Genomic DNA, 114,484 nt, shown 5'->3' with positions numbered 1-114,484 from the left:
TGCTTCGAGTTACCGCCCTTGCTGCCACCGCCGGCCTCGCGCTCACGGCGATCGCCACGACCAGCCCCGCCGAAGCCGCCTTTCACCTGATCCGTTGGGAAGGCACCGGCGTCTGCCAGGTCTGGGATCAGAGCATCCCGACCAAGCCGATCCCCTCGAATTACAAGACGGTCAGCAAGCCGGTCCCGACATTTGCCGCCGCGCTTGCGGTAAAGGACGGCATGCTCAAGAACGGCACCTGCAAGCTGTAAGTGCAATAGCAGTTCCGTAGGATGGGTATCGCTGCGCGATACCCATCATTTCGCTCACCGGCACCATTGATGGGTTTCGCGCAGCGATACCCATCCTACGGACTGCAACAACCGCTCCCACTTGTACAAGCGGGCACGCTTGCTATCCTCTGGCAAAACCAAGCAAGAGGAAACGCCCCCATGCCCCTTCTCCAAAATCACATCGCCGTCGTCACCGGTGCAGGCTCCGGCATCGGACGCGCCATCGCACTCGGCTACGCCCGCGAGGGCGCGCGCGTCGTGCTGCTCGACAGGGACGAGAAGGCGGCAGCCGAAGCAGCAAGGGAAATCGGCGACAAGGCCGTCAGCTTTGCGCTCGACGTCAGCAAACGCGAGGATTGCGTCGCAATGGCGAAGCAGATCGCCGACAAGGTCGGCCAGGTCTCGATCCTCGTCAACAATGCCGGCATTGTCCGACGCAACGGCATGCTGGGCGCGGCGGAGGCCGTGATCAGCGACTGGGAGGACATCATCGCGATCAACCTCACCGGCGTCTTCAACGTGACGCATGCTTTTCTCGAACCCTTGCGCGCGAGCAAGGGGCGCATCGTCAACATCGGCTCGATCCAGTCCTTCGTGCATGTGCGCACGCCGAGCTCGCCGGCCTACACCGCCTCCAAGCACGGCGTGCTCGGCTTCACCAAGGCGCTCGCCGCCGAACTCGGCAAGGAAGGCGTCCGCGTCAATGCAATCGGCCCCGGCTTCATCGCAACGCCACTGAACGCCAATGCCCGCGCCAGCAATCCGGAACTGGTGAAGACCTTCATGGATCACACGCCGCTCGGTCGGCCCGGTACCGCGGAGGACATCGTCGGCCCGGCGATCTTCCTGGCGTCCGACCTGTCGGCCTATGTCTCCGGATCGATCGTGATGGTCGACGGCGGATATCGAGCGGTGTGAGGTCATCATGTCCAACGCCCCGCACTTCAACATCGACGTCCCCGCCTTCTGGGCCGATCCCTATCCTGCGCTGGCGAAGATGCGGAAGGAGGCGCCGATCGCGTTCGTGCCGCAGCTCGGCTCGACCGTGTTCACCCGGCGCGACGACATCTTCACCCAGGAGAAGCGCATTGACGTGTTCTCCTCGCATCAGCCGAACGGGCTGATGAATGTGTTGATGGGCCACAACATGATGCGCAAGGACGGCGAAGCGCACATGACGGAGCGGCAGGCGATGTTTCCCGCCGTGTCGCCGCGCACGGTGCGCGATACCTGGATCCGGCAGTTTCAGGCCCATGCCGACCGCATCCTCGATGAACTGGCGCCGCAAGGCAGCGCCGATCTCTGCAAGGCGTTCGCACTGCCGCTATCGGCCGAATGCCTGAAGGACGTCACCGGGCTGACCAACATGCGCTACCAGGACATGGACGCGTGGTCGCAGGCGATGATCGATGGCATCGCCAATTACACCGGCAACAAAGAGGTCGAGGCGCGCTGCCATGCCGCAACCGCCGGCATCGACGCCGCGATCGACGACATGATTCCGGTGGTGAAGAAACACCCCAACACCTCGATCCTGAGCGTGCTGCTGGCTTCAGGCCAGAACATGGAAAGCATCCGCGCCAACGTCAAGCTCGCGATCTCCGGCGGACAGAACGAGCCGCGCGATGCGATATCAGGCGCGACCTGGGCCTTGCTGACGCATCCCGATCAGCTCGCGCTGGTGCGCGAGGGAAAAGCGAAATGGATCGACGTGTTCGAGGAATATGCGCGCTGGATCGCGCCGATCCAGATGTCGCCGCGCCGCGTCGCAAAACCGTGGACGTATCACGGCGTCGACTTCGAACTGGAGGACCGCGTGTTCTTCATGTTCGGCTCGGCCAACCGCGACGAGGCCTGCTTCAGCGATCCCGATCGTTTCGACATCACCCGCGATACGCAAAAAAGCATCGCCTTCGGCGCCGGCCCGCATTATTGCGCCGGCGCGTTCGCCTCCCGCGCCATGGTGGCCGACGTCGCGTTGCCGAGCCTGTTCGCGCGGCTGAAAGGCCTGCGGCTGGACGAGCGCGAGCCGGTGCGGATCGGCGGCTGGGCGTTTCGGGGGTTGCTCAATCTTCCGGTGAAGTGGGATGCGGCGTGATCTCGCCGTGACGGCCTACTGGCGCGGGCATTCCTGATAAGACAACGTGTCGATGATCGCGCTACCCGGAATGGTGCATATGCTGAAACACCCAGCGCATCGCGAGGTACCAGAGATAACCTCCGATGGTCCCGCAAACGGCAAGAAGGATGATGTAGGCGGGATGATACTCGCCGCTCCACCACAGCATTCCGCCGGTCCAGAAGACGGCGAAGAAGATAGCGCCAAGCTTCAACCGTGTTGCCTGATCCATGATACCCCCCCCCCGATGGCTTGCGATGGATGGCATCATGAGCGCTACGACCTCGCGGCACCGTGAGCAGCGTCACGGTGCGCCGAGGCTATGAACGCATAAATCCAGAGTGGTTGGCGGACTTCCGCTTTGATGCGCGTTCCGGACTCACGTCAGACATCGCGTGAGGTCCGAAAAGTGCCATCTCCGGACTTATGCACCGCAGCAAATAGATTATTTGATCACCTCGTCCGCCCGGCCGAGCAGCGTCGCCGGTTTCGCGTGCCTTGGCGGTGCAGCGACCGACGTCGGTCCCCGCGCCAACAAAATGTTCTGCGGGACCACACGATCCTGCCTAATAAGGTCCCACTGCTCGCTATTTCGCGACCCGCTCTTCACCCTTCTTGCTCACGTGCCAAATGTGGATGTGATAATGGGGCTTATCGAGTCCAGGGTGACCGGAATTGAAGTAGAATGTTACGTGGTCGCCCTTTCCGGCGAGGCCTTCAAGATCGAAGTGTTTCCGATTCTCAAGGTCCTCGATGGGGAGCATGTAGATCGTGCTGCTCAGTCTGCCCCGGCGGTCGAAAGCACGGTACGGTCCGTTCGGGAGTTTTTCGGGCTGAACGTAAAGCGCACCGATTCCGGGAAAGAAGGGCGGAAAATTCACGAGCGAGCTCACCTTCTTATATCCTATGCGCTCGCTCTTCCTTCTGTCGCTTATGTGCACCGCCACTCGTTTCGGCCTGCGCGTGCGCATGTAGCGCGCGCGCATGTAGATCGTCCTGCTCAGTCCGTCCCCAAGGTCGAAAGCACGGCACGGTCCGCCCGGGAGCGCCTTGGGCTGGCCGTTAAGCGTGCCGATGTTGGGGACGAAGGGCGGAAAATTCACGAGCGAGCCCAGCTTCTTATATCCCAGGCGATCGCTCTTCTTGTCGCTGATGTCCAGCGCCACTCGTGCAGGTGGACTGCGCGTGAGGGTTTCCGTTTTGCCTGCTGTCTGCGCGTTCGCCGCAAGAGGCATAGCGAGGATGGCCAGAAATCCGATGGCAGATGCATGCGTCATCATTGTCATGACCCCTTTCCATTGCTGCTCGTAGGCCGCCCTGTAACGGATGTGAGATCGATCAACGGCCTCTCCCCTCCCGCCACCAACGTAGGAAATCCTTAAACAAGCGTTCGCGCTCGGTGGCGGAAGGAACGATGCCCGACTGATCCAAGTACCGCTCAAACTCCGCGCGCGACTCGGCATCGGGTGCCGCTAATCGGCGCTGCTTCAGCCAGCGTTCCGCGGGAGCGAAGCGGGTCCACCCGGGTAACACCGCGGCAAGATTGATCTCTTTCCATTTGGGGTGCCGCGCTGGATTCTCAAACTCCGAAATACGCGAAAAGAACGCGTTGACGAACGTCTCCAAGCGTTGGTAGCGCTCGCTTGTCCGAGGCGCGTTGTAAGCAATGAGGACCGAACCAACCGCAAGCGTGGCGATGCGCTCGTCAGTAGCGATCAGGTTCGGGTAATCCTGGTGGGTGAAAGTCGCCGGCAGATAGTCCTCTTCCAAGGATGATGTGTATGGCACCGGAACGAGATGGAAGCCGTCCTCGCGCGCGTATCGTTCAAGCCAACGAGCGGGCTTGCCTGTGATGAACACCGTGGCCGCGATGTCGCCGCTCCGCATGCCTTCAACAGCTGCATTCTGATCAATATTGATTTCTGTCGCTTTCAGGCCCAGTCGACTGAGGATGTCCCGCGCCAGGATGTCCGTACCGCTATTCTCCTCACCAACGTTGACGCGTCTTCCTGCGAGGTCGGCAAAGGTGCGGATCTCTCGGCGAGCAAGGACGTGGAGTTCTTCTTGGAAGAGCGGGGCGATGTAGACCAGGCTCTTGGAAATATCACCCAACTCTTTGCTGGCGCGCAGGCGGTCGAGCAAAATTTTGGGCGCAATGCCCATGTCGGCGCCAGCTAGGGTTAGCACGTCACGAACGTTCTGAATGCCGCCCTTTCCGACCATCGGCAGAATCCGCAATGCCACCTCACCTCTCGGACCAGTCTCCTGTCCGGTCGCGAGGACCATCGAGATCTCTTGCGCGATTGCAAAATCAGTTCCGTTTGGGCGGCCCGTCACGATCCCAACAGTATTTGGGTTAGGGGAGCGCTTGGCCTGTGCCAGTCGAGGCATGGTCTGCATTGGATAGGGCTGTGTCTGTGGTGCAGCTTCAGGCGCATTCGTTAGCGCGATCGACGGCACAGCCTGATGAAACATGCAGGCCAATAGCAAGAAAACAACTGTCGCCAGTCGCACTGGCACAAGCTTGCCATGCGGTCTAAAAGCTATCTTCCGATCCTCGACGATGGCAATGAAGATGCCTCTCAATCCTATGTTCATGGTAGGCTCCGTCTCGTCCGGCCGCGCCGCATGTGGTACTTTAGGCTGGCCAAGCTACTGCCTTCGATCAATCCGGCCCGCAAGGCGCGCCTCGCCGATGTTCGTGGCGCCTATTCCGTTGCCTCGATCCGCGTCCGCGAAAACTGGACGCTGATACCGGGTCATGTTGAACGCTGATTTGCACTCTAACGGTCGGCTCAGCCCACCGATACTACCTCTTTCGAGGTATTTGGTGAGGCCAGTGAACGGACCTTGTGTGATGCGCCTCGTTGCCCACGCTGAAGCTCTCTTAGAGGCCGCCGCCGTCATATTGGCGTGAAAGCGACGATGTGGGGTATGGGAGGAGAGCGGACTCGCTCATCCCCGCCATTCTGAGAATGTCGCAGTTGGGTCAAATTCGGAAGTCCGAGCGTGCAACTCGGCAGTCCGCTTTACCCTCAAGAACATACATCATCAGCCGGGCCTGTCAGGTTTCCGAAAAGTGCCGATACTGTTGCAAAAGTCGAAAGTTGCATCAGTCCAATTTTTGGTGAAACCTTAAAACGCGAGGCGATCGACGATTCGGATAACCTCAATCGCGTTACCGAAGTCGCCTATGAGTTTAGCATGAGGCGATGAGGTCCCTCAGATCTCTACACGAAAATCGCGCCTGCGGCCCTCAGAATTTTTGACACCTTCGGCAAAACGACTTTTGCAACACAATCCCCTCGACAGCAGACATCGGAGGAATGATGCCGCATGTCCGCTTGGGAGCCCTCAAGCCTGAGCACCATTGCCATCACTGCGGGCGCAAATGCCCCACCTTCACCATGATTTGTGCGTACATCCAACCGCGCCTACTGGGCAGGGCCACGCCAATGACAGCTCAGTTCCATGAGACAACAGAAGCGGAATTCGAGGTGCAGGTTCGTAACCTCGTGCGCCTCGTGTCAGCTTGCACCTTGGGGCTTTGGTCCTTTTCTGCGGGCCTGCTGATCGGGAGCTTTGTTCTGTTTTGAACAGTGTTGCAGGGGCCGTCAGCACAACAATTTCGCTGGCGCATTGATGAGTGACAATCCGAACCAGCTTCTCTGGCGCGAGCGCACTGTGAGATGCGAATGGCCGGGGTGCCGGAGGGGTAATGCTCGCTTTGGCGTCGGTTTGGCCGGACCACGGTGACTTCCGGTCTACCCCGGTGAACGGACATTCTCAGGATAGGTGGGCATGTCTCAAGGGTGCCAGGAGCGGGCATTCAGTTCGCTCTCGCGGATGGGCTAGCTCCGCTCGCGGGGGCCCTGCGGCGGCTGAGGATTGTTGGCGGGATTGGTATCGTACTTGGATATTCGCGTGATGAGCCCGCTAGTGGCGAGCGGCTGCAAGTCCACCTCCAGCGCGTCAGCAATCTCCTTGGCATAGACCTCCCGGTCGTCCACGTAGACTGTAAAGGATCTCAAATACTTTTCCTTCTTCGCCGGATTTTCGATCGTCGCCTTCGTCCACTGGTAGAGCGGATAGTTTTCGACGCCGTGCTCTTCTGCTGCGGCGACATACTCCGCAAAGGCGTCGAACTGGCATTTCAGCGCAGCGCGATGCTCGGCGAGGATATCGAACAGCGGCGCCAGTGCCGGAACACGGTGTTTTCGGCGTACCGATTCCGCCGTGGCAGAATCGTTCAGATCGAACCTAACCTGGTACTGCCACTGAGAAGTCACGCTAGTCTCGCATTCTGTGGCACCCGATTTGTCCCTTTCCGATCGCAAGGCGCTACCAGCAGTCGTTTCAGCAAACGACTCGCTGCCTGCGAACCCGAAAAGTGAGCCGGCGGCTTGACCCTGCCGTCAGTTATTGAGAGCGGCCCACTGTTCCTTTCGGGCATGCGGTCTGACTCACTGGGGTGACACCCTGGTATTTTTTCTCGACGATGATGTATTGAATCGTGGTGTCTCCTAGGTTTGCAAACTCATGCCATGGGGTTGGAGGCGCATCGAACAATGCGCCGGCGGGTATATTAATCTTACGTATTCCTTTCTCGTCCTCGATCTGTCCTTGGCCTCCGCTCACCACATAGGTAAGGTAACCCGGGTGTGAGTGGCAGACGTGCATAGCCCCCGGTGGGAACGTGCACCGGGCCACGCGGACATGCGCGTCGTCAAAAAGCTTCTCGCAAGGTTTCTTGCCTTGCCACTCAACAGATAGTGCGTCGGGCACGTCGTCGGCCCTTGCCTCATCGACTCCGCCGAAGATACCGGACGGCCCAAGCGCAGCGACAGATAAAACGATCAGGGCGCGGGTGAATGAAAAGATCATGAATCCCTCCCTTGTTATCCGACGTTCCAGATGACCAAGGATCGGCGTGAACGATAGCGGTCGCTCCCAAGAAGAAAGCGCCTTCTATCGATTGTCCGAATGCTTGGCTGCCTATGTGCGCAGCCGAAAAAGCAAGGGGCAATTTCGCCACCTTGGAGCTTTAGGTTACGTCGTGGCAGCCGCCTCTTCAAGAGATTGTGGGCGCGCTCGGCTACCGGAATTCGGATGCGTTTTCCGTTTAGGGTCATTCGCGTCGATTTGGCATGTCCCTGTCATGTCCGCTTAGGGGGTCAATCCCGGAAGTGCCGGTTGTCCGGTTTCGATCGATCCAGCTGTCATTCAAGCGCTCGAACTGAAGCCTCGAGTCATGCGGTATGAACTCACAGACTCTGGATGCGCTGTGATCAGGTCGTTCCTTCCAAACAACGGCGTGGCATTCCCCGTGTTGACGACCGACGCGTCCTGAAAGGTATCTTTGGGTCTTGCGTTCGATGCTCCCTAGCGCGATCCGGGAATCGATGCCCGCCGCATTTAGTTGCGCGCTTGTGAGTCCACGCCCCTACCCAAACCGCGCCCGCGAACGCTCCCTCGCCTTCTCTGCCTCGACCTCGCGGTCGCGCGGCGGCGCGTTGGTCTGCAGCGAGGCGAGCAGACGCCGCGCACTGTCGGAGACTTCGGAAACCGCGCGGTTGAACGCCTCGGCATTGGCCTGCGACGGCGAATTGAATCCGGAAAGCTTGCGCACGAATTGCAGCGCGGAGGCATGGATCTCCGCGTGCGTGGCCGGGGGATCGAAATTGAACAGGGTCTTGATGTTACGGCACATGGTTCTCTCTTCTGCAGAGGTCTTCGATCAAGGACGAACGGCCGGTGCAAAATCCGACAGCCTGGCTTATTCTGTCATGAATCCAGCGGCGCGTTTACCCCCTGTCGGCACCTGCAAGCAGCGAGTTCCCGATGCCCCATCTGACCTACAAGATCGTCGAACATGACGGCGGCTGGGCCTACACCGTCAACGGCGTGTTTTCCGAGCCGTTTCCGAACCGCGCCGCGGCACTGGCAGCCGCCCGCCGCGCGGCCGCCGAGCAGCGGGTGCCCGGCCGCACCGAGGTCATCGAATACGAAACTGCTGACGGACGATGGCAATCGGAAACTGCCGCCGGCAACGACCGGCCGGAAACCGAGGTGGAGGGTTAGTGCATCGTTCGGCGATTTGGTGACGGGGGAACAGCCGGTGTGCTAGGTTCCCTGCCAAGCGGCTCGCAAAAGATAGCCGCAGGTTCTGGAAAACTGTAAGTCTTGGGGAGACCATGATGAATTTTTTGCACGCGGCCTTTGCGGCCGCCGCACTGGCGCTCACCTCCTTCACTGCCTTCGCCGCAGATTACCCCGCACCGAAACAGGGCAACTGGATCGCCAAGAATTTCAAATTCCACACCGGCGAGACGATGCCGGAGCTGCGGCTGCACTACACCACGATCGGCGAGCCGACCGGTCAGCCGGTGCTGGTGCTGCATGGCTCGGGCGGCTCGGCCGCCAGCATGCTGACGGCGGGCTTCGGCGGCGAGTTGTTCGGTCCCGGCCAGCCGCTGGATGCCGCGAAATACTACATCATCATTCCCGATAGTCTCGGCCACGGCAAATCGTCAAAGCCCTCCGACGGCATGAAGGCCATTTTTCCGAAGTACAATTACGAGGACATGGTCGATGCGCAGTATCGCCTGGTCACGGAAGGTCTCGGCGTAAAGCACCTGCGGCTCGTCATCGGCAATTCGATGGGCGGCATGCACACCTGGATCTGGGGCGGCAAATATCCTGACTTCATGGACGCGCTGGTGCCGATGGCCTCGCAGCCGACCGAGATGGCGGCGCGCAACTGGATGCTGCGGCGGATGATGCTGGAGACCATCAGGAACGATCCCGAGTACAATGGCGGCAACTACACAGCCCAGCCGCGCATGATGAAATACGCCATCAATGCCTATGGCATTGCGACCGCCGGCGGCACATTGGCATATCAGGCGCTGGCGCCGACGGCGGCGAAAGCTGACAAGATGGTCGACGACCGGCTGGCTACCGCAATCACCGCCGACGCCAACGACTTCATCTACCAGTGGGAGGCCTCGCACGATTACAATCCCGCACCCGCGCTGGAGAAGATCGAAGCCACGCTGCTCTTGATCAATGCGGCCGACGACGAGCGCAATCCGCCGGAAACCGGCGTCACCGAGGCGGCGATGAAGCGCGTCAGGAACGGACGCCTGTTCCTGATCCCGGCCTCCAGCGAGACGCGCGGCCATCTCACGACGGGAAATGCGAAGTTCTACAAGAAGGAGCTGCAGGAGTTGCTGCAAACCGCGCCGCAGCGGGCGATGTAAACTCGATATCCGTGAAAGCAGAGGCACGATTATCTTCGAAACTCGGGGCAACTACCCCATGGAACGTTGCGCGCGAGATTTTTGTCGGGACTACCTTTCAGCCCGGCGAACAGAACGTTCACTTCCTGCAAATCGTATCGATCGGTGGCAAGGTCATGAGAAAAGATCACGTCAATGGTCGTGTACCACCATATCAGGCAAAGAACACACACAGGCGCGAAACGCACTTGCGGCAGGTAGTATGTGAAACGGACGCGCGAACCGGCGCGTTCTTGAGTTTGGACGTATTCTGCGCCCATGCTGCGCATGACGGCATGGCCCGAAGCAAGTTGGCGGTTCATGGACGCGTCGGGTCCAGCAAGCTCTCTGATATGCGAGAGAAGCTGATCATTGAGATTGCTGTTGAAAGATGCTGTCGGGCCTCGAAAGTCCCTGTCTGACGGCCAAAACACCCCATTCGACAAACCGGGCCATACTGTCCAGCGCTGCTCGCCGGCTCGCGACAATATGTTCTGGTATTCAGCACCGCTGATCGAACCGATGCTGCATTTCTCCAGTCCGAAACGTTCGGTGAAGCTGAAAGCCCAAAGCAATATTGGGAGCGCAAACAGCAATCCCACGGGTGAAAGCAGGCCTATCGCAATCTTCGGGTTCGTGCCCAACGCGTTTCCAATCGTGAAGATGACCGTTGACTGGCTCCTTCCACCAAGCACGGGCGGTTAGACCGCATGTCAGGCAGCTTGCTGCGCCCGGCAGCTCACCACGAATCCATACGCAAGATCGATAGCACGTTCGTACTTTTCCTACTTCAGGGCAGCAACCAGTTCAGTGCGATCGTTGAGCCGGCCGTGGCTCGCATCAAACTGTGTACAGGACGGGACCAGCCGGAAAGTCCCGATTTCGCAATGCATCAAATCTGCTTCGCTCACATCGCTCATTATTTGAGCGTGCATCCGCAACCGGGCTCCGCTTGAATTGTCTTCGGATTACGAATCGTGGGCGGCATGCGCCGCCGCGAGGACGAGACAAACGCAGCGGAGGATCGGATGCGAAGGCTTGCGCCATTCGGCTTGCTCGTCTGCCTTTCGGTGCTGGCCGACGCAGCGCTTGCCGTCGACAGGGGCCAGTACGACCACGTGCCGCCTGATATTCGCGCCTGGTTCAAGAGCGTAATCGCGCCGAACGGCGTGCCCTGTTGCGATATTTCCGACGGGCATCGCACGAGCTACGACGTCCGCGGCGGGGCCTATTGGGTTCCGATCGAGGGCCAATGGATGCAGGTGCCCGAGCGCGCGATCATTCGCGACCAGGGCAACCCGATCGGCGAAGCCGTGGTGTGGTACGTGCATCACCGCGGCAGCATCATCATCAGCTGCTTCGTGCCGGCGGACGCGGTTTAGATTCTTCAAGATGACGGTGGCACCGGCGGATGATAATCTGACGGAAAATTGCAAAGGAGCCGCCCTTGTCCGATCTTGCCGCTTCCGACCTCGCCTCGATCTATCCCGCTCCCACACCCCGCGTGATCGCGAAGGCGCGGCCGGAGATCGATGTCCATGCGAAAAAATTCATCGGCATGTCGCCGTTCTGCGTGCTCGCCACCTCGGGCTCGGACGGCAGCGTCGATGCGTCGCCGCGCGGCGGCAATCCCGGTTTCGTCCATGTCGCGGGACCGAACCTGCTGTTGATGCCGGATCGCTCGGGCAACAACCGCATCGACAGCTTTCGCAATATCGTCGAGGGATCGGGCTTCCTGCAGTTGATCTTCTTCGTGCCCGGAATCGACGAGACGCTGCGCGTTGGCGGCAAGGGCAGTGTCTCGGTGGATCCAGAGCTGATGGCGTCGATGGTCGAGTTCGGCAAGCCGCCGCGCGCGGTGCTGCGCATCGACGTCAGGGAAGCCTATTTCCACTGCGGCAAGGCGCTGATGCGCTCCAAACTGTGGGCGGCCACGCAGGTCGAGCGTTCCGTGATGCCGAGCATCGGCGAAGTGATCCACGACCAGACCGGGCTCGGCGAGCGTGAAAGCCAGGCGGAGATTTACGAGCGATATAAGACGCAGTTGTAGGGACGATATCTGACCGAAATCCGGTCGTCATACCCCGCGAAGGCGGGGTATCCAGTACGCCGCGGCCTTTGTGGTCAATCACTGACGTCTCTGAATACTGGATCACCCGCCTTCGCGGGTGATGACAGTTGTGAGCGTTCAGCGAACGTAGCTCAGTCCCCGTTCTCCAGCCCGCCGACGTGCTTCTGGGTGTAGAGCTCGAGGCCGATGCGCTGGATAAGGTCAAGCTGGGTTTCGAGGAAATCGATGTGATGTTCCTCATCCTTCATGACGCTCTCGAACAGGTCGCGTGAGACGTAATCCTTGACGCCATGGCAATAGGTCGCGGCTTCCTGATAGAGCGCGCGCGCGGTCATCTCGGTTGCAAGGTCGCATTCGATGATTTCCCTGACGTTCTGCCCGATGCGCAGGGGATCGAGCACCTGCATGTTGGGAAAACCGTCGAGGAACAGGATCCGGTCGGTGAACTTGTCGGCGTGCTCCATCTCCTCGATGGATTCCTTGCGCCAGACCTTGGCAAATTCCAACAGGCCCCAATTGTTCAGCAGCCGGTAGTGCAGCCAATACTGGTTGATCGCGGTAAGCTCGCTACGCAGGCCCTTGTTGAGATAGTCGATGACCTTGGGATCACCCTGCATGGTCCACTCCAATTTCCTCAGGCCGACGCGGCCTGATACTACATTTAGAACGCTTCTAAATCAGTTTAGTGCCAAGGGCAACCGTTCCACGAAAAAACCCGTGGGGAACGGTGGAAATCGGTGGATTTTAAGGGTTTTTCAGCAGGCCGCGAGGGCGAAGGCCGGGGCAGCCGGGGCGGCTTCCTGCGCCGGCTCGTCATTGGCGGCGTGACGCGTGTGCGGGCAACCGGAGCAGCACTCCTTGGCGCAGGCGCCGAGCGCTTCATCGATGATGGTCTTGATGGTGCGCGCGCAGCGGCCGCATTCGGCGCTGCAGCCGAGGCAACCGTAAATCTGTTTGGGATTCCGCGGCAGGTCCGAAGCCGCACTTACGGCATTACGGACATCGTGGTCGCTCAAAACGTTGCAGGAACAGACGATCATGAAACCAGTAGACCTTCGTGTGATGCGGCTTCATCGATATTTAAGGGCGCGCCGAGATGCAAAAGGAAAAGCCGCATTTTCAAGCAATTCCAAACTGATGCCGGGGGAATACTGGAATGAATCTAAAAGGCTGGAATTGCGATAGATCACGCTGCCGCTGACTTGCCCGTTGGGTTTTCGGGATCAATCGCTGCCACCTCCTCTCACCGGAACTGTCGCTGGAAGCCATGCCGCCGGTGTCGCCGCCGCTGCGCTCGCGCCGGGCCTCGGGCATTCGGTATTGTTGCACCGCAAATCCGCCGCGCGTTCACCATTTCGTTGCCCGCGGAGGCGCCGCCGTTCATTGATCATTCAAGCGAAATGTGGAACTTTTGCCGGGACAGATCCTGATGCGTTTGCTCCACGAGAAAGGTGAGGCCATGAAGAAGACATTGATGGCGCTCGGTGCCGCCGCTGCGTTGACCGTTTCGGCCGTGGCGGTTCCCGCTCCCGCCCAGGCGCAGCGCGGCGTTGCCGCGGGCGTCGCAGCCGGATTGATCGGCGGCGCCATTGTCGGCGGCGCGATTGCTTCGCAGAACGGCTACTATTACGGCCCGGGCTATTACGGGCCCGGCTATGGCGGCCCGGCCTATGTGGTCGATCCTGGCTACGGTGAATCCTGCTTCTGGCAGCGGCAGCGGTTCTGGGATGGCTATGGCTGGCGGGTCCGCAACGTCAGGGTCTGCGACTAGCACCCGTTCATCTTCATTAAATTGCGTCCAACATCCCGGAAAGGCGCTGCTGTTCCGGGATGCATGTCATTTCCGGCCCGAAAAAGACCGCTTTTTTCGTCGACCGTTTGAGACGTTTACCTTCGATTGACCGATGTGCGCTTTTTTAGCGAACAGCGTGTGAGTCATCCCCTAAACCCGGCGCCCGAAGGCGTCACTCCAGGAGAGCCCAGGACATGAAGAAGACATTTGCTGCCTTCGTCGCGGTCGCAACGATTGCCGGTTCGCTTGCCTCGACGCCCGCGAGCGCACAGCGTGGCGTTGCCGCAGGCGTAGCGGCCGGCTTGCTCGGCGGCGCGATCATCGGCGGTGCGATCGCCTCCAGCCGCCCGGCTTACGGCGGACCGGTGTATGTGGAAGAAGCGCCCTATCCGGCGTGCCGCATGGTGCGCGAGCGCTTCTGGGATGGCTACGACTGGCGCTATCGCCGCGTCGAGGTCTGCCACTGATCTGATCTAGCGCGTTTGATCAAGGCCCGGCCGTATCCTCGGCCGGGCTTTTTGTTTGTATGTTCCTCATCCTGAGGAGCGGCCGTCAGGCCGCGTCTCGAAGGATGCAGGCCCGTCTGTGGCCTCATGGTTCGAGACGGCGCTTGCGCGCCTCCTCACCATGAGGGGAAGCAATTCTCAGCGCCCCCCGCCCATCGAGCGCAGCACCGCCTCGCTCGGCCAGCAATCCACCTTCAGGCCCGCCGACTTCTGATACGCGCCCAATGCCGCACGGGTCTGCATGCCGGCCTTGCCGTCGAGCTTGTCCTTGTAGAGGCCGATGCGCGTCAAATGACGCTGCATGGCCTCGACATCGGCGGAGCGCAACTGTGTCGAGGCCGACCACGGCGTTGCGAACGGCAGCGGGCTCGTCATGCGGTCGGCAAGATGGCCGACGAACAGCACATACAGGTCGGAGAAATTGTATTCCTTGATGACGAAATAGTTCTTCGTCGTCAGGAACGACGGGCCGTAGATACCCTCCACCTGCAATAGCGAGGCCGGCTGCGCCTGCTCGGCCGCGCTCAATCTTTGCCCGCGCACCGGCACAAAGCCGGCGCGCAGCCACTCGGCGATCGGCTTCGTCACCTCGGGCACGCCCATCGTGCAATCGACATTGGCGGGCGCCTTGACCTCATAGGCCCAGCGCACGCCCGCCTGCCAGCCCTTGTTGACGAGCTGCCGCGCGGCCGAGGCCAGCGCGTCCGGCACCGAGTGCCAGATGTCGATCCGGCCGTCGCCGTCGAGATCGACACCGTGCTTGTAATATTCGGAGGGCAGAAATTGCGTGTAGCCGGTGGCGCCGGCCCAGGATGAACGAAAATCCTTGCGCGCCACGGCGCCCTCGCCGAGAAGTTTGAGCGCCTGAATGAACTCGGCGCGATACTGATCCTTGCGCCGACCGACATAGGCCTGCGTCGCGACCACGCGGAGCGTATCGTAAGGCAACCGGTAGCGGCCGAAATCGGTCTCGCGACCCCAGATCGCGAGCACGATGCTAGCCGGTACACCGAAGCGCTTTTCGATTTCGGTCAGCGCGGCGCGATGCTTCTGCATCAGCTTTTGCCCTTCGGCCGCCAGCCGCGCGATGGAAGCTTCCTTCAGATAATCCGCCGGCACCTGCACGAACTCGGCCTGCGCCGGCGCGCCGGTGGGGGGCCGCCCGGGCAGCAGCAGGTCGGGCAATTTGTAGTCAGGCTCCAGTCCTTGCGTTTCAGCGTCGAACGTCGCGCGCGATACGCCGGCTGCCTGCGCCTCCGGCCACAGCGAGGCGATGAACTGGGTGAAGGCGGCGGCGGCGGCGAACGCTGGTTGCGACGCGCCGAGCGTCACCGCAGTCACTATCAGAACTGCGGCAGCCGCCCTCGTTCGCAAAGCTGAAAATCCGATGATCGACAAACCGCCCATCAATGCGAAGTGGCGCGCTTTGCTTCGTCGATAGCCATGTTCGACACCCGGTCGACATAGGCAATGCCGATGGCCGACAGAATGAACACCGTATGAATGATGGTCTGCCACATGACGCCGGTTTCCGTGTAGACGCTTTTTCCCGACGCTAGTGCACCGGCCTCGATGAACGTGCGCAGCAGATGGATCGAGGAGATGCCGATGATCGCCATCGCCAGCTTGATCTTCAGCACGCTGGCGTTGACGTGGCTGAGCCATTCCGGCTCGTCGGGATGGCCCTGCAGGTTGAGACGGGAGACGAAGGTCTCGTAACCGCCGACGATCACCATCACCAGCAGGTTCGAGATCATGACGACATCGATGAGGCCCAACACCGCCAGCATGATCTGCTGCTCGCTGAAATCGAAGGCGTGGGCGAACAGATGCCACAGTTCCTTCAGAAACAGCACGACATAGACGCCTTGCGCGACAATCAGCCCAACGTAAAGCGGCAATTGCAGCCAGCGGGAGCCGAAGATCAGCATCGGAACGGGGCGCAATGCCTTCCCCTTACCTTTAGGCGGCAACGGTGTTTCGGGGGTAAGGGACATCAGGGATGGCTCGCTCAGGATTGGAATTGCGGAACAACGCCTATATCTACGCACTGTCACCGTCGTGTGAAGCGACAACTGGCCGCAGCACAAGCAGGACACTAATCACGCAAATGCCCGATTGGCTCACCGCGTCAGCTTCTTGTACTTCACACGATGCGGAATGATGCTGTCCTGGCCGAGCCGGCGCATCTTGTCCTTTTCATAATCCTGGAAGTTGCCTTCGAACCATTCGACGTGGCTATCGCCTTCGAACGACAGGATATGGGTCGCAATGCGGTCGAGGAACCAGCGATCGTGGCTGATGATGACGGCGCAGCCGGCGAAATCCTCCAGCGCCTCTTCCAGCGCACGCAGCGTATCGACGTCGAGGTCGTTGGTCGGTTCGTCGAGCAGCAGCACGTTGGCGCCGGATTTGAGCATCTTGGCCAGATGCACGCGGTTGCGCTCGCCGCCTGATAGCGCACCGACCTTCTTCTGCTGGTCGGCGCCCTTGAAATTGAACGACGAGCAATAGCCGCGCGAATTGACCTCGCGCTTGCCGAGCAGGATCAGTTCGTTGCCGCCGGAAATCTCTTCCCAAACCGTCTTCTTGCCGTCGAGATCGTCGCGCGACTGGTCGACATAGCCGAGGTGCACGCTTTCGCCGACGGTGATGGTGCCCTTGTCCGGCTTCTCCTGCCCGGTGATCATGCGGAACAGCGTGGTCTTGCCGGCGCCGTTGGGGCCGATCACGCCGACGATGCCGCCCGGCGGCAGCTTGAAGGTGAGATCGTCGATCAGCACGCGGTCGCCGAATGCCTTGGTGAGGCCTTCGAAATCGACGACGTTCTGGCCGAGGCGCTCGGCCACGGGAATGGTGATCTGCGCGGTCTGCGTCTGCTTCTCGCTCGCCTGCTTGAGCAATTCCTCATAGCGCTGATAGCGCGCCTTCGACTTGGCCTGGCGCGCCTTCGGCGAGGACGCGATCCATTCCTGCTCGCGGGCCAGCGTCTTCTGGTGTGCGGCCTCCTCGCGGCCCTCCTGCTCGAGGCGCTTCTGCTTCTGCACCAGCCAGGACGAATAATTGCCCTCGTAGGGAATGCCGCGGCCGCGGTCGAGCTCGAGGATCCAGCCCGTGACGTTGTCGAGGAAGTAGCGGTCGTGGGTCACGATGAGGATCGCGCCGGGATAATTGCGCAGGTGGCCTTCCAGCCACGACACCGACTCGGCGTCGAGGTGGTTGGTCGGTTCGTCCAGCAGCAGCAGGTCCGGCTGGTCCAGCAGCAATTTGCACAGCGCGACGCGGCGGCGCTCGCCGCCGGAGAGTGTTGTCACGTCCGAATCGTCGGGCGGGCAGCGCAGCGCGTCCATCGCCTGGTCGACCTTGCTGTCGAGATCCCAGAGGCCGGCGGCCTCGATCTGGTCCTGCAATTTGGTCATCTCATCGGCGGTCTCGTCCGAATAGTTCATCGCCAGCTCGTTGTAGCGATCGAGGATCGCCTTCTGCTTGGCGACGCCCTGCATGACGTTTTCGCGGACGGTAAGCGCAGGGTCCAGGTGCGGCTCCTGCTCGAGGTAGCCGACACGGGCGCCCTCGGCGACCCAGGCCTCGCCGGTGTATTCCTTGTCGAGACCGGCCATAATCTTGAGCAGGGTCGACTTACCGGAACCGTTGACGCCGAGCACGCCGATCTTGGCGTCCGGGTAGAAGCTCAGATGGATGTTATCGAGCACCTTTCGGGTCGGGTAGCTCTTGGTCAGACCCTGCATGAAATAGATGAATTGGCGAGCCATCGCGATCCTTGGAATCGTTGGATTTTACGGAAATTTGCTGCCGCTGATGTAGCGGCGCGGCCCCCAAAGGGCAACCGCGGCAAAGCGTTTTCCATCCGTTCACCACGGATGAATACGGGATGGTCACCATGTCCGCCGAGATCCCGACAATTGAAACTATCTTTTAATAAATCAGGCGAAAACTCCTTTTCAGACGAAAAAGGCGTCTTGAAAACAAGGGCCCGCGTCATGGCTACGATCGGTTCGGCATCCCTTTCCGCCTCGGCTCATGCACACGCCGGATTGGCAAAACCGTTGGCAGAACTCCGCGCCTTCTGGCGCCAGTTCGTGGCCAAGGCGTTCAACCCCTACCGCCCGGAACTGCACTATATGCGTGGCCCGGGACCGGCCTGGCGCGCCAAGCATCTTGGCCGTCAGAACCGAGCTCTTCCGGTTATTTGAGGCAGCCCCGCTTTTAAGTCCGCTTGCGCGCTTTCCGTTTGCGCGCAACCATGGCGACCTCCCCGACGGCTATCTTAGCCGTCATCCTCGCCATCAACGGACTTCCTCATGACGCGGCTGCGCTGTGCAATCCTCGACGATTACCTCAATGTGGCGCTTAAGGTCGCCGACTGGTCCAAAGTCACTGACCGCGTCGACATCACGGTGTTCAACCAGCCGTTTGCAAACGCGGAAGCCGCGGCCGCCGCGCTTAGGGATTTCGAGATCATCTGTGCGATGCGCGAGCGCACCCCGTTCCCGCGCACCATGTTTGCAGGCCTGCCCAACCTAAAACTCCTGATCACCTCGGGCCTGCGCAATGCCGCCATCGATATGGAGGCCGCCAAGAACCACAAGGTGGTGCTGTGCGGCACGCAATGGGGCCGCGACCCGACAGCGCCGCTGACCATGGGCCTGATCCTGGAGCTGACCCGCAATATCGGCCGCGAAAACGCCCGCATGCATGCCGGCGAGCCGTTGCAGGCACATGTCGGCATGGAGATCGAGGGCCGCACGCTCGGGGTGATCGGCCTCGGCAAGCTCGGCACGAAAGTATCGAAACTGGCGCAGGCCTTCGGCATGGACGTGATCGCCTGGAGCCAGAACCTGACGCCGGAAAGGTGCAACGAGGTCGGCGTCACCTATGTCAGCAAGGAAGAGCTGTTCTCGACCGCCGACATCGTCACCATCCATGTGGTGCTGAGCCAGCGCACGCGCGGGCTGGTCGGGCGTGATGATCTCGCGCGGATGAAACCAACCGCCTACCTCGTCAACACCGCGCGCGGGCCGATCGTCGACGAAGGCGCGCTCCTGGAAGCGCTGACGCAAAGGAAGATCGCCGGTGCCGGCGTCGACGTGTTCTCGGTCGAGCCGTTGCCGGTCGACCATCCCTTCCGCAAGCTCGACAACATCGTGCTGACGCCGCATCTCGGCTACGTCACCGAGGACAGTTTTCGAAACCACTATCAACAGATGGTCGAGGGCATCGACGCCTGGTTCAAGGGCGAGCCAAAGCAGCGGCTGGCGTAGCCAAGCTCAGGCAGCATATTGCGTGGTGGTGCGGCTTGCGACCTCGGCAAATCCCTGACGCCACGACGGATGCGCCGGCTGCCAGCCTAGCTCCCGCTTAGCCTTGGCGTTGGAGCTTGCCTGCACCTCGGTCATCATGGAAACCAGGTGCTCGCCGGCGAACAGCCGGCCAAGCCAGGCCGGCACGCGAATTGGCGGCCTGGCACCGAGCAACGCGGCAAGAGCAGGCAGCCATTCGCTGACCGGCGCCGGTTCGTCGTCAACGATGTTGTAGATGTTGCCGGGCTTGCCGCGTTCGACGGCAGCAACGGTCGCGGCAGCCGCATCCTCGACGTGGATGAACGACCACTGTCCGCCACCGCCGCCGATCAGCGGCACGCGGCGGCGACGCAACTGATCAATCATCGCGCGCGACAGCAGCCCGGTATCCGGGCCGTAGAATGATCCATAGCGCAGGACAATCCCTTCAGGGTTTGCCGAGCCGATGACGGCGCTCTCCAGATGCTGGATCGCTTGCAGCGTGCGGCGCAGCTCCTCCGGCGGATCGGAATCGAGCGGATCGGCCTCCGTCTTGATCGCTTCGCCGCGGCCGTAGGTCCAGCCGCAGAAGCTCTGTGCGATGAAGCGCTTCACGCCGGCCTCGCGTGCGGCCGCCAACAAGAAATCGGTGCCCTGCGTGCGCAACTTGTTGGTGTTGGCAAACGCGCGATCGAAATGCCTGAGATCCGTGACATCAGCCAGATCGGTCATCTGGTCGATGATGACATCGGGCTTCGCCGCGATCACGGCGGCGCGAATGACCTGCGCGTCGAGCCCATCGGCGATCGCAGGTTCCGCGCCCATCCGCTTGATGACCTCGGCCTTCGCCGCCGTTCGCGTCGTACCAACAACGGAATGACTGGCCTCAACGAGCTGCGGAACGAGCTTAAGGCCGATGGCGCCAGTGGCACCCGCAACAAGAATTCGCATGGCGTGATCCTCGCATTCGTTGCGACCGCCCGGCAGGTAGTCGGCGCGAATGTGAAATCAAGCGTGCGAATGGGGCAGCGGCGGAAATCCGCGAACCGGTATCCGCCCACGGATCAAGTCCGAGGGCATGCTTCGCTGGAAACGCTCTAACGCAACAAAAAGGCGCGCTTTCGGCGCGCCTTAGATGCTTGTTCGAAAACGGGCGGTTCAGCGAATCGTGACCGGCGCGGGCAGCGGCGGCACCACCGTCGGCTGTGCACCGGAAACAGGCGCCAGTTGGGCCTGTGCCGGTCCGGAGGCTGCGGCGGCGGCCGGGCGAGCGGACGGCGGCGGGGCGGCCGAAGCGCTTGCGGTGTTGGCCGGCGGCGGGCCGCCGGGCATCACCACCACGCGGGTGCCGACCTTGGCGCGCTCGAACAGGTCCGAGACGTCCTCGTTCAGCATGCCGATGCAGCCTGACGAAACGAATTTGCCGATCGTAGAGGGCTGGTTGGTGCCGTGAATGCGATAGATAGTCGAGCCGAGGTACATGGCACGCGCGCCGAGCGGATTGCCGGGGCCGCCGGCCATGAAGCGCGGCAGATAGGGCTGGCGCTCGATCATCTCGGTCGGCGGATGCCAGTCCGGCCACTCGGCCTTGCGGCTGATCTTCTGCACGCCGTTCCAGGTGAAGCCGTCGCGGCCGACGCGGACGCCATAGCGGATCGCGCGACCGCCACCGAGGACGTAATAGAGGTGGGTGTTAGCCGTATCGACGACGATGGTGCCCGCGGGCTCCTTGGTCGCAAAGGCCACTTCCTGGCGGCGCAGGTGCGGCGGAAGCTGCGCAGGGCCCACTTCCGGCTGCTCTTCCGGCGGCAGCGCAGCGAGCTGCACTGGCCTGCCGTCGGCGCCGACGGCAGGTTGCTGCGGCTGCGGCAGCGCGCCGGTAGCACCGGGCGCGGGCGCCGGTGCAGCACCGATCGCTCCCGGCGGGCGCAGGCCAGAACGGTCGTCGTTCGGATAGACGATCCCGGCGCCGGGAATGCGACTATCGCCGCGATCTGAATAGACCTGTTGCTGCGATGCGGGCGGACGGTCCGCATAGATCACCGGCGGCGGACCGGCCGGGCGGCCGTAACGCGGATCATCGGGAGAAAGGATCGGGCCGGTGGGTGTCGCGGCGGTGGCCGGGCGGCCATAGCGCGGGTCGTCGGGAGAAAGGACCGGGCCCGTCGGCATCGGGGCGCCGCGGTCCGAATAGACCGGGGCAGCGGCCGGGCGGCCATAGCGGGGATCAGAGGGCGACAGCACCGGGCCGGGCGGCGGCAACGCAGCCGAATTCGGCGCGTTCGGCGCCTCGTCGTCGTCTTCCAGTGCGTCGAAATCAGGTTCGCCGGGGCGGCGTTCGTCAACCGCATAGCCGCCGGGCACGTACGGTCCCGGAGCTGTCGAATAGACTTGGCCGGGGGCGTGCGGATAGCTCTGCGCATGGGCGAGCGAGGTTCCCGCCATGCCAGCGGCAATGGCGGCACAAATCGTCAAAATGCGGTTGTTCATCATCGCCTTTGTATAGACCCCAAGCCCCACCGGACGGTTAACGGCAGATGACGGAAGATCGCGGCGCATTCAAGACAAATCCGCGAAATTCGGCCCAAACCAGTCATTTGTGATCGCAGCCAAGCTGCGGCAAAGATGCCTCAGGACGGCGCAAATCGCCGCCGGCGGGTGGTGCGCGACGTCGAACCGCAGATTTTGTAACAAAAAGCCGCCAGGCATTGAGATACTCTCAAATCGGCCTGATTCGCGCGCGCCCCCACCGCCGCATCCGGCCGCACAGTGGTCACCGCGTTCCCTTCGCAAGCAATAACCCTTCAGAGATCAAGGAGGGTGGAACCCGAGTCCATGCTTCCCGGCTTTCGTTTCTTGTTCACCGCGATCGTGCTGTCGACGTCGATCCTGGTTTTTGGCCTTGGCGCTGCCGCCCTGTTGCGGGCAGCGCATGAGGAATTTGCCAATCTTCCCTTGCGACGGGCGGCGCCCGAGCCGATGTTCGCCCGCCGGACGGACGAGACGCCGCCAACGCTAGCGCTGCTGCGCGTCGATCCGCCGGTCGAGGAGAAGCCGGCGGAGAATGTCGCGACAGCCGCCGCTCCGGAAGCGGCCCCGGATATCCCGGCACCGGTCGGACAGGCTCCGGACGCCAGTCCGGCAGAGGCCGAGCTGGCAGCCGTGAGGCCGGCCGAGCCGGTACAGGTCGAAGCGGCAAGGCCGGAAGCCCCCGCGCAGGACGCCATTCCGGAGACGCCGGTCGCTCGGGCCGCGGCCAAAACCGAAATGCCGCCCGCTACCAATACCGAGGTGAAGCTCGCCGCCATCCCGGAAACGGCGGAGCCTGCAGCTGCCATCCCGCCTCCACCGGAGCCGGCGACGGATGTCCCATTATTCGAAGGCAATGCCGCGGCGACCCGGATCGCAACGCTCGGCAGTCCCGCCGTCATCGTCGACGGACAGACATCGGCGAAGGCGACGGAAGCGAAGCCGGACCGCAGCGCCGTCAAGAAGCGGGCCGCAGAGCGGGCCCGGGAACGGCAGCGGATTGCTGCAGCACGGCGGGCGCGCCTCGCGCGAGAGGCGACGCTGACCCTGCAGCAGCAACAACCCAATCCGTTCTTACCGTTCCCGATGACGCGCGCGACGAGGTAGCCCCTAGCCTTGAGATCAGGCCGGGCCGGTTGCGACCGGCGGGCCGTCGGCGGCGCCCCACTCCGTCCACGAGCCGTCATAGAGCGCCGGGTTCTCGACGCCGAGACGATAAAGCGCCAGCGTCAGCACGGCGGCGCTGACGCCGGATCCGCAGCTCGTGACGATCGGTGCGTCAAGCTTCACGCCGGCGCCGGTGAACGCTGCCCGCAATTCATCCAGCGGCTTCATCGTGCCGGTCGCGGGGTCGAAGAGATTGTTGTAGGGCAGGCTGAGGCTACCCGGGATGTGCCCGGAGCGAAGGCCCGGCCGCGGCTCGGCGACCTTGCCCTGATAGCGTTCATTGGCCCGCGCATCGATCACCTGCTCGGCGCGGGTCGCGAGGTTGCCGATCAATTGCTGCATGCTGCGCGTGCGCCGCGCATCGAACGTCGCCTTGAACGTCGAAGGCTTCGGCGTCACCTGCCCGCTCTCGACCTTGCGGCCTTCCGCGACCCACTTCTTGAGGCCGCCATCGAGGACGCGCACGTCTTTGCCGAACGACAGAAACATCCACCACACCCGCGGTGCGGCGACCCAGCCGCCGGAATCATAGACCACGACCGTGTCGTCATTGCCGATCCCGAGCGCGCCGACGTCGCAGCCGAATTGCTCGGCCGAGGGAAACATGTGCGGCAGCGGATTGGAATGGTCGGACACCGCGTCGACATCGAAGAACACCGCGCCCGGAATATGCGCGGCGAGATAGTCGTCCTTCGGCAACGGCATCACGCCCGGCATCTTGAACGAGGCGTCGACGATTTTGACGTCGGGATCGTTCAGGTGTGCGGCGAGCCAGTCGGTGGAGACGAGCGGGTCAGTGGTGGTCATGGATTCTTCTCTCGCAGGTTCTCTCGATCGTCATGGCCGGGCTTGTCCCGGCCATCCACGTCTTCCTTCGCGGTTGGCAAAGACGTGGATGCCCGGCACAAGCCGGGCATGACGAGGGGCTAAAGCTCGCGCCCATTACTTCTTCTTCGGCTCCCATTTCTCGACCGGACCGCCGGCGTCGCGCCAGGCGGCGAAGCCGCCGCCCATATGCGCGACCGGCTTCAGGCCCATGTCCTGCGCAGTCTTGGCCGCGAGCGCCGAGCGCATGCCGCCGGCGCAATGGAAGATGAACTTCTTGTCTTCCTGGAAGATCGGCTTGGCATAGGGGCTTTGCGGATCGATCCAGAACTCCAGCATGCCGCGGGTGCAGGAGAACGCGCCGGGGATCTTGCCCTCGCGTTCGATCTCGCGGGGGTCGCGGATATCGACGATCACGACGTTCGGATCCTTCGCGGCCTTGATGGCGTCAGCGGCGCTGACAGTCTCGATCTCGGCATTGGCTTCGTCGATCAGGGATTTGATGCCGCGGTGAATGGTCTGGGGCATTTTGTTACCTCTTTGTTTGAGCCGCCTCCCCTCGTGTGTCCCGGACGCGGTGCAGCGTTCTTCACGATGCACCGCAGAGCCGGGACCCACATCGCGGCCCAATCGATAGGCCCCGGCTCAGCAGCGCATCACCATAGCGCGTCGAAGACGCGCGTAAACGCGCTTCAGGTGCCGCGCTGCGTCCGGGGCACGCAAATCTCGTTACCGCACCAATTCCTTCATCGCGCTTTCGAGACCTTCGATCGTGATCGGGTACATGCGATCAGACAACAGCCGGCGGATAATGGTGGTGGATTCCGAATAGTCCCAGTGTTTCTGCGCCACCGGATTGAGCCACACCGTGTGCGGGTAGGTGCGCGTGATGCGCTCCAGCCAGACCGCACCGGCCTCCTCGTTGACGTGCTCGACCGAGCCGCCCGGCACCATAATCTCGTAAGGCGACATCGAGGCATCGCCGACGAACACCACCTTGTAGTCGTGCGGATATTTATGCAGCACGTCCCAGGTCGGCGTGCGGTCGGTGAAGCGACGCTTGTTCTGCTTCCAGACGCCTTCATAGAGGCAGTTGTGGAAATAGAAATATTCCATGTGCTTGAACTCGGACTTCGCCGCCGAGAACAGCTCCTCGACCTGCTCGATGTGCGAATCCATCGAGCCACCGATGTCGAAGAACACTAAAACTTTCACCGCGTTGCGCCGCTCGGGCCGCATGTGAACGTCGAGATAGCCGTGGTTGGCGGTCTCCCGGATCGTGGTGTCGAGATCGAGTTCATCGGGCGCGCCGGTGCGGGCGAATTTGCGCAGCCGCCTGAGCGCGATCTTGATGTTGCGGATGCCGAGTTCGACATTGCCGTCGAGGTCTTTGAACTCGCGCTTATCCCACACCTTCACGGCGCGGTTGTTGCGGTTCTTCTCCTGGCCGATTCTGACGCCCTCGGGATTGTAGCCGTGGGCGCCGAACGGCGAGGTGCCGGCGGTGCCGATCCATTTGTTGCCGCCCTGATGGCGACCCTGCTGTTCCTTCAGGCGCTGGCGAAGCGTCTCCATGAGCTTGTCCCAGCCCATCGCCTCGATCTGCTTCTTCTCTTCCTCGGTGAGGTATTTCTCCGCGAGCTTCTTCAGCCATTCGGCGGGAATGTCCGCCTTCTCCATGGCGTCCAAAAGGCTTTCCAGCCCCTTGAACACCGTGCCGAAGACGCGGTCGAACTTGTCGAGATTGCGCTCGTCCTTCACCAAAGCGGCGCGGGAGAGATAGTAGAAATTCTCCACCGTCTGATCGGCGAGGTCGGCGTCGAGCGCCTCCATCAGCGTCAGGTATTCGCGCAGCGTCACCGGGACCTGCGCGTCGCGCAACGATGTGAAGAATTGCAGGAACATGGGATACAGATTGCCCGCCGGGCGGCACACGTCAAGGCCCAGAGCATGTCAAAGGTCGGCGCATAGCTGTCAGGCCTAGACCGGGAGGCTTTTTCAATTACAATTGAACCATAAAAGGCTTATTCCGGCAGGGGAAATTCAATGGGAATCGTAGCGGCGCTGGTCATTGGCGGTATCGCGGGCTGGCTTGCCGGGCTGATCGTGCGCGGCGCAGGCTTCGGACTGATCGGCAATATCGTGATCGGCATCATCGGCGCGCTGCTCGCGAGCTGGCTGCTGCCGCAACTTGGTGTCAGCCTCGGCGCGGGCTGGGTCCGCGATATCATCAACGCCACCATCGGCGCGGTGATCATCCTGGTGATCCTGTCGCTGATCAGACGCTGAGGACAAGCACATCGCTTGCAATCGCGACCGCCGGACCGGCGGTCGTTTACTGTTCACGCCGCGAGCGGCTGACGAACAAAAAAATAAGGCAAACGGATAGATGAAATTTACCGGCACCAAGGACTATGTCGCCACCGACGACCTGAAAGTCGCCGTCAACGCCTCGATCGTGCTCGAGCGCCCGCTGCTGATCAAGGGCGAGCCCGGCACCGGCAAGACCGTACTGGCGGAAGAAGTCGCCAAGGCGCTCGGCGCGCCGCTTCTGACCTGGCACATCAAGTCGACCACCAAGGCGCAGCAGGGTCTTTACGAATACGACGCGGTGTCGCGGCTGCGCGACAGCCAACTCGGCGACAGCAGAGTTTCCGACATCTCCAACTACATCAAGCGCGGCAAATTGTGGGAAGCTTTTACCCACGAAAAGCGCCCGGTGCTGTTGATCGACGAGATCGATAAGGCCGACATCGAATTTCCGAACGACCTCCTGCTCGAACTCGATCGCATGGAGTTCTTCGTCTACGAGACCGGCGAGAACATCAAGGCGAGCCTGCGCCCGATCGTGATGATCACCTCGAATAACGAGAAGGAGCTGCCGGACGCGTTCCTGCGCCGCTGCTTCTTCCACTACATCAAGTTTCCCGACGCCGACACCATGGCCCGGATCGTTGACGTGCATTTCCCCGGCATCAAGAAGCGCCTGGTGGAGGAAGCGTTGCGCATCTTCTTCGAGGTGCGCGAGGTGCCGGGCCTGAAAAAGAAGCCCTCGACCTCGGAGTTGCTCGACTGGCTCAAGCTTCTCTTGAACGAGGACATCACCCCGGAAATGCTCAGGGAGCGCGACCCGCGCAAGCTGATCCCGCCGCTGCACGGCGCGCTGCTCAAGAACGAGCAGGACGTGCACCTGTTCGAGCGGCTGGCGTTCCTCAGCCGACGCGAAGTGTAATTTGCTGACGACTACCGCGCCAGAACCCAAGGTTCTGGCGTTTTGCTTTGCAATAAACACAACAAACGAAAAAGACAGGGAAGATGAACGTTCAAACCCAGATCGACGCAATGTCGCCCCGCACCACCGAGCATTTCGACGTTCTGATTGCCGGCGCCGGCATTTCCGGCGTCGGCGCCGCCTATCACCTCACCACGCAATGCCCGGGCACGACATTCGTGGCGCTCGAAGCGCAGAAGACATTCGGAGGCACCTGGACCACCCACCGCTATCCCGGCATCCGCTCCGACAGCGACCTGCATACCTTCGGCTACCGCTTCAAGCCGTGGACGTCAGCGCCGATCGCGAGCGCCAAGGAAATCCTGAAATACATGGGCGAAGTGATCGAGGAGAATGATCTCGCCCGGCACATTCGCTACCGGCACACCATCACCTCGGCCACATGGTCGAGCGAGGAAAACCTCTGGACCATCGAGGCCACGCGCACCGACACTGGCGAGAGGCTGCGTTTCACCGCCAATTTCTTCTGGATGTGTCAGGGCTATTACCGCCACACCGAGGGCTACACGCCGGAGTGGAAGGACATGGCCAAATTCAAGGGCCCGATCGTCCATCCGCAGAAATGGCCCGAGGATCTCGACTACAAGAACAAGCGCATCGTCGTGATCGGCTCGGGTGCTACCGCAGCGACGCTGATACCGGCGCTGGCTCCCGATTGCGCGCATGTCACCATGCTGCAGCGCTCGCCGACGTATTTCCGCACCGGGCGCAACGCGATCGAGATCGCCGAGGAGCTGCGGAAACTGCAGGTCGATGAAAAGTGGATCCACGAAATCACCCGGCGCAAAATCCTGTTCGACCAGGACGCCTTCACCCGCAAGACCTTCAATGAGCCGGAAGCGGCCAAGAGGGATTTGTTGTCGGCGGTCGAAGCCTATCTCGGCAAGGATAACGACATCGCAACCCACTTCACGCCAAAATACCGGCCGTGGCGGCAGCGCATCGCCTTCATTCCCGACGGCGACCTGTTCAAGGGCATCAAGTCGGGCAAAGCTTCCGTCGTTACCGACGAGATCGACCGCTTCACAGAGAAGGGAATCCTGCTGAAATCCGGCAAGGAGCTCGAAGCCGACATCATCGTGACCGCGACGGGCTTCAATCTCTGCGCCACCGGCGATATCGAGTTTGCCATCGACGGCAAGCCGCTCGACTTCGCCGATACTGTGACCTATCGCGGCATGATGTTCACCGGCGTACCGAACCTGGTCTGGGTATTCGGCTATTTCCGCGCGAGCTGGACTCTGCGCGTCGATCTCGTTGCCGATTTCGTCTGCCGGCTGCTCACGCACATGAAGGAGACCGGTGCGAAAAAGGTAACGCCGCAGCTTCGTCCCGAAGACCACAATATGCCGCTGTTGCCGTGGATCGATCCGGAAAATTTCAACCCCGGCTACATGATGCGCGGCATGCACCTGCTGCCCAAGCGCGGCGACAAGCCGGAATGGCAGCACAACCAGGACTACTGGGCGGAAAAGGACGAATTTCCGGCGATCGACCTGAAGGACAAGGCATTCGTTTACGGCTGAGACCGCAGCCTGATCCCAGGTGACGGCGACGTCCCGTCACCCGGCATTCATAAAGCGGGACGCGCCTCGATCACGTTGAAGCGGCCGGCAGGATAAACCCCAGCCAGAGCGAAGCCGCTTTGCTCGAGCAATTCGCGATATTGCCTCTTGGTACGCTCGAGCCCTCCGGGCCCGCGAAGCATGTTCAGATCGCTCATCGCGTGCGCCTTATCTTCATCGGCCATGCCGGGCTTTTCAGGCATCAGCCGCTCGACCAACAGCAACTTGCCGCTACTCGGGAGCGCCCGATGACAGTTGCGCAGTATCGAGATGCTGCGCGCATCATTCCAGTCATGGATCACGCTCTTGAGGATGATCGTATCAGCGATCGCCGGAACCGATTTGAAGAAATCACCCGCGACAAATTCGACACGGTCGCTGACGCCGATCTGCCGAAGATGTCTGCTTGCGGCATCAGCGCACCTCGGAAGATCGAAAACGATTCCTCGCAGTTCCCGGTTTCGCTGCGCGATCGCGCCGATCAATTCGCCGGAACCGCCGCCGACGTCCATCAGGTAGGATATCCCGCTGAAATCGTAGGAGCGAAGGATATCCGGCGTTACCAGCCGCGTGAGCTCGGTCATCGCGGTATTGAACTTGTCGACGTTTTCAGGCGTTCGACCCATCAGTTCGAAACTGTCGGCGACACCCTGCAATTCCGCCGCGGTCTTGCCGGTCATCACGGACTCAAGCATCCCGCTCCAGGACTTTGAAAGCATTTCAGCTTCGAGGATTGCCCAGCCCTTGAACGAATGCTCCGCAGCGCTGTCGAGGCAGGCGCCCACTTCCGTCAAGGCGTAGCTACCTTCGCCGGTTCGCGAACATATGCCGATGGTGGAGAGCGCGGTGAGCAGACGCGCAAGCGCCCGTTCATCCGCGCTTGTTGCCTTTGCGAGGTCGCCAAGCGTCAGCGGTCCATTCCGCAATAGCTCGGCGAGTCCAAGTCTGGCCGCCACGTAGATCACAGCCGTTACACGGTGCGACTGAATCAGATCGAAAAGTCTGAGGGCCGATAGTTGAGATGTCATCGCGCCTCCTTTTGCCGTGACTGTTACGAACTCCTGACGTGATCTCCCCGCGGGCTTGCCGAGTGCTACTCGGAACAGAATTGGCGCTGCGGCTCCCGCCGGCCATTACCAGTGCGAGGCGGGAGTTATTCGATCCAACCACACCTGCAAGCAGGTCCCTGGGCCTCGCGAGCTTGACCCGCAATCAAGGGTGACGCTTAACCGGGATGGGCGAAATGATACAGTTCACAAAGCGCATGTATACGCTAATGGTATTATACTACGCAAATCACGGCCTCTTTGCCAGAGCCTCGCGATTTTTGTATACAGACTGCACCCAACGAAGGAGTGCAGCCATGCCGTCCTCATTCCCGCTCAATGCCTGGTACGCCGCCGCCTGGGACGTCGATATCAAGCACGCGCTGTTTCCGCGCACGATCTGCGGCAAGCATGTCGTGATGTACCGCCAGTCCAACGGGCGGGTTTGCGCGCTGGAGGACGCCTGCTGGCATCGTCTCGTGCCGCTCTCGAAAGGACGGCTCGACGGTGACACCGTCGTCTGCGGGTATCACGGCCTGAAATTCAATGCGCAGGGCCGCTGCACCTACATGCCCTCGCAGGACACCATCAACCCGTCGGCCTGCGTGCGCTCTTATCCGGTGGTCGAGCGCCATCGCTTCATCTGGCTGTGGATGGGCGACCCGGCGCTGGCTGACCCTGCGCTGGTGCCCGACATGCACTGGAACGACGATCCCGCCTGGGCGGGCGACGGCAAGACCATTCACGTCAAATGCGACTACCGCCTCGTGGTCGATAATCTGATGGACCTGACTCATGAAACCTTCGTGCACGGCTCCAGCATCGGCAATGATCACGTCGCCGAAGCTCCGTTCGACGTCACCCACGGCGACAAGACGGTCACCGTGACGCGCTGGATGAAGGGCATCGACGCACCGCCGTTCTGGGCCGCGCAACTGCAGAAGCCGGGCCCGGTCGACCGCTGGCAGATCATCCATTTCCAGGCGCCCGGCACCGTCAACATCGACGTTGGCGTGGCGCCCGCCGGCACCGGCGCGCCGGAAGGCGACCGCTCGCAGGGCGTCAACGGCTTTGTGCTCAACACCATGACGCCGGAGACCGAGACCACCTGTCACTATTTCTGGGCCTTCGTCCGCAATTACCGGAACACTGAGCAGAAACTGACCACCGAAATCCGCGAAGGCGTCTCCAACATTTTCCGCGAAGACGAACTCATCCTCGAAGCGCAGCAGCGCGCGATGGACGAGAATCCGGACCGCACCTTCTACAACCTCAACATCGATGCCGGCGCGATGTGGGCGCGGCGCGTGATCGACCGGATGGTGGCGCGCGAGAGCGCACCGCAGACCATGCAAGCTGCGGAGTGAGAGCATGAGCGAACGCGACGCCGAACGCTCCGTGTCGCAGACCGTGCGGGCGCAGCTTGCGCTGCGCGACATGATTCTGTCCGGGCGGCTGCGCCCCGGCGAGCGCATCTCCGAGCTACAGGCGGTCGACGTCACAGGCGTGTCGCGTACGCCGGTGCGGCTGGCGCTGGTGCGGCTGGAGGATGAAGGCCTGCTGCAAGCGATCCCTTCCGGGGGCTTCATGGTGAAAGCGTTCACCGAACGCGACATCCTCGATTCGATCGAACTGCGCGGTACGCTGGAAGGCCTTGCCGCCCGCTTTGCCGCCGAGCGCGGCGTCAGCGCGCGCAGCCTCGAGCCGCTCAAGGAGTGCCTTGCCGATCTCGACCAATTGGTTCGGCAGGACCCGATTTCGGTCGAAGCCTTTTCCGCCTATGTGACCATGAACGCGCGGTTTCACGCGCTGCTCAACGAACTATCCGCCAGCGCCCCATTGATCCGGGAGATCGACCGCGTCTCGGCGCTACCCTTTGCTTCGCCCAGCGCGTTCGTGATGGCGCAATCGGCGCTGCCGGAAGCGCACCAGATCCTGCTGATCGGGCAGGATCATCACCGCGTCGTGGTCGATGCGATCGAGAACCGCGAGGGCGCTCGGGCCGAAGCCGTGATGCGCGAGCATTCGCGTCTCGCCGCGCGCAATTTGCGGCTCGCGATCCGAAATCGGACGCATCTCGATTTGCTGCCCGCGCTCGCCCTTTTGAAATCGCCAGTCGAATAGAGATAGCGCATGCGTTTTGCCGAGCAATGGAGCTGGTGCACCGTCGAATCTATCCGCGACGTGACACCGACGATCCGCGAATTCCGCCTGCGTCCTGAAAGCGGTCATATCGCGCCCTACCCGCCCGGCAGCCATATCGGTGTCACCATGTTGATCGACGGACAGCCCGCGCGGCGCTCCTATTCGCTGGTGGAGAACAGTGATCCCTACACCTATCGCATCGCGGTGCGGCTGGCACCCGACAGCCGCGGCGGCTCGCACGGTATGTGGAATTTGCGAGCGGGCGCAGGGATCGAGACTTCAAGTCCGACCTCGCTGCTGGAGATCGATTGGACCAGGAAGAATTATTGCCTGATCGCCGGCGGCATCGGCGTCACGCCGATCACAGGTATCGCGGCCGCCCTGCGCCGCAGGAACATCGACGCTCCCCTGCACTACGCCGTCAAGTCATGCGGCGATGCCGCCTTCCTCGACGAGCTCTCGGCGTTGCTCGGCGATCGGCTGATCGTGCACGCCTCCGACCAGGGCGACCGGCTCGATCTCGAAGCTACCTTCCGCGCACTGCCGGATGACGCCATCGCTGTTATCTGCGGGCCGATGCGGATGCTGGAGGCGGCGCGGCGCGCCTGGAATGATGCCAGACGAGCGCCCGCCGATTTGCGCTACGAGACCTTCGGCTCCAGCGGGCTGAAGCCGACAGCGGAATTCCGCGTGCGGCTGAAAGATACCGACGCCGAGCTGGTCGTGCCGCAGAACAGCTCGATGCTCGACGCGCTGAACGGTGCCGGTTTCGAGGTGATATCAGATTGCCAGCGCGGCGAATGCGGCGTCTGCGCCGTCGATGTCGTCGCCGTCGAGGGCGAAATCGATCATCGCGATGTGTTCTTCAGCGACCAGCAGAAGCAGGACAACCGCAAGATCTGCCCGTGCGTGTCGCGCGCGATCGGCGTGGTGACCATCGACACGCTGTACCGGGCTGAACCTGTCTAGCGCCTGGATCGGGCGCCAGATCGCCACGGCGGCCAAGGACGAACGCGAGCTATTGTTCTGACGACAGGCGGACCATCTGGCGCCCGCTATTCATCGCCTTGAGACTGTTGACGTAGTCCTCAGGGCGCTTCCAGCGGTGAGGAACTTCTAATCCCATGAACTCCGCGATGCTACCGATAAACGCCGTGCAATTGGTTGTTTCGGCGTTCCAGACCGGTGAACTCGCCTGCAATTTCTTGATGTATGCGAAAACCCGTTTTGCATCCGGCTCATTCAGGTAAACTCGGTAACTGGCGGTCAAGTACTGCGGATCAAGATCCCCATAGCTTGCCGCGGTCTCGGACGGCACCCACATCAAATGACCAAGTACATAAGCTGCGGTGTCTCCCGCAGGGGTAAGGCCCGCGACTTCAACTGCTCGCTCGCTTGTCTTCCCGAACCAGACGAAAGCGTGTCCCCAACTCGCCGCCGTCCTGGCTCTGAAATCAACGTAGTACGGGCCCTTTGCTGCTCCCGATCCCGGCTTTCGAGTCGACTGTGGCGCCGGTTTGGATTCAATGGGCGCCTCACTGGAAACAAGCGCGTTCGCGGCGGCGGTGCGCTTGTGGACCTCCCGTTTCTGGGAAATGAAACGTTCCGAGCGGGCGCGAGTGTCAATCTCGTGTGCAGAAGCTGATTGAATTTTGCACTGGAGCAAGACAGCGAGTGTGAATCCCGCAAGCAAGCATACTGCTAACCTCTTCGGCCTATTTGCCACGCTTCGCCCTTCAACTGTCGACGATAAAGGTCAGATTCAGCGAGACCTTAAGTCAATACCGCGTATAGGGCCGCGTCGCGACAGGCGTCTTGCCGATTGGGGTCTTCCCGATTGGGGTCTTGCCAATCGGCATCTTGCCGATTTGGGCCTGCTGATAAACGGGCTGTCGGCGCGGAATGTCGGCAGCGCCAGCGGCAGTCACCACGGCAAGCGTTGCACCCGCAACAATCACAATTTTCATCACGGTACTTTTCCTCTAGGTTAGAAGGAACAAGGCAGCAAACTGCTGCGCGTTCCCCTCAGATACGCCGTGAGCATGCGTGTCGGAATACGTCCACAGTGCGGCAGATCAGACACGTTCGAGGGATAGGTCTACAGTGCGGCAGATATGAGACATGCCGGAACCTCGACCCCTATTGGGTCGATGGTGCGATAGCCGAACGCCATTGTCGCGCCAATCCATCCGATGGCGACGACGGGCCTACGTTGTTCGGCTTTGGGCAAACTCGGAAGCCCGGAGGTGATCGGCAATAGAGTAACGGAGGCTGCCATGCGGGCAGCCTCTCTCCATGCCTTGAAGCTATCCCCACCCCGCCGCCTGCCCCGTCATGGGGACTCATCCCAACGTGGAGATGAAACGACAAGACTCACGCCCATCCCGAACTCACGTGTGGGCTTCCGATCGGTCCTCAACAACCGTTGTGCGGCCTCGGCGTTTGTGGCGCAGCGCTCGAGCCAGCGAGCCACGAGAAAATCAACCCGCGCGGCAAATCGCCGTTGAGCCGGACGCGGGCGGCAGTCTCTGCAATGTGTGTGCGTGCGTTGCGCATCACGGTCCTCAAGAGTGCGGGCAATTTCACCCGCGACGAATGTCATGATCTAAGCGCAGAGAAAATTCAGCGCGTCAAATGTTTAGTTCACGAGGTGCGGAATTTGTTGCGGGCTAGCAATTTTCGAACGCCAGCGGAGCCGGCTGGGTTCGAAAATTTCAGGCTATTGTCAGTTGAGCGGAATTGGCGGTTTACTTCGCCATGTCCGGTCTACCCCGGGAAGCACACACCAATCGGACGGATCGGCATGTCCACTGGGGGTCGATTCCGTTGAAGAAGTCGGCCCGCGAGCGAGGCGAGCCGCAAATGCGGCACAGCCGACCGCTTCTCAGGCCGGATTTGGCTGCGGCATTGGGACCAGCTTGGCTAGTTTCCGGAGGTTCTGGGCGGTTGCTGCAAGGAGGAACTCGTCGCGAGCCCCGTTTGGTCCACGTAATCGCAGTCGGTCGAGCTTGAGAATGCGCTTGAGGTGAGCGAACAACATTTCGACCTTCTTACGTAGCCGTCGCGATGCTCGACCTTCCCAGGATTTAGCAATCGCCCGCGCCATGTCGCGGGCTCTCTCATGGATCGAGCGAGGCACCTTTCGAGCAGGCGTGTTCGGGCAGCAGTGTGGCCTCAAGGCGCAGGCGTCACAGTCAGCCTTGCTCGCTCGATAAAGCAACGTCTCGCCATCATTCACACGTGTCCCTGTTGTGGTCAGCGTCTTGCCGCCAGGACAGATATAGACGTCGCTGACTGGATCGTAGTTGAAGTCCTCCCGTGTGAAGGTCCCATCCTTGCGCGCTGATTTGTCGAACACGGTCACATGCGGCTCGATGCCGTGCTCATCGACCAGCCAGCCCAGCATGTCGGCTGAACCATAGGCGCTGTCACCGAGAAGCCTGGACGGGTGAAGACCGAAGTTCTTTGCGGTCCGCTCGATCATGCGCTTGGCAGCGAGAACTTCTGCCTGCCGGATCGCTGTGGTCGGCTCAACGTCGACAATGATCGCATTTTCCACATCGATCAGATAGTTCGTGGAGTAGGCAAAGAAAGCCTGTCCGCCATGGGCACCGGTCCAGCGCGCGGCAGGATCAGCCGGTGAGATGAACTTGGGGACGATCTCGGTCGCGGCCCCAAACGCCGCATCGTCCAGGACAGCTAGATACTCGTCGACGGCACGGCTTGCGGCTTTTGGCGGCAACCCCTTTTCGCCCTCGACGCCGTTCTGCCGGTTAGCATCGGCCTTGATCAGGCTAGCATCGACCGCAAAGCCTTCTCCGCCAACCAGACCCTCGTCGATGCAGCGGCGCAAGACGTCTTCGAACAGCCGTCGCAGCAGATCACTATCGCGGAAGCGGCCATGTCGGTTCTTTGAGAAGGTCGAATGATCGGGCACGTCACCATCGAGCCCAAGGCGGCAGAACCAGCGGTATGCCAGGTTGAGGTGAACCTCTTCGCACAGGCGCCGCTCCGAGCGGATGCCGAAGCAGTAACCGACCAACAGCATCCGGATCATCAGCTCGGGCGCGATCGAGGGCCGCCCGATCGTGCTGTAGAAGGGGGATAGCTCTCGCCTTAACCCATCGAGGTCCACGAACCTGTCGATCGATCGCAACAAATGATCGGCCGGAACGTGCCGCTCGAGCGAAAACTCATAGAACAACGCGACCTGCTCAACTCGCTGATGTCCCATCATGATTCAGTCCTCTCGCAACGACTGAATCAGCGAACATCAACCAGCGCAACCGAAGACTTTTTCAACACAATCGGCCAAGAGCCGACATAAGTCTCGGTGGCGAGTGGGCATCGATCTGGTCTATTTTAGGAACCATGAAGTTCCAGAAGGTTCACACGATCCGTGACATCTATGATGGGATCCGAACCGGCACCGCCGATCTGAGCGGTGCTCCACACTACTTCGCGTCCGTGTTTGACGATAACATAGGCGACTATACGCAGCACTTTCGGCTCTATGCAGTGACTGCTCAGTTCATGGAACGAGAGCTTCGGGTCTGGGCGATTTACCGGTTCTGGGAGGCTAGATTTCATCGAGGCATAGAACCTCTCGAAACGCATCCGGGTCACGGCGGCATTGTCCCAGAGTACGATGAACTGAGCGGATGGCTGAACGAGCAAATCAAGGTGCTCACACCTCGCCCTTCGTTCTACGCCGCAACGTTCAGAGAGCTTCCCGGACAAGACGAGTTGCCCGGTGGAATTCTGCGCGCGCTTGAAGTCGCGTGGGAGCCCACGTCCGCTTAGGGTCGATTGTGTTGCAAAAGTCGATTTTCGCCGATGACCAAAATTCTGCGGGCCGTGGGCGCGACTTTCGTGTACAAGATGTGAGGGAACCTCACGGCCTCGCGCAAAATTCACAGGCGACTTTCGTAGCGCGATTGAGGTCATACGAATCAACGCTCGCTCGCTGCTTAGTGTTTTTGCGAAAAATCTTGAGCCCTGCAACTTTCGACTTTTGCAACACAATCGGTCAAAAGCGGCGTTGGAGGCGAGCGCAGAGCGACGTCCGGTTTACCGCTGACAGGCGACGTGACAATGGCTTAAGAGCTGTTCGTCTAAGGGCCATAAGCGGAATACGCCAAACACCAATGATCTGGGGTAGTATGTTCTCCTTGGCCGCAGATAATAGGAAGGTCACATGACCCACTACATTATCTACTTCAACCAGCAATGGGTCGGTGATCACTCCGAAGAGTGGTTTCAGTCTCGCGGACCGTTGGCTAGGGCAGTCGTGGCCGAGATGAAGGAAGCGGGCGTGCTCATCTTCGCCGCGGGAGTAGATGAAGATCTGAGCAAGGCTTTTAGTGCTAATAACATCAGCGGCGAACTGCAGTTTAGCGAAGGTCGGTATTCCAACGCCCCGGAGTATCTCGGTGGCTTCACGGTCGTTGATGTCTCCGAGCAAGAGTCGGCGAAGTTTTGGGCCGGCAAGCTCGCAATCGCTTGTGGCTGGCCGCAAGAGGTCCGGCCACTCCATGTGTGACGGCGCAGGATGTGAGTCCGAACCTACGCTGAGGTCGATGGCTGAACGTCTCGCGTCGTTCATGATGACTGGCTTGGATCACAAGCGACGGTAGAGGCGAGCATGGACCTGCGTCCGGTCTGCCCCTGCCAGCCGACATGACAAAGGCTTGTGCGGTGTTCGGCTTAGGGCCAACAGGTGACATTCGAAATGAAAGAGGCCGCCAACTGAGGCGGGCCTCTTTCGACTAGCAAATCGTACCCTTCGCTCTTTGATTCGTCGCTTCGACGGCTACTTTTGTGTTGGCGCGGGCGGCGTTGCAGGCGGCGAGGGCGTTGTCGTAGTCGTATCGAATCCGCCGTAAATATAAATGAGCACTCCAGCAAGAATAACCACCACGGCAGCGATCAGTATGTTTCTATTGAGAGGCGTCATGACAAGTGGCTCCGCCGTAAGTTAACCGTCGCCCCCAAGCTTAGGTTACTCCATTCTGGCAATCACCCATACTAGGCCACCCGAAATTTCAAACTAGGCCAATAGGGATCAAATCAAGCCAGCACCCGGCCGCGCATGGGAGAGATTGGCAACTCCAGAACCTTTTCTGAACTCAGCAGATGCGAGCGAAAGTCCGTTGAGGGTCATTAGCGACATTCGAATCGATTTCCGCTCTTCCCCGACTAGTAGATGTTTTCGGGGCCGGTCGGCATGTCTCGAAGGGGCGAAAAGGCGACATCACCGAAACAGCCGGTCCCCCACGCCAGACTAGGCCGATCTGTCATACTTCACGGGCCACGAACGGGTTTGCGTGGCCTAATCAGGCCTGGCGCTGCGGCCGATAGTACGGTCGACGTCGGCAACCGCCCCGTAGAGGCGCTGCCGTGAGAGCCAATGAAGGTCGTCCATGCGTTGCACGATTCCCACCACAACCGGCACGTGGTGGCGTCGCGCAAGCTGCTCAAGGGAGAAAACGGACCACCAGGCGCGAAAAGCGACTCGTGTCCAAGTGCGCGCGTCCCAGCCGAGCAGGAGGACATCCGGCGCATACCTGCGCACCGCACGATTCAGGTTCCACGGGTAAATGACGATGATGCCCAGGCGCACCGGTCGCGCACCCTCCCACGGAAAGGATCTTGCGACGGCGGCAAAGGCAAATACGACCGAGCGACGGGCCACGTCGCTAGCAACCAGCCTCTCGATGACTTCAGAGACAAGTCCCGTCTCCTTCACCTCCACGAACAGTTCAAGGTCAGTCGGCGAAAGAAGCGAAAGTGCCGCATCGAGGGTAAGCGCATTCTCGACATGACGCGGCGGGTCGTGTGACACCACCAATGTGTCGGAATCCGCTGCACGGCAGACGTCGAATTCGACACCGGATATTCTGCCGTCACGGGCGGCACGTACGAACGCGGCGAGCGAGTTTTCGCCCCGACCCGCGGACCATCCACGATGCGCAATAAGTTTCATGACGAGGTCCGTAAAGCCAAGCTGTGCGCGCCGCGCAATCTCCCGTAGAGAGAAATGTCAATCCGCGGCCACGACGTTGACCCCTGATCAGCGCGGCGGCGCGGGCTTTTTTAGATAGCGGGCGTGCCGACTGGCGCTGGGACCGGCGGCTATTTCGCCGCGATGGTTGTGGGTTTACCCTCCTCGCCGACGAAGACCACCAGGACCTTGGCCGGAACATTGCCCTTATTGAAAAGCTGGTGTTGGTGATTGAGAGCCTCGATGTAGGCTTCGCCGGTTTTATATTGATACGGTTGTCCGCCGTGACTCTGCAACTCCACCTCGCCCTCGAGGACATAGACGTAGGTCGGTACCGGGTGCTCATGTAGTGGCGTGCGGCCACCGGGCTCGATGGTCCCAATAACGGAGATCATTTCTGGCTTGTCCGTCTTCGGATAAACAATCGGCTGCTTGTCTCGGGTTTGACCGGTCTTCAGCAGCGGCTGGGTCTTGAAGCCGGCCGGCAGCGCACTGTCCTGGGCGCGCACTGTCGCGGCTCCGGTCACGAGCCAGATTGCCGCCAGCACGCTGGCAGTTGAAACGAAACGCGTGGGCGTCATGGCGATGTCCTCCTTGTTGCGAATGCGCCCCATGAGAGCGGACAGGATCATGCGCCAGGCTTCCAAGCCCGAAGTGGGTAGCTGCGGTCGTCTTCTCGGAACGGCTGCGTCAGCATCTGGTCGAGCCGCTGCTCGCGCGTCGCGGAACGGCTCATGCCAATCGTCATGTCCTTGTGACCCGCCCTGGGTCACATTCAATGATTCACTGTATCCTCCCCAAGCGCGCGTTCTACGCGCAATTTGCCGCGGCGAAAGCGATGGCCCATGAGCATCGCTTGGAGCCGCCGGAACTTATTGCGAAGGGCGATCGCGGCGTTGAAACTTTGGTCTGGCGCTAGTCCTAAACGCCTTGGCGCGAGCGTCGGCTCGTCACCAATCTCGTCTTGTCTCCCGGGTCCATCCCTCCCCGATTAGCCGCTCGTTTGAACCTCAAGCCATCGCTGGTTAGAAAAAGCCGAAACGCATCCGTGCGCCTTCCAACTCTTACTTTTTACTGGACGTAGCGCGAACGAACTATGGCAGTCCGGCAGGTTGCGCCCAGGAGGGCGACAAGCCAGCCGAGCCTCTGTGTCGCCATCCCTGACATTTGCTGCCCTCGATGACCGAGTTGGGCCACGACCGGTAATACTCTAACTGATCGTAAGATTTCCGCTTCTCCGTCAGAAGCGGACATCTACGCTTTTATGAGTACACGCCCCTAGAAGAATTCGCCGAGGAACGCCGCCGCTTCGTCCGAGATGCCGGCGATCTTGTTCGTTGCCTGACGATAGAACTTGAAATTGAGCTCGGTCCCGGGCTGGCCGTCTTTCCAGTCGGTGAAGTGCTTGAGTTCGCTCCGCCCCAGCGACCACTTCGCGAGCGCGGTGCGTCTGATGGTGACGCTCACACGTGGTGTTTGCCTGGTGATGCCGCGCTTCCTGGCGATCGCTTCGGCTGAAATAACAACGCCGCGCGCGATAAGGCCCTGCCCGCCCTCGTTCTCGCTCGCGAACACGAAAACCGTGTCGCCTTCGGCGATATGCTTGCCGCCATACATGGTCTTTTGCGCGGTGAACACAAACGTCTTCGGCCGCGGGTCGGAAACCTCGGCTTTGATCGCGAACGCCATGCTCCTCGTGCCAATGCTAGGCCGACACCGGGAATCTCACCGCTTCCAGCGCGGTCTTGCCGCGGATCTTGTCGGAGGCCTTGTCGGCAATCATCAGCGTCGAGGCGTTGAGATTGGCCGAAATCATCCGCGGCATGATCGAGGCATCGACCACGCGCAGGCCCTGCAGGCCGTGCAAGCGCAACTGGTCGTCGACCACGGCCCATTTGGCATCCGCCGGTCCCATCCGGCAGGTGCAGCCGGGATGGAACGTGGTGGTGCCGCGCTCGGTGGCGGCCGCCAAGAATTCGTCGTCGCTCTGCACCTTCGGCCCCGGGAAATCTTCATAGGCGTAATAGGGCGCGAGCGGCTTGGACGCGAGCAGCCGGCGCGCCAGCTTCATGCCAGCGACGACGACGCGGCGGTCGATCTCTTCCACCAGATAATTGGTCTGAATGATTGGCGGCGCGAACGGATCGGCGGAGCGGATGCGGACATAGCCGCGGCTCTCCGGGCGCTGCTGCCATGAGGCAACGGTCATGCCGGGCTCGTCCTCGAGCTGGCCCTGCACGCCTTCCTTGTAGCTCGCCGGCGTAAAGGTGAGCTGCAGGTCCGAGCTTTCGGTGGTCTCGCCGGAATGCCAGAAGCAATAAACCATGGTCGGCGACAGCGAGAGCAGCCCGCGCCGGGTCGTCGCCCATTTCAGCGCCTCGACCCAGAGACTAAGGCCGCGCCTGAGTTCATTGATGGTCCTGATGTTCTTGACGCGTGCGACTGAGCGCGGCGCGTAATGGTCCTGCAGGCCCTCGCCGACGCCAGGCAGCGCGTGACGGACCTCGATGCCGTGCGATTGCAGCAATTCGGGCGAGCCGACGCCGGACAGTTGCAGCACCTGCGGCGAGTTATAGGCGCCACCGGACAGAATGACTTCCTTGTTGGCCCGCACTTCGACCGGCACGCCGCCCTTACCGCCCCGGAGATAGCGCACGCCGACGGCGCGCTTGCCCTCGAAGATGATGTTAGTGACATGCGCATGGGTGCGCACATCGACGTTGCCCCGCTTCCGTGCCGGATGCAGAAACGCCTTCGCCGCGCTCATGCGCAGGCCGTTCTGGATGGTGCGCTGGCAGTAGGACACGCCCTCCTGAATCTCCGCGTTATAATCGGGATTACGCGGGATCCCGAGGCTGACGGCGCCCTCCATAAAGGCCTCGCAGAGCGGGTCCTTCCAGTCCATGGTCGTGACGATCAGGCTGCCTTCGCGGCCGCGATAGGTCTCGTCACAGTCGCCGACGCGGCACTCCAGCCGCTTGAAATAGGGCAGCACGTCCGGATAGCCCCAGCCGCGATTGCCAAGCTGCGCCCAGGTGTCGAAATCCTGGCGCTGGCCACGGTTGTAGATATGGCCGTTGATGGACGAAGAACCGCCCAGCGTCTTGCCGCGCGGCGCGTAGATGCTGCGCCCGCCGGTCCACGGCCCCGGCTCCTGCTGGTAGGCCCAGTTGACGCTCTTCATGTGGAACGTCTTGATGAAGCCGGCCGGCAGATGGATGTAGGGATGCCAGTCCTTGCCACCCGCTTCGAGCACGCAGACGCGGCTGGAAGAATCTTCGCTGAGCCGGTTGGCGAGCACGCTTCCCGCGGAGCCCGCGCCGATAATCACATAATCGAACGTTTCCATCGTCTCGTTTCTGGCGCGGCTTTACTTACCGCGGCTTGTCGTTGAGTTGATAGGTGAGATGCGCCTTCACCGTCGGCCATTCGCTGGCAATGATGCTGTAAACGACGGTGTCGCGCAACGTCCCGTTTGGCGCGATCTGGTGGCTCCTCAGGATGCCGTCCTGCTTGGCGCCGAGGCGCTCGATGCCGCGCCGGCTCTGGTGATTGAAGAAATGGGTGCGGAACTCCACCGCAATGCAATTCAACTTCTCGAATGCGTGCGTCAACAGCAGCAATTTGCACTGCGTATTGAGCGCGCTGCGCTGCACGCGCTTGGCGTACCAGGTCGAGCCGATCTCGACGCGCCGGTTGGCGGCATCGACGTTCATGTAGGTCGTCATGCCCGCGACCTTGCCCTCGGCATCGAACACCGTGAACGGCAGCATCGTGCCGGCCGCGAACAGGCCGAGCCGGCGGTCGATTTCCTTTTTCATGTTTTCGGCTGTCGGAATGAAGGTGTACCAGAGCTTCCAGAGCTCGCCGTCGCTTACGGCTTCCGTGAGCCCGTTGATGTGATCGTGCGAGAGCGGCTCCAGCCGCGCGTACTCGCCGCGAAGGGTGACCGGTTCAAGAAAGGCCATCGGTAAACTCCGCTCTCTCCACCGTCATTGCGAGGAGCAAAGCGACGAAGCAATCCATCTATCCCCGTGTGGTCGCATGGATTGCTTCGCTTCGCTCGCAATGACGTGGATGGTTCACTTGTTCAAAAAATTCAGCGCCAGCCCTGGCCGCGCCCAGTCCATCGCGATCAACTCGCCCTTGCCCGAGAGCGTGATGTACGCCGTCTTCAGCTCCGGCCCACCGAATGCGATATTGGTGGTGACGCGATCGCCGGTCGGCACCTGCTCAACGAGGGTGCCGTCGGGTGCGATCACCGAGATGCAGCCCGAGACCAGCGTTGCCACGCAGACATTGCCGTTGGCCTCCACCGCCATCGAGTCGAACATCTGGTAACCGCCCAGTCCCGCGATCGGCTTGCCGCGCTCGCCGCGGTAGATCACGTCACGCGGCTTGATGGTGCCGGGCTCGGAGATCTCATAGGCCCACAACCGCGCGGTCGGCGTCTCCGCGATGTACACGGTCTTCTCGTCCGGCGACAGGCCGATGCCGTTGGCGGGCAGCACGCCGTGCACGGCCTCGACGATCTCCGTCATGCCCGGCTTGACGTAATAGAACGCCCCGACATCCATCTCGCGGGCGCGGCGTTTGCCCAAATCGGAGAACCAGAGGCCGCCGTGCTTGTCGAACACCAGGTCGTTGGGGCCCCGCAAGGCGTGCTCGCCGCATTTGGTGACGACGGTCTCGACCTTGCCGCTCTGCAGATCCACGCGCTGGATCGAGCCGCCCTGATAATCATCCGGCTGTGGCCCCGGCATGATCATCTTGCCGGTCGGAATCCAGCTAAAGCCGCCATTGTTGCAGATGTACATCTTGCCGTCAGGGCCGAGCGCAGCGCCATTGGGGCCACCCGGAATTTGCGCGACGACCTCCTTGCGCCCGTCAGGATAAACCCGCGTCAGCCGCTTGCCCCGGATCTCGACCAGCACCACCGATCCGTCCGGCATGACGACCGGGCCTTCCGGAAACTCCAGATCGGTGGCGAGAACGCGGATATCGGCCATGAATCCTCCCGGCTTGCTTTTGGCTGCAGGCGGATTTTGGCTCGGCCCCGCACGCGCAACAATTCGTTGCGGCTGTTATGGCAAAGTCGGTTTGGCTTGCCAAGCAATCACGGGCAATGAAGCGGCGCAGGGCAGCATTGCGGCGGCGTTACTCCTTCACCGGTATCCATATCTCCAGCCCGCCATTGCCGGTGGCGGGATCGAAATTCTCGTCGTAGCGCTCGAAGCTCGGCGCATCTGCCGCCTTCATGCCGGATACCGGCAGCCAGTGATTCCAGATCGTGTTGACGGTGCGACGGATAGTCGAGATGTGCTCCGTGTGGGTGAACACCGCATATTTCTGCTCCGGAATCCGCACGCGGGCGAATTCGCGCGGCAGGTCGGAGAAGTCTGCCACCTCGACGCCGGCGATGTAGTCGAAGCCGGAATCGTCGCCATTACAGCAGACGCCGTAGGCTACTTTTCCGACCCGGTCCGGGATGTCGTCGACGGTCTGGTGAAACTTCTGCCACTGGTTCGGAATGCCAGCGCCGCCGTTCTCATGCGTGCAGCGCTCGCTGATGCCAGCGATCAGCAACGGCTTGCTGGTCTCAAAACGCGGAGGCTTGAGATGATCGAGTGCGGTTGAATCCATGACGATTGGCTCCTGAAGCTTGAGATGGTCGAGCGACGTTGCGGCGCGGACCGCTTCGGGCGTTGTGCCGAAATGGTCGCGGAACGCGCGGGTGAAAGCTTCGTGAGAGCTGTAGTCCGCATCCAATGCGAGGCTGAGGATATCGGGCGCCCCGGCAGCCAGCGCACGCGCCGCCTTGCTGAGCCTGCGAGCGCGCACATAGCGCATGACCGAAACGCCGGTCGCGGCGGCAAACGCACGCACCAGATGGAAGCGCGAGACGCCGGCAATATTAGCAATCTCATCGAGCGTAAGCGGGTCGGCGAGATGGCTTTCGATGTACCAGAGCGCTTTCTGGGCCGGATTCATGACTGACAGCTCTCATGCGAAGCATTGGTATTATCGGTGGTTGCGCCGCGCTTCGTTTGACAGTCCTTGCTCTTCGATCATGCCACTGACAAGGTAGGGAACGCTTTGGGAGGGTGCCATGCTCATCACGAAAGTTCGGGCCCACCACATCCGGATTCCCTATGACGCCGGGGTGGCTAGTTTCAAGCAGGGCGCGTCCGCCATCTCGGCCCTGGAAATCGTCATGATCGAGGTTTCGACCGACGCCGGCCTCACCGGCTGGGGCGATGCCTTCGCCTATGTTTGTCCGCGAACCAGCTACGCCGCCATAGAAGAAATGATCGCGCCGCAAGCGCAGGGACAGGAAGTTCCAGAAGCGGCCGGAATTCCCGCCTTCATGGAACAGATCCAGCGCAACCTGCATCTGTTCGGCCGCTATGGCATCACCATGTTCGCGATATCGGCGCTCGATATCGCTATGTGGGATCTTGCCGCCAAAGCGAAGGGCGTGCCGTTGCACCGGCTGATCGGCGAGGCCAGGCGCACTCGGATTCCCGCCTATGCGAGCCTGCTGCGGATCGGAAAGCCCGAGCTGATCGCAAGCGGATGCGAGACCGCGCTGCAGCAGGGCTACAAGGCGATCAAATTGCATGAGACCACGACATCAGCAGTATTCGCCGCGCGGCAGGCGATCGGTCCGGGCATTCCACTGATGGTCGACTTGAACTGTCCGCTGAATGGCGAGGATGCAATTGCCTTCGCGCATTCCTGCCGCGACGCCGCGCCGATGTTCCTGGAGGAGCCGGTCTGGCCACCGGAAGATTTTGCAACGCTGGCCGAAGTGCGCACCAAAGGCGGGCTCAACGTTGCGGCCGGCGAGAATGCCTGCACGGTTCATCAGTTCAGGCAGATGATGAACGCGGGCGCGGTGAGCCATGCGCAACCCTCCGTCATCAAGGTCGGGGGCATCACGGAGTATCTGAAGGTCGTCGACCTCGCCGACGAACTCGGCGTCAGGCTTGCGCCGCATTCGCCGTATTTCGGGCCGGGCTTCCTGGCGACGCTGCAATTGATGTCGCTGCGCGACGACGCAACCTTCGTCGAGGTGTTCTCCATGAAACGCGCCGCCTGCTTGTGGCGCGGTCGCATCGACGTCGATGCCAATGGCGATGTGGAGGTGCCGCAGGGGGCGGGACTCGGTTACGAACCGGATAAGGCCGTTATGGAGCAATACCGCGTGTCATAACCGCCGGCGATAGATTCTGGCGCAAGACAATGTATCTCCGTTACAACATAGCACGAGTTCCGCAATCGTTGTGTTCGCTTCGTTACAGACTCTGTTGCCGGGATTCGTAAGGGTCTTCTGCGCGGTATCAAGGCAGCGGCGGCGGTTGCGGACTCGTTGAGGAAACCTCCAGGCCTCCAACGAGTCCGCTCGCGCGCATGTTCCTCTTCTGCCATCAACACAAGGACGCGGAAGCGCGGGGCAGCTTGTTGCGCCGCATACGAAGCGAACGGCCAAGCTTCATTGATCAAGGTCGATCCTACATCCACGCCATTGATTCTAAAGTGTGCCGCAGCGGCGGCTGAAGTTGCAGGCCTCCGTGCCTTACCCGGCACGCACGAACAGGCAACTTGCTCAAAGCCGGATCACTTCGTGCCGTCCTTCGGGGCGGCATCCTTTGCAGCAGGTGGGGCATCCTTCGTGGCAGGCGCAGCGGTCTTCTTCGCATCCTCCGCCGCCTTGCTCTGTGCCGCCTGCAGCTCGACGACGAGCTTCTGCAAGCCGATCACCGCGTTCTTCAGCGCCTCGATCTGCCGGTTGGCGGCATCAATCTTCTGCTGATGATCTGTGGTGAGTTTTGTGATCGTCTTCTGCAGGAAGTCGACATTGCTCTGCAGGCAAGAGGTGCGCCGCTCCATGGTTTTTTCGACGGTGCAGATCTCAATGCCGGGAACGTCCTGCGCGTGGACCGTCTCCGACAACAAAACCATCAGCAGTGCGATGGCGACGATAGTGGTCCTGGGCGTCGGAGCAATCATCAAAATCCTCGTTCCAAAAGCATCTCACGCAGGGGAACGTCTATCACGGCAATTTGCGCAAAGCAGGGCCCCGTTCGCAGAGATACCATACTGATACCTCATTCAGGCGTTGTGCTTCATTCCGTTAACGGTGGATGGATTTCGCCGCACGTCGGTGTGTTTGCCGGCTGCGGCAGTGGAGATTGATTGTATGGCAACGCGTGAAAAACGACTGGCGCAGTTCGACGGCAACGGGGACCCGCCGGCGAACCTGCCGGTGGAAGTTCTTTGCGAGGATCACAGCGGAACCTATCAACTGCCCTTCGCCTGCCGCTGGATCGACGGTCAATGGCGTAATGACAGGACTGGCGGCATGGTCGAGGCCACGGTGGTCGGTTGGCGACTGCCGCGGCCGAGATCTGAAAACGCCGCGGACAGGCCTTGACCTGTCGCAGATTGTGTCAAAATCCGATGGCCGCGCGCGGAACTTTAAGGTTCGGAACAGCGATGGAACGAACCGCGCCCGAATCAGTGATTTGGCGCCGTACTCCTCTGTTCACGGCTAGATGTCGGGCGCCATCCCACCAGGCGCACCACATCAAGCACCACAACAATCGGCCGCGGCCAGCGGCCTACGACAAGGTTAATTTCTCGGGGGATGACATGGCGGTCACCTCCAGGCCGTGGGCGGCGGCACCTTGTCGACGGCAGGCGGCACATCGACGGTCTTGAAGTCGGCGGGGCTGACGATCTCGAGGTACTCCATGTCCTCCGAGTAATCGTACAGGTAATGCGTGATGCCGGGCCGTTGGTGCACGACATCGCCGGCCTGCACCAGGGTCGACTTGTCCTCATACATGAAGCGCGCCCAGCCCTTGGTCATGATGACGATCTGGAATTCGCATTCGTGCTTGTGCCAGCCGGTGCCCTCTTCAGGCGGCAAGTCGGGGTTGGCCTTGACCAGATGGCATATCACCTGCCCGCCGGTGGCGTCGGCAATGCCGAGGTCGCGATACAGGAAGAAGTCGCGCAGACCTCCGCCCTTGAATTCGGTATCGCCGGGTTTGACGTGAGAGAATTTGCTGACGATAGCCTGCTTGTTCATTGAAGCCTCCACGGTTCCTGTTCGCGAGAACGCGACCACGCGGAGAGCGTCCAAATTTTCGGCAGCCTCGCATCGTCGCGTTCACGGCTGCATGTTGCTATGCGAAATCCGCGCCAGTCGCGTTGCGATGCAGCGATCAGGCCGGCATCGGCGCGCTGAACCGCTTGGCCCAAGGCAGGAATCCGGTTTCAGCGACTCGCGGAAAGTGGCGAACGGGCCAGCCGCACACAGGTCGCGACCGACACCGGCTTGAGCAAGCCTGCCCGCTCCCTGAGCCCTTGAGGCGGGCAAGGCCGCGCCGCGCCTGCCTAATATTCGACCTCGAGTTCTTCGATATCGGCGGGCTCGCCCTTGGCAGCCTCGATCCATTGCTGCATCTCGGGCATCGCCATGACGGTACTGGCGTAGGCCGCAAGGGCGGGTTCGAGCTTGACGTCATAGGTGATGAAACGGGTGACGACGGGCGCGTACATCGCATCCGCCATGGTGCGTTCACCGAACAGGAACGGTCCGCCTGACTCCGCGAGGCATTCGCGCCAGATGGTGCAGACCCGGTCGATGTCGGCTTGCGCGCGCGACCAGATCTTGAAGCCCGGGAAATGGCCCTTCAGGTTAACCGGCAGCGAGGCGCGCAGCGTGGTGAAGCCGGAATGGATTTCGCCGCAAATCGAGCGGCAATGCGCGCGCCGGATGCGGTCGGCCGGCAACAGGCCGGCGTCCGGCATAACCTCGTTGAGATACTCCGCGATCGCCAGCGTATCCCAGACGGTGGCCCCCTCATGGCGCAGGCACGGCACCAGGATCGATGACGACAGCAGCAGGATTTCCGCCCGCGCCGAGGCATCGTCGGGAGCGGTGATGACCTCCTCGAACTCGAGGCCGGAGAATTTCGCCAGCAGCCAGCCGCGCAGCGACCAGGACGAGTAGTTCTTGCTGGAGATGGTCAGTGTGGTCTTTGCCATATGGCCCCTTCCCTCGAACCCCAAAACGCCTTTGCCCAGGCAAGGACGACCTACGGCGCCGCCGCCCAATGCCTGTGCGTCGGTCATTTGTACAGCAAGCCACGTGCCAGTTTTAGAGGCGGCCGGCCCGGCTCTGGCGTCGATATTGCATGGCGTCGCCGGACAGGGGCTGATGTGAATGATGTCAATGATGTACCAAGCCTATCAGAACCACATGGATCTGACGTCGCCATGGCGGACCGGGGCGGCGGCGGCGCTCAAATATCTCAATCTGGTGCCGCAGGGTGTCTCGGATAGATTGTACGGACGGCTGGCCGCCTCGCTCGAATTGATCTCGCGCTCTTCCCTCACCTATCACCGGCCGGCCTATGGCATCGACCGGGTGCTGGTCGGCAACCAGGAGCTGGAGGTAATCGAGGAAGTCACCTTCGCCACCCCGTTCGGCTCGCTGCTGCATTTCAAGAAGGAGAACGCGCCGGAGCAGCCGCGGCTATTACTGGTGGCGCCGATGTCCGGTCATTTCGCAACATTGCTCCGCGGCACCGTGAAGACGCTGCTGCAGGACCACGACGTCTACATCACCGACTGGCACAACCCGCGCGACATTCCGCTCGGCCATGGGCGCTTCGGCCTTGAGGACTACACCGATCACCTGATCACCTTCCTCGACAAGATCGGCCCTCGCGCGCACATGGTGGCGATCTGCCAACCATCGGTATCGGCACTGGCCGCGGCCGCCGTGATGTCGGAAGACAATCACCCCGCCCGTCCGGCCACGCTGACCCTGATGGCCGGCCCGATCGACACCCGGATCCAGCCGACCAAAGTCAACGAATTCGCCAAGAGCAAGCCAATCAACTGGTTCGAGAAAAACCTGATCAATTACGTGCCGGTGCAGTGCAAGGGCGCGTTCCGAAAAGTCTATCCCGGCTTCGTGCAGCTTACCGCTTTCGTGTCAATGAATCTGGAGCGTCACATCAAGCAGCACATCGACCTCGCCAATCATCTGGCCAAGGGCGAGAAGGAAAAGGCCGCGATGATCAAGACCTTCTATGACGAATATTTTGCCGTGATGGACCTGCCAGCGGAATTCTACATCGAAACCGTGCGCGACGTGTTTCAGGAGCATCTCTTGCCGCAAGGCAAACTGATGCATCGCGGCCGGCCGGTGAGCCCGGCCGCGATCCGGCGCATGGGGTTGATGACGGTCGAAGGCGAGAAGGACGACATCTGTTCGATCGGCCAGACGCTGGCCGCGCAGGACCTCTGCACCGGCGTGCGCGCCTATCGCAAGGTCCACCACATGCAGGCCGGCGTCGGCCATTACGGCGTGTTCTCCGGCAAGCGCTGGAACAACGATATCTATCCGCTGCTGCGGGATTTCGTGCATGTGAATTCGTGAGGTGGCTCGCGCCACTCTCCCCCCGTCATTGCGAGCCAACGGGTCGCGCGAATGCGCGCCCGATGACAGGCTCCGCGAAGCAATCCATCGCGCCGCATTCGCTGATGCATGGATTGCTTCGTCGCTGCGCTCCTCGCAATGACGGCTGGTGGCTCTAGCCGCCTCGCCCTTCGCACCCTAACATTCTTCCAAGGCCGGCCGGTCAAGAGTCGCCTTGGGAGAAACCATCATGCGTCTTTCAAACAATCTTCGCGCGTTCACGCTCGCCACTCTCGGCGTATTCCTGCTGACTGTCACGGCCTCTGCCGCCGAGGTGCGGGTGATGATCTCGGGCGGACTCTCGGCCGCCTACAAGGCGCTGGTTCCGGAATTCGAGCGTAGCACGGGCCACAAGGTGCTGACCGCCTACGGGCCATCGATGGGCACGACGACCAATGCTATTCCGGTGCGGCTGGAGCGAGGCGAGCCGGCGGATGTTCTCATCATGGTCGGCTACGCGCTCGAAGATCTCGCCAAGAAAGGCAAAGTAACCGCCGGCACCAGTGTCGATCTCGTCAAGTCGCCGATCGGCGTCGCCGTAAAGTCGGGCACGCCGAAGCCGGACATCTCCACGCCCGATGCGCTCAAGCGCGCGCTGCTCGCGGTCAAGACCGTCGCCTATTCGGACAGCGCCAGCGGCGTCTATGTCTCGACCGAGATGTTCGGCAAGCTCGGCATTGCCGACGAAATGAAGGACAAGGCCAGGAAAATTCCCGCCACTCCGGTGGGCGAGATCGTCGCCCACGGCGACGCCGAGATCGGCTTCCAGCAGATGAGCGAATTGAAGCCAGTGGAAGGCATTGAGATCGTCGGGCCGCTGCCGGACGAGTTGCAGAAGATCACGGTGTTTTCCGCGGGGCTCGCCAGCGTTTCCAAGGAGCCCGAGGCTGGCAAGGCGCTGATCAAGTTCCTCGCCTCCCCCGCGGCGCGCGCGGAGATCGTGAAAAGCGGCCTCGATCCGATCGCGGCGGGGACGACGAATTAACCCGATTTTGCGATGAACCGTTTTTTCACCGGTCATCGCCCGGCTTGACCGGGCGATCCAGTACGCCGGAGCGCGTATAGTGAAAACGTGATGTCACGGAGTACTGGATGCCCCGCCTTCGCGGGGCATGACGAAAACTACCGATGCATCCCGTGCTGCATCGCCAGCAGCACGATCACCGCGAGCGCCAGCACGACGGTCGTACTCTTCCAGAACAGCAGCGGATTGCGCTCGATCAGCGGGGTCCGTGACGTCGAGAGATAGTTCGCATTGGGATGGCGCAGGTCGAACAAGAATTCCGAGAAACTGTCATAACGCTTGTAGGGATTGGGGTGCACGGCCTTCTCCAGCGTGCCGTCGATCCATTGCGGCATCTCGCGGTCGCCATGGGACGCCGGCTGGTAGACGAGCTTGTTGAATTGCGACCTGGTCCGCGCCTTTGCGATCTGCGCGCCGTAGGGTAGTTTTCCGGTCAGCATCTGATAGGTGATGACGCCGAGTGAAAACAGGTCCGAGCGTGTCGTCGCCGGCTCGCCGAGGAAATATTCGGGCGCGGTGTATTGCTGGGTACCGAGAATGTCATTGCGAATGCCTGATGGCTCGGCCTCGACGACACCGGTGATTTTCGTCGAGCCGAAATCGATGATCTTCAACGTACCCGTAGCGTCGATCATGATGTTGTCGGGCCTGACGTCCTGGTGCAGCATCTCCTTGCGGTGGAAGGCGCGCAGCCCCTTGGCGATCTGTTCGACGATGCCGCGCACGGTTTCCAGGCTTGGTTTTGGATTATCGATCATCCATTGCGTCAGCGTCTGGCCGTCGATGTATTCGGTCGCGACATAGAGGAAGTTGCGCTTGCGCTGCAGCAGGCAGGGTTTCAGCACATGCGGGCTGTCGATGCGCCGCGCCACCCACTCCTCCATCATGAACCGCTTCAGGTAAGCGGGATCGTCGCGCAAATCGATCGACGGAATCTTGATGGTGACCACGGCGTCGGTTTCGATATCGACGGCCAGATAGATGTGGCTGCGGCTGGAGCCGTGCAGCTCGCGAACGATCCGGTAGCCGTCGAACACCGCCCGCGCCTCCAGGAGCGGCGGCAGCGGCAATTCATGCGGCTGCGCGAACACTTCGCTGGCGGCGCCGTCGGGCACTTCGTCGACGCGAACGATCTGGACGGTGAGATTGTCCTTGCTGCCAGCTTCAAAAGCCTGGTCGACAATCGCCTTCGCGGCCGCGTCGAGATCGGCGCCGCCTTCGTTCACCGCCTTTGCAATGCGGCGGGCGCTAAGATGCTCGTAGATGCCGTCGGTCGCGAGCACAAAGACGTCGCCCGGCTCGAGCCGCAGCATCTGGTAATCGATCTCGATTTGCGGATTTACACCGAGCGCCCGGCCGAGATAACTCTGCTGCGAGGAGATGACGATGCGGTGGTCGTTGGTCAGTTGCTCCAGCGTGCTGCCGGAGAGACGATAGATGCGGGAATCGCCGATGTGAAAGAGATGCGCCGTGGTCGACTTGATGACCATGGCGGAGAGCGTACAGACGTAACCGCGGTCCCTGTCATAGGCATACTGGCTGCGCGTCTGCGAATGCAGCCAGGAATTGGTCGCCTCCAGCACGCGCTGCGCCGAGGTGCGCACCGACCAGGATTCCGAGGTGCAGTAATAGTCTGTCAAAAACCCCTTGACCGCCGATTCCGCGGCGACCCGGCTGACCTTGCTGCTGCTGATGCCGTCGGCCAGCACGATGGAAATGCCCTTGAGGCTGAGCAGCGGCTCGTCCGGGATCAGGACGCCATGGAAATCCTGGTTGGTTTCCTTAGCTCCCTTATCGGAAAATTGTCCGACCGATATTTTCAGCTCGCGCGGCATTCCCGGCTTTCACGACAATGGGCCTCTCCCTCGCGAGGAGAGGCCCATCCTCATCTTAAGATCAAGCGGCAATGCGCGAGGACGATCGCGAAGATGCCGCAGCCGACGCGTTGCGCGACGGACCGGTCTTGACGTGGGTCGCGTACAGCGTCAGCCCGGTAAAGGCGAGGCCGCCGACGAGGTTGCCGACGACGGTCGGAATCTCGTTCCAGAAGATGTAGTCCCACCAGGTGAACTTGCCGCCGAGCAGCAGGCCGGACGGGAACAGGAACATGTTCACGATGGAATGCTCGAAGGTCATGAAGAAGAACAGCATGATCGGCATCCACATTGCGATCACCTTGCCGCTGACGTGCGTGGAGATCATCGCGCCCACAACGCCGGCCGAGACCATCCAGTTGCAGAGCATGCCGCGGATGAACAGCGTCAGCATGCCGGCCGCGCCATGATCGGCGTAGCCGACGGTGCGGCTTTCGCCGATGGTGCCGATCACCTGGCCGACCTTGTCCGGCGGCTGAGACCAGCCGAAGGTGAACACGATCGCCATCATCACCGCCACCGTGAACGCGCCGGCGAAATTGCCGATGAAAACGAGACCCCAGTTGCGCAGCACGCCACCGAGCGTCACGCCCGGGCGCTTGTCGATCAGTGCCAACGGTGCAAGTACGAACACGCCGGTGAGCAGGTCGAAGCCGAGCAGATACAGCATGCAGAAGCCGACCGGGAACAGCGCGGCGCCGACGATCGGCACGCCGGTCTGCACGTTGATGGTGATCGCAAACGCCGCGGCAAGCGCGAGGATCGCTCCGGCCATGTAGGCGCGGATGACCGTATCCCGCGTCGACATGAAGATTTTGGATTCTCCGGCGTCGACCATCTTGGTCACGAATTCCGAAGGCGCGAGATAGGCCATTCCAGTTCCCCTTTCGAGACAAGGTTGAAGCGCGCCGGATGCTGCGCAGCCGTGCACCGATTGAGTGAAAAATCTTGCCGTCCTCGTGCGCGACAAATCCCGCGCCGCCTTTGAACGGCACAGAACGACGCAGGTCAGGCCCGATCAGGGACTTAGGATGCGCGAGCTATCGTGAGGTGGTCCCGAAGACTGCTCGAAGCGCCTCACGTGAGGCCGCTTGATCCCAACGGCCTTCGGCCAACGCTGGCCTTGGCACTCCTAACGGACGGCAGTCGTCATTGACTGAGACAGGATTAAGCAATCGATGTGCCAACCGGAAATTGGGCCGCGGGCTTAAAAAACGCGTATTTCTACGTGGTTATGGTCCTATTGCAGGGTTGCCCTGATTGGGACTGATGCCCTGTATTTGTGCAGTTGCACATATGTTAGCGCCTACCGTGCCGCCTCGTCATTCCGAGACGCGCGTAGCGCAAGCCCGGAATCCATGTCGCGTCAGCTCCGGCGCTAAACGGATTCCGGGCTCGATGCTTCGCATCGCCCCAGATGACATGGGGATAGATTGGCGCCAGACCGTGCCTGCTATTTCGTCTGCGTCCGCACCGGCCGGTCCTTCAGGCCGTTGTTGTCGTAGGCCTTGCGCAGCGTGCCGTTGGCGATCGCCTCGTTCAGAAACCTGACCGCAAACGCCAGCGACAGCGGACGATTGGGTGGCACCGCTACGGCCGTGACCGTTTGCTTGAAAGTTTCATCCAGCACGCGGGTACCCGGAATCTGCTTCGCCATGGCGTTGAGCTGGTCGCGCGACAGCGCAAACGCATCGATCTCGCCATTCTTGAGCAGGCCGAAGATTTCGTCATAGGTCTGGTACCCCGTGACCTTGGCGTTCTTCAAATGCGCGATCGCGCCGCGCATCGTGGTAGTGTTGTTCACGGCAGCGACCTTGATCCCAGGTTGGTCGAGCGTTGCGAAATTTGTGACCGTCGAGCCTGGCTTGACGATGTAGGTCGCGTCCGCAACCTCGTAGATCGGGCCGAACGACATCCTGCCCTCTCGCTCCGGATCTTTCGGCAGGAAGGTGACATCCCAGGTGCCCTTCGACGCCGCATCGACGATCTGCCCGGAATTGTTGTGCGCGACATATTCGACGGGCACGCCAAGTTGCTCCGCCATCGCCTTGCCGAGATCGACCGGCACGCCAGCATAACCGGTCGCGGTCTTCGTCGACCAGAACGCGCCACCGGCCGGACTGATCGCGATCGCCACCCGCAGCTTGCCGGTCGGCGCGATCTCATCCTTGAGGGCATCGGCTGTAGCGGGCATCGTCATCATCACTGTCAATCCCAGCAAGAGACCGGCCGTTGCCGGCGAGAGTTGATTGAGCATCGGGAGCTCCTTCCCCAGCCGATCGCTGGCGTCGCATTCATCCCTTCACGGATGATCAGCGTTTCTTTTTTGCCGCAGCCGCACCTTTTGGAGCCGCAGCCGGCGTTACCGGCTCGGCCGTTTCGAACTTGCCGATCGCTATGATCTGGACGCGCGCATTGGCGGGCGACGCCGGACGATTGACATCCTGCAACTGTTCCTCACCCAGACCGAGCGCCTGAAGCCGTTTCGGCGATACCTTGAAGGTGTTCACCAGCACATCCCGGATCGATTCGGCGCGGCGCTGGCTCAGGATCAGATTGTGGTCGCGCCTTCCGGCGGATTCGACGTGGTCGACGATCAGATAGCGATAGGGCCGCGTCTTCGGATCTGTGAGCGCGTCCGCGATGCTGCCGATGGTCTGATAAGAGGCCGGCCGGATCAGGGAGGAATCCTGGTCGAACACGACGTCGACACGGATTTGCGGCAGCTTCGTCAGTTGCGGCGCGATCGGCGGGCGCTTCTGCGGCTGGGCGTCCGCTCTCGCCTTGATGCGGTCGGCGGCCTGCTGGCGCAACGCAGCCAAATCGATATCCGACTCGGCTTCGACGGCAAGCTTCTCAATGATGTCCCCGCTCGACATGGCGGTTTGCGTCCGCCCAGGCGTCATCGGAAAGGTAAACAGAGCCAAGGCGCCCAGCACGAGACCGATGCCGCGCAACTTTTCGTCCCAAAGCATCAGCGGTACCCCGCTGCGCTGATCGCCTTGTTGCAGTTGGGGGTGGCCTTCTTGGTGGACTCCAACAGGCATTGCAGGCCCTTGACGGGATCCTGGCGAACCTCGCCGCAAAGCTTGTTCAATTCCCAATTGCACAGTTTCACAAGGGAGGTGCGCGCGGTAATGCGCTGCTGGATGGCGCCAAGAGCCTGGGGATAATCGGTCTTGCACTTCGCCGACACCACGTCCTGGTTGCGGCCCAGGCATTCCTTGAGGCGCGTCGCGTCGAGATTGACGCCGCGGCAATTGTCGTCGATGTCCTTGCCGCAGCTCGCGGCCAGCATGGCCGCGGCCTCCTCGAATTTCATGGTCTGGGCCGCCGCCAGCGACGGCATAAATATCGCAATGATGAACAGGAAAAGCCGGATTCGGGTCATGCGCGCACCTCACACAAGGAGGGTGGCGATGGTCAAGTGTTCTGTTTGAGTTCACGGCCGCACGGCGGAGCTATTGCGCCGCAACAAATCGTCACGGAGACTCGTCTACGCAAAGGCTTCGCCGGGCAAGCAAGCCCGGCCATGACGGAAAGTGGCGCATGATCAATTGATTAGTGATGTCACGGCGCGGTTTGCGCCGCCGGTACCTTGATCTCCTGCGGCAGGATGATCGCCGCCACGATCACCAAAAGGCACAGCGCGCCGAACGCCTGCAGCATGGTGACAAAACCGCCCTTTTCATAGAGCCAGGCCACCAGCGCGACGGAGGCGCCGGCAGCGGTGAAGCCGACGAAGTAGCGCACCGAATAGGCGCGCGAGCGCCATTCCTCGGTGGTGTACTTGCCAACCATGGCGTCATTGACGGTGACCTGACCGAACGCGCCCATCACGATGCCGATGGAGGCGATAATCAGCGGCAGGTTCGACAGCGTCGCCGCGAAATACATGAACGGCGCCAGCAGAAACGACAGCGGCAGCATCACGGTCTTCAGCGAGTAATGGTCGATCAACTTGCCGATGGTGTACTGCGTCATCGCGCCGAACACATAGACGCCAGCCGCGATCACCCCGAGCAGGGCCGGACTGTTGGTCAGGCCGGCCAGCCGCTCGGCGAACAGTTTCGGCATCGCCACGGTGATGGCGTTAAACGTCGTGGATATCGCGATCACCACGATCAAAAGCGCCAAAAACACCCGCCACATGTCTTCTTTCGCCACTCGCGCCTGTGCTGCGGCCTGCCTGGTGCCCGTTCGGTCCTCGTGCACCACCATCAGCGCAAAGGCCACGCCGATCAGGATCGTGACGATTCCCGGCGCGATGAAGGCCCAGCGCCAGCCGAGATATTGCCCGATCACGCCGGTGACCAGCGCCGAGGACGCCACGCCGAGATTGCCCCAGACGCCGTTCAGGCCCATCTCGCGGCCGAGTTTGTCGGCATAGGACACGATCATTGCGGTACCGACCGGATGATAGATCGAGGCGAACAGGCCGATCGCCAGCAGCGCCGCGCCGAGTTGCAGCGGCGTCTGCACGAAGCCGACGGCGATCATCGAGGCGCCGATGCCTGAGAAGAAAATCACCATCATGTGGCGCCGGCTCCAGCGATCGCCGAGCCAGCCGGTGACGAGCGAGCCAGCGCCGAAGGCAACGAAACCCGGGGTCGCGTAAGGCAACAGTTCCGAATAGGCCATGCCGAGCGCCGGGCCCATGATGATGACGGCGGCGGCAAAGATCAGCATCGAATAATGGTCGATGAAATGGGCGGCGTTGACGAAAGTGATCACCCGGCTGGGGCTGTTCATGGTCGATTCCCGAATCCCGTAATTTTCCGAAATAGGTTATACGGGGTTGCCCTGACGGGATGTCGCCAATGAATATCGCCGAAAAGCCAATTGCCGCCATTATCGGGCGCCGCATCTCGACCGGCGACGGCATCCACATGATCGCCAACAGCTACCGGAAGGGCGTCCGGCTCGACACCCACATGCACCGCGAGGCACAGCTCGTCTATGCGGCGAAGGGCACCATGCAGGTGACGACGCCAAAGGGTCGCTGGCTGGTGCCGCCGGACCGCGCGGTATGGGTGCCCGCGCTATCGGAGCATGCGATCGACGTGCTCGCCGATATCGAGATGCGGACGCTCTATTTCGAACTCGACTGGCTGCAGCGCGAAGTGCGCAGCCACAGCCTGGATGCGGAATTCGTGGTGCGGGTGTCGCCGCTGCTGCATCAGACCATCCTGGCTTTGTTCGACGATCGTGGCGACCGCGAGCGAACCGAGCTTCTGCTACGACTTGCCATTATGGAGCTCGACCAGGCCGAAGATTCGGCGACCTTCATCCCGCTGCCGCGGGAGCCGCGCTGCCGGCGCGCCGCGGACATCGTGCTGACGGACCCGACCGGCGATCATGAGATCGAAACGCTGGCGCGCGAGGTCGGCACCTCGGTGCGGACGCTGTCGCGGCTGTTCTCGGCCGAGACGCAATTGAGCTTCAAGAGCTGGTGCCAGCGCGCCCGGATTGCAGCGGCGATCGAGAAGCTGTCGACGGATGCCAGCGTGTCCGTCAAGCAGCTTGCCTCGGATTTGGGCTATGCCAGCGTGCCGGCGTTTTCCCATGCTTTCCGGCAGGTTACCGGCAAAACACCAACGGAATTCGCCGGGAAGGAGTGAGGCGGTGACATTGTATTGTCGTCATTGTCAGCGAAGCGGGTAATCTAGTATTCAAGGACGATGGCTCAACGAAGGGGCTGCCGCTCGTTCATCTTGATTGTGATCGGCACCGGCCTAAATTCGATGTAAAATTCCGCAAAACCCCCGCTGGATTCGACCCGCCACATGGCCAATGCCTTTTTCTCTGATCTTCTCGCGACGATATCAGAACGCGGCCGCACGCTGCTGCGGCGGGCCGGACCGTCCGACGACGGCCAGAACGCTTCGGAGCTGATCGAATTGTGCGAAGCCCTGCTGTCGGGCCGCGGCGAAGCTTCCGGCACCGCGATGGCGCGCGAGGTGCTCGATCGCTACCACGACCTCGACGCCGCCGGCCGGCTCGCCTTCTTCGAAGCGCTGGCGCGCAATTTCGGTCCCGATCGCGAGAAGCTGTCGCAGGCGATCGAGAACTGGCGCAGCCAGCCCAACGACAGCGATGCCAGCGACCTTCATTTTGCTTCCGAGCCGCGCCGGCAGGAATTGGTCCGCCGGCTCAACCGCGCGCCCGGCGGCACCAGCGATTTGGTGGCGATGCGCGCCGACCTGCTTTCCCTGATGAAGGGCAACAAGGATCTGGCCGCGCTCGATCGCGACGTGGTGCATTTGCTGTCTTCTTGGTTCAACAGGGGATTTCTCGTGCTGCGCAGGATAGACTGGTCGACGCCAGCCAATATTCTGGAACAAATCATTCGTTACGAAGCGGTGCACGAAATCCGCGACTGGAACGATTTGCGCCGCCGCATCGATCCCGTCGACCGGCGTTGTTACGCCTTCTTCCACCCCCAGTTGAACGACGAACCGCTGATCTTCGTCGAGGTCGCGCTGACCGAGACGATACCGACTGCGATCGCGCCGCTGCTCGCCGCCGAGCGGCAGCCGGTGCCGATCGAACGCGCGCGCACCGCGGTGTTCTATTCGATCTCGAATACGCAGAAAGGGTTGGGCGGCATTTCCTTCGGCAGCTTCCTGATCAAGCAGGTGGTCGAGGAATTGCGGCGCGAACTGCCGAAGCTCGACACCTTCATCACGCTGTCGCCGGTGCCAGGCTTCATGCAATGGCTGAAACAGGCCGACGATGTTCCGGTGAGCGACGAGGAGCGGATACTGCTCGAAAGCCTCGACAAGCCGGACTGGTTCGAGAATGCCGAACTAACCGCGCAATTGCGCGCTGTGCTGGAGCCGCTGGCGGCGCATTATTTCCTGAAAGCCCGCACACCGAAGGGCCGGCTGGTCGATTCGGTGGCCCGCTTCCACATCGGCAACGGTGCACGGCTGGAGAAGATCGACTGGCTCGGCGACCTCTCGCCCAAGGGCTTGCGGGAATCTGCCGGCATCATGGTCAATTACCTCTACCGGCTCGAGGACATCGAGAAGAACCACGAGGCCTACGCCAACCAGGGCGAGATCGCCGCATCAAGTGCGGTGAAGAAACTGCTGAAGACCGAAGGCCGGCGGTTACTGGACATGCGGCTCTCGTAGAACGGCGCGGAGCCCCCTCGCGATGACGGTCATTTGGAGCGACAGCCGCGACGACGTCGATTGGCAGGAACTCGAAGCCCTCTATCGGGCCGCCCCGCTCGGCAACAAGAATGCAGCCGATCTCGAACTGGTGTTCGGCAACAGCATGTTCTGCTGCTTTGCCCGCGATGGCGGCCAGCTCGTTGGCGCCGGCCGTGTTCTGGCTGACGGACGCGATTGCGCCTATCTCTGTGATGTCGCGGTTTTGCCGAGCCATCAGGGAACTGGTCTCGGAAAACAACTTATTGAAAGACTGCTCGCCAAATCGCAAGGACACGCCAAGATAATCCTTTATGCGGTCGCCGGCCGCGAGCCGTTGTATGCAAAGTTTGGCTTCCTGCGGATGAAGACAGCGATGGCAATCTTCAGGAACCGGCAATCAGCCATCGACAAGGGGCTGTTGGCCGAGAGTTGATGGCCAGCACATCCCAAAATGAAGTAAGCCCGAATCGATGTGATCCGTCACCCTGAGGCGGCTGTGCGCAGCACGGCCCTCGAAGGGCGACGGCCACTAGCCGGGCCGCTCATCCTTCGAGACGCGCTCCGCGCTCCTCAGGACGACGGGGATGAAGCGCGCGCATTGCTGCGAGTTGAAGTCTTGCGTGGCTCAACGCCCTACGCCGCCAGCGCCTTCATTTCCTTATAGAGATCGGATTTTCCCTCGAATCCGATGCCCGGCAAATCCGGCATGGTGATGTGGCCGTTCTCGACACGGACGCCATCCGGGAAGCCGCCATAAGGCTGGAACAGATCGGGATAGCTCTCGTTACCGCCAAGGCCGAGGCCCGCCGCGATGTTGAGCGACATCTGGTGGCCACCGTGGGGGATGCAGCGGCTCGGCGACCAGCCGTGCGTCTTCAGAACGGCCAGCGTGCGCTGGTATTCGCATAAGCCATAGGACAGCGCGCAATCGAACTGCAGCCAGTCGCGATCGGGCCGCATGCCACCATAGCGGATCAGGTTTTTCGCGTCCTGATGGCTGAACAGGTTTTCGCCGGTCGCCATCGGCGCGGGATAGAACTCGGCGAGCGCCGCCTGCAGCGCGAAGTCGAGGGGATCGCCGGCCTCCTCGTACCAGAACAGCGGATACTCCCGCAGCATTTTGGCGTAGGCGATCGCGGTCTCCAGGTCGAAGCGGCCGTTGGCGTCGACGGCGAGTTGCGCGTCCTTGCCGATCTCCTTCAGCACGGCTTCGATGCGCTCGCGGTCTTCCGCGATCGGCGCACCGCCGATCTTCATCTTGACGACGTTGTAGCCGCGGTCGAGATAGCCGCGCATCTCGCCGCACAGCGCCGACAGGTCCTTGCCCGGATAATAGTAACCGCCGGCGGCATAGACGAACACGCGCGGATTGGCCTGCCGGCCGTGGCGCTCAGCGAGCAGCCGGAACAGCGGCTTGCCCGCGATCTTCGCCACCGCATCCCACACCGCCATGTCGATGGTGCCGACGGCGACCGAGCGCTCGCCATGGCCGCCGGGCTTCTCGTTCGACATCATCGCCGCCCAGATCTTGTCGGGGTCGAAATTGTCACCCGATGCGTCGAGCAGCGTCTTCGGATCGGCCTCCTTCAGCCTCGGCGCAAAGCGTTCGCGGATCAGGCCGCCCTGCCCGTACCGGCCATTGGAATTGAAGCCGTAGCCAACGACGCGCTTGCCGTCGCGCACCGCGTCCGTGACGACGGCAACCAGGCTCGTCGTCATTTTAGTGAAATCGATATAGGCGTTGCGGATCGGCGAGGAGATCGGTTTCGTGATTTCGCAGACGTCGACGATGCGGACGGACATGGTTTGGCTTTCAGTCGCTGGTTTTTCCGGTCGTGGATGGCCGGGCTTGTCCCGGCCATCCAGGTCTTTCTTGCGGCGACACTGTCAAGACGTGGATGCCCCGGGACAAGCCCGGGCATGACGGGTGTGTGGTGCACGCGCAGCGCCGTTGGCTCAGGACTTCGCTTTGTCGCGGAAATACGGCTCGACCGGGCCGTGCACCTTGATGGTCAGCGGGTTGCCGTGGCGGTCCTTGGCATTGCCGGCGGTGACGCGCACCCAACCCTCGCTAATGCAATATTCCTCGACATTAGTCTTCTCGACGCCCTTGAAGCGAATGCCGACATCGCGCGCGAGGATCTCGGCGTTGTAATACGGGCTGTTCGGATCGACCGAGAGACGGTCGGGGAATTGGTCGCTCATTGCTTTATTGGTCTCGCTCACAGCAGTGCCTCGATTTCTTTTCTGATTCCCTCGGGCGTCGCGGTCGGCGCGTAACGCCCGACGACCCTGCCCGACCGGTCGACCAGGAATTTGGTGAAATTCCATTTGATCGACGAACCCAACAATCCCGATTTCGCGTTCTTCAGATGGTTGAACAATGGATGCGCATGGCTGCCGTTAACATCGATCTTGGCGAACATCGGAAACGTCACGTCATACTTGCCCGCACAGAATTGCTCGATCTGTTTGGCATCGCCCGGCTCCTGCCCGCCGAACTGGTTGCAGGGAAAACCGAGCACCGCAAAGCCGCGCGGCGCCAGTTCACGATGCAGTTGCTCCAGGCCTTTATATTGCGGCGTGAACCCGCAGGCGCTCGCGGTATTGACGATCAGGAGCACCTGACCCTCGAACCGTTTCAGCGGAACTTCTTCGCCGGCGAGCGACTGCGCCGAGAAATCGTAAACGCCTGGCATGTCCCTCTCTATCAGCCGGCAGGGTCGATCGCTGCCGAGGGCGTTCCGCCGGCTTCAACCGCCTCGCCCGCGGCGAGACAGAGATCTTCGCGATAGCGCCCGGAAACCAGTTGCACGCCGACGGGAACGCGTCCCACCAGTCCGGTCGAAACCGTTAGCCCAGGCAGGCCCATGAAGGGAATGGCGATCTGCGGCAATTGCGCATGCCAGACGCGCGCAAACGACGCCTCGTCCTTGCGGTCGAGCTGATCCGGGAACGGCAATTCGCCGGATACCGGCATCAGCAGCACGGCATATTGTTCGAAGAACGCCAGCCATTCGCGCGTCAGCGTCGCGCGCCGCGTCAGCGCTTTCGACAGGTCGAACGGATGCACCTTGGCGCGGTTGCCGCGCAGGCACGCCAGCGCGCCGGGATCGCCTTCGCGCTCGGCGGCTTCGAGCTGCGCCTCATAGCCATCGCCGAGCCAGAGTTTTGTCTGCAGATCGGCGGCCTCGCGCAGCGGCGGCGTATCGGCGATTTCTTCGACCATCCAGCCCGCCCGATCGAGCCGCTTGCCGGCGTCCGCCACCGCGGCCTTCACTTCGAGCACAGGATCGAGGCCGCCAGGATTGAGACACATCGCGACGCGTTTCGGCATTGCCGGACCTTCGAGCGGCGCGGGCACCCACCAGGGATCGCGATAGTCCCGCGCCGACATCGCTGCCAGCGCGATTCTGATATCGCCGATGGTGCGGGCCAGCGGACCTGATACGGCGCTGATCTGCGGCCCGATCGGCCGTTCGGGAAGCGCCGCGTTGAACGCGGCGATGCGTCCCATGGTCGGCCGCAGGCCGTGCACGCCACAGGCATAAGCCGGATAGCGGATCGATCCCGCAATGTCGGTGCCGTGCGCGATATGCCCGATGCCGGCCGCGACCGCCGCCCCCGCGCCGCCGGATGAGCCGCCCGGCGTGATGCCGGGGTCACGGGGATTCTTGGTATCGCCATGGATGAGGTTGGTGGTGAACCAGCGATAGGAGAACGCCGGGCAATTGGTGCGTCCGAGAATGACGGCGCCTGCCTTGCGCAAATTGTCGATCACCGGGCTGTTGCTCTTGGCGATCGCGTCGCGCTGCAGCTTGAGCCCGTTGGTGGTGGCAAAGCCTTGCTGGTCGATATTGACCTTCACCGTAACAGGCACGCCGCCCAGCGGACCGGCATCTGCGCCGCGCGCGATGGCGGCATCGATGTCGGCAGCCTGAGAAAGAACGTCCTCGGGTCTGTGATCGACGACAGCATTGATTTTGGGATTCACCGCGTCGAGCCGCGACAGCGCCGCGGCCGCCGCCTCTTTCGCCGAGACTTTTTTCGACCTGATCAGCGAGGCCATTTCCGCAGCCGACAGGCGCCATAGATCTTGCATGCAAAACTCCATCCGGTTGTCGCCCTTGTAGCGCCGGGCGCGGGGCAATGCCAGCGGGGCCGCGGTCCGGATTTAGCGCATGCGGGCGATGTAATAGGCGAGATCGGCGATCTGCTCTGAGGTGACGGACGCCATGACGTCAGCCATGCTGGCGTCATAGCCGTGGCGGCTGTTGTCCTTGTACTCGCCAAGCGTCTTGGCGAGGTAGTCCTCGCGCTGGTTGGCGATGCGCGGGACGTTTTCCTTCCCCGACATATCTGGGTTATGGCAGGTGTCGCAGCGGTGCTGCTGCACCAGTGCCTGGCCGCGCTGCATGCGCGCCGGCTCGCCATTTTCCCCGGGCGGCGCAGGCTTCGGCATCTTGGCGATGAAGTCGGAGAACAGGCGAAGGCCGTCGTCGGTCAGCGGCTTCGTCATCTCGTTCATCGGCTCGAAGACGCGCAGCCTCTCGCGGAACATGAAGAGCTGGATCAGCGTATAAGGCGCCTGCTGGCCGCCAAGCGAGGGCGTGTTCTCGATTTCCGATTGGCCTTTCTCACCGTGACAGGCGAGGCATGGCGCCATGCGTTGTTCGATGGTTTGAGCGTTGGCGCACACTGTGATCGAGGCAAACGCAATCGCCGTTATTGTTTTACGCATCCGCCTACTCCGCACTTCCGTCATTGCGAGGAGCTACGCGACGAAGCAATCCACGGCCCCGCAAGTGGAGAAATGGATTGCTTCGCTTCGCTCGCAATGACGATTTTGCTGGACTACGACTTCCCCGCCGTCTTCTGCTTGCCGTAGGTGATGCGATAGACGGCGCCGTTGTAGTCGTCGGAGACCAAGAGCGAGCCGTCCTTCATCTGCAGCACATCGACCGGGCGGCCGATATATTTGTTGTCCTCGAGGAAGCCCGTGATGAACGGCTCCAGCGACCTCATGGTGCCGTCCTTGTTCAGCTTGGCGATGACGACGTCGCCACCGACTTTTTTGGTGCGATTCCATGAGCCGTGCCGGGCGATGATCGCCGCGTTCTTGTAGGCTTTCGGGAACATGTTACCGGTGTAGAAGCGGATGCCGAGCGCTGCAGAATGTGGGCCCAACAGCCCTACCGGCGCGGTGTATTCGCTACAGGATTTGCCCCAGCCGAATTCGGGATCGACGATGTTGCCCTGCAGACAGAACGGCGCGCCGAAATGCTCGCCGACCTTGGTGATCCGGTTGAGCTCGTCCTCGGGCACGTCTTCCGACATCCAGTCGCGACCGTTGTCGGTGAAGTAGAGCTGCTTGGTCTCCGGATGCCAATCGAAGCCGACAGTGTGGCGAACACCGCGAACGATCACTTCCGCGCCCGAGCCGTCGAGATTCATCCGGCGGATCAGGCCATGCTCGTCATCGTTCAGCACGTTGTTGCCGGGCTGGCCGACGGGAGCGTAGAGCTTGTTGTCGGGACCGATGGCGATGAACTTCCAGCCATGGGCCTCGTCCTTCGGCAGCTTATCGAAGATCACGGTTGGCTTCGGTGGGTTATCCAGATTGTCTTCGACCTTTTCGATCTTGGAGATCCTGGACAGTTCAGCGATGTAGAGCGTGCCGTCCTTGAAGGCGACGCCGTTCGGCCGGTATAGGCCGGAAGCCAGCACCTTGACCTCGCGTTTGCCGTCCTTGTTGACGATGGCATGGACCTTGTCGACCAGGCGGCTGCCGACGAACACCGTGCCCTTGTCGCCGAGCGCGAGCGAGCGGGCGTTCGCCACGCCGGCGGCATAGACCTCGATGTTGAAACCGGCCGGCACCTTGAGCTTCGCGGTCGGCAATTTGTCCGGCGCCGCGGGTATCGGCGGCGGCGCGATCGGCGCCAGCTTGGCGGCGGCATCATTGCCCGCGGGACGTCCGATCAGGGGCGATCCCGGCGGAAGCGTGGGCGAGGCCGCAGTACCGGCGGGCGGCGGCGCGCCAGCAGCCGGCGGCTGGGCAGCCGGCGGCGTAGCAGGCTGCTGGGCGGCAGCCGGCGGTTCGGCGGACTGCTGGGCAGCGGCGCTTAGCATGAAGGCACTCAAAAATGCGCCGGACAGCAGCACGCTGCGCGGCACCGACAAATAGCTCATCATGGGCGTTCTCCCTGGCGGAAGCCTTTCTCTTTGCGCGGGCACGCATGACGCCGGCACCGGAGGCTTTCCCGGCCGTCACTCTCCAATATTTATCCGCCGGTGCGCAATCGCAAAACATGCGCCCGGAAGTTGCTTCGCAAACCGAGCGAGCACGAAGCTCCGGCGCCGGTCGGCTCAGCGCGCAATCAGTGTCTGGTGATGGGGCCGCCGGGCGCATCGAGAATCGCTTCGGCGAACGGAAACTCCAGCACGATCTCACCATCGTCGTCGGTGACTTCGATGGTGGCGCTGAGAAGCGCACCGTCGGCGCCATCGGTCTTGAGCAGTTCCCGGATCATGGCACGCGCCATTTCCCAGGCACGATCGGGATCCCTAAGCACTTCGCCGTCGGGATCGGAAATCAGCTCATCGCCGATACGGGTGTTGAAGTAATATCGCGGCATCGGCGAAAACCTGGCTCCGGTTGAGCCCCCGCAACCGGAGGGCCCTGTCTCAAAAGTTCCTTATCCGGAGCCGGCAGCGCTCCGTCGCACCCAGAATTGCCATTCGCGGTGGTGCGAACAACCGCGAAATGCTTGATCCCACGCCGTTTTGACCAAGGCCTCCGCACAACTCCGTGAATTCTTCTTCGCGGCGCAGCATAAACAAATAGAGGTTCCAGGCAAAAGATTTAACTGGCGAACTTTTTGATCCGCAGTACCTTAACAGACCAGGGCGAAATTCGTCCGGCAGCAAAAAGGAGCACCAAATGGCCTGGAAAGCACCGAAAATCGCCGAAGTATCGGTCGGCATGGAAATCAACATGTATATGTGCGCCACCCGCAAATAAGCGGCAGCGCGTATCAATCTCACGCAGGTGGACTTCCGGGCCTGACACGTTCGCGAGAGCGGAGCTGTGTCCTGGGCTGGATCCACCTCGTGGCGTTTTTGGTTTGTATCTTCGAGTTTCGTATCTCCAGGAGACGGATCATGCTTCGCGTCGTCGTCCTGGGCGCCGCGGCTGGCGGCGGCGTTCCGCAGTGGAATTGCGGATGTCCGGTGTGCCGGAAAGCACGAAGCGATCATCCCGAATTGCGGAGCACCCAGGCTTCCATCGCGGTTAGCGCCGACGGCGAGCACTGGTTTCTCGTCAACGCCTCGCCCGACCTGCGCCAGCAGGTGACTGCAACGCCGCAGCTTCATCCCAAGGCAGGACAGCTCAGACACAGCCCGATCGCCGGCGTGATCCTGACCAATGGCGAAATCGATGCCGTCGCGGGACTGTTGTCGATGCGCGAAGGTTCACCCTTCACACTTTATGCGCATGAACGGGTACTTGCGATTCTCAGATCCAACAGCATCTTCAATGTGCTGAACGAGAAAAACGTGAAGCGGCGGCCGATCGAGATCGACAAGGCGTTCGAGCCGGCGTTGCCCGACGGCAGGCCGTCAGGCATTGAGGTGCTTCCGTTCGCGGTTCCCGGCAAGAGCGCGTGGTATCTCGAAGGCAAAGCGCATCCGGCAGGCGGCGATGGCGCGGGTGATACGCTGGGCTTGCGGATTCTGGACAAAGGAAGCGGCAAGTATTTCTATTTTCTGGCCGCCTGTGCACGCGTGACCGACGATCTCAAATCGCGCCTTTCGGGCGCTGCTCTGGTGTTTTTTGACGGCACCGTGTGGCGCGACGATGAATTGATCGCAGCCGGCCTCGGCACCAAGACAGGACAAAGCATGGGCCATATTTCGATGTCGGGCGATCATGGCGCGATCGAGAGCCTTGCCGATCTCGACGTCGGAACGAAGATGTTCCTGCATATCAACAACTCCAACCCTGCTCTGCTGCGCGGCTCGGACGAGCGCAAGGCCGTGGAGCAGGCTGGCTGGCACATCCCCGCTGACGGAACGGAGATCAAGCTGTGAACGTCGTCGCTGCGCCCGGAATGACCGCCCTATCGATCGGCAAGGGCATTACGCTCAACAGCGCCGAGGAACTGGAGGCGACCCTCCGCCATATCGGCGCGACGCGCTATCATAGCTTGCATCCGTTCCATCGGCTGCTGCATGGCGGCAAACTTAACAAGGGACAGGTGCAGGCCTGGGCACTGAACCGCTATTATTACCAGAGCACGATCCCGCTGAAGGATGCGATGGTGATCTCGCGGTTCCGCGACCGTGCGACCCGGATCGAATGGCGGCACCGCATTGAGGATCACGATGGCGATGTGGGCAGCGAAGGCGGCATCGAGCGCTGGCTCAAACTGACCGAGGGGCTCGGGCTCGACAGCGCCTATGTGGAATCGACCGAAGGCATCCTGCCGGCAACACGGTTTGCGGTGGAGGCCTATGTGCATTTCTGCCGCGACAAGACGCCGCTGGAGGCCATCGCTTCCTCGCTGACGGAACTATTCGCGCCGAACCTGCACGAAGAGCGCATCTCCGGCATGCTGCAGCACTACGATTTCGTCAATCCTGAGATCATGAGCTATTTCAGCCGCCGCCTGACCCAAGCGCCGCGCGATGCCGGTTTTGCGCTGGAATACGTCAAGGCGAACGCAAAAACGCCGGCCGAGCGCGAGGCGGTCTGCAACGCGCTGATCTTCAAGACCAATGTGCTATGGGTTCAGCTCGACGCGCTGTATCATGCCTATGTCGAGGGCCACATACCGCCCGGGGCATTCGTGCCCCAAGGAAGCTAACAAGGAAGCTAACAAGGAAATTGACAAAGGGAACTGGCGATCGATGGCTTTAAGCCGCAACATCAGTGTCAGCGAGGCGAGCCGGCCGAAATTGCCGCGCCACGCCCGCTTGAAGTTCGATGAGACGCGGCAGGTCTGGGTGATCCTGGCGCCGGAGCGGGTGCTGGCGCCGGATGAGATCGCAGTTGAGGTGTTGCAACTTTGCGATGGCGTGCGCAGCGTCGCCGATATGGTCGACCAGCTTGCAGCCAAATATGCCGCGCCGCGCGAGGCGATTTTAGCCGACGTCATTGCGATGCTGCAGGACCTCGCCGACAAGGGCTTTCTGACCGAAGCGCGTGAGAAGGCGTCATGAGCGACATTCTCGCAGACGGCAAGACAGCCGGCACCGCGCCCAGTGACGGGCTCGCGGTTCTGGAATCGCAACGCTCCACCGCGGAGACGTTCGGCATTCCCTTGGCCGTGCTCGCCGAGCTGACGCACCGCTGTCCGCTGCAATGCCCCTATTGCTCCAATCCGGTCGAGCTCGACCGTGCAGGCAGCGAGCTGACGACTGCGGAATGGAAGAAGGTCTTGAGCGAACTCGCCGAAATCGGCGTGCTGCAAATCCATTTCTCCGGTGGCGAGCCGACCGCGCGCAAGGACCTGGTGGAGCTGGTACAGCACGCAACCGATGTCGGGCTGTATAGCAATCTCATTACCTCGGCTGTGCTGTTGACCAAGGAAAAACTTTCGGCGCTCGCCGATGCCGGGCTCTGCCATGTGCAGATCAGTTTCCAGGGCAACGAGCCCATCGTGGCCGATCGCGTCGCCGGATTGAAGAACGCGCATGAGAAGAAGATCGAAGCCGCAAAATGGACACGCGAGCTCGACCTGCCGCTGACAGTCAACGCGGTCATGCACCGCCAGAATTTGCACCAGCTCTCCGACATCATCCAGATGGCGGTCGATCTCGACGCCGACCGGCTGGAAGTTGCCAACGTCCAGTATTACGGCTGGGCCTTGAAGAACCGCGCGGCGCTGATGCCGACCCTCGAACAGATCGAGGAAACCAGCCGTATCGTCGAGGAAGCCGCGAGGCGCCTGAAGGGCATCCTCGCCATCGACTATGTGTTGCCGGATTATTATGCGCTGCGGCCGAAGAAATGCATGGGCGGCTGGGGCCGGCAGTTTTTCAACATCTCGCCCGCGGGCAAGGTGCTGCCCTGCCACGCCGCGGAAAGCATCACCGGGCTCAAATTCGAATCCGTCCGCTCAAACCATTCGATCGCCTGGATCTGGCAGAACTCGGAAGCCTTCAACCGCTATCGCGGCACCGGCTGGATGCCCGAGCCGTGCAAGAGCTGCGAGTTCCGCGAAATCGATTTCGGCGGCTGCCGCTGCCAGGCTTTTGCGCTGACGGGCGACGCCGGCAATACCGATCCGGCCTGCACGCTGTCGCCGATGCACGAGCAGATCTTCAAGGACGCCCAACGCGAGGCTGCCGCGCATCAGGACCGTTTCCTCTACCGCAATTTCGCCGGCGGCACGCTGGAGACGGAAGGCAAACATGGCGCCTGATGCCGACGCCGGCAAATCCATCAAACGCGCCGACCCCTTTGCGCCGCTGACATCGGAGCAGCTCGCGGTCGGCGACGGCCACGACATCTATGTCGAGAGCATCGGCCGGCCTGATGGCACTCCAGCGGTCTATCTGCATGGCGGGCCCGGCAGCGGCTGCCAGCCGGACCACCGCCGGCTGTTCGATCCCGAACGTTTTCATGCGGTGCTGTTCGACCAGCGTGGCGCCGGCCGCAGCCGCCCCAAAGGTCGTCGCGAAGCCAACACCTTGCCGCATCTGATCGCGGATATGGAAATGATCCGCGAGAAATTTGGCTTTGAGCGCTGGATGATCGTCGGCGGCTCCTGGGGCGCGACTCTGGCGCTGGCCTATGCGCAGGCCCATCCCGACCGCATCAGCGGCATCGTGCTTCGCGCTACTTTCCTGGGCACGATCGAGGAAATCGAGAACGGTTTTCTAAAAGTGCTGCCTCGGTTCTATCCCGGGCTTTACGACGACTTCATGAGCGTGCTGCCCGAAGGCGAGCGCGCGCAACCGCTGCAGGCCTATTTCCGCCGTATCCTCGATTCCAATCCCGACGTGCATATTCCTGCCGCTCGGGCATGGGGCGAAACCGAACGCATTCTTTCCGAACACACGCCGAACCGTACGCGGCTCGATCTGCCGGCGCTGAATTCGTCGCGTAACATGCCGGCCACGCCGTTTATGGAAGCGCACTACTTCGCCAATGACTGCTTCATGCAGCCGAGCCGATTGTTGCGCGAAGCGGACAAGCTTAAAGGCATCCCCGGCATCATCGTGCAGGGCCGCTACGACCTGCTGTGCCCGCCTGCGACCTCGCATGCGCTTGCTGCCGTGTGGCAGGAAGCCGAAATCCGCTTTGTCGAGGGCGCCGGCCACACGCTGTACGATCCCGGCGTCCGCGACGCCGTGATGAAGGCAACCGCGGACATGGCGTCGAGAACTGGCAAACAGGAACAATAAAATGCCGATCGCCGGAAAGGGCATGCTGCTGACGTCGATGAATATCGATGCCGAGCACGAAGCCGAGTTCAACCGCTGGTATGATCGCGAACATCTCGAAGAGCGCGTCGCCATAGATGGTTTTCTCGAAGCCCGCCGCTATGTCGCGCATGATGGCAACCCGAAATATCTCAGCCTTTATTCCACTGAAAGCTTCGAGGTGCTGGACAGCCCGGCCTATCGCACCGCCCTGGCGAACCAGACGGCGTGGTCAAAGGCCAACATCGCCCGCTTCCAGAACATGATCCGGGCGGTGGCACGCATCACGGTCAGCCGCGGCACCGGCCGCGGCGCTGCGCTCGGCATTGTCCGGCTGCGTCCCCAGGCCGGCGGCGAGGACAAACTGCGTGCTGCGCTTGTCGAGCAACTCGATCCCACCCAGCTCGACGGCATCATCTCCCTGCACTTGATCGAGAGCGACCCGGCGCTGTCGAAGCCGATCACCGACGATCCCTCCACGCCCAATCCCGGCGCCGGCGATTGGTTCGTATTGATCGATGCGACGGGTGTGGATGCGGTGCCTGAGGCAATGCTGCGCTTCAGCGGCAATATCGCATTGAAGCCGCTCGTGGTCTCGAGCGGAATCTACCGGCTGATGTGGGATCTGGCGAAGAGCGATATCGGCTAGACGCTTTCGCTGCTACCGATGGGTGCGGAGAGCTTGGGCGGCCATCCGACCCGGCTGGCGCGGCTCGACAGGAATCCCTGATATAGCGCTGTGCCGGCCGTTCCAAACAGCATGCGTCGAATACGCCGGTAAGAGACCACCGATGAAGACGCTGTTAACGCAATGTGTGTAAAGCGGTGGCCGGGAATTTGCCTTTTGGCAAGCGCTGCTCGGTTCGAAGCGGGCCCCACGGCCAGTGCTTGCGCGACTTGGCTTCGATTCTTCTTCTCCTAATGGTCGAAGGCCTTGATAAGGCGGATGAGAACTTCCGCCGAAGTCTCTAGCATCGCTTTCAATTACCTTGCTGATGTTCTTTCTCAGATGTGTGATGATCGCCCCGAAGCGCTCTCTAGGTGCTGGGCGACCAATCGGTTGAGGATGCGCTTGGTGACGTTACCGGTTCCCGGTATTTTCAACCGTAACTGGAGTTGAGATGCATGGCGGAAAAGTCCGCGGGCCGTATCGCCGAGATTTTCGCCGCCTTCCTCAAACTGGGGCTGACATCGTTCGGCGGGCCAATCGCGCATCTCGGCTACTTCAGGGCGGAATTCGTCGAGCGGCGGAAATGGCTGAGTGAAAGCAGCTACGCCGATATCGTTGCGCTCTGCCAGTTCTTGCCGGGCCCGGCCTCCAGCCAGGTCGGCTTTACGCTTGGCATCCTTCGCGGCAACGGCCTACTCGGCGGGCTGGCAGCGTGGTTCGCTTTCACGATGCCATCCGCGCTCATCATGTTTGCCTTCGCAGTCAGTGCGACAGCCCTCACGGGCCCGTTCGCGGAGGGCCTTCTCCACGGCCTGAAGCTGGTCGCGGTCGCCGTGGTCGCGCAGGCGATCTGGGGCATGGCAAACAGCCTGACGCCGGACCGCGAACGGGCTGCCATCGCGCTCGCCGCTGTTGCAATCGTGGTGTTCATCGGCGGATCGTTTGGGCAGATCGGCGCGATCGCGCTCGGGGCGCTGGCCGGGCTCTGGCTGTGTCGCGCTGATGGGCCCACGGCAACGGGCCAGCTCGGCTTTTCCGTGTCACCTCGACACGGCATGGCCGCACTCGTGCTGTTCGCAATTCTGTTCCTGGTCACGCCCTTGGTGACGGCAAAAACCGGCTCGCAAGGGCTTGCCCTGTTCGACGCCTTCTATCGTTCCGGCGCCCTGGTGTTCGGCGGCGGCCATGTCGTGCTGCCGCTATTGCAGGCGGAAGTCGTAACGCCGGGCTGGGTCAGCAACGCGGATTTCCTCGCCGGCTACGGCATGGCGCAAGCGGTGCCCGGACCGCTGTTCACGTTCGCGGCCTATCTCGGCGCCGTCGCAGAACCCGCCCCCAACGGGCTCGCCGGCGCTTCGATTGCGCTCATCGCCTTGTCCCTGCCGGGACTGCTGCTGGTCTACGGCATGCTGCCGTTCTGGGACGCGCTGCGGCTGCGCCCCAAAGCCCAGGCCGCGATGCGCGGCACCAATGCCGCGGTCGTCGGCATCCTTGGCGCCGCGCTCTACAATCCGGTCTGGACCAGCGCTGTGCTCACACCACGTGACTTCGCCGTCGCGTTGGCGGGCTTCCTGCTGCTGACGGTCTGGAAGCTGCCGCCATGGATTGTCGTGGTCATTCTTGCGACAGCCGGAGCTGCGCTGCGGCTGACCTGACGTCTGCCGTTTCAGCATTAAAGCAAAGCTGCACTGCACATGCTGCAGCGCCACATCAACGCTGCGACGCCAAATCCACGTCTCCATGCAATTGAAAGCTAGAGATCGCGCAAAATTGCCTTTGTGCCAGCTCTGGAATGGCTCTAATAAGATAAGCCGATGATCCAATTCAAAAACCACAAGAACGCTTCGTAAGCGTTCGCAGGCAAAATAAGGCCGCGTTGCGGTTGCTGGCGCGGACAAGGTAGGAATGAAACCGACTGATATCTCGGCGCCAGACTACTTTCACAAAGTCGTCGATTGCCAATGGGCCTGCCCCGCACACACCCCGGTTCCCGAGTACATCCGTTTGATTGCCGAGGGGCGTTACAGCGACGCCTACATGGTCAACTGGAAATCGAATGTGTTTCCCGGAATTCTGGGACGCACCTGCGATCGACCATGCGAGCCCGCCTGCCGGCGCGGCCGCGTCGAGGAAAACCCGGTTGCGATCTGCCGCCTGAAGCGTGTTGCCGCCGACTTTAAGGATGACGTCAAACACCGCATGCCGAAGCCGCTCGCAAAGAACGGCAGGCGCATCGCGCTGGTCGGCGGCGGTCCTGCTTCGCTGGCGGTGGCGCGCGACCTCGCGCCGCTCGGCTATCACTGCACCGTGTTCGATGCCGATCCCAAGGCGGGCGGCATGATGCGGAGCCAGATTCCAAAGTTCCGCCTGCCGGATTCGGTGATCGACGAGGAGACCGATTACATCCTCAATCTCGGCGTCGAGTTCAAGGGCGGCCACCGCATAGACAGCCTGAAGAAGCTGCTAAGCGAGAACTACGACGCGATCTTTATCGGCTCCGGCGCGCCGCGCGGCCGCGAGCTCGACATCCCCGGCCGCAAGGAAGCTGCCGCCAATATCCACATCGGCATCGAATGGCTGGCATCGGTCTCGTTCGGCCATGTCGAAAAGATCGGTCGCCGCGTGATCGTGCTCGGCGGCGGCAACACCGCGATGGATTGTTGCCGCACCGCGCGCCGACTCGGCGGCGAGGACGTCAAGGTGATCGTGCGCTCCGGCTTCGAGGAGATGAAGGCAAGCCCATGGGAGAAGGAAGACGCCCTTCACGAGGATATTCCGATCCTCAATTACATGGTGCCGGTGTCGTTCAAGCATGTAAGCGGCAAGCTGATCGGCGTTACCTTCCAGAAGGTGAGGGCCGAATACGACGCCAAGGGACGTCGTAACCTGGTGCCCTCGGGCGAGCCGGACCAGACCATCCCTTGCGACGACGTGCTGGTCGCCGTCGGCCAGGAGAACGCGTTCCCCTGGATCGAGCGCGACTGCGGCATCGAGTTCGATAAATGGAACATGCCGCAGGTCGATCCCAAGACGTTCGTATCGACCAATCCGAAAGTGTTCTTTGGCGGCGATGCTGCCTTCGGCCCGAAGAACATCATCTGGGCGGTGGCGCACGGCCACGACGCCGCGCTGTCGATCCACAAGATGATCTCGGGCGAAGACATCAATGAGCGCCCGCTTCCCGAAGTGCAAATCTCCTCACAGAAGATGGGCATTCACGAGTGGAGCTACGACAACGACATCTCCGGCGACAAGCGCTACAAGGTGCCGCATCGCGACAAGGTGATCGCGCTAAAGGACATCAAGGCCGAGGTCGAGCTCGGCTATGACGTCAAGCTCGCGCTCGGCGAGGCGCAGCGCTGCCTGAACTGCGACGTGCAGACCATATTCTCGGCGCCCGCCTGCATCGAATGCGACGCCTGCGTCGACATCTGCCCGATGGATTGCATCACGTTTACAGAGAACGGCGAGGAGGACGACCTGCGGCAGCGGCTGAAAGCGCCGTCGCCGCATCACGACCAGGCGCTCTATGTCGCCGAAGGGCTAAAGACCGGCCGCGTCATGGTGAAGGATGAAGACGTCTGCCTGCATTGCGGGCTGTGTGCCGAGCGCTGCCCCACCGGCGCCTGGGACATGCAAAAGTACCTCATCGATATGACTTACGCGGGATCAACATGTCAGTCCAAAGCCCGATCAGCAGCGTAAACGACTTCGTCGTCCGCTTCGCCAACGTCAACGGCTCGGGTTCGGCGAGCGCCAACGAGCTGTTCGCGCGCTCGATCCTGCGCCACGGCGTGCCGGTCTCACCGCGCAATATCTTCCCCTCCAACATCCAGGGGCTTCCGACCTGGTATGAGGTGCGCGTGACGGAGGCCGGCCATCTCGGCGCCCGCGGCGGCGTCGATTTGATGGTAGCGATGAACCCGCAGACCTGGGACAAGGACGTCGCCTCGATCGAGCCCGGCGGCTATCTGTTTTACGATTCGACCAAACCGATGCCGTCGTCGAAATTCCGCACCGACATCACCGTGATCGGCGTGCCGCTGACTGCGATCACCAACTCGACCTATACCGATCCGCGCCAGCGCCAGCTCTTCAAGAACATCATCTATCTCGGCGCGCTCTGCGCCCTGCTCGACATGGACCCGAAGCTGGTCGAGCAGCTCATCGGCGAGCAGTACAAGGGCAAGGAAAAGCTGCTTTCCTCGAACGTCCACGCGCTGCATCTCGGCCGCGACTGGGCGCTGCAGAACCTGAAATACCCGATCGGTCTGCGGGTGAAGAAATCAGACAAGGTCGGCGAGCGCATCTTCATCGAAGGCAACAGCGCGGCTGCGCTAGGGGCGGTCTATGGCGGCGCCACCGTCTGCGCCTGGTATCCGATCACGCCCTCGTCGTCGGTGGCGGAAGCCTTCACGAGCCACTGCAAGAAGCTGCGGCACGACCCTGAGACGGGCAAGGCGAAATACGCGATCGTGCAAGGCGAGGATGAGCTCGCATCCATCGGCATCGTGATCGGCGCCTCCTGGAATGGCGCGCGGGCCTTTACCGCAACCTCCGGCCCCGGCATTTCCTTGATGACCGAATTCATCGGCCTGTCCTACTTCGCGGAAATTCCGGCCGTGATCATGAACATCCAGCGCGCCGGCCCTTCGACGGGCATGCCGACGCGAACGCAACAATGCGACATCATCGCCTGCGCCTATGCCTCGCACGGCGACACCAAGCACGTCCTGCTATTCCCGGAAGATCCGGCCGAAGCGTTCGAATTCGCGGCGCAGTCGTTCGATCTCGCCGACCGGCTGCAAACCATGATCTTCCTGATGCTCGACCTTGACATCGGCATGAACCACCGACTCTGCCGCCCGCTGAAGTGGGACGACGCCCGGCAATACGACCGCGGCAAGGTGATGACCGCTGAAATGCTCGATGAGCCGGGCCGCGACTTCGGCCGCTATCTCGACGTCGACGGCGACGGCATTCCCTACCGCACCTATCCGGGCACGCACCCCACCAAAGGCTCGTTCTTCACCCGTGGCACCTCGCGCGACCGCTACGCGCGCTATTCGGAGGAAGGCGCAATCTACGCCGACAACATGCAGCGGCTGGTGCGCAAGTTCGAAACGGCGCAGGACATGGTGCCGCGGCCGTTGCAGGCCAACGCCGCCAAGCCGACCAAATACGGCGTGATCTATTTCGGCTCGACGTCGCCCGCGATGGACGAGGCGATTGGGCTGTTGGAAGCGCGCGGGCATCAGCTCGACCGCATGCGCATTCGCGCCTTCCCGTTCCATTCCAGCGTGGCGAGCTTCATCGCCGACCATGATTTCGTGTACGTGGTCGAGCAGAATCGCGACGGCCAGCTTCGGCAGCTGATCGTCAACGAGAACGGCATCGATCCGGTCCGGCTGGTGCCGATCTTGCACTATGACGGCACGCCGATCACGGCGCGCTTTATCGCCAACGCGATCGGCGACCACCAGGACCACCTGAAAGTGACCCCTCTCCGCAAGGCCGTGTCATGACCTACATTGCAAAACCGAAATTCCAGCATCCGGGCCTGCCGAAGAACGAACTCGGCTATACCCACCGGGATTACGAGGGGAAAGTTTCGACGCTGTGTGCCGGCTGCGGTCACGATTCGATCACCGCCTCGATCATCGAGGCCTGCTATGAGCTCTCGATCGAGCCGCACCGGGTGGCAAAAATCTCCGGCATCGGCTGCTCGTCGAAGACGCCGGACTATTTCCTCGGCAATTCGCACGGCTTCAACTCGGTGCACGGCCGCATGCCGTCGGTGCTGACCGGTGCCAACCTCGCCAACCGTGATCTGATCTATCTCGGCGTTTCCGGCGACGGCGATAGCGCCTCGATCGGCTTCGGCCAGTTCGCGCATTCGATCCGGCGCGGGGTCAACATGACCTATATCGTCGAGAACAACGGCGTGTACGGCCTGACCAAGGGGCAATTTTCGGCGACCGCCGATCGAGGCTCGAAGTCGAAAAAGGGCGTGATAAACACCGACAACGCCATCGACCTGGTGGCGATCGCGCTACAATTGGGTGCTAGCTTCGTGGCGCGCAGCTTCTCCGGCGACAAGAGCCAACTCGTGCCGCTGATTGCGGCTGCGATCCGGCACAAGGGCGCTGCGTTCATCGACGTGATCAGCCCCTGCATCGCCTTCAACAATCACGCCGGCTCGACCAAGAGCTTTGACTATGTCCGCGAGCATAACGATGCGGTCAACCGCCTCGACGTCCTCACCGGCCGCGACCCGATCACCGTCGAATATGCGCCGGGCACGGTGCAGGTGGTCGAACAGCATGACGGCACGCGGCTGGCGCTGCGCAAGATCGACGCCGACTACGACGCCAACGATCGTCTGGCGGCGATGACGTTCCTGCAGAAACACGCCGCCAAAGGCCAGGTCGTCACCGGGCTGCTCTATGTCGATCCGGACGCGGAAGACCTCCACGCCCATCTCGACACCGTCGAGACGCCGCTCAATACGCTGGAGGCGAAGGACCTGTGCCCCGGCTCGGCGGCGCTGGAAAAAATCAACGCCAGCCTGCGGTAGTTAAGCTGCGCTAAAGCTGCTCAAACCTCATCCTGAGGAGCCTGCGGAGCGGGCGCCTCGAAGGATGTAGGCCACAGGTGGGGCCTCATGGTTCGAGACGCGCTTTGCGCTCCTCACCATGAGGGTTCATGACGCGGTAAACCTGGCTAGGCTACCGCGGCGATGTTCCGCGGGTGCGCAACGTACTCCTTCAAGACCTTGTCGGACGACGTATCGACCTCGACGAGGGACACGTCGTAGGTCCAGAGATCGGCAAGGTGCTGCAGCACGCGCTTGGTGTCGGCTTCGCTAAGCTGGGCGCCCTTTACCACGGTATGGCGCAGCATCAGGCGGCGATCGCCTGCAAGGTCGACGTCGACGACTTCGATGTTGGGGTCGATGAAACCGACATCGTACTGCCGCGCCAGTTCGCGCCGGAGCCGGCGATAGCCGCGCTCGTCGTGGATGGCATCGACCAGGATGCCGGAGCGCTCTTGTGGATCGTCATGCAGATGGAACATGCGGAAGTGCCGCATCAGCCGCGGGCTCATGAACTGGCTGATGAAGCTTTCATCGCGATAATTGGCCCAGATGTCGCGCAGCACGCCCATCGCATCGCCCTTCCCGGCGATATCCGGGAACCACTCGCGATCCTCGTCGTCCGGATCAGTGACGATGCGCTGGATGTCCTGCATCATCGCAAATCCCAGCGCATAGGGATTGAAGCCGGAATAGCGCGGATCGTCGAATTCGGGCTGGAACACGACGTTGGTGTGCGACTGCAGGAATTCCAGGAAGTTGCCGTCCGTCAGCCGTCCCTGCTCGTGCAGCCGGCTTATGATGCGATAGTGAACGTAGGTCGCCGTGCCCTCGTTCATCACCTTGGTCTGGCTCTGCGGATAGAAATACTGCGCGATGTGCCGCACGATCCGGAGTATCTCGCGTTGCCAGGGCTTCAACCGCGGCGCCGTCTTCTCGAGAAAATACAGCAGATTTTCCTGCGGCAGACCGAGCATCTGACGGCGGCGCTCGACGTCCAGTATCGCGTTGCTCTTGGCCGGGCCGGTCGGAACGGTACGCCACAGATCGTTGAAGGCGCTCTCCTCATGGGCACGGCGCCTGCCCGCCCGCTTTTCCTCCGCGCGTAGATCGAGGCTCTTCTTGCCGGGATAGCGGTCGATGCCGTGCGACATCAGGGCGTGCGCAGCGTCGAGCGTATGCTCGACCGCCAGCCGGCCATGGCGCTCCTCGCAATGCGCCACGTAGCGCTTGGCGAACTCGAGATAATCGAGGATGCCGTCGGCGTCGGTCCATTGCTTGAATAGATAGTTGTTCTTGAAGAAATGATTGTGGCCGAAAGCGGCATGCGCGATGACGAGCGTCTGCATCGTCGCGGTGTTTTCCTCCATCAGGTAGGATATGCACGGCGAGGAGTTGATGACGATCTCGTAGGCCAGACCCATTAGCCCCTTGCGGTAGGACGCCTCCTGAAAGGCAAAATGCTTGCCGAACGACCAATGCTTGTAGAACAGCGGCATGCCGACGGATGAATAGGCGTCCAGCATCTGCTCGGCGGTGATGACCTCGATCTGGTTGGGATAGACGTCGAGCCCCAATTCTTGCACCGCAACCTGCTCGCACGCATCGCAAATCCGCTGCAGCGTCCGGAAATTCCAGTCGGCACCCTCGAACAGCAACTGGTCAGTCGCGGTCATGATGCGGTCCTTTCCTGCGGGCCACGACGCTGGAAAAGGTCGTGAAACACCGGGAAAATCTCGCTGCGCTCGTTGACCTTGCGCATCGACAGCGGCGCGCCGCTGGCGCGCAGGCCCTCGTAGAGGGTCCAGAGCGCCGAATTGGGCATTTCGTAGGATAGGCCGTTTTCCTGGCCGACTTCCAGGTAGGCAAAAAACTGGGTGACCGGCAGGATGTTGTCGGTGAGGAGCCGGCTCGCGACTTCCCCGTCCGCGTAGGAATTGTCCCCGTCGGAAGCCTGTGCAGCGTAGATGTTCCAGTCCGCCGGCCGGAACCGCGACCGCACAATTTCATGCATCGCCTGCAACGCGCTTGAGACCAGCGTGCCGCCGGAAGCCGGCCCGTAAAAGAACGTCTGCTCGTCGACCTCTTCGGCCCGGTCGGTATGCCGGATGAAAACGATCTCGACGTGGCGATACCGCCGCTTCAGGAAGACGTAGAGCAGCATATAGAAGCGCTTGGCGAGATCCTTCATATGCTCGGTCATCGAACCGGAGACGTCCATCAGGCAGAACATCACGGCCTGCGCCACGGGCTTCGGTACCGTCTCGAAACGCCGGTACCGGATGTCGATCGGATCGATGAACGGGATGCGGCGCATCTTTGACTTCAGGGCGTCGATCTCGGCCATGAGTTCGGCGCGACGCTCCTCCTCGGTGCAATCCAAAAGCTCCGCTTCGAGGGCCTCCAGCACCTCCGGTCTCGGCCGCCGTAGCGCAACGCGCCGCGCCAGAGCGCGACTTACCGTTCGGCTCACCGAGATGTTGGCAGGCGATCCGGATGTTGTGTAACCGGCGCGGCGAATGCCTTCGCTCTCCACCTCGGCCAGCTTTCGCTTGGCAAGATCGGGCAGTTCCAGGTCGTCCAGGAACAGGTCAACAAACTCGTCGCGGCTGAGAACGAAGCGGAACGTATCTTCGCTGTCGCCCTCGCCCGCCCCTCTTCCCTTGCCGCCGCTCTGGTTCGGTCGCGGAAGGATATCACCTTCGACGAACTTCTTGTTTCCAGGCAGCACCATGTCGCGCGTGCCGCCTTCGCGGCGAAAGCGCGGCTCGTCCATGCCGTCGATCGGGACGCTGACCTCGCCGCCTTCCAGGACATCCTTGATGTCCCGGCTCTGCGACGATTTTTTCACAGCTCCCTGGACCAGCGCCTTGGCCCTGCGCAGAAAGCGCTGGCGATTCTCAAGACTCTTGCTGCCTGGATTCAGGCGCCGGTCGACGATGTGAATAGCCACGTTTTCATCCGCCTCAGCCAGCCTGTTTTACGCGCATGTACCACTCGACCAGCCTGCGGACTTGCCGCTCGGTATAGCCGCGCTCGACCATGCGCGCGACAAACTCGGTATGTTTCTTCTCAGTGTCACCGTCCTTCTTGGAGCCGAACGAAATGACGGGAAGCAGGTCCTCAACCTGGGAGAATATCCGCTTCTCTATCACTTCCCGGATCTTCTCGTAACTGGTCCATGACGGATTCTTGCCGCCGTTCTGCGCACGCGACCGCAGCGAGAACTTGACGACCTCGTTGCGGAAGTCCTTGGGATTGGCGATGCCGGCCGGCTTTTCGATCTTCGTCAGCTCCTGATTGAGCAGGTCGCGATCGAGCAGTTGTCCGGTGTCGGGATCCTTGAAGTCCTGATCCTCGATCCAGGCATCGGCATAGTCGACATAGCGATCGAACAGGTTCTGGCCGTAATCCGAATAGGATTCGAGATAGGCCTTCTGGATTTCATGCCCGATGAATTCGGCGTAGCGCGGCGCCAGCTCGGCCTTGATGAATTCGAGGTAACGCTTCTCGACTTCGTCGGGAAGCTGCTCGCGCCGGATCGCCTGCTCCAGCGTGTACATCAGATGGACCGCGTCGGCACCTACCTCATTGGTGTCGTGGTTGAAGGTTGCGGCGAGAACTTTGAAGGCGAAGCGGGTCGAGACGCCGTCCATGCCTTCATCGACGCCGGCAGCATCCCTGTATTCCTGGACGCTGCGCGCCTTCGGATCGGATTCCTTCAGGCTTTCACCGTCGTAGATCCGCATCTTGGCAAACACAGTTGAATTCTCGTGCTTGCGCAACCGCGACATCACCGAGAAGCGCGCCATCGTTTCCAATGTGGCCGGAGCGCACGGCGCCGTGGCCAGTTCGGAACCCTGGATCAGCTTCTCGTAAATCTTCTGTTCTTCGGTGACCCGCAGGACGTACGGCACCTTGATGACGCAGATACGGTCGATGAAGGCCTCATTGTTCTTGTTGGCTTTGAAGCTTGTCCATTCGGCCTCGTTGGAGTGGGCGAGAATGACGCCGGTGAAGGGGATCGCACCGATATTCTCGGTCCCGATGTAGTTGCCCTCCTGCGTCGCCGTCAGCAGCGGATGCAGCATCTTGATCGGCGCCTTGAACATCTCGACGAATTCGAGAATGCCCTGGTTGGCGCGATTGAGGCCGCCCGAATAGCTGTAGGCGTCGGGATCGTTCTGGGCAAAGGTCTCCAGCTTGCGGATGTCGACCTTGCCGACCAGTGACGAGATGTCCTGGTTGTTTTCATCTCCAGGCTCGGTCTTTGCGATCGCGATCTGCCGCAGCCGCGACGGCTGGATCCTGGCGACGCGGAATTGCGAGATGTCGCCACCGAACGCTTCGAGGCGCTTGTAGCACCACGGACTCATCAATCCGGTGAGGCGACGGCGCGGAATGCCGTACTTCTCCTCGAGCATCGGCCCCAGCGAATCCGGATCGAACAGGCTGAGCGGGCTTTCGAACACGGGGCTCAGTTCGTCGCCGGCCTTGAGCACGTAAATCGGATGGACTTCCATCAACGACTTGAGGCGCTCGGCGAGCGACGACTTTCCGCCGCCGACGGGACCCAGCAGATAGAGGATCTGCTTGCGCTCTTCGAGGCCTTGAGCTGCGTGGCGGAAGAATCCGACTATGCGCTCGATCGTGTCTTCCATGCCGTAGAAGCCGGCGAAGGCCGGATAGACCCGCATCGTGCGGTTCAAAAAGATACGGCCAAGGCGAGAGTCCTTGGCCGTGTCGATCATCTGAGGCTCGCCGATCGCAGCTAGTAGTCGTTCGGTCGCGTTGGCATATAGCATCGGATCGTTTCGACACGACTCGAGATATTCCGCCATCGACATGTCGGTCTGGCTTCTAGCTTCGAAGGACCGGGCGAAAGCATTGAACAGAGAATCGTTGTACATGATCCGTCTCTCCATGGTCACCTGTAAATGCCGGACGCACCACTAGGGTTCCAGTATCGGAGCGTCACAGCTTCCGTTCGCGAATCACCATCAGCACCTGCACTGATTGGACACGCGAGCGACTTCACAATGCAATGCAATAGTCGTGCTAAGGGCGTCCACCTCGTATTGATACGGTGCCATTTCACTCGCGTTGTAACCGTGCAGCAACATTTTTCACCAGGGAAGTACTGAGCAATATGTAAGGGGTTTTTTGGGGATTGTGAGCAGGTGCGGGGCTCGAATCTGCGTCCGGCCTGGCAAGGCGAAGGCGGCAAACGTCGCAATCCCGGGCTCTGAACGGGGGATAAACGCCGAATTTATCGCACATTCAGGCCTCTGGGCGGGCCGCGCTGACGCAAAATGGCCAAATATCCGTCAGGCCAGTCGCGAAGCTCCGCGTTTGAATGCACCCGGCGACGCCTGCAACTAAAGTAATACGCCGTGCGTTAAATCCGAGTCTGCCATGAAACATCTCTGGATGGCCGCCGCCGTTGCCTCCCTCGTCGGAGCCGAGGCCTGCCACGCCCAGGATGGTGTCCGACAAGGCCAAAGCCAGCGCATTCGATGCCCGAATGTTCGGCGGCCAGCTCAGCCAAAAAAGGCTTATGCCTGCTTCGTGCGTCGTTATGACGCCAACGATCTGGCGCAGCATCCGAAGCAGAAAGTCAGCGCGATGGAGCTTTTGGTGACGGTCGAAGACGCGCCGGAAGATAAGACCGTGAATTATTCCTTCCGTCTCGGTTTCAAATATCGCCACCGAGCCGGCAATTTCGAGTCCAGCGGCTATTGCAATCACATTGTCGCCGAAAACACCGGCGGTGAAATTCGTCTCGGCTGCCGCGTCGATTGCGAAGGCGGCGGCATTGAAGTGGCGATGACCGCGGCGGCGTGGTGCGGATCGCCGAACTGCAATCGCAAGGTTATCTTTACCTGAGGCCGTGAGGCGTTGCTGATTGAGGTGAACAATTCACGTCCCTCATTTGACAATTTGGTCGCCGCACTTTCGCCGCTCCATCGCGCTGAATACGTCTTGTCTTCTGATCCAGGCCGCACAAAATCGCAAGACAGACCGGAGGCGAGAAACGAAGGCTCATGACGGGCTTCTTCACGACTTCGTGCATGCGCCCGTTGGTGTCGCCATTCCGAACGCTGGTTTGACCGATCTGCCAGGATCGCAGCGGGCAAGAACGGACTTTCCGGGATCGAACCGAAGCCACTGGCGTTATCGTCCCGGACCGCTCCATTCCATCCGGCTGCATGCCCAACCAAATGTTGACTTTCTGGCCCTGTCCCCGAAAGCTGCCGGAAGCCCAAAAATCGACTGATCGAACAGAACAGGCACCATGAATCCCGTCAAAGCACTCGAAAATCATGGCCAGGCAATCTGGCTCGACTTCCTCGCCCGCGGCTTCGTCGCCAAGGGCGACCTCAAGGCGCTGATCGACAGCGACGGTGTCAAAGGTGTGACGTCGAATCCCTCGATCTTCGAAAAGGCGATCGGCAGTTCGGACGAATATGACGGTGCCATCAGCCACGCCCTGAGGGCGGGCGACCGCCCCGTCGCCGACCTGTTCGAGGCGCTCGCCATCGAGGATATCCAGAACGCCGCCGACGTGCTGCGCCCGGTGTACGACCATTTGAACGGAAACGACGGCTTCGTCAGCCTCGAGGTCTCGCCCTATCTGGCAACGGATACCAAAGGGACCATTGCGGAAGCCCAACGGCTCTGGAACGACGTCAAGCGTCAGAACTTGATGGTAAAGGTGCCGGCCACGCCGGAAGGCCTGCCCGCGATCGAACACCTGATCGGCGAAGGCATCAGCATCAACATCACGCTATTGTTCTCGCAAGACGTCTATCGCGAGGTGGCGGAGGCTTACATCGCGGGCCTGGAAAAATACGTCGCCAAAGGCGGTGATCCCTCTCACGTCGCCAGCGTCGCGTCTTTCTTCGTCAGCCGCATCGATACCGCGGTCGACAAGCAGCTCGACGAGAAGATCGCGAGGGCCAATGACCCCGGCGAGAAGGAGCGGCTGAGCGCATTGAAGGGCAAGGTCGCCATCGCCAACGCCAAGCTCGCCTACCAGGACTACAAGCGGCTGTTCGCAGGGCCTCGCTGGGAAAAGCTCGCAGCCAAAGGCGCCAAGCCGCAACGGCTGCTGTGGGCCTCCACCGGCACCAAGAACAAGGACTATAGCGACGTGCTTTATGTCGAGGAGCTGATCGGCCCCAACACCGTCAACACCATGCCGCCGGCGACGCTGGACGCATTCCGCGACCATGGCAAGGTGAGAGATAGCCTGGAAGAAAATATCGACGACGCGCGCCGCGTGCTGGAAGAGCTCGAAAAATCCGGCATCTCGCTCGACGCCATCACGGCCGAGCTGGTCAAGGACGGCGTCAAGCTGTTCGCGGACTCTGCTGACAAGCTCTATGGCGCGGTCGCATACAAGCGCGCGACCTCGCTCGGCGGCGGCATCGACCGGCAGCAATTCGCGTTCGGCGATGGCATCGGCAAGGCCGTCGAGAAGAGCACCGAGGAGTGGCGTGCATCGGCCAAGATCCGAAGGCTGTGGCAAAAGGACAAGTCGGTCTGGACCGGTGACGACGAGAACAAATGGCTGGGCTGGCTGAACAGCGCGGCCGCCGCCAACGTCGCCGACTACGAGGATTTTGCCCGCCGCGTGAAGGGGCAAAATTTCAGCGACGCGGTCGTGCTCGGCATGGGCGGGTCGAGCCTCGGACCGGAGGTGCTGGCGGAGACGTTTGCCAAGAAATCCGGTTTCCCGAAGCTGCATGTGCTCGATTCCACCGATCCCGCGCAGGTGCAGGCGATGGAGGAGACCGTCGATCTCGCCCACACGCTGTTCATCGTCTCCAGCAAGTCCGGCGGCACCACCGAGCCGAACGTGATGAAGGATTACTTCTTCGATCGCGTCGCCAAGACCATCGGCAAGGACAAGGCCGGCCATCGCTTCATCGCGGTCACCGATCCCGGCTCGTCCCTGGAGAAAGTCGCGATCAGCCAAGGCTTTGCCCGCATCTTCCATGGCGATCTCACGATCGGCGGGCGCTATTCCGTGCTGTCGCCGTTCGGACTGGTGCCGGCGGCTGCCGCCGGCATCGACGTTCGCAGCCTGATCACGCACGCGCTCGCAATGGTGCGCTCCTGCGGCGCCGACGTGCCGCCGCACGAAAACCCGGGCGTGCAGCTCGGACTGGCGATGGGCCTTGCCGGCCTTGAAGGCCGCGACAAGGTGACGATTACCTCGTCGGAGAAGGTTGCCGATTTCGGCGCCTGGGCCGAGCAGCTGATCGCCGAATCCACCGGCAAGGACGGCAAGGGCCTGATCCCGATCGACGGCGAGCCGCTCGGCGACCCCACGCTTTACGGCGACGACCGCTTCTTCATCGATATCCGGACCGAGGGCGAGGACGATGCCTCGCATGATGATCGGCTCCAGGCGCTCGAGGCGGCCGGCCATCCCGTCGTTCGCATCGTCATGAAATCGATCGACCATATCGGTCAGGAGTTTTTCCGGTTTGAGATGGCGACCGCTGTCGCGGGTGCGATCCTCGGCATCAATCCATTCAACCAGCCCGACGTAGAAGCGGCCAAGATCAAGACGCGCGAGTTGACGCGTGCGTTCGAGAAGACCGGATCGCTGCCGGCGGAGGAGCCGGTGATTTCGACCGACGAGGCTGATCTTTACACCGACGAGCACAATGCGGCCGAGCTGCGCAAGGCCGGCGCCGACGGCACGCTTGGCTCCTGGGTCAAAGCGCATCTTTCGCGCTCCGACAGCGGCGACTATGTCGCCCTGCTCGCCTATATCGCGCGCAATCCCGGCACGATCGGCTCGCTGCAAAAGATGCGGCTTGCTGTGCGCGATAAGCATCATCTGGCGACCTGCGCCGAATTCGGCCCGCGCTTCCTGCACTCGACTGGCCAGGCTTACAAGGGCGGTCCCGACAGCGGCGTGTTCCTGCAGATCACGGCCGACGATGCCGAGGATTTGCCGGTGCCCGGACAGAAGGCGAGTTTCGGCATCATCAAGGCGGCGCAGGCGCGCGGCGATTTCGACGTGCTCACCGAACGCGGCAGGCGTGCGCTGCGCGTCCATCTCAAGGGCGATCTCGGATCGGGGCTGTCTGCGCTCGATGCCGCGATCGCAGAAGCGCTTAGTTAGGGAAGTCAGAACATGCAACTCGGCATGATCGGCCTCGGCCGGATGGGCGGCAACATCGTCCGCCGGCTGATGAAGAACGGCCACACCGCCGTGGTCTACGACAAGGACGCCAAGGCGGTCGCCGCACTCGCGGCGGAAGGCGCGACCGGCGCTGACACGCTGGAAGATTTCGTGGCGAAACTGGAGAAGCCGCGCACCGCCTGGGTAATGCTCCCGGCAGGCAAGATCACCGAGACGACCATCGAGGCATTGGCAAAGCTGATGCAGCCCGGCGACGCCATCATCGATGGCGGGAATACGTTCTGGCAGGACGACGTCCGCCGCGGCGCGGCGCTGAAGGCAAAAGGCCTGCACTACCTCGACGTCGGCACCAGCGGCGGCGTCTGGGGAATCGAGCGCGGCTACTGCATGATGATCGGCGGTGACAAGGCGGTGGTCGACCGGCTCGATCCGATCTTCAAGACGCTGGCGCCGGGCGTGGGCGAGATTCCGCGCACACCCGGGCGCGAGGGCCGCGACCCGCGCGTCGAGCAGGGCTATATCCATGCCGGGCCGTCCGGCGCCGGACATTTCGTCAAGATGATCCATAACGGTATCGAATACGGCCTGATGCAGGCCTATGCCGAAGGGTTCGATATCCTGAAGAACGCCAACATCGACGCACTGCCGCCGGAGCATCGTTTCGCGTTCGACGTTGCCGACATCGCTGAAGTGTGGCGGCGCGGCAGCGTGATCCCCTCCTGGCTGCTCGATCTCACCGCTTCCGCGCTTGCGGAAAGCCAGACGCTCGACACCTACTCCGGGTTCGTCGAAGATTCCGGCGAAGGCCGCTGGACCGTCAACGCCGCGATCGACGAAGCGGTACCGGCGGAAGTGCTGACGGCGGCGCTCTATGCGCGATTTCGTTCGCGCAAGGACCACACCTTTGCGGAAAAGATTCTTTCGGCGATGCGGGCCGGTTTCGGCGGCCACAAGGAGCCGCCGAAGAACCTCACTTCAAAGGCGTGAGCGGTCATGGCGGTCGGTCAAACAACACAGAAGAAGCCCGATCCCTGCTCGTTCGTCATTTTCGGCGTTACCGGCGACCTCACGCACCGGCTGGTCGTCCCTGCCCTCTATAATCTCGCCGCCAGCGATCTCCTGCCGGACCGGTTCTGTCTGGTCGGAGTCGCGCGCAAAGGCATGACGAACGACAAACTGCGCGAGAGCCTGATGAAGGGCCTGCGCCAGTTCGCGACCCGGCCGGTGGACGAAGCGATTTCGCGGCGTCTTTTGGACTGCCTGACCTGCATCGAAGCCGATCCCAAGGATCCGGCTTCATTCGACGCGATGAGCAAGCAGCTCGGCGAGCTGGAGACCGCGCGAAACACTGGCGGCAACCGCCTGTTCTACTTGGCAACACCGCCGAACGCATTCCTGCCGATCAGCCGCGAGCTAGGCCGCACCGGCATGCTGGCCGAGAACGGCGCGTGGCGGCGGCTGGTGGTGGAAAAGCCGTTCGGCACCGACCTCGCTTCCGCCAAGGCGCTGAACAGCGAATTGCTCAAGCTCGTCGATGAGCACGAGATCTACCGGATCGATCACTATCTCGGCAAGGAGACGGTGCAGAACATTTTGGTGCTGCGCTTCGCCAACGGCATGTTCGAGCCGATCTGGAATCGCAACCATATCGACCATGTCCAGATCACGGTCAATGAACAGCTCGGCGTCGGCCACCGCGGCAGTTTTTACGACCAGACCGGCGCGCTGCGCGACATGGTGCCGAACCATCTGTTTCAACTGCTGTCACTGGTGGCAATGGAGCCGCCGATCCGGTTCGACGCGCATTCGGTGCGCACTGAAAAGGCGGACGTGCTGGCCGCGATCCAGGTCCAGAGCGAGGCCGAGGCGTTGCGGAATTCGGTGCGCGGGCAATATCTGGCCGGCCGGATCGGCGACAACGAGATTGTCGACTACCGCAAAATCGAGGACGTCGCGCCCGGCAGCACGACCGAGACCTATGTCGCGCTGAAACTGATCATCGACAACTGGCGCTGGGCCGGCGTTCCCTTCTACCTGCGCACCGGGAAGGCGCTCGGCATCAAGCGCACTGAAGTTGCGATCAAGTTCAAGCAGGCGCCGTTCGCGATGTTCAACTGCACGCCGGTGGAACGGCTGGCGCAAAACTACCTCGTGATCGGCGTCGCGCCCAACGAAGGCATCGCGCTGCAGTTCAACACCAAGGTGCCCGGCCCCTCGATCCTGATCGACGGCGTCGAGATGAAGTTTCGCTACAAGGACTATTTCAAGGCGGAGCCTTCGACCGGCTACGAGACGCTGATCCATGACTGCATGATCGGCGACAACATCCTATTCCAGCGCGCCGACAGCGTCGAGGCCGGCTGGAAGGCGGTGCAACCATTCCTCGATGCCTGGAAGAAGGCGGGGAGCAACGGGTTGAAGGTCTACAAGGCCGGCAGCGAAGGCCCACAGGAAGCGAACGAACTGTTGACCCGCGACGGCCGAACCTGGCGAAAGCTCGGGTGAGCGATGACAGCGAACGACAATCGCCGCGTGATCGCGGTCGCCGATCCGGCCGCACTGGCCGAGGCCGCAGCCGAACGCGTGCTGGCCAGGATCGAGGCCAATAGCGGCCGCGTCGCGATTTGCCTGACCGGCGGATCGAGCCCCAGACAGCTCTACCAATTGCTCGCAACTGATACCTATCGCAGCCGGATCCCATGGCAGCGCGTGCACTGGTTCATTGGCGACGAGCGCTTCGTGCCGGCGGACGATCCGCTCAACAACATGGGCATGGCGCGAGAAATTTTTCTGGATAGCTGCGCGCCGGCGGCAAACATCCATCCGACTCCGACCGCGACCGCCGACCCGACCGATCCGGACCGCTGCGCCGCGCTTTACGAACGGGAACTGCAATCGTTCTATGGCGCAGACACGCTCGATCAAGCCCGCCCCTTGTTCGATCTCGTGTTGATGGGTGTAGGTCCCGATGGCCACACCGCATCACTGTTTCCCGGCGATCCCGCGCTCGATGAGACCGCGCGCTGGGTGGTCGGCGTGCCACGCGCGAATGTCGAGCCGTTCGTCCCGCGGATTACCCTCACGTTGCCCACCCTTGCCTCCTGTCGCGAAATGCTGTTCGAGATTGCGGGCGCCGAGAAACGTGCGACCTTGACGCGCCTCTTTGCACGCGAGAACTTGCCTGCCAACCGCGCGCGATCCACCGGGGAGACGGTCTGGCTGGTGGACCGGGATGCGCTTCCGGAGGATTTTGGTGGGCGATAGGACTCCTAGCGCGCTGGTGGTGATGGGCGTTTCCGGTTCGGGCAAGAGCACCATCGCCGATCATCTCGCCAAACGCCTCGGCTGGCGCTACGAGGACGGTGACCGGTTTCACCCGCCAGACAATGTAGCGAAGATGAGCGCCGGCCACCCTCTGACCGACGAGGACCGCTGGCCATGGCTGCGGGCGATCGCCGACGAGATCGACCGCCTCGCGGCATCCGGCGAGCACGCCGTGATCGCCTGCTCGGCGCTCAAGCGCGTCTATCGCGAGATTCTTGTGCACGGCCGCGATGATGTCCGTATCGTCTTTCTCGACGGAACGCTGGATCTGATCGCCGAGCGGCTTGCCACCCGCAAGGGCCATTTCATGCCGCCGGGCCTGCTCGCCAGCCAGTTCAGGACGCTGGAGCCGCCGGGCGCGGGCGAGCGGCCGATCATTGTATCGATCGATGCCCCGGTCGAGAACATCGTGGATGACATCGTCGGTCAATTGAACCTGGTTCCCCAATGACACGTATCGCGCTCGTTGTTTCCGACGTCGACGGCACCCTGTTGACGCACGACAAGGTCCTGACTGATGGCGCCAAGGCGGCCGTGCGCAAGCTGCATGCGGCCGGCATCGGCTTCACCATCGTCTCCAGCCGGCCGACCATCGGCATGGGTTTTCTGATCGAACAGCTTTCGATCGTGCTTCCCGTCGGCGCCTTCAACGGCAGCTCGATCGTAGATGCCGGGCTCAAGCCGATTGAGCAGCATCTGATCGGCTCGGCCGTGGCGCAGCGCAGCCTGGACGTGCTCAATGCCTTCGGCGTTGATATCTGGCTGTTCACCAATCAGCGCTGGTATGGGCGCAATCCCGACGGCGAGTATGTCCCGCACGAGAAGCGGGCCATCAAGGCGGACCCGACCATCGTCGCCGACTTCACGCCGCATCTCGCGGACGCCTGCAAGATCGTCGGCGCCAGTTCTGATGCCGAGCTGTTGCAGCGTTGCGAGGTGGCGATGCGCGAGGCCGTCGGCCGGGAGGCGACCGCGGTTCGCTCGCAGACCTATTATCTCGACGTCACGCCGCCCGGTCATGACAAGGGCACCTTCGTGGACGCCATGATCGGGCAGCTCGGCATTTCGGCCGCAGCAGTCGCGACCATCGGCGACATGGAGAACGATCTTCCGATGTTTGCCCGAAGCGGCGTTTCGTTTGCGATGGGCAATGCGGCCGACGGCATCAAGCGGCACGCGACGCATGTCACCGACAGCAACGAGCGCGACGGCTTTGCAGCGGCGATCGAGACGGTGCTGCGGCTCGGATAGGGCATGGCGAGCGCAGAATCGCAGGTGGGCAAAGCGACGCGTGCCCGCCATTTTCGAGCAAGACGTGAGACGGGCACGGCGCTGCGCGGCTTTGCCCACCCTACCGACCTCGCCAGCTATTTCGAGCGCTGCATCGCGGGCTTCTCGGTCGACTTCTTCGCCAAGCTGAGGTTCTGCGCGGTGTTGATCAACGCGATATGCGTCAGCGCCTGCGGGAAATTGCCGGTCTGGCGACGGGCCTCCGTATCGTACTCCTCGGCCAAGAGGCCGAGGTCGTTGGCGATCGCGACCACACGGTCAAAAAGTTCTTGCGCCTTGGCGAACTCACCCGCCAGAACATAGGCATCCGCCAGCCACAGCGTGCAGGCGAGGAACGCGCCTTCGGCCGGCTGCTTCTCCACTTCACGGGGATCGTGCCGCAACACGAAGCCGTCGCGCATCAGATACCGTTCGGTCGCCTCCAGCGTGCCGCGCACACGGGGATCTTCAGGCGGCAGGAACCCAACCGACGGCAGCAACAGGATAGATGCATCGAGCATCTTTGAGCCGTAGGACTCGACGAAGGCGTTTAGTTCGGGATCGAATCCCCTGGCGCAGACGTCGCGGTGAATGGCGTCGCGCAGCACCCGCCACTTCACAAGCGGCGCCTTGAAACCGAACATCTCCGCGCTCTTGATGCCGCGATCGAATGCGACCCAGGTCATCACCTTCGACGAGACATAATGCCTGCCCGCGCCGCGGCGCTCCCAGATGCCGTGATCCGGCTGGTCCCAGCGTCCGGCAAGGTGCTGCAGCACGGCGCATTCCAGCGCCCAACTTGTTTCATCCATTTCGAGCTTGGCCACGCGCCACTGGTGAAAGGCGTCGATCAGTTCGCCGTAGACGTCGAGCTGCAGTTGCGCATGCGCGGCGTTGCCGATCCGCACAGGACGTGCGCCTTCATAGCCGGGCAGCCACGTGGCCTCCCATTCCAGGAGACGCCGCTGGCCCATGATGCCGTACATGATCTGCATGTTGGCGGGAGAACCCGCCGCTGCCCGCAACAGCCAATGGTGCCAGGCGGAAGCTTCCTCGGTATAGCCCGAGTTCATCAGCGCCAGCAGCGTAAAGGTGGCATCGCGCAGCCAACAGAAGCGATAATCCCAATTCCTGGCGCCGCCGAGCTTTTCAGGCAGCGAGGTGGTCGGCGCAGCAACGATGCCGCCAGTCGGGGCATAGGTCTGCGCCTTCAGCGTGATCAGCGAGCGCATCACGAGATCGCGATACTCGCTTTGATAGGTGCAGCGGCTGCACCATTCGCTCCAGAACGCCTCGGTATCCTTCAACGCATATGAGGGATCGATAGGCTTCGGTACTGGCAGATGCGACGGACCGTAGGTGAGCACGAAGGGAATGGTATCGCCCTCGCCGACCTCAAAATCGGCCACCGTCGTCAAGTCCTCGCCACGGGTTTCCACCGGGGTACGCAAGACCGTCATGTCCTGCCCGCAGATCGCGAGCAGCGCCGAGCCGTCCTCGGTCTTCTTGACCCAGGGAATGTCGACGCCGAAGCCGAAGCGGATCACCAATTGCATGTGCATCTTGACCCGCCCGCGCACGCCGCGCACCAGCCGCACCACATCTGAGGCATTGCCGCGCGGCGGCATGAAATCGATCAGATCGACCGCGCCGTCAGCCGTCTCGAACCGCGTCTCCAGGATCAGGGTATTGTCCCAATAGCGGCGCGAGGTGCCGGTGACCTCCTCCACCGGTGCGATCAGCCAGCGGCCGTGCTTGTGGGTGCCGAGAAGGGCTGCAAAGCAGGCGTCGGAATCGAAGGCCGGCCAGCACAGCCAATCGATCGATCCGTCACGGCCGACCAGTGCCGCGGTCTCGCAATCGCCGATCAACCCGTAGTCTTCGATCCGGCACGACAAGGTGATTCACCAGCGGGGCCGAATGGCGTTTCGTGCAGCTGTCATCCCGCTCTGCCTTCCTCCTTGAGTTCGTCAGATCGCGGCGCGCGACCGCTCATGGGTTGCCGCCTTGAGTGCAGCGATGTCGACCGTGGACGTCATCTCCTCGATCGGCACCGGAAGCCGCCGCCGCCAGTTCGGATGCTCGTTGACAGTGCCGGGGATATTGGGCTGATCGACCATCCCGAGCAGATCCTCGAGCGAGACCGCGAGCAGCCGCGATTTGGTCCGTGCCAGGAAATTCGCGACCGAATAGAGATCATTGCGGTCGATGGCGGAATGACGCAACACTTCATCCAGCATGGCAAGTGCGTGCCACCGCGCATCGTCGCTCTCGCCCGGATCGATCCCGAGCGAGCGCTTCAGCTTGAGATCTCCGAACGAGCGCCAGCCGGCATAGGTCGAGAGATCATGGGTGTTGAAGGTCACGAGCGCGTTGGTCAGATAATGATCGATGTTGCGGAATGATCCGTGGTCATCGCGCTCGAACATCATCACGAGATACGACCAGATGCCCCAATCGGCCATCTGGTCGCGAAATCCTTCCGGCACGGTGCCGAGATCTTCGCCGATCACGACGCAGCGATGCGCGAGGCTTTCCAGCGCGGTCACCGCGAGCAGCGCCTCGAATGGCATCTGCACATAGACGCCGTCGCGTGCGGTGAAGCCTTGCGGCACCAGATAGAGCCGTTTCAGGCCCAGGACATGATCGAGCCGGATCGCCCCGGCATGTCGCATCGAGGCGCGCAGCATGTCGCGATACGGCGCAAAGGACTGACGCTCGAGCCCCGCCGCATTGAACCCGGCAAGACCCCAGGTCTGGCCGGCGGTGTTGAGCGGATCGGGTGGCGCGCCGACGCCGAGATGGCGGGAGATCGCGACCTGTTCATTCCAGGCGTCGAACCCGTCTGCCTGCACGCCGACCGCGACGTCGAGATAGAGCCCGACCTTCATGCCAAGCTTCTTCGCCAGATCGCTGGCCGCACCGAGCTGCCGGTCTGCGGTCCATTGCACAAATTCGACGAATTCGATTTCACCGGCGTCCGCGCCCTGGCGGAGAGCGGCGCATCTGGCGTCGTCCGGCTGCCGCCACTCCTCCGGCCATTCCCACCACGGCTTGCCGAATTTGTGCCGGAGCACCTCGAAGCAGGCAAAGTGCGACAGCAACGTGCCGCGCTCGGTGCGGAATTTGTCGAAATCCTGTTGGCGGACCGGATTGGCATTGGCCTTGAAGGCAGCAAAGGCGGAGCGAAGCGCGCGCCATTTCAAACCGGCGACACCGACGTAATCGACAACGTCGCCCGCCCGCAATGGCGCCAGCGCCTCGCGGGTTTCGGAATCGAGCCGATATTCGGGAAGCTTTTCGACGTCGATGTAAAGCGCGTTGAGAAACAACCGGCTGTTCGGCGAATACGGGCTGCAATCGCCCGGGCGATCGTCGAACAGGGCGTGCAGCGGATTGAGGCCGACGCCGTCGGCGCCGAGATGATCGGCGAGTTCGATCAGGCTTGCGAGGTCGGTGAAGTCGCCCATGCCCCAGTTGCGCGCGGAGCGGACGCCGTAAAGCTGGGCCGCGAGCAGCCAGCAGCGGTCGAACTCGCCGCCAAATGCCCGCTCCGGCGCCGAAACCAGCGGCACGTCCTCGGTAGTCGCGGCATCGCTCACCTGCAGCCGGTAGATGCCGAGCGGCAGGTCCCTTGGCCAATCGATGGCGTGATCGGAGCTTGCGCCATTGGCGATAACTCCTGAATCCGCAACGATTTTCCACTCCACGGGGAGCCTGGCTGTGGGGAGTTCGGTTCGCGACGGCCGTCCGGACCGGACCACGACCGGATGGCCGACCAGCGGTCCCGGCGCCGGCGGCGGCAGGGCGTCCAGGATAATTTTGAGCGCCGCCGCGTCTGTGACACGGCGATTACCCTGTCCATCCAGGAATTCGGTCTGAATTCCCTGGGCTTTAGCTTGAGCGAAAAGATCCATTCGGCACGTACTTTGCACGCAAACATCAAACCGATGTCGCGAAATTGTCTAATTAGGGGAAGGAGATAGACGGTGTGTAACGCTCAGGCCCGCCAACGGTTCCGCTGGAACCAAAGCGAGCCGAGCGGCTTTCTATCTATGTCCGGAACGTCCCCTTTCTGCAAACGAAACGGGGACGTCATTTCCATGGCAATGGCATCACCGTGAACAAAAAAGCGCAAACCGCCGAGAGCTCCAACGCCGGCGTCTCCCTCACTATCGACGGTGCCTATCCGCTGAATCCGGATAGCAGCCTTGTGGTCGAAGCAAAAGAGGTGCCCGTCGCCGACGCCGTTACCGACGAGCTCTGGTACAAGGACGCGATCATTTATCAGTTGCACGTCAAGGCCTTCGCCGACAGCAACAATGACGGCATCGGCGACTTTGCCGGGCTGACCGAGAAACTGGGTTACCTGCAGGACCTCGGCGTCACCACGCTGTGGCTATTGCCGTTCTACCCCTCGCCCGGCCGCGACGACGGCTACGACATCGCCGATTACGGCGACATCAATCCCGATTTCGGGACGATGAAGGATTTCAAGCGCTTTATCCAGGAAGCCAAGAAGCGCGGCCTGCGGGTGATCACCGAACTCGTCATCAACCACACGTCCGACCAGCACGACTGGTTCAAGCGCGCCCGCCGCTCGGACCCGAAGTCAAGCGCCCGCAACTGGTATGTCTGGAGTGATACCGACCAGAAATATTTGGGCACCCGGATCATCTTCACCGATACCGAGAAGTCGAACTGGACCTGGGACCCGGAAGCCGGCCAGTTCTACTGGCACCGCTTCTTCTCGCACCAACCGGATCTCAATTTCGACAATCCGCGCGTGGTGAGCGCGCTGGTACAGGTGATGAAGCGGTGGCTCGACACCGGGGTCGACGGCTTCCGGCTCGACGCCATTCCCTATCTCTGCGAGCGCGACGGCACCAACAACGAGAACCTGCCGGAGACGCATGCCATCATCAAGCGGCTGCGCAGTGAGCTCGATGCCTACGCAAAAGGCAAGGTGCTGCTGGCCGAGGCCAATCAATGGCCGGAGGACGTACAGGAATATTTCGGCCGTGGCGACGAATGCCACATGGCTTATCACTTTCCGCTAATGCCGCGCATCTACATGGCAATCGCGCAGGAAGACCGTTTTCCGATCACCGACATCCTGCGCCAGACGCCGGATATTCCAAGCAATTGCCAGTGGGCGCTGTTCCTGCGCAACCATGATGAACTGACGCTGGAAATGGTCACCGACGTCGAGCGCGATTACCTGTGGTCGACCTACGCCAACGATCCCCGCGCCCGCATCAATGTCGGTATCCGGCGGCGGCTGGCGCCGCTTATGGATAATGACCGGCGCAAGATCGAGCTGATGAATTCGCTGTTGTTCTCGTTCCCGGGCACACCGATCATCTACTACGGCGACGAGATCGGCATGGGCGACAACATCTATCTCGGCGACCGCAACGGCGTCCGCACACCGATGCAGTGGACGCCGGATCGCAATGGCGGCTTCTCCCGAGCCGACCCCGCGCGGCTCTACGCGCCGACCATCATGGACCCGGTCTATGGCTATGAGTCCGTCAACGTCGAGGCGCAGTCGCGCAGCCTCTCCTCGCTGCTCTCTGCCACCAAGCGGCTGATTGCGGTCCGCAAATCCACGCTCGCCTTCGGCCGCGGCAGCATGACATTCATCCGCCCGGAAAACCGCTCGGTGCTGTGCTACGTGCGCCAGTACGGGGACGAGGTCATTCTGTGCGTCGCCAACCTGTCGCGATCGGCTCAGGCGACCGAACTGGATCTCTCCGCCTTCAAGGACCGCATCCCGCTGGAAATGCTCGGCCGCACACGCTTCCCGGCGATCGGCGAGCTACCTTATATGATCACGCTGTCGCCTTACGGCTTCTACTGGTTCGAACTGCAGGAGCGCGACAAGTCGGCGCCGGTGCCGCAGCGGGCAGTGCCCGAGTTCGAAACGCTGGTGGTGCCGTTGAACGCGACCTGGGTATCGCTGGCGCGCGAGCGCGGCGTGTTCGAGCGCGACGTGCTTCCGGGACATCTGGCGCGCAGCCGCTGGTATCCGGAACGCTCGGCCAAGGCGATCCATCCGAAACTGACGTCGGCGATTCCGTTCTGCGACATCGGCGACAACCGGCCGTGGCTCGCCTTTTTCGAAGCGACGCAGCGCGTCACCACGCGCTACGTGCTGCCGATGCAGATCGAATGGGTGCGCTTCGACCGCGAGCGCTACAACCCGAAGGCGCTGGCCGCGGTTCGGCAAGGAGCGCGCGAAGGAACCCTGCTCGACGTTGCCACCGAGCAGATCTTCATCGCGCTATTTTTGCGCAATCTGCAGCAATCGCTGACGGTCGACGAGAGCGAACAGGGGTTGCGGCTCGAATTCCGCCCGACCAGCCGCTTCGGCGACAAGCCGATCCGGCAGCCCGAGCACATTCGCATCATTGAATCCGAACTGCCGCGCAGCACCGCGCTGGTGGACAATGACTATGTCGTCAAGATCTACCGGACGGTTCAGGCCGGTCCCAATCCCGAAATCGAGATGGGACGCTTCCTGACCGACATCGCCAACTTTCCCAATGCGCCGGCGCTGCTCGGCAGCGCCGAGTTGGTCGAGGGCAACGAGAAGAGCGCGATCGGCGTCGTTCACGCCTTCGTCGCCAATCAAGGCGACCTCTGGACCGTGAGTGCGGCCTATCTCGATCGCTTCGTCGAGGAGCAGAGGCTGCTCGCAGCGAGCATCCATCCCGGCGAGCGCGAGGAAGAGATCCCTTATCTGCGCTACATCTCGCAGGCCGGACGGCGCGTGGCCGAGCTGCATGTTGCGCTCGCCAGCAACGGCGAGCTTGCCGAATTCGCGCCGGAGCCGACCAGCCGCGACGACGTGCAGCGCTGGGTCGACGATCTGATGCTCAGCGCCGGGCGCGTCTTCGATGCGCTTCGGCAGCGGCGAGATACCCTCAAGGAAGCCGACCGAGCGTTGGCCGACCAGGTGCTGGCGTTGCAGCCGGTCCTGCCGGATTGGCTGGAAACGCTGTTGCTGCGTGAGGCCGACGCCGCCAACATTCGCGGCCATGGCGACCTCGATCTCAGCCAGTTGCTGATCGTCAAGGACGACATCTTCATCGTCGACTTCGAAGGCGCGCCGCGGCGCAGTATTGCTGAACGCCGGCGCAAGATGCCTGCAGCACGCGACATCGCAAGCCTGATCCGCTCGATCGACTATTCGGCAACCGCAGCCCTTGAGCGCGCGCTCAAAGTAGCCCACGATGACCACGGCAAGCTCGGCGCGGCGCTTGGCGAATGGCGGGACCGGACGACAGCTGCATTTCTCGCCGCCTATCGCGAAGCGATGACCGACCAACGGCTGTGGCCGGCCGATCCGACGACGGCAGACGGCTTGCTGACCTTCTTCCTGCTCGAGAAGGCCTTGAACGAGATCGAACACGAACTGTCATTCCGGCCGGAATGGCTGCGCGTGCCACTGAGCGGAATTATCAGAATGTTGTCACAACCGTCCTTCGAGGCCTCATGACCAAGCTATCCGCAGAGGCCTACGCCATCATCGAAGGCAAGCATTCGGATCCGTTTCGATATCTCGGCTTGCACAGCGAAGGCGGACACAGCGTGGTGCGCGCTTTTATCCCCGAAGCGTCCAACGTGGAGGCGATCTGCGAGCAAGGCGAGACGGCGCCGCTTGAACGCATTCACGATGCCGGGCTGTTTGAAGGCGCGCTGCCGAACGGATCGAAGCGCTACCAGCTCCGCGCCCGCTTCGGCGAGAACGTCGTCGATCTTGACGATCCCTACCGCTTTCCGCCCGTGCTCAGCGACTTCGACCTCTATCTCCTGGGAGAAGGCACTCACCGGCGGATCTACGACAAGCTCGGCGCGCATCCGATGACACTCGACGGCGTCGACGGCGTGGCATTCGTGGTGCTCGCGCCGAACGCCAAGGCGGTCAACGTGGTTGGCGATTTCAATTTCTGGAATGAGCGGCGGCATCCGATGCGGGTGCGCGGCGTCGGCTATTGGGAACTGTTCGTGCCCCATGCCCGCGCCGGCGACCGATACAAGTTCGATATTACGGGCTCCGACGGACGGCATCTGCCGCTGAAATCCGATCCGGTCGCCTTTGGGGCGGAAGTCCGGCCTTCGACGGCTTCGATCGTCGTCGATGAAAGCCGAATTCCGAAGCCGCGGCCCGCGCCGGCCGGCATCAACGCGATCGAGGCGCCGATCTCGATCTACGAGGTCCATCTCGGCTCCTGGCGGCGCAAGAACGGCAATGAATGGCTGAGCTATCGCGACCTCGCCGAACAGCTTCCGGCCTATGCGAAGGATATGGGCTTCACCCATCTCGAGTTTCTGCCCGTCAGCGAACATCCGTTCGACGGCTCCTGGGGCTATCAGCCGACCGGCCTGTACGCGCCGACCAGCCGGTTCGGCGCGCCGGAAGATTTTTCCGCCCTCGTCGATGCCTGTCATCGCGAAGGGCTCGGCGTGTGGCTCGACTGGGTGCCCGGACATTTTCCCGACGATCCGCATGGGCTCGGCTATTTCGACGGCACCGCGCTTTACGAGCACGCTCACCCGATGCAGGGCCGCCACCTCGACTGGGGCACGCTGATCTACAATTACGGCCGCACCGAAGTGGTCAATTTCCTGGTCTCCAACGCGCTGTTCTGGCTCGATCGCTACGGCATCGATGGCCTGCGCGTCGATGCCGTCGCCTCGATGCTCTACCTCGACTACAGCCGGCCCGCCGGCGAGTGGATCCCCAACCGGCATGGCGGGAGGGAAAACCTCGAAGCCATCGAGTTCCTGCGCCGCTTCAACATCGAAGTGTTCGGGCATTTTCCGGAAGCGACCACGGCCGCGGAGGAATCCACCGCATGGCCGCAGGTCTCGCGGCCGATCGAATATGGCGGGCTCGGCTTCGGCTTCAAATGGAACATGGGCTGGATGCACGACACGCTGAAATATATCGGCAAGGATCCGATATACCGGAAGCACCATCACGGCGACGTGCTGTTCGGCCTGCATTACGCATTCTCGGAGAATTTCATTTTGCCGCTGTCGCATGACGAAGTCGTGCACGGCAAGCGATCGATCCTCGGCCGCATGCCGGGCGACGAGTGGCAGCGCTTTGCGAACCTGCGTGCTTATTACAGCTTCATGTTCGGCCATCCCGGCAAGAAGCTCCTGTTCATGGGCTGCGAGTTCGGCCAGGAGCGCGAATGGAACCACGATCATTCGCTCGACTGGCATCTCTTGGCGCAGCCCCGCCATAGCGGCATCCAGAACCTGATCCGCGACCTCAACCGGCTCTATCGCAGCGTGCCGGCGCTGCACCAGATGGATTGCAACCAAGCGGGATTTGAATGGGTCATCACCCACGATTCCGGCGGCAACGTCTTTGCCTGGCTGCGCAAGGGTTTCGATGCACGCGCGCGCTGCCTCGTGGTCGTGAACTTCTCGCCGAACGTCTATCACAATTACCGCGTCCGGGTGCCGTTCGCCGGGACGTGGAAGGAAGCGCTCAATTCCGACTCTGCGCTTTATGGCGGCAGCAATGTCGGCAACGTCGGCGAAGTCCATACCCTGGAAGGCAACATCCCCGAACTCAGCCTCACCATTCCGCCTCTGGCTGCGATCTTTCTCGTACCGGAAGGCTGACGTATGCGACTGTCCGCGGGAAGCCCCGCCCGCCTCGGAGCAAGCTGGGACGGCAGGGGCACCAACTTTGCGCTGTTCTCGGCCAATGCGGAGAAGGTCGAGCTTTGCCTGTTCGACGGCCAGGGCCGCCGCGAACTCGAGCGGATCGAGCTGCCCGAGCGCAATGAGGATGTTTGGCACGGCTATCTCAACGACGTCTCGCCCGGACAGCTCTACGGCTACCGCGTCCACGGCCCCTACGCGCCGGAGCGCGGACACCGCTTCAACGCCAACAAGCTGTTGCTCGATCCCTATGCCAAGCGGCTCGCCGGCCGGCTGGTGTGGAGCGACGCGCATTTCGGCTACCGGACGGGGAGCGCGCGCGAGGATCTTTCGTTCGATCGCCGCGACAATGCGCGCGGCATGCCGAAGGCGGTCGTGGTCGACGAGAGCTTCAACTGGGGCCGCCGCGAGATACGGCCGAACATCGCCTGGGAAGACACCATCATCTACGAGGCCCACGTCAAGGGCCTGACGCAGAGGCGCGACGACGTGGCGCCGGGCTGGCGCGGCACCTATGGCGGGCTGTGCTCGCCGGCGATGATCGATCATCTCAAGCGGCTCGGCGTCACCACCATCGAACTATTGCCGATCCACGGCCTGATCGACGACCGGGTGCTGGTGGAACGGAAGCTTGCGAACTATTGGGGCTACAACACGCTGGCGTTCTTCGCGCCGGAGCCGCGCTATGCGCAGGACAACGCGCTCGACGCGTTCCGCACCACGGTGGCGCGGCTGCACGACGCCGGCATCGAGGTGATGCTCGACGTGGTCTACAACCACACCGCCGAAGGCAATCATCTCGGCCCGACGCTGTGTTTCCGCGGCATCGATAACGCGTCCTATTACTGGCTCAACAAGGAGCATCCGCGCTACTATGACGACTTCACCGGCTGCGGCAGCTCGGTCAACCTCACCCATCCGCGCGTGCTGCAGATGGTGATGGATTCGCTGCGCTACTGGGTCGAGGTCTGTCACGTCGACGGCTTCCGTTTCGACCTCGCCACCACGCTGGCGCGCGGGCCAAACGGTTTTGACCGCAATTCCGCGTTCCTCACGGCCGTGCGGCAAGACCCGGTGCTGGCAACTGTAAAACTCGTCGCCGAGCCGTGGGACCTCGGCTTGGGTGGCTATCAGGTCGGCGCGTTTCCCTCGCAATGGTCAGAATGGAATGACCGTTATCGCAGCGCGTTGCGGCGTTACTGGAGCGGCGAAGGCAGCCTGATCGGCGAGGTCTCGCGCCGCATGACCGCCTCATCCGACCTGTTCCGCCATGACAACCGCGCAACGCGCGCCAGCATCAACCACATCACCGTCCATGACGGTTTCACGCTGGCCGACCTGTTCAGCTACAACGAGAAGCACAACGAGGCGAACGGCGAGGACAATCGCGACGGCTCCAACGACGATCACAGCAACAATTGCGGCCATGAGGGCCCGACCACCGACCCCGCGATCGTGGGGCTGCGCCGGCAGCTCCGCAAGAACCAGCTCGCCTGCCTGTTCCTCGCGCAGGGGACGCCCTTGATGCTGGCCGGCGATGAGGTCGGCAATTCGCAGAACGGTAACAACAACGCCTATTGCCAGGACAATGAAATCGGCTGGGTCAACTGGGAAAATCTCGGCAAGCCAGGCGACGACCTAATCGATTTCGTCGGCCACATGACCGCGCTACGCCGGCGCTTCCCGCAACTCCGCTCCCAGCGCTGGCTTTCGGGACGGCGCAAGGATGGCTCGTTTGGCGTGCTGTGGCTGACGCCCGCGGCCGAGGAGATGCAGGAAGCCGACTGGAATTTTCCGGAAGGACGTTTCCTCGCCTATGTGCTTGGGCCTTTGGAACCAGGTCAACCGCCGATCTTTATCGTCCTGAATGCCGCGCCCGAAGAGATCGGTTTCAAAATGCCCGAGATGCCCGAGTACAAGAACTGGCAGCAGGTGCTGAACACGACCGCAGCCGTGCAGAACTTCGTTGAATTCGCTTCCGGTGCAGAGACCAGCGCGCCGCCGCGGTCGGTGCTTGCCTTTGCGGGCGCGGCATGAATGACCGGCAATTCGGCCCGCATCTGACAAACTACGGCACGCGGTTTCGGCTGTGGGCGCCGGCGGCGACACGCGTCGAGGTGATGCTGGAGCAACCTCACGCGATGAGGCGCGGCGGGGACGGCTGGTTCACGGCCGATATTGCCGGCGTCAAGGCCGGCGCACGCTACAAATTCCGCGTCGATGACGAACTCGATGTCCCCGATCCAGCTTCTCTGTTTCAGCCCGAGGACGTTTTCGGCCCGAGCGAAGTTATCGACCATGAATCCTATCCGTGGCGGGCCGCAAGCTGGCGCGGGCGGCCGTGGCAGCAGGCCGTCATCGTCGAGGCCCATGTCGGCGCCTTCACTCGGGACGGCACCTATCGCGCGATGATCAACCGGCTCGATCATCTCGTCGAGACCGGTATTACTGCATTGGAATTGATGCCGCTGGCGGATTTCGCCGGCTCCCGCAACTGGGGCTATGACGGCGTCTTGTGGTACGCACCCGACAGCGCCTATGGCCGTCCCGAAGATCTCAAGGAGCTGATCGACGAGGCGCATCTGCGCGGGCTGATGGTGATACTCGACGTGGTCTACAACCATTTCGGCCCCGAGGGCAATTATATCGGCCGCTACGCACCCTCCTTCTTCACCAAAGCCCAGACGCCCTGGGGCAGCGCGATCGACTATCGCGTGAAAGAGGTCCGCGCCTTTGCGATCGAGAACGCGCTCTCCTGGCTGCGCGACTATCGCTTCGACGGACTGCGGCTCGATGCCGTCAACTCGATCGTTGAACCGGGTGGGCTGTCGCTGCTGCACGACATCAGCGCCGCTGCCGGCCGGCTGGCCGCGGAAACCGGCCGGCACATTCACCTCGTGCTGGAGAACGGCGACAACCGCGCCAGCATTCTGGACCCCATCCAGGACCCACCGCACGGCAAATACCGCGCGCAATGGAACGACGACTATCATCACGCCTGGCGCGTGCTGATGACTCGCGAAAAGCAGGGCTATTATGGCGACTACCAGCGCTCGCCGATATCGGATATCGCCCGCTCGCTGTCATCAGGTTTCGTCTACCAAGGCGAGCCATCTGCTTTTCGCGGCGTCAGGCGTGGCGAGCCGAGCGGCCATCTCGCGCCGACCGCGTTCATCAACTTCCTGCAGAACCACGACCAGATCGGCAATCGTGCGCTGGGCGATCGGCTCGAAGGCAATGCCGATGCGCGAATGATCGAGGCGGCGCTTCAGGTCCTGCTGATCGCGCCTCACATCCCCATGCTGTTCATGGGGGAGGAATGGGGCTCGACGGTCCCCTTCCCGTTCTTCTGCGATTTCGGCGGCGAACTCGCCGACGCGGTTCGGAAGGGCCGCCGCATCGAATTGGCCTGGGCCTATGCGGAATATGGTGATGAAGTCCCCGATGCGCTTGCCGCTTCGACCCGCGATTCCGCCGTACTCGATTGGAATGGCCGCGACGCTCCGGCGGGGCGGGAGCGCCTGACGATGGTACGAAAACTATTGCAGGTCCGGCGGCAAGAGATTGTGCCGCGGCTGGCCGGCGCAGCTTTTGGGACAGCAGACGCGGAAAGCAGCGGGTTGCTGACAGCCGATTGGCGCATGGGCGATGGCACCGCGCTTCGCCTCACCGCCAACCTGTCGGAAGCGGCTGTCAGCCACGGCGAAACTGCAGGAACCCTGATCTGGGGTAGCGAGTTGGGCAATAGCGTCCCGCCATGGTCGGTGCACTGGCGCATCGGATAGGAAAATGCCCCCGGCGATCCCGATCGCGACCTACCGCCTGCAATTGTCGGCGGATTTCGATTTCGACGCCGCCGCTGCCGTGGTGCCCTACCTGAAGGCGCTCGGCATCACCCATCTCTATGCATCGCCCTTCATGCGCGCCCGCAAGGGCAGCGCACACGGCTACGACGTCACCGACCACGCCCAGTTCAATCCGGAGCTCGGCGGCGAAGCCGGCTTCGAGCGGCTCAGCGCAGCCTTGCAGCAACACGATCTCGGGCTGATCCTGGATTTTGTGCCCAACCATGTCGGCGTGCATTGCGACGATAATCCATGGTGGGTTGACGTGCTGGAATGGGGTCCCGCCTCGCCGCACGCGGCTTCGTTCGACATCGACTGGGAACAATTGCCGTATCGCGCCCGCGGCGGGGTGCTGCTGCCGATCATCGGCTCGTCCTACGGTCAGGCGCTGGAAAGCGGCGAGATCGAATTACGCTATGACGCCGGCGAAGGCAGTTTTTCGGCCTGGTACTTTGAGCATCGGCTGCCGATCGCGCCGGAACGTTATGGCGAAATTCTGCGGATGATCGTCAAGGAAGCGGGCGCGGAGGACAGCACGCCCGGCAAGGGCATGCTTGCGCTGGCCTCCCGCTATCAGGGGCCGCGACGTCCCAACCGCAAGGAAGCGCCCGCCTTCAAGGCCGAACTGAAAGGCATCGCGGGAGCTGCCGAGATCATCGCGCGCGGCCTTGCGGCCTATCGCGCCGGGGCGGATCGCGCCGCTGCAACGCAGGCGCTGCATCATCTGCTCGAACGCCAGCACTACAAGCTCGGGCATTGGCGGCTCGCTTCCAGCGACATCAACTACCGGCGCTTCTTCGACATCAATACGCTGGCGGGCCTGCGCGTCGAGGACGCCGCCACATTCGAAGCGATCCACCGTCTGGTCAAACGGCTGATCGCGGAGGAAAAGCTGCAAGGCCTGCGGCTCGACCACATCGACGGCCTGCGCGATCCCGTCCAGTATTTCCAGCGCCTGCGCCGGTTGATCCGCGATGGCTTTGGCGGGCGGAGCAACCCCTTCTACGTGGTGGTCGAGAAAATTCTTGGCGAGCACGAAAAGCTGCCGCCGTTCGCCGGCGTTCACGGCACCACCGGCTATGAGTGGCTGAACGCGATCACCCATGTGCTGATCGAGGGAAGCGGCCTGGAGCCGCTCGACGAGATTTGGCGGCAAATCAGCAACCAGTCGCCGAAACTCGAACCGATCCTGCGAGATGCAAAACGTCGCGTGCTGGAAACGCTGCTGACCAGCGAATTCACGGTCTTGACGCGCCTCCTGGCACGGATTGCCAGCGGGCATTATTCAACCCGCGACTATTCCGCCGACAGCCTGCGGCAGGCGCTCGAACTCTACGTGCTGCACTTTCCGGTGTACCGCACCTACCTGACAGCGTCGGGCCCGTCTGCGCATGATCGCCAGTTGATATCAGGAACGATCGAACGGGCGCGCGCCGACTGGTTTGCCGCCGATGACGGCATCTTTGATTTCCTGCGCGACACGCTGACGATGGACCTGATCAAGCCCGGACGCACGCGCCACAGTGCGCCGCGGGTGCGCCGGTTTGCACTGAAGGTGCAGCAGTTCACCGGACCGATGATGGCAAAGTCGCTGGAGGACACGACGTTCTACCGCTACCATCGCCTGCTTGCGCTGAACGAGGTCGGCGGCGATCCTGCGGCCAGGGCGTTATCGGTTGATGGCTTTCACGGGATGATGGAGGCGCGCGCCGGGGAATGGCCGCATGGCATGACGGCGACTGCAACGCATGACACCAAGCGCGGCGAGGATGCCCGCGCTCGAATTCTGGCGCTATCGGAAATTCCGGGTGAATGGACCAGCACGGTAGCCCGATGGAAGCTGCTCAACGCGCCGCATCTGCTCGTCGATGGCGATCTTCGCGCGCCGTCGGCACCGTTCGAATACATGCTGTATCAGGCGCTTGCGGGGGCATGGCAGCCGGACGACGCATCGTTTGTGGACCGGATGCAGGAATATGCCCTGAAGGCTGCGCGCGAGGGCAAACAGGAAACGAGTTGGCTCAATCCGCACGCGACCTACGAGGCGGGCGTCAAGAGCTTCATCGCGAAGATTCTCGATCCGGCAGTGTCCGGCGAATTCCTGAATTCCCTGCAGACGCTGGCGCAGCGGCTCTCGTTGCTGGGCGCCCTGAACTCGCTCAGCCAGATCACGCTGAAGACGACGATACCGGGCGTGCCGGACTTCTATCAGGGCACGGAACTTTGGGATTTTTCGCTGGTCGATCCCGACAACCGGCGGCCGGTCGACTTTGCCGAACGCGGTGGCCGGCTGGACGCGGTGGAGAATCCGGATTGGGATCGGCTGGTCGAGAAATGGCCGAGCGGTCACCTGAAGCTGGCCTGGACACGGCATCTGCTTGAGCTTCGGACCGAGCTCGCCGATACGTTCACAAGCGGTGATTACGAGCCATTGGAAGTAAGCGGGCCGCATCGCGACCACTTCATCGCGTTCGCTCGGCGGCAGGGTCGCGACGCGGCGGTCGTCGTGGTCACACGATGGTTCGCGCCGTTTACCGACAGCGGCAGACACTGGCCTGGTCCGGAGAACTACGACGCCGCTCTGAACGTCGGCGATTATGCGGCGGAAGGTTTTGCCGACGCCGATGCCGCGCAATTGCGTCTGTCAGATCTGCTGACGCATCTCCCGGTCGCGGTGCTGAAAGCCAGGTTCAATGGCGCGGCAAAGCCGGCACAAAGGCGCCGTCGCGGCTGATGCGTCAGTTTTTCTTGGTCAGCAGCAACTGGCCGCGACTGCGAATCGCAGCCTGGGCCGCTTCGGCAAAGCGCTGCAACAGCCATGGCAGCACCACTTCCACCTGCACATGATCGTCGGCAACGTCGACATGGCCTGCTGCGCCTTGCCCAAGCGCGCGCACGCGGAAGATCATGCGGTTGTCTTCCCAGCGCTCCTCGTCGACGGTCAGCATCGGCACGCTGGAAGCGGCGCGTGAAAGTCCCGTCTTGAGGCGGCGCATCGCCTCCTCGCGGCCCAGACTATGCGGGATGGAAACCACGAGCGGTTTGGTCATCGCTGAAAAATCCTCCTTGATCTAACTGCATGTAATTGTCCGCGGTTCGAAAGTAAGGACCCCACGCATTATCGCAACGCAGAACGGAACTTAGATGATTCACGGTTGTTGTTCCCAGTGAAGGGCAGACGTGCAGAATGCCCCGTTCGGGCTGAGGAGAGGTTCATGTCCATCGGCACCATCATCCTGATCATTCTCATCATCGCCCTGCTTGGCGGCTTTAGCGGCATCGGTGGCGGCCCGTTCTATGGCACCGGATACTACGGCGGTGGCGGACTAGGCCTCGTAATCGTGATCCTGTTGATCCTGCTGCTGCTCGGGAAGATCTAGGCAACGGCGCAGAATCGGTAGGTGGGCAAAGGCGCGAAAGCGCCGTGCCCACCTTTCTCGTTATATGGAATGGTGGGCACGCTTCGCTCTGCCCACCCTACGAAAACCACAAAAGGCGTCATCGCGGATCCAGTATTCCAGAGACGTTCGCGGTCAATCGAGAAGCCGCGGCGTACTGGATGCCCCGCCTTCGCGGGGCATGACAGTTTTGGTCTAGTCAGGACAGCGTGACTACATCGCCGCCAGCTTCTTGATCGCCGGCTTGATCGACGCTGCCGCGTCATCGTAGCCGTCCCACGCCTTCGTCTTCGCCAGCAGTGACGGCACGGTGCGGATCGTATACTTCTTCGGATCGAGATCGGCGCGCACCTGCGTCCAGGTCAACGGCATCGACACGGTAGCACCCTCTCGCGCACGGGGCGATAAGGCAGCGACCGCCGTCGACATCCGATCGTTGCGAAGATAATCAAGGAAGATCTTTCCCTTGCGCAGCTTCTTCGACATGTTGAGCAGGTAGCGCTCGGGATCATCGTTCGCCATCCATTGGCAGATACCTTGCGCGAACGCCTTCGCCTCTTTCCACGAAACCTTCTCCCTTGCGCCATAAAGCAGCGGCGTCACCACGTGCAGCCCCTTACCGCCGGTGGTCTTGCAGAAGCTTTCGAGACCAACAGCGGTCAATCGCTGGCGCATGTCTTTTGCCGCCTCGATGACGTCGGCGAATTCAACATTGGGCGCGGGATCGAGATCGAACACCAGACGTCCCGGAGTGTCGTAAGCGTCCGGCGCACAATTCCAGGGATGCAATTCGAGGCCGCCGATCTGCGCCACCGCAGCCAATCCCTCAATCCGGTCTATCTGCAGATAGGGCTTGCGGTCGCCCGAAACCTTGGCCAGCTCGAACAGATTGGACGCGCCCTGCATAGCGTGGCGTTGAAAGAATTTCTCGCCATGGATGCCGTCGGGCGCGCGAACGATCGAGCATGGACGGCCCTTGAGGTGGCCGATCATCCATTCGCCGACAGCCTCGAAATATTGCGCGAGGTCGAGCTTTGTAACGCCCTCGCCGTCGCCGGCGTCGGGCCACAGCTCCTTGTCCGGCTTTGAGATCACCACGCCCATGACCTCGCCGGTCTTGTTCGTTGTTGCGGGCGTTGCCCGCACCGTCGCACCCTTGCCCTTGCCGGGCTTCGGCTGTGCGACGCCTGCCTTGGACGGTGTTTCCGCCTCCACCTCCTCGGCCGGCTTGTCCTGCCGCAGGCCCTTGAACGCGGCCTGCCGGATATTTCCGTCCGCGGTGAACCCTGCGAATTCGATCTCGGCGACCAGTTCGGGTTTCAGCCAGTGCACGTCGCGGGTTTTCTTCGGCGCGTTCTTGCCGCCGAACGGGTTCTTGTCGGAGGCTGCGGCCTTCAGGGCCGGCATGATGCGGCGGACCGTGTCTTGTCCGAAGCCGGTGCCGACCATGCCAACGAACGCCAGATGATCGCCGCGATAGACGCCGGCCATCAGCGAACGGAATTTGCCGTTGGTGGTCTTCCAGCCGCCCAGCACCACCTCATGGCCGGCCCGGCATTTCGCCTTGGTCCAGCTCTCGGTGCGGCCGGAACGATAGGGCGCATCGAGCCTCTTGGAGACGATCCCTTCCAGTTCGAGCTTGCAGGCCGACTGCAGCACGGCATCGCCGCCGCTTTCGAAATGCTCGACATAGCGGATCTGCTTGGCCTTGCCCTTTTGCGTTTCCAGCAATTTCTTCAGCCGCGCCTTGCGTTCGCCGAGTGGGAGCTTGCGAAAATCTTCCCCATTGGCGAACAGCAGGTCGAACGCATAGAAGATCAGGCTCTCGCTGTCGCCGTCCGACAGCGCCGCCTGCAAGGTGGAGAAGTTCGGCGCGCCGTTATGATCGAGGGCTACGATCTCGCCGTCGATCAGCACGTCGGGAAGCGATGTCGCTTCCTCGGCGATCGCCTTGAACTTATCGGTCCAGTCGAGGCCTTTTCGGGTGTAGAGCACCGCATCGCCGTCCTCGACCCGCAATTGCACGCGGTAGCCGTCGAACTTGATCTCGTGACACCAGCCCTCGCCGCCGGGCGGCCTCTCGACCACCGTGCAAAGCTGCGGCGCAACGAAATCGGGCATCGCCGCGACTTTCTTCGGCTTGACCGACGGGGCCGGGGCGCGCGTCTTGATCTCCGGCGCGGCCCGCAAGGCGGCGGTCTTCCGCAAGGTCCGCGCTTCGGCGGCATCGCCGCGGTTGGATTGCCAGACCGCGTCGGCCTTTGTCTGCGTGGCCAGCATGAATGGCTTTGGCGCCTTGCCCTTGCCTTGCGCGATCTGGTCCATCGTTCGTCCCGACGCGACCGAACGGTCTTTGTCGAGAATGTCGTTATCCTCGCCTTCCTTGGCGAATTCGTCACGGTGCTTGATCAGGAGCCAGTTGGTACGCTTGCCGCCGTAGCGGTCGCCCCGCATTCGCACCAGCACCCAGCTTCCATGCAGCTTGTCGCCATGCAGGGTGAATTTCAGGTCGCCCTTCTTGAAGCCGCGATCGGGATCATCGGACTCCCAATAGCCCCGGTCCCACAGCATCACCGTGCCGCCGCCGTATTGGTCTTCCGGAATAGTGCCTTCGAAATCGCCGTAGTCGAGCGGGTGGTCCTCGACCTCGACCGCGAGCCGCTTGTCGTGGGGGTCGAGTGACGGCCCCTTGGTGACGGCCCAGGATTTAAACACACCGTCGAACTCGAGCCGGAGATCGTAATGCAGCCGGCTTGCATCGTGCTTCTGAATCACGAAGCGCCGCTCGCGGGCGGGCGCGACCTCGACGTCGCCGGAGGGCTCCGCCGTTTTGCCGAAATCGCGCTTCTTGCGGTACGTGCTGAGTTTCTTCAACGCCACGGCCACACCTCAATCAAAACCGCCCCGCGGCAACACCCGGAACGAAAACCCATACTAGCCGTTGAAGTTCCCAAACCCAACCGCGTCCGGAGATTGCAATGGCCCCCCGCGCCTACTGGAAAGGCTCGCTGAAGCTCTCTTTGGTGTCATGTCCGGTCGTGCTGTATCCGGCCTCGACATCGGTCGAGAAAACGCGCTTTCACATGATCAACAAGGAGACCGGCAACCGGCTGAAGCAGCAGATGATCGATGCCGAGACCGGCGAGGTCGTCGAGAGGGATCAGAAAGGCCGAGGCTATGAGCTGAAGAAGGGTCAGTATGTCGAGATCGAAAAGGAGGAACTCGAAGCCGTCCAGATCGAGAGCAATCACACCATTGAGATTGACAGCTTTGTGCCGCGGGACGAAATCGACAAGCGCTATTACAACCATCCCTATTACATCGCCCCCGACGGCAAAGCGGCAATCGACGCCTTTGCGGTGATCCGCGACGCCATGAAGGACGAGGACCGGGTGGCGCTGGCGCGCATTGTGCTGACCAACCGCGAGCACGTCATGGCGATCGAGCCGCTCGGCAAGGGCCTGCTCGGCACCACGCTGCGCTATCCTTACGAGCTGCGCGACGAGGGCGACTTCTTCGATGATATCAAGACCCCGAAGATCACCAAGGACATGGTCGAACTTGCGGGCCATATCCTGCAGACCAAGGCCGCCCACTTCGACCCCTCGAAATTCAAGGACGAATATGAGGACGCGCTGAAGGCGCTGGTGCGGCGCAAGGCTTCCGGCAAGCCGGTCAAGGTCGTCGAGCCCGAGGAGAAGCCGGACAACGTCATCAATCTGATGGACGCGCTGAAGGCGAGCCTGAAAGGCAAGGCAGCGACGAAACGGCGCGCGCATGCCCCGGCCTCGCGGCGGGCGCCGGCGCGGCGGACGGCAAAGAAAGCGCACCGCTCGGCGGCGAGACACCGCAAGGCGAGCTAGCGCAACTATATCCGTCCATCGCCCACCGGCCCTACCCTCCCGCTTGCATTACCCGAAGCCGGAAGGCATTTTCCCCCTGGGAACTGACGCCACGACAATAGCGGCGCCGGACCGGGGAGGATTTGATGGCATTGACGAAGTCGCACGTCGCAGGACCGACCACGCCTGCGGTACGGGAGATGACATTCGGCGATCTCTTGCGCAAGGCGGCTGAAACCGCGCCCGATCGCCTCGCCCTGATTGCGGGCGTGCCCGATCCGGCGCAGCGGCGGCAATGGACCTACGCGCAGTTCTATCGCGAAACCCAGCGCACCGCCCGCGCGCTGCTGTCCCGCTTCAAGCCCGGCGAGCGCATTGCGGTCTGGGCACAAAATATCCCGGAATGGATGATGCTCGAATTTGGCGCCGGCATGGCGGGCATGATCCTCGTCACCGTGAACCCGGCCTTTCGCGCCCGGGAGCTCGAATATGTGCTGAAACAGTCGCGCTCAGCCGGGGTGTTCGTGGTCAGCGGTTTCCGCGGCAATCCGATGCTGGACACCGTGCAGGCGGTGGCACCGAACTGCCCCGAGCTGCGCGAGATCATCTGCTTCGACGACTGGAATGCCTTCATCACCGCAGGCGACGACGAGGGCATCAAGCTGCCGGCCGTCAGCCCCGACGATCCCGTCATGATCCAGTATACGTCGGGCACGACGGGCTTTCCGAAAGGCGCCCTGCTCCGTCATCGCGGGCTGCTGAACAATGGTGCCGATACCGCAGAC

At 61.9% G+C, this 114,484-nt stretch carries 105 protein-coding genes and 1 pseudogene (2 of these 106 running past the window's edge); 55 read left to right on the top strand and 51 right to left on the bottom strand.

All coding sequences use genetic code 11. The features are described 5' to 3' along the window. The 3 genes from RX328_RS13985 to RX328_RS13975 all read left to right on the top strand — a co-directional run. Positions 1-251 carry the 3' portion of a hypothetical protein gene (locus RX328_RS13985; RefSeq protein WP_213253839.1) on the top strand. The gene continues 1 nt to the left of window position 1, outside the view, so only the last 251 of its 252 coding nucleotides appear in the window; the start codon is cut by the window's left edge — 2 of its three bases fall inside, at positions 1-2; its stop codon occupies positions 249-251. Between the two features lie 180 nt (positions 252-431). Further along, positions 432-1,190, top strand: a complete 759-nt coding sequence (locus RX328_RS13980; RefSeq protein WP_213253838.1) for an SDR family NAD(P)-dependent oxidoreductase — start codon at positions 432-434, stop codon at positions 1,188-1,190. Positions 1,191-1,197: 7 nt separating this feature from the next. Next, a complete protein-coding gene (locus RX328_RS13975; protein ID WP_213253837.1) occupies positions 1,198-2,370 on the top strand; it encodes a cytochrome P450 in 1,173 nt (390 codons plus the stop codon). A gap of 61 nt (positions 2,371-2,431) precedes the next feature. On the opposite strand, the gene RX328_RS13970 is transcribed toward RX328_RS13975, so the two are convergent. From RX328_RS13970 to RX328_RS13960, 3 genes are all read right to left on the bottom strand, one after another. Next, the gene (locus RX328_RS13970) at positions 2,432-2,623 is read right to left on the bottom strand and encodes a hypothetical protein (RefSeq protein WP_213253836.1); all 192 of its coding nucleotides are present in this window, start codon (positions 2,621-2,623) and stop codon (positions 2,432-2,434) included. A gap of 355 nt (positions 2,624-2,978) precedes the next feature. Beyond that, on the bottom strand, positions 2,979-3,677 hold the full coding sequence (locus RX328_RS13965; protein ID WP_213253835.1) for a hypothetical protein: 699 nt from the start codon (positions 3,675-3,677) through the stop codon (positions 2,979-2,981). Between the two features lie 52 nt (positions 3,678-3,729). Further along, complete coding sequence (locus RX328_RS13960) at positions 3,730-4,989, bottom strand: TAXI family TRAP transporter solute-binding subunit (protein ID WP_213253834.1); 1,260 nt, start codon at positions 4,987-4,989, stop codon at positions 3,730-3,732. Between the two features lie 30 nt (positions 4,990-5,019). Between RX328_RS13960 and RX328_RS13955 the strand changes: the two genes are divergently transcribed. Then, positions 5,020-5,166, top strand: a complete 147-nt coding sequence (locus tag RX328_RS13955; RefSeq protein WP_213253833.1) for a hypothetical protein — start codon at positions 5,020-5,022, stop codon at positions 5,164-5,166. 1,076 nt (positions 5,167-6,242) lie between these two features. Here the strand turns inward: RX328_RS13955 and RX328_RS13950 are convergent. Together RX328_RS13950 and RX328_RS13945 are read right to left on the bottom strand one after the other, a co-directional pair. Next, complete coding sequence (locus tag RX328_RS13950; RefSeq protein WP_213253832.1) at positions 6,243-6,680, bottom strand: hypothetical protein; 438 nt, start codon at positions 6,678-6,680, stop codon at positions 6,243-6,245. A gap of 130 nt (positions 6,681-6,810) precedes the next feature. After that, a complete protein-coding gene (locus tag RX328_RS13945) occupies positions 6,811-7,275 on the bottom strand; it encodes a cupin domain-containing protein (protein ID WP_213253831.1) in 465 nt (154 codons plus the stop codon). Positions 7,276-7,642: 367 nt separating this feature from the next. Between RX328_RS13945 and RX328_RS43580 the strand changes: the two are divergent. After that, a pseudogene (locus tag RX328_RS43580) lies at positions 7,643-7,749 on the top strand (IS5/IS1182 family transposase); the annotation flags it as partial. A gap of 85 nt (positions 7,750-7,834) precedes the next feature. Here the strand turns inward: RX328_RS43580 and RX328_RS13940 are convergent. Beyond that, entirely contained in the window at positions 7,835-8,101 is a 267-nt protein-coding gene (locus RX328_RS13940) for a DUF2277 domain-containing protein (protein ID WP_028347019.1), read from the bottom strand. Between the two features lie 131 nt (positions 8,102-8,232). Here RX328_RS13940 and RX328_RS13935 point away from each other — a divergent pair, with 131 nt between their 5' ends. Together RX328_RS13935 and RX328_RS13930 are read left to right on the top strand one after the other, a co-directional pair. After that, the gene (locus RX328_RS13935; protein WP_213253830.1) at positions 8,233-8,472 is read left to right on the top strand and encodes a DUF2188 domain-containing protein; all 240 of its coding nucleotides are present in this window, start codon (positions 8,233-8,235) and stop codon (positions 8,470-8,472) included. A 116-nt stretch (positions 8,473-8,588) separates the two neighbouring features. After that, a complete protein-coding gene (locus RX328_RS13930) occupies positions 8,589-9,653 on the top strand; it encodes an alpha/beta fold hydrolase (RefSeq protein WP_213253829.1) in 1,065 nt (354 codons plus the stop codon). 29 nt (positions 9,654-9,682) lie between these two features. Here RX328_RS13930 and RX328_RS13925 read toward each other — a convergent pair whose 3' ends face one another. Beyond that, positions 9,683-10,315: a hypothetical protein gene (locus tag RX328_RS13925; protein WP_213253828.1), complete on the bottom strand. Its 633-nt coding sequence runs from the start codon at positions 10,313-10,315 to the stop codon at positions 9,683-9,685. A 384-nt stretch (positions 10,316-10,699) separates the two neighbouring features. Between RX328_RS13925 and RX328_RS13920 the strand changes: the two genes are divergently transcribed. Continuing rightward, on the top strand, positions 10,700-11,053 hold the full coding sequence (locus tag RX328_RS13920; RefSeq protein ID WP_213253827.1) for a hypothetical protein: 354 nt from the start codon (positions 10,700-10,702) through the stop codon (positions 11,051-11,053). A gap of 65 nt (positions 11,054-11,118) precedes the next feature. After that, positions 11,119-11,721: an MSMEG_1061 family FMN-dependent PPOX-type flavoprotein gene (locus tag RX328_RS13915; RefSeq protein WP_213253826.1), complete on the top strand. Its 603-nt coding sequence runs from the start codon at positions 11,119-11,121 to the stop codon at positions 11,719-11,721. Between the two features lie 152 nt (positions 11,722-11,873). Here RX328_RS13915 and bfr read toward each other — a convergent pair whose 3' ends face one another. Further along, complete coding sequence (gene bfr, locus RX328_RS13910; protein ID WP_213253825.1) at positions 11,874-12,359, bottom strand: bacterioferritin; 486 nt, start codon at positions 12,357-12,359, stop codon at positions 11,874-11,876. 138 nt (positions 12,360-12,497) lie between these two features. Further along, positions 12,498-12,782 carry a bacterioferritin-associated ferredoxin gene (locus RX328_RS13905; RefSeq protein WP_213253824.1) on the bottom strand — a complete coding sequence of 95 codons (285 nt, stop codon included), beginning with the start codon at positions 12,780-12,782 and terminating at the stop codon, positions 12,498-12,500. A 419-nt stretch (positions 12,783-13,201) separates the two neighbouring features. Between RX328_RS13905 and RX328_RS13900 the strand changes: the two genes are divergently transcribed. Then, on the top strand, positions 13,202-13,513 hold the full coding sequence (locus tag RX328_RS13900) for a hypothetical protein (protein WP_213253823.1): 312 nt from the start codon (positions 13,202-13,204) through the stop codon (positions 13,511-13,513). 215 nt (positions 13,514-13,728) lie between these two features. Beyond that, positions 13,729-14,001: a hypothetical protein gene (locus tag RX328_RS13895; RefSeq protein WP_057841791.1), complete on the top strand. Its 273-nt coding sequence runs from the start codon at positions 13,729-13,731 to the stop codon at positions 13,999-14,001. Positions 14,002-14,178: 177 nt separating this feature from the next. On the opposite strand, the gene RX328_RS13890 is transcribed toward RX328_RS13895, so the two are convergent. The 3 genes from RX328_RS13890 to ettA all read right to left on the bottom strand — a co-directional run bounded on the left by RX328_RS13890 (position 14,179) and on the right by ettA (position 17,813). Further along, entirely contained in the window at positions 14,179-15,447 is a 1,269-nt protein-coding gene (locus tag RX328_RS13890; RefSeq protein WP_213253822.1) for a lytic murein transglycosylase, read from the bottom strand. Next, positions 15,447-16,037 carry a TIGR00645 family protein gene (locus RX328_RS13885; protein WP_028347030.1) on the bottom strand — a complete coding sequence of 197 codons (591 nt, stop codon included), beginning with the start codon at positions 16,035-16,037 and terminating at the stop codon, positions 15,447-15,449. The genes RX328_RS13890 and RX328_RS13885 overlap by 1 nt, the downstream gene beginning before the upstream one ends. 126 nt (positions 16,038-16,163) lie before the next feature. Further along, positions 16,164-17,813 (bottom strand): energy-dependent translational throttle protein EttA, encoded by a 1,650-nt coding sequence (ettA, locus tag RX328_RS13880; protein ID WP_213253821.1) that lies wholly within the window; start codon positions 17,811-17,813, stop codon positions 16,164-16,166. Positions 17,814-18,041: 228 nt separating this feature from the next. On the opposite strand from ettA, the gene RX328_RS13875 reads away from it, so the two are divergent. Together RX328_RS13875 and RX328_RS13870 are read left to right on the top strand one after the other, a co-directional pair. Beyond that, entirely contained in the window at positions 18,042-18,254 is a 213-nt protein-coding gene (locus RX328_RS13875) for a hypothetical protein (RefSeq protein ID WP_213253865.1), read from the top strand. A gap of 108 nt (positions 18,255-18,362) precedes the next feature. Next, positions 18,363-19,322 (top strand): D-2-hydroxyacid dehydrogenase family protein, encoded by a 960-nt coding sequence (locus tag RX328_RS13870; RefSeq protein ID WP_213253820.1) that lies wholly within the window; start codon positions 18,363-18,365, stop codon positions 19,320-19,322. A 6-nt stretch (positions 19,323-19,328) separates the two neighbouring features. Here RX328_RS13870 and RX328_RS13865 read toward each other — a convergent pair whose 3' ends face one another. Further along, positions 19,329-20,291, bottom strand: a complete 963-nt coding sequence (locus tag RX328_RS13865; protein WP_213253819.1) for an NAD-dependent epimerase/dehydratase family protein — start codon at positions 20,289-20,291, stop codon at positions 19,329-19,331. Between the two features lie 207 nt (positions 20,292-20,498). After that, positions 20,499-21,833 carry a L,D-transpeptidase gene (locus RX328_RS13860; protein WP_213253864.1) on the bottom strand — a complete coding sequence of 445 codons (1,335 nt, stop codon included), beginning with the start codon at positions 21,831-21,833 and terminating at the stop codon, positions 20,499-20,501. A 342-nt stretch (positions 21,834-22,175) separates the two neighbouring features. Between RX328_RS13860 and RX328_RS13855 the strand changes: the two genes are divergently transcribed. Further along, the gene (locus RX328_RS13855) at positions 22,176-22,976 is read left to right on the top strand and encodes a hypothetical protein (RefSeq protein ID WP_213253818.1); all 801 of its coding nucleotides are present in this window, start codon (positions 22,176-22,178) and stop codon (positions 22,974-22,976) included. Between the two features lie 15 nt (positions 22,977-22,991). Here RX328_RS13855 and sseA read toward each other — a convergent pair whose 3' ends face one another. The 3 genes from sseA to RX328_RS13840 form a co-directional block, all read right to left on the bottom strand. Beyond that, positions 22,992-23,843 carry a 3-mercaptopyruvate sulfurtransferase gene (sseA, locus tag RX328_RS13850; protein ID WP_213253817.1) on the bottom strand — a complete coding sequence of 284 codons (852 nt, stop codon included), beginning with the start codon at positions 23,841-23,843 and terminating at the stop codon, positions 22,992-22,994. A gap of 135 nt (positions 23,844-23,978) precedes the next feature. Then, on the bottom strand, positions 23,979-24,389 hold the full coding sequence (locus RX328_RS13845) for a rhodanese-like domain-containing protein (protein ID WP_213253816.1): 411 nt from the start codon (positions 24,387-24,389) through the stop codon (positions 23,979-23,981). A 201-nt stretch (positions 24,390-24,590) separates the two neighbouring features. Continuing rightward, positions 24,591-25,766, bottom strand: a complete 1,176-nt coding sequence (locus RX328_RS13840; protein WP_213253815.1) for a vWA domain-containing protein — start codon at positions 25,764-25,766, stop codon at positions 24,591-24,593. A 141-nt stretch (positions 25,767-25,907) separates the two neighbouring features. Between RX328_RS13840 and RX328_RS13835 the strand changes: the two genes are divergently transcribed. From RX328_RS13835 to RX328_RS13825, 3 genes are all read left to right on the top strand, one after another. Then, complete coding sequence (locus RX328_RS13835; RefSeq protein ID WP_213253814.1) at positions 25,908-26,150, top strand: GlsB/YeaQ/YmgE family stress response membrane protein; 243 nt, start codon at positions 25,908-25,910, stop codon at positions 26,148-26,150. Between the two features lie 100 nt (positions 26,151-26,250). Next, entirely contained in the window at positions 26,251-27,093 is an 843-nt protein-coding gene (locus RX328_RS13830; protein ID WP_213253813.1) for an AAA family ATPase, read from the top strand. 83 nt (positions 27,094-27,176) lie between these two features. Beyond that, positions 27,177-28,679: a flavin-containing monooxygenase gene (locus tag RX328_RS13825; protein ID WP_213253812.1), complete on the top strand. Its 1,503-nt coding sequence runs from the start codon at positions 27,177-27,179 to the stop codon at positions 28,677-28,679. Between the two features lie 47 nt (positions 28,680-28,726). Here RX328_RS13825 and RX328_RS13820 read toward each other — a convergent pair whose 3' ends face one another. After that, a complete protein-coding gene (locus RX328_RS13820; RefSeq protein WP_213253811.1) occupies positions 28,727-29,746 on the bottom strand; it encodes a methyltransferase in 1,020 nt (339 codons plus the stop codon). A 335-nt stretch (positions 29,747-30,081) separates the two neighbouring features. On the opposite strand from RX328_RS13820, the gene RX328_RS13815 reads away from it, so the two are divergent. From RX328_RS13815 to RX328_RS13805, 3 genes are read left to right on the top strand one after another with little or no spacing between them, the layout of a single operon-like run. Next, positions 30,082-31,131: an aromatic ring-hydroxylating oxygenase subunit alpha gene (locus RX328_RS13815; protein WP_213253810.1), complete on the top strand. Its 1,050-nt coding sequence runs from the start codon at positions 30,082-30,084 to the stop codon at positions 31,129-31,131. Positions 31,132-31,135: 4 nt separating this feature from the next. Further along, the gene (locus RX328_RS13810; protein ID WP_213253809.1) at positions 31,136-31,888 is read left to right on the top strand and encodes a GntR family transcriptional regulator; all 753 of its coding nucleotides are present in this window, start codon (positions 31,136-31,138) and stop codon (positions 31,886-31,888) included. A gap of 9 nt (positions 31,889-31,897) precedes the next feature. After that, the gene (locus tag RX328_RS13805; RefSeq protein WP_213253808.1) at positions 31,898-32,878 is read left to right on the top strand and encodes a PDR/VanB family oxidoreductase; all 981 of its coding nucleotides are present in this window, start codon (positions 31,898-31,900) and stop codon (positions 32,876-32,878) included. 49 nt (positions 32,879-32,927) lie between these two features. Here RX328_RS13805 and RX328_RS13800 read toward each other — a convergent pair whose 3' ends face one another. From RX328_RS13800 to RX328_RS13790, 3 genes are all read right to left on the bottom strand, one after another. Continuing rightward, positions 32,928-33,635 carry a hypothetical protein gene (locus tag RX328_RS13800; RefSeq protein WP_213253807.1) on the bottom strand — a complete coding sequence of 236 codons (708 nt, stop codon included), beginning with the start codon at positions 33,633-33,635 and terminating at the stop codon, positions 32,928-32,930. 52 nt (positions 33,636-33,687) lie between these two features. After that, complete coding sequence (locus tag RX328_RS13795) at positions 33,688-33,876, bottom strand: hypothetical protein (RefSeq protein WP_249726867.1); 189 nt, start codon at positions 33,874-33,876, stop codon at positions 33,688-33,690. A 917-nt stretch (positions 33,877-34,793) separates the two neighbouring features. Continuing rightward, a complete protein-coding gene (locus RX328_RS13790) occupies positions 34,794-36,146 on the bottom strand; it encodes a transposase (RefSeq protein WP_213257637.1) in 1,353 nt (450 codons plus the stop codon). 134 nt (positions 36,147-36,280) lie between these two features. Here RX328_RS13790 and RX328_RS13785 point away from each other — a divergent pair, with 134 nt between their 5' ends. Next, complete coding sequence (locus RX328_RS13785) at positions 36,281-36,712, top strand: hypothetical protein (protein WP_317258734.1); 432 nt, start codon at positions 36,281-36,283, stop codon at positions 36,710-36,712. 394 nt (positions 36,713-37,106) lie between these two features. Next, positions 37,107-37,451, top strand: a complete 345-nt coding sequence (locus RX328_RS13780; RefSeq protein WP_213252827.1) for a YciI family protein — start codon at positions 37,107-37,109, stop codon at positions 37,449-37,451. A 789-nt stretch (positions 37,452-38,240) separates the two neighbouring features. On the opposite strand, the gene RX328_RS13775 is transcribed toward RX328_RS13780, so the two are convergent. The 7 genes from RX328_RS13775 to RX328_RS13745 all read right to left on the bottom strand — a co-directional run bounded on the left by RX328_RS13775 (position 38,241) and on the right by RX328_RS13745 (position 44,903). After that, on the bottom strand, positions 38,241-38,894 hold the full coding sequence (locus tag RX328_RS13775) for a glycerophosphodiester phosphodiesterase (protein ID WP_213252828.1): 654 nt from the start codon (positions 38,892-38,894) through the stop codon (positions 38,241-38,243). 149 nt (positions 38,895-39,043) lie between these two features. Next, complete coding sequence (locus RX328_RS13770; protein ID WP_213252829.1) at positions 39,044-39,544, bottom strand: cupin domain-containing protein; 501 nt, start codon at positions 39,542-39,544, stop codon at positions 39,044-39,046. Between the two features lie 646 nt (positions 39,545-40,190). Continuing rightward, a complete protein-coding gene (locus RX328_RS13765; protein ID WP_213252830.1) occupies positions 40,191-40,601 on the bottom strand; it encodes a hypothetical protein in 411 nt (136 codons plus the stop codon). Between the two features lie 16 nt (positions 40,602-40,617). Beyond that, on the bottom strand, positions 40,618-42,261 hold the full coding sequence (locus tag RX328_RS13760) for a GMC family oxidoreductase (RefSeq protein ID WP_213252831.1): 1,644 nt from the start codon (positions 42,259-42,261) through the stop codon (positions 40,618-40,620). Positions 42,262-42,286: 25 nt separating this feature from the next. Beyond that, positions 42,287-42,880, bottom strand: a complete 594-nt coding sequence (locus RX328_RS13755; RefSeq protein ID WP_213252832.1) for a GNAT family N-acetyltransferase — start codon at positions 42,878-42,880, stop codon at positions 42,287-42,289. Between the two features lie 114 nt (positions 42,881-42,994). Beyond that, positions 42,995-43,921, bottom strand: a complete 927-nt coding sequence (locus RX328_RS13750; protein ID WP_213252833.1) for an SMP-30/gluconolactonase/LRE family protein — start codon at positions 43,919-43,921, stop codon at positions 42,995-42,997. A gap of 148 nt (positions 43,922-44,069) precedes the next feature. Continuing rightward, a complete protein-coding gene (locus RX328_RS13745) occupies positions 44,070-44,903 on the bottom strand; it encodes an AraC family transcriptional regulator (RefSeq protein ID WP_213252834.1) in 834 nt (277 codons plus the stop codon). Between the two features lie 118 nt (positions 44,904-45,021). Here RX328_RS13745 and RX328_RS13740 point away from each other — a divergent pair, with 118 nt between their 5' ends. Beyond that, complete coding sequence (locus tag RX328_RS13740) at positions 45,022-46,128, top strand: mandelate racemase/muconate lactonizing enzyme family protein (protein WP_213252835.1); 1,107 nt, start codon at positions 45,022-45,024, stop codon at positions 46,126-46,128. A 404-nt stretch (positions 46,129-46,532) separates the two neighbouring features. On the opposite strand, the gene RX328_RS13735 is transcribed toward RX328_RS13740, so the two are convergent. Continuing rightward, entirely contained in the window at positions 46,533-46,925 is a 393-nt protein-coding gene (locus RX328_RS13735) for a hypothetical protein (protein WP_409410836.1), read from the bottom strand. Between the two features lie 190 nt (positions 46,926-47,115). Between RX328_RS13735 and RX328_RS13730 the strand changes: the two genes are divergently transcribed. Continuing rightward, positions 47,116-47,349 carry a hypothetical protein gene (locus RX328_RS13730; RefSeq protein ID WP_213252836.1) on the top strand — a complete coding sequence of 78 codons (234 nt, stop codon included), beginning with the start codon at positions 47,116-47,118 and terminating at the stop codon, positions 47,347-47,349. 225 nt (positions 47,350-47,574) lie between these two features. Here the strand turns inward: RX328_RS13730 and RX328_RS13725 are convergent, their stop codons facing one another. Further along, positions 47,575-48,009: a cupin domain-containing protein gene (locus tag RX328_RS13725; RefSeq protein WP_213252837.1), complete on the bottom strand. Its 435-nt coding sequence runs from the start codon at positions 48,007-48,009 to the stop codon at positions 47,575-47,577. Positions 48,010-48,317: 308 nt separating this feature from the next. Beyond that, the gene (locus tag RX328_RS13720; protein ID WP_213252838.1) at positions 48,318-48,971 is read right to left on the bottom strand and encodes a glutathione S-transferase family protein; all 654 of its coding nucleotides are present in this window, start codon (positions 48,969-48,971) and stop codon (positions 48,318-48,320) included. 178 nt (positions 48,972-49,149) lie between these two features. Between RX328_RS13720 and RX328_RS13715 the strand changes: the two genes are divergently transcribed. Together RX328_RS13715 and RX328_RS13710 are read left to right on the top strand one after the other, a co-directional pair. Then, the gene (locus tag RX328_RS13715) at positions 49,150-50,373 is read left to right on the top strand and encodes a polyhydroxyalkanoate depolymerase (protein ID WP_213252839.1); all 1,224 of its coding nucleotides are present in this window, start codon (positions 49,150-49,152) and stop codon (positions 50,371-50,373) included. 229 nt (positions 50,374-50,602) lie between these two features. Continuing rightward, entirely contained in the window at positions 50,603-51,397 is a 795-nt protein-coding gene (locus tag RX328_RS13710) for an extracellular solute-binding protein (protein WP_213252840.1), read from the top strand. Positions 51,398-51,534: 137 nt separating this feature from the next. Here RX328_RS13710 and RX328_RS13705 read toward each other — a convergent pair whose 3' ends face one another. From RX328_RS13705 to RX328_RS13680, 6 genes are all read right to left on the bottom strand, one after another. Then, the gene (locus tag RX328_RS13705) at positions 51,535-53,271 is read right to left on the bottom strand and encodes a bifunctional protein-serine/threonine kinase/phosphatase (RefSeq protein ID WP_213252841.1); all 1,737 of its coding nucleotides are present in this window, start codon (positions 53,269-53,271) and stop codon (positions 51,535-51,537) included. Between the two features lie 61 nt (positions 53,272-53,332). Beyond that, a complete protein-coding gene (locus RX328_RS13700) occupies positions 53,333-54,184 on the bottom strand; it encodes a formate/nitrite transporter family protein (RefSeq protein WP_213252842.1) in 852 nt (283 codons plus the stop codon). Between the two features lie 579 nt (positions 54,185-54,763). Further along, a complete protein-coding gene (locus RX328_RS13695) occupies positions 54,764-55,510 on the bottom strand; it encodes a transporter substrate-binding domain-containing protein (protein WP_249726618.1) in 747 nt (248 codons plus the stop codon). Positions 55,511-55,622: 112 nt separating this feature from the next. Then, the gene (locus RX328_RS13690; protein WP_213252844.1) at positions 55,623-56,285 is read right to left on the bottom strand and encodes an OmpA family protein; all 663 of its coding nucleotides are present in this window, start codon (positions 56,283-56,285) and stop codon (positions 55,623-55,625) included. Continuing rightward, positions 56,285-56,701 carry a hypothetical protein gene (locus RX328_RS13685; protein ID WP_213252845.1) on the bottom strand — a complete coding sequence of 139 codons (417 nt, stop codon included), beginning with the start codon at positions 56,699-56,701 and terminating at the stop codon, positions 56,285-56,287. Before RX328_RS13685 ends, RX328_RS13690 begins: the two co-directional genes overlap by 1 nt. 179 nt (positions 56,702-56,880) lie before the next feature. Beyond that, complete coding sequence (locus RX328_RS13680) at positions 56,881-58,062, bottom strand: MFS transporter (protein WP_213252846.1); 1,182 nt, start codon at positions 58,060-58,062, stop codon at positions 56,881-56,883. Between the two features lie 68 nt (positions 58,063-58,130). On the opposite strand from RX328_RS13680, the gene RX328_RS13675 reads away from it, so the two are divergent. The 3 genes from RX328_RS13675 (at position 58,131) to RX328_RS13665 (ending at position 60,903) form a co-directional block, all read left to right on the top strand. Continuing rightward, complete coding sequence (locus RX328_RS13675; protein WP_249726613.1) at positions 58,131-58,931, top strand: AraC family transcriptional regulator; 801 nt, start codon at positions 58,131-58,133, stop codon at positions 58,929-58,931. Between the two features lie 165 nt (positions 58,932-59,096). Further along, entirely contained in the window at positions 59,097-60,449 is a 1,353-nt protein-coding gene (locus tag RX328_RS13670) for a malonyl-CoA decarboxylase (RefSeq protein ID WP_213252848.1), read from the top strand. Positions 60,450-60,471: 22 nt separating this feature from the next. Continuing rightward, positions 60,472-60,903 (top strand): GNAT family N-acetyltransferase, encoded by a 432-nt coding sequence (locus RX328_RS13665; protein ID WP_213252849.1) that lies wholly within the window; start codon positions 60,472-60,474, stop codon positions 60,901-60,903. A gap of 200 nt (positions 60,904-61,103) precedes the next feature. On the opposite strand, the gene RX328_RS13660 is transcribed toward RX328_RS13665, so the two are convergent. From RX328_RS13660 to RX328_RS13630, 7 genes are all read right to left on the bottom strand, one after another. Beyond that, the gene (locus RX328_RS13660; RefSeq protein WP_213252850.1) at positions 61,104-62,273 is read right to left on the bottom strand and encodes a mandelate racemase/muconate lactonizing enzyme family protein; all 1,170 of its coding nucleotides are present in this window, start codon (positions 62,271-62,273) and stop codon (positions 61,104-61,106) included. A gap of 153 nt (positions 62,274-62,426) precedes the next feature. After that, a complete protein-coding gene (locus RX328_RS13655) occupies positions 62,427-62,675 on the bottom strand; it encodes a DUF3297 family protein (protein WP_213252851.1) in 249 nt (82 codons plus the stop codon). A gap of 17 nt (positions 62,676-62,692) precedes the next feature. Next, positions 62,693-63,169 carry a glutathione peroxidase gene (locus RX328_RS13650; protein ID WP_213252852.1) on the bottom strand — a complete coding sequence of 159 codons (477 nt, stop codon included), beginning with the start codon at positions 63,167-63,169 and terminating at the stop codon, positions 62,693-62,695. 11 nt (positions 63,170-63,180) lie between these two features. Beyond that, positions 63,181-64,572, bottom strand: a complete 1,392-nt coding sequence (locus RX328_RS13645) for an amidase family protein (protein WP_213252853.1) — start codon at positions 64,570-64,572, stop codon at positions 63,181-63,183. Between the two features lie 72 nt (positions 64,573-64,644). After that, a complete protein-coding gene (locus RX328_RS13640; RefSeq protein WP_213252854.1) occupies positions 64,645-65,211 on the bottom strand; it encodes a c-type cytochrome in 567 nt (188 codons plus the stop codon). 113 nt (positions 65,212-65,324) lie between these two features. After that, positions 65,325-66,602 carry a PQQ-dependent sugar dehydrogenase gene (locus tag RX328_RS13635; protein ID WP_213252903.1) on the bottom strand — a complete coding sequence of 426 codons (1,278 nt, stop codon included), beginning with the start codon at positions 66,600-66,602 and terminating at the stop codon, positions 65,325-65,327. Positions 66,603-66,850: 248 nt separating this feature from the next. Continuing rightward, positions 66,851-67,108: a DUF6894 family protein gene (locus RX328_RS13630; protein ID WP_028347078.1), complete on the bottom strand. Its 258-nt coding sequence runs from the start codon at positions 67,106-67,108 to the stop codon at positions 66,851-66,853. A 305-nt stretch (positions 67,109-67,413) separates the two neighbouring features. Here RX328_RS13630 and pqqA point away from each other — a divergent pair, with 305 nt between their 5' ends. From pqqA to RX328_RS13575, 11 genes are all read left to right on the top strand, one after another. Further along, entirely contained in the window at positions 67,414-67,494 is an 81-nt protein-coding gene (pqqA, locus tag RX328_RS13625; protein ID WP_082637312.1) for a pyrroloquinoline quinone precursor peptide PqqA, read from the top strand. A 140-nt stretch (positions 67,495-67,634) separates the two neighbouring features. Further along, positions 67,635-68,564: a pyrroloquinoline quinone biosynthesis protein PqqB gene (pqqB, locus tag RX328_RS13620; protein ID WP_213252855.1), complete on the top strand. Its 930-nt coding sequence runs from the start codon at positions 67,635-67,637 to the stop codon at positions 68,562-68,564. 20 nt (positions 68,565-68,584) lie between these two features. Further along, on the top strand, positions 68,585-69,340 hold the full coding sequence (gene pqqC, locus RX328_RS13615; protein ID WP_213252904.1) for a pyrroloquinoline-quinone synthase PqqC: 756 nt from the start codon (positions 68,585-68,587) through the stop codon (positions 69,338-69,340). A 43-nt stretch (positions 69,341-69,383) separates the two neighbouring features. Beyond that, positions 69,384-69,695, top strand: a complete 312-nt coding sequence (pqqD, locus tag RX328_RS13610; protein ID WP_213252856.1) for a pyrroloquinoline quinone biosynthesis peptide chaperone PqqD — start codon at positions 69,384-69,386, stop codon at positions 69,693-69,695. Next, positions 69,692-70,900 (top strand): pyrroloquinoline quinone biosynthesis protein PqqE, encoded by a 1,209-nt coding sequence (gene pqqE, locus RX328_RS13605; protein ID WP_213252857.1) that lies wholly within the window; start codon positions 69,692-69,694, stop codon positions 70,898-70,900. Before pqqD ends, pqqE begins: the two co-directional genes overlap by 4 nt. Beyond that, the gene (gene pip, locus RX328_RS13600) at positions 70,890-71,885 is read left to right on the top strand and encodes a prolyl aminopeptidase (protein ID WP_213252858.1); all 996 of its coding nucleotides are present in this window, start codon (positions 70,890-70,892) and stop codon (positions 71,883-71,885) included. Before pqqE ends, pip begins: the two co-directional genes overlap by 11 nt. Position 71,886: 1 nt before the next feature. Further along, the gene (locus RX328_RS13595) at positions 71,887-72,552 is read left to right on the top strand and encodes a DUF4286 family protein (RefSeq protein WP_213252859.1); all 666 of its coding nucleotides are present in this window, start codon (positions 71,887-71,889) and stop codon (positions 72,550-72,552) included. A gap of 476 nt (positions 72,553-73,028) precedes the next feature. After that, positions 73,029-74,228 carry a chromate efflux transporter gene (gene chrA, locus RX328_RS13590; RefSeq protein ID WP_213252860.1) on the top strand — a complete coding sequence of 400 codons (1,200 nt, stop codon included), beginning with the start codon at positions 73,029-73,031 and terminating at the stop codon, positions 74,226-74,228. A gap of 250 nt (positions 74,229-74,478) precedes the next feature. Continuing rightward, the gene (locus tag RX328_RS13585; protein ID WP_213252861.1) at positions 74,479-76,278 is read left to right on the top strand and encodes an FAD-dependent oxidoreductase; all 1,800 of its coding nucleotides are present in this window, start codon (positions 74,479-74,481) and stop codon (positions 76,276-76,278) included. Then, on the top strand, positions 76,248-78,098 hold the full coding sequence (locus tag RX328_RS13580) for a 2-oxoacid:acceptor oxidoreductase subunit alpha (protein WP_213252862.1): 1,851 nt from the start codon (positions 76,248-76,250) through the stop codon (positions 78,096-78,098). Before RX328_RS13585 ends, RX328_RS13580 begins: the two co-directional genes overlap by 31 nt. Further along, positions 78,095-79,150 carry a 2-oxoacid:ferredoxin oxidoreductase subunit beta gene (locus tag RX328_RS13575; protein WP_213252863.1) on the top strand — a complete coding sequence of 352 codons (1,056 nt, stop codon included), beginning with the start codon at positions 78,095-78,097 and terminating at the stop codon, positions 79,148-79,150. The genes RX328_RS13580 and RX328_RS13575 overlap by 4 nt, the downstream gene beginning before the upstream one ends. A 146-nt stretch (positions 79,151-79,296) precedes the next feature. Here the strand turns inward: RX328_RS13575 and RX328_RS13570 are convergent, their stop codons facing one another. Genes RX328_RS13570 through RX328_RS13560 form a run of 3 tightly spaced genes read right to left on the bottom strand, consistent with a single transcriptional unit; the run spans position 79,297 to position 84,078 of the window. Then, positions 79,297-80,844 carry a SpoVR family protein gene (locus tag RX328_RS13570; protein ID WP_213252864.1) on the bottom strand — a complete coding sequence of 516 codons (1,548 nt, stop codon included), beginning with the start codon at positions 80,842-80,844 and terminating at the stop codon, positions 79,297-79,299. Then, on the bottom strand, positions 80,841-82,121 hold the full coding sequence (locus RX328_RS13565; RefSeq protein ID WP_312018043.1) for a YeaH/YhbH family protein: 1,281 nt from the start codon (positions 82,119-82,121) through the stop codon (positions 80,841-80,843). Before RX328_RS13565 ends, RX328_RS13570 begins: the two co-directional genes overlap by 4 nt. A 13-nt stretch (positions 82,122-82,134) precedes the next feature. Beyond that, positions 82,135-84,078: a PrkA family serine protein kinase gene (locus RX328_RS13560; RefSeq protein ID WP_213252865.1), complete on the bottom strand. Its 1,944-nt coding sequence runs from the start codon at positions 84,076-84,078 to the stop codon at positions 82,135-82,137. 520 nt (positions 84,079-84,598) lie between these two features. Between RX328_RS13560 and RX328_RS13555 the strand changes: the two genes are divergently transcribed. The 7 genes from RX328_RS13555 (at position 84,599) to RX328_RS13525 (ending at position 92,906) form a co-directional block, all read left to right on the top strand. Beyond that, positions 84,599-85,054 carry a hypothetical protein gene (locus tag RX328_RS13555; RefSeq protein ID WP_213252866.1) on the top strand — a complete coding sequence of 152 codons (456 nt, stop codon included), beginning with the start codon at positions 84,599-84,601 and terminating at the stop codon, positions 85,052-85,054. 409 nt (positions 85,055-85,463) lie between these two features. Further along, positions 85,464-88,310, top strand: a complete 2,847-nt coding sequence (locus RX328_RS13550) for a bifunctional transaldolase/phosoglucose isomerase (RefSeq protein WP_213252867.1) — start codon at positions 85,464-85,466, stop codon at positions 88,308-88,310. Positions 88,311-88,322: 12 nt separating this feature from the next. Then, a complete protein-coding gene (gene gnd / locus RX328_RS13545; RefSeq protein WP_213252868.1) occupies positions 88,323-89,318 on the top strand; it encodes a phosphogluconate dehydrogenase (NAD(+)-dependent, decarboxylating) in 996 nt (331 codons plus the stop codon). Positions 89,319-89,324: 6 nt separating this feature from the next. After that, entirely contained in the window at positions 89,325-90,836 is a 1,512-nt protein-coding gene (gene zwf / locus RX328_RS13540) for a glucose-6-phosphate dehydrogenase (RefSeq protein WP_213252869.1), read from the top strand. A 3-nt stretch (positions 90,837-90,839) separates the two neighbouring features. Next, positions 90,840-91,595 carry a 6-phosphogluconolactonase gene (gene pgl / locus RX328_RS13535; protein WP_213252870.1) on the top strand — a complete coding sequence of 252 codons (756 nt, stop codon included), beginning with the start codon at positions 90,840-90,842 and terminating at the stop codon, positions 91,593-91,595. 22 nt (positions 91,596-91,617) lie between these two features. Then, positions 91,618-92,106, top strand: a complete 489-nt coding sequence (locus tag RX328_RS13530; protein ID WP_213252906.1) for a gluconokinase — start codon at positions 91,618-91,620, stop codon at positions 92,104-92,106. Beyond that, positions 92,103-92,906: a Cof-type HAD-IIB family hydrolase gene (locus RX328_RS13525; protein ID WP_213252871.1), complete on the top strand. Its 804-nt coding sequence runs from the start codon at positions 92,103-92,105 to the stop codon at positions 92,904-92,906. The genes RX328_RS13530 and RX328_RS13525 overlap by 4 nt, the downstream gene beginning before the upstream one ends. A 116-nt stretch (positions 92,907-93,022) precedes the next feature. Here RX328_RS13525 and RX328_RS13520 read toward each other — a convergent pair whose 3' ends face one another. Continuing rightward, on the bottom strand, positions 93,023-94,822 hold the full coding sequence (locus RX328_RS13520) for a glycoside hydrolase family 15 protein (protein ID WP_213252872.1): 1,800 nt from the start codon (positions 94,820-94,822) through the stop codon (positions 93,023-93,025). A gap of 72 nt (positions 94,823-94,894) precedes the next feature. Then, positions 94,895-96,841, bottom strand: a complete 1,947-nt coding sequence (gene malQ / locus RX328_RS13515) for a 4-alpha-glucanotransferase (protein ID WP_213252873.1) — start codon at positions 96,839-96,841, stop codon at positions 94,895-94,897. Between the two features lie 296 nt (positions 96,842-97,137). On the opposite strand from malQ, the gene treS reads away from it, so the two are divergent. The 5 genes from treS to treY are packed head-to-tail and all read left to right on the top strand — an operon-like array spanning position 97,138 to position 109,193. Continuing rightward, a complete protein-coding gene (gene treS / locus RX328_RS13510) occupies positions 97,138-100,428 on the top strand; it encodes a maltose alpha-D-glucosyltransferase (protein WP_409410842.1) in 3,291 nt (1,096 codons plus the stop codon). Continuing rightward, positions 100,425-102,572 (top strand): 1,4-alpha-glucan branching protein GlgB, encoded by a 2,148-nt coding sequence (glgB, locus tag RX328_RS13505; protein ID WP_213252874.1) that lies wholly within the window; start codon positions 100,425-100,427, stop codon positions 102,570-102,572. The genes treS and glgB overlap by 4 nt, the downstream gene beginning before the upstream one ends. A 3-nt stretch (positions 102,573-102,575) precedes the next feature. Further along, positions 102,576-104,651 carry a glycogen debranching protein GlgX gene (glgX, locus tag RX328_RS13500; protein ID WP_213252875.1) on the top strand — a complete coding sequence of 692 codons (2,076 nt, stop codon included), beginning with the start codon at positions 102,576-102,578 and terminating at the stop codon, positions 104,649-104,651. Further along, positions 104,648-106,399, top strand: a complete 1,752-nt coding sequence (treZ, locus tag RX328_RS13495) for a malto-oligosyltrehalose trehalohydrolase (protein WP_213252876.1) — start codon at positions 104,648-104,650, stop codon at positions 106,397-106,399. The genes glgX and treZ overlap by 4 nt, the downstream gene beginning before the upstream one ends. A gap of 4 nt (positions 106,400-106,403) precedes the next feature. Then, positions 106,404-109,193 carry a malto-oligosyltrehalose synthase gene (gene treY, locus RX328_RS13490; protein WP_213252877.1) on the top strand — a complete coding sequence of 930 codons (2,790 nt, stop codon included), beginning with the start codon at positions 106,404-106,406 and terminating at the stop codon, positions 109,191-109,193. Between the two features lie 4 nt (positions 109,194-109,197). On the opposite strand, the gene RX328_RS13485 is transcribed toward treY, so the two are convergent. Then, on the bottom strand, positions 109,198-109,509 hold the full coding sequence (locus RX328_RS13485) for a polyhydroxyalkanoic acid system family protein (RefSeq protein WP_213252878.1): 312 nt from the start codon (positions 109,507-109,509) through the stop codon (positions 109,198-109,200). A gap of 165 nt (positions 109,510-109,674) precedes the next feature. On the opposite strand from RX328_RS13485, the gene RX328_RS13480 reads away from it, so the two are divergent. Then, on the top strand, positions 109,675-109,839 hold the full coding sequence (locus RX328_RS13480; RefSeq protein ID WP_065727178.1) for a DUF3309 family protein: 165 nt from the start codon (positions 109,675-109,677) through the stop codon (positions 109,837-109,839). 231 nt (positions 109,840-110,070) lie between these two features. Here the strand turns inward: RX328_RS13480 and ligD are convergent, their stop codons facing one another. Then, a complete protein-coding gene (gene ligD / locus RX328_RS13475; protein ID WP_213252879.1) occupies positions 110,071-112,737 on the bottom strand; it encodes a DNA ligase D in 2,667 nt (888 codons plus the stop codon). Between the two features lie 98 nt (positions 112,738-112,835). Between ligD and RX328_RS13470 the strand changes: the two genes are divergently transcribed. Together RX328_RS13470 and RX328_RS13465 are read left to right on the top strand one after the other, a co-directional pair. After that, on the top strand, positions 112,836-113,720 hold the full coding sequence (locus RX328_RS13470) for a Ku protein (protein ID WP_213252880.1): 885 nt from the start codon (positions 112,836-112,838) through the stop codon (positions 113,718-113,720). 125 nt (positions 113,721-113,845) lie between these two features. Then, positions 113,846-114,484: the start of an AMP-binding protein gene (locus RX328_RS13465; RefSeq protein ID WP_213252881.1), read on the top strand. The gene runs 969 nt beyond the window's last position; the window shows 639 of its 1,608 coding nt (coding positions 1-639); it begins with the start codon at positions 113,846-113,848; the stop codon falls past the right edge of the window.

The organism is Bradyrhizobium sp. sBnM-33 (assembly GCF_032917945.1).
In the GTDB taxonomy this organism is placed as follows: domain Bacteria; phylum Pseudomonadota; class Alphaproteobacteria; order Rhizobiales; family Xanthobacteraceae; genus Bradyrhizobium.
This window is presented reverse-complemented; position numbering and strand designations above follow the sequence as displayed.

Bases quoted from the DNA above. Each gene is read 5' to 3' on its own strand.
- RX328_RS13980 (WP_213253838.1), top strand. From the start codon at position 432: ATGCCCCTTCTCCAAAATCACATCGCCGTCGTCACCGGTGCAGGCTCC.
- RX328_RS13975 (WP_213253837.1), top strand. From the start codon at position 1,198: ATGTCCAACGCCCCGCACTTCAACATCGACGTCCCCGCCTTCTGGGCC.
- RX328_RS13970 (WP_213253836.1), bottom strand. From the start codon at position 2,623: ATGGATCAGGCAACACGGTTGAAGCTTGGCGCTATCTTCTTCGCCGTC.
- RX328_RS13965 (WP_213253835.1), bottom strand. From the start codon at position 3,677: ATGACAATGATGACGCATGCATCTGCCATCGGATTTCTGGCCATCCTC.
- RX328_RS13960 (WP_213253834.1), bottom strand. From the start codon at position 4,989: ATGAACATAGGATTGAGAGGCATCTTCATTGCCATCGTCGAGGATCGG.
- RX328_RS13955 (WP_213253833.1), top strand. From the start codon at position 5,020: ATGTGGTACTTTAGGCTGGCCAAGCTACTGCCTTCGATCAATCCGGCC.
- RX328_RS13945 (WP_213253831.1), bottom strand. From the start codon at position 7,275: ATGATCTTTTCATTCACCCGCGCCCTGATCGTTTTATCTGTCGCTGCG.
- RX328_RS13940 (WP_028347019.1), bottom strand. From the start codon at position 8,101: ATGTGCCGTAACATCAAGACCCTGTTCAATTTCGATCCCCCGGCCACG.
- RX328_RS13935 (WP_213253830.1), top strand. From the start codon at position 8,233: ATGCCCCATCTGACCTACAAGATCGTCGAACATGACGGCGGCTGGGCC.
- RX328_RS13930 (WP_213253829.1), top strand. From the start codon at position 8,589: ATGAATTTTTTGCACGCGGCCTTTGCGGCCGCCGCACTGGCGCTCACC.
- RX328_RS13920 (WP_213253827.1), top strand. From the start codon at position 10,700: ATGCGAAGGCTTGCGCCATTCGGCTTGCTCGTCTGCCTTTCGGTGCTG.
- bfr (WP_213253825.1), bottom strand. From the start codon at position 12,359: ATGCAGGGTGATCCCAAGGTCATCGACTATCTCAACAAGGGCCTGCGT.
- RX328_RS13905 (WP_213253824.1), bottom strand. From the start codon at position 12,782: ATGATCGTCTGTTCCTGCAACGTTTTGAGCGACCACGATGTCCGTAAT.
- RX328_RS13900 (WP_213253823.1), top strand. From the start codon at position 13,202: ATGAAGAAGACATTGATGGCGCTCGGTGCCGCCGCTGCGTTGACCGTT.
- RX328_RS13895 (WP_057841791.1), top strand. From the start codon at position 13,729: ATGAAGAAGACATTTGCTGCCTTCGTCGCGGTCGCAACGATTGCCGGT.
- RX328_RS13890 (WP_213253822.1), bottom strand. From the start codon at position 15,447: ATGGGCGGTTTGTCGATCATCGGATTTTCAGCTTTGCGAACGAGGGCG.
- RX328_RS13885 (WP_028347030.1), bottom strand. From the start codon at position 16,037: ATGTCCCTTACCCCCGAAACACCGTTGCCGCCTAAAGGTAAGGGGAAG.
- ettA (WP_213253821.1), bottom strand. From the start codon at position 17,813: ATGGCTCGCCAATTCATCTATTTCATGCAGGGTCTGACCAAGAGCTAC.
- RX328_RS13875 (WP_213253865.1), top strand. From the start codon at position 18,042: ATGGCTACGATCGGTTCGGCATCCCTTTCCGCCTCGGCTCATGCACAC.
- RX328_RS13870 (WP_213253820.1), top strand. From the start codon at position 18,363: ATGACGCGGCTGCGCTGTGCAATCCTCGACGATTACCTCAATGTGGCG.
- RX328_RS13865 (WP_213253819.1), bottom strand. From the start codon at position 20,291: ATGCGAATTCTTGTTGCGGGTGCCACTGGCGCCATCGGCCTTAAGCTC.
- RX328_RS13860 (WP_213253864.1), bottom strand. From the start codon at position 21,833: ATGATGAACAACCGCATTTTGACGATTTGTGCCGCCATTGCCGCTGGC.
- RX328_RS13855 (WP_213253818.1), top strand. From the start codon at position 22,176: ATGCTTCCCGGCTTTCGTTTCTTGTTCACCGCGATCGTGCTGTCGACG.
- sseA (WP_213253817.1), bottom strand. From the start codon at position 23,843: ATGACCACCACTGACCCGCTCGTCTCCACCGACTGGCTCGCCGCACAC.
- RX328_RS13845 (WP_213253816.1), bottom strand. From the start codon at position 24,389: ATGCCCCAGACCATTCACCGCGGCATCAAATCCCTGATCGACGAAGCC.
- RX328_RS13840 (WP_213253815.1), bottom strand. From the start codon at position 25,766: ATGTTCCTGCAATTCTTCACATCGTTGCGCGACGCGCAGGTCCCGGTG.
- RX328_RS13835 (WP_213253814.1), top strand. From the start codon at position 25,908: ATGGGAATCGTAGCGGCGCTGGTCATTGGCGGTATCGCGGGCTGGCTT.
- RX328_RS13830 (WP_213253813.1), top strand. From the start codon at position 26,251: ATGAAATTTACCGGCACCAAGGACTATGTCGCCACCGACGACCTGAAA.
- RX328_RS13825 (WP_213253812.1), top strand. From the start codon at position 27,177: ATGAACGTTCAAACCCAGATCGACGCAATGTCGCCCCGCACCACCGAG.
- RX328_RS13820 (WP_213253811.1), bottom strand. From the start codon at position 29,746: ATGACATCTCAACTATCGGCCCTCAGACTTTTCGATCTGATTCAGTCG.
- RX328_RS13815 (WP_213253810.1), top strand. From the start codon at position 30,082: ATGCCGTCCTCATTCCCGCTCAATGCCTGGTACGCCGCCGCCTGGGAC.
- RX328_RS13810 (WP_213253809.1), top strand. From the start codon at position 31,136: ATGAGCGAACGCGACGCCGAACGCTCCGTGTCGCAGACCGTGCGGGCG.
- RX328_RS13805 (WP_213253808.1), top strand. From the start codon at position 31,898: ATGCGTTTTGCCGAGCAATGGAGCTGGTGCACCGTCGAATCTATCCGC.
- RX328_RS13795 (WP_249726867.1), bottom strand. From the start codon at position 33,876: ATGAAAATTGTGATTGTTGCGGGTGCAACGCTTGCCGTGGTGACTGCC.
- RX328_RS13790 (WP_213257637.1), bottom strand. From the start codon at position 36,146: ATGATGGGACATCAGCGAGTTGAGCAGGTCGCGTTGTTCTATGAGTTT.
- RX328_RS13785 (WP_317258734.1), top strand. From the start codon at position 36,281: ATGAAGTTCCAGAAGGTTCACACGATCCGTGACATCTATGATGGGATC.
- RX328_RS13780 (WP_213252827.1), top strand. From the start codon at position 37,107: ATGACCCACTACATTATCTACTTCAACCAGCAATGGGTCGGTGATCAC.
- RX328_RS13775 (WP_213252828.1), bottom strand. From the start codon at position 38,894: ATGAAACTTATTGCGCATCGTGGATGGTCCGCGGGTCGGGGCGAAAAC.
- RX328_RS13770 (WP_213252829.1), bottom strand. From the start codon at position 39,544: ATGATCCTGTCCGCTCTCATGGGGCGCATTCGCAACAAGGAGGACATC.
- RX328_RS13765 (WP_213252830.1), bottom strand. From the start codon at position 40,601: ATGGCGTTCGCGATCAAAGCCGAGGTTTCCGACCCGCGGCCGAAGACG.
- RX328_RS13760 (WP_213252831.1), bottom strand. From the start codon at position 42,261: ATGGAAACGTTCGATTATGTGATTATCGGCGCGGGCTCCGCGGGAAGC.
- RX328_RS13755 (WP_213252832.1), bottom strand. From the start codon at position 42,880: ATGGCCTTTCTTGAACCGGTCACCCTTCGCGGCGAGTACGCGCGGCTG.
- RX328_RS13750 (WP_213252833.1), bottom strand. From the start codon at position 43,921: ATGGCCGATATCCGCGTTCTCGCCACCGATCTGGAGTTTCCGGAAGGC.
- RX328_RS13745 (WP_213252834.1), bottom strand. From the start codon at position 44,903: ATGAATCCGGCCCAGAAAGCGCTCTGGTACATCGAAAGCCATCTCGCC.
- RX328_RS13740 (WP_213252835.1), top strand. From the start codon at position 45,022: ATGCTCATCACGAAAGTTCGGGCCCACCACATCCGGATTCCCTATGAC.
- RX328_RS13735 (WP_409410836.1), bottom strand. From the start codon at position 46,925: ATGATTGCTCCGACGCCCAGGACCACTATCGTCGCCATCGCACTGCTG.
- RX328_RS13730 (WP_213252836.1), top strand. From the start codon at position 47,116: ATGGCAACGCGTGAAAAACGACTGGCGCAGTTCGACGGCAACGGGGAC.
- RX328_RS13725 (WP_213252837.1), bottom strand. From the start codon at position 48,009: ATGAACAAGCAGGCTATCGTCAGCAAATTCTCTCACGTCAAACCCGGC.
- RX328_RS13720 (WP_213252838.1), bottom strand. From the start codon at position 48,971: ATGGCAAAGACCACACTGACCATCTCCAGCAAGAACTACTCGTCCTGG.
- RX328_RS13715 (WP_213252839.1), top strand. From the start codon at position 49,150: ATGATGTCAATGATGTACCAAGCCTATCAGAACCACATGGATCTGACG.
- RX328_RS13710 (WP_213252840.1), top strand. From the start codon at position 50,603: ATGCGTCTTTCAAACAATCTTCGCGCGTTCACGCTCGCCACTCTCGGC.
- RX328_RS13705 (WP_213252841.1), bottom strand. From the start codon at position 53,271: ATGCCGCGCGAGCTGAAAATATCGGTCGGACAATTTTCCGATAAGGGA.
- RX328_RS13700 (WP_213252842.1), bottom strand. From the start codon at position 54,184: ATGGCCTATCTCGCGCCTTCGGAATTCGTGACCAAGATGGTCGACGCC.
- RX328_RS13695 (WP_249726618.1), bottom strand. From the start codon at position 55,510: ATGACGATGCCCGCTACAGCCGATGCCCTCAAGGATGAGATCGCGCCG.
- RX328_RS13690 (WP_213252844.1), bottom strand. From the start codon at position 56,285: ATGCTTTGGGACGAAAAGTTGCGCGGCATCGGTCTCGTGCTGGGCGCC.
- RX328_RS13685 (WP_213252845.1), bottom strand. From the start codon at position 56,701: ATGACCCGAATCCGGCTTTTCCTGTTCATCATTGCGATATTTATGCCG.
- RX328_RS13680 (WP_213252846.1), bottom strand. From the start codon at position 58,062: ATGAACAGCCCCAGCCGGGTGATCACTTTCGTCAACGCCGCCCATTTC.
- RX328_RS13675 (WP_249726613.1), top strand. From the start codon at position 58,131: ATGAATATCGCCGAAAAGCCAATTGCCGCCATTATCGGGCGCCGCATC.
- RX328_RS13670 (WP_213252848.1), top strand. From the start codon at position 59,097: ATGGCCAATGCCTTTTTCTCTGATCTTCTCGCGACGATATCAGAACGC.
- RX328_RS13665 (WP_213252849.1), top strand. From the start codon at position 60,472: ATGACGGTCATTTGGAGCGACAGCCGCGACGACGTCGATTGGCAGGAA.
- RX328_RS13660 (WP_213252850.1), bottom strand. From the start codon at position 62,273: ATGTCCGTCCGCATCGTCGACGTCTGCGAAATCACGAAACCGATCTCC.
- RX328_RS13655 (WP_213252851.1), bottom strand. From the start codon at position 62,675: ATGAGCGACCAATTCCCCGACCGTCTCTCGGTCGATCCGAACAGCCCG.
- RX328_RS13650 (WP_213252852.1), bottom strand. From the start codon at position 63,169: ATGCCAGGCGTTTACGATTTCTCGGCGCAGTCGCTCGCCGGCGAAGAA.
- RX328_RS13645 (WP_213252853.1), bottom strand. From the start codon at position 64,572: ATGCAAGATCTATGGCGCCTGTCGGCTGCGGAAATGGCCTCGCTGATC.
- RX328_RS13640 (WP_213252854.1), bottom strand. From the start codon at position 65,211: ATGCGTAAAACAATAACGGCGATTGCGTTTGCCTCGATCACAGTGTGC.
- RX328_RS13635 (WP_213252903.1), bottom strand. From the start codon at position 66,602: ATGCTAAGCGCCGCTGCCCAGCAGTCCGCCGAACCGCCGGCTGCCGCC.
- RX328_RS13630 (WP_028347078.1), bottom strand. From the start codon at position 67,108: ATGCCGCGATATTACTTCAACACCCGTATCGGCGATGAGCTGATTTCC.
- pqqA (WP_082637312.1), top strand. From the start codon at position 67,414: ATGGCCTGGAAAGCACCGAAAATCGCCGAAGTATCGGTCGGCATGGAA.
- pqqB (WP_213252855.1), top strand. From the start codon at position 67,635: ATGCTTCGCGTCGTCGTCCTGGGCGCCGCGGCTGGCGGCGGCGTTCCG.
- pqqC (WP_213252904.1), top strand. From the start codon at position 68,585: ATGACCGCCCTATCGATCGGCAAGGGCATTACGCTCAACAGCGCCGAG.
- pqqD (WP_213252856.1), top strand. From the start codon at position 69,384: ATGGCTTTAAGCCGCAACATCAGTGTCAGCGAGGCGAGCCGGCCGAAA.
- pqqE (WP_213252857.1), top strand. From the start codon at position 69,692: ATGAGCGACATTCTCGCAGACGGCAAGACAGCCGGCACCGCGCCCAGT.
- pip (WP_213252858.1), top strand. From the start codon at position 70,890: ATGGCGCCTGATGCCGACGCCGGCAAATCCATCAAACGCGCCGACCCC.
- RX328_RS13595 (WP_213252859.1), top strand. From the start codon at position 71,887: ATGCCGATCGCCGGAAAGGGCATGCTGCTGACGTCGATGAATATCGAT.
- chrA (WP_213252860.1), top strand. From the start codon at position 73,029: ATGGCGGAAAAGTCCGCGGGCCGTATCGCCGAGATTTTCGCCGCCTTC.
- RX328_RS13585 (WP_213252861.1), top strand. From the start codon at position 74,479: ATGAAACCGACTGATATCTCGGCGCCAGACTACTTTCACAAAGTCGTC.
- RX328_RS13580 (WP_213252862.1), top strand. From the start codon at position 76,248: ATGTCAGTCCAAAGCCCGATCAGCAGCGTAAACGACTTCGTCGTCCGC.
- RX328_RS13575 (WP_213252863.1), top strand. From the start codon at position 78,095: ATGACCTACATTGCAAAACCGAAATTCCAGCATCCGGGCCTGCCGAAG.
- RX328_RS13570 (WP_213252864.1), bottom strand. From the start codon at position 80,844: ATGACCGCGACTGACCAGTTGCTGTTCGAGGGTGCCGACTGGAATTTC.
- RX328_RS13560 (WP_213252865.1), bottom strand. From the start codon at position 84,078: ATGTACAACGATTCTCTGTTCAATGCTTTCGCCCGGTCCTTCGAAGCT.
- RX328_RS13555 (WP_213252866.1), top strand. From the start codon at position 84,599: ATGGCCGCCGCCGTTGCCTCCCTCGTCGGAGCCGAGGCCTGCCACGCC.
- RX328_RS13550 (WP_213252867.1), top strand. From the start codon at position 85,464: ATGAATCCCGTCAAAGCACTCGAAAATCATGGCCAGGCAATCTGGCTC.
- gnd (WP_213252868.1), top strand. From the start codon at position 88,323: ATGCAACTCGGCATGATCGGCCTCGGCCGGATGGGCGGCAACATCGTC.
- zwf (WP_213252869.1), top strand. From the start codon at position 89,325: ATGGCGGTCGGTCAAACAACACAGAAGAAGCCCGATCCCTGCTCGTTC.
- pgl (WP_213252870.1), top strand. From the start codon at position 90,840: ATGACAGCGAACGACAATCGCCGCGTGATCGCGGTCGCCGATCCGGCC.
- RX328_RS13530 (WP_213252906.1), top strand. From the start codon at position 91,618: ATGGGCGTTTCCGGTTCGGGCAAGAGCACCATCGCCGATCATCTCGCC.
- RX328_RS13525 (WP_213252871.1), top strand. From the start codon at position 92,103: ATGACACGTATCGCGCTCGTTGTTTCCGACGTCGACGGCACCCTGTTG.
- malQ (WP_213252873.1), bottom strand. From the start codon at position 96,841: ATGGATCTTTTCGCTCAAGCTAAAGCCCAGGGAATTCAGACCGAATTC.
- glgB (WP_213252874.1), top strand. From the start codon at position 100,425: ATGACCAAGCTATCCGCAGAGGCCTACGCCATCATCGAAGGCAAGCAT.
- glgX (WP_213252875.1), top strand. From the start codon at position 102,576: ATGCGACTGTCCGCGGGAAGCCCCGCCCGCCTCGGAGCAAGCTGGGAC.
- treZ (WP_213252876.1), top strand. From the start codon at position 104,648: ATGAATGACCGGCAATTCGGCCCGCATCTGACAAACTACGGCACGCGG.
- treY (WP_213252877.1), top strand. From the start codon at position 106,404: ATGCCCCCGGCGATCCCGATCGCGACCTACCGCCTGCAATTGTCGGCG.
- RX328_RS13485 (WP_213252878.1), bottom strand. From the start codon at position 109,509: ATGACCAAACCGCTCGTGGTTTCCATCCCGCATAGTCTGGGCCGCGAG.
- RX328_RS13480 (WP_065727178.1), top strand. From the start codon at position 109,675: ATGTCCATCGGCACCATCATCCTGATCATTCTCATCATCGCCCTGCTT.
- RX328_RS13470 (WP_213252880.1), top strand. From the start codon at position 112,836: ATGGCCCCCCGCGCCTACTGGAAAGGCTCGCTGAAGCTCTCTTTGGTG.